Below are 81,249 nucleotides of genomic sequence, written 5' to 3' on the forward strand. Positions count from 1 at the left end.
GTCGTGGGGCGGTCGAGACCAGGTGCAGGCCCCAAGCCGAGCCACTTCGATTGCAAAAACTTGCTGTACGCGGCAGGCTGTCGGCTCGTGACGGGACTTGCCGATATCGCGCGTGCGGCCGGGGTCAGCATCTCCACGGTCAGCCGGGTCCTGAACCGGCGGGCCGGGGTCAACGAGGCGACCCGGCAACGGGTGCTCGGCGTGCTCGCCGACCTGCCCTACACCCCGCGCGGCCTCGGCGCGCTGCAACGCACCGGCGTGATCGGCCTGCTGGTGCCCGAACTGTCCAACCCGGTCTTCCCCGCCTTCGCCGAAGCCCTGGAGACCAGGGCGGCCCGCGCGGGCTACGGCTCGCTGCTGTGCAACACCCGCTCGGCCAGTCTGCGCGCCGACGGGGCCGACCTGGACGGGCGGGAGCTGGTCGAAGAGGAATATGTCCGGATGCTGCTCGCCCGCGGCGTGGAGGGCATGGTCTTCGTCTCGCCGGAGATCAACAACGCCGAGGACGGTGGCGCCAGCTACTACAGCAAGCTGCTGGCCGACGGCGTGCAGATGGTCTTCGTCAACGGCGGCGCGCCCGCGCTGGACGTGCCGGACGTGACGGTGGACGAGCAGGTGGCCGGCTACCTGGCCGCCCGGCACCTGGTCGAGCTCGGGCACCGCCGGATCGGCTTCGTCTGCGGCCCGGCCCGCTCGCTGCCCTCCCGGCTCAAGCGCGCCGGCTGGTCCGCCGCGCTGGAAGAAGCCGGGCTGCCCGCCGACCCGGCGCTGGTCGCGCACGCCCCCTACGGCGCGGCCGGGGGCGCGGCCGCGATGGCCGGACTGCTCGACGGCCCCCGGCCCAGCGCGGTGATCTGCTCCTCCGACCACATGGCCCTGGGCGCGATGCGCGAGGCGCACCGGCGCGGGCTGTCCGTGCCGCGAGACCTGTCCATCGTCGGCTTCGACGACATCCCCCTGGCTGCCTACTGCTCGCCCGCGCTGACCACGCTGGCCCAGCCGATCGAGGAGATGGCCAGGGCCGCGGTGGACGAGCTGGTCCAGCGGTTGAACCCGGCCGCGCGCCGCGCCGGGGGCAGTTACAGCCGGGTGTTCCGGCCGAAGCTGGTGGTCAGGGAGTCGACCGCACCGTTGTCCTGACCTCTGAGATGGTCTGGACCAATGCGGCCGGTGACTCCCCGAACGAGCTGGCCTTTCATGGTTCTGAACACAGCTTGGTCACCCAGGCTTCACTAGGTGGTTCTGAACCGTTACGGTCACTTCATGGCGCGGTCTTTGAACGCGCGGCGCCCCGCGACACTGGCGTCGCTGGCAGCGGAACTCGGGGTTTCCCGCACGACGGTCTCCAACGCCTACAACCGGCCGGACCAGCTCTCGCCGGAACTTCGGCGCCGAGTGCTGGAGACGGCCCGCAGACTCGGCTACCCGGGACCTGACCCGGTGGCCCGTTCGCTGCGCACCCGCAAGGCAGGCGCGGTCGGGCTGCTGCTCACCGAGAACCTGTCCTACGCCTTCCGCGACCCAGCGGCCATCGCCTTCCTCGAAGGACTGGCGCTGGCCTGCGAGGACGCCGGGACCGGCCTGCTGCTGGTGCCGGCCAACCCCGAGCGCGAGGACGTGGCCGCGGTGCACCGGGCCGGGGTGGACGGCTTCGTCGTCTACTCGGTGCCCGATGACGATCCGCACCTGGCCGCGGTGCTGGAGCGCCCGGTGCCCACCGTGGTCTGCGACCAGCCGGAGATCGGCACCGTGGACCGGGTCGGCATCGACGACCGCGGCGCGATGGGCCGGATGGCCCGGCACCTGATCGAGCTGGGGCACCGCAGGGTCGGCGTGATCTGCATGCGCCTGGCCCGCGACCGCAACGACAGCTTCGTGCCGGTGCACCGGCAGCACGAGGCGCACTTCCACGTGCAGCGCGCGCGGCTGGAGGCGCTGGCCACCGAGTTCGCCGCGGCAGGCGTGGACTGGACCGGCGTGCCGGTGGTGGAGCGCTTCGACCACACCATCGCCTCCGGCTCCACCGCCGCCGCCCAGCTGCTCGACCGCGACCCGGAGATCACCGCGATCATCTGCACCTCCGACATCCTCGGCCTCGGCGCGCTGGCCGAAGCTCAGCGACGGGGGCTGCGGGTGCCGCAGGACCTGACCGTGACCGGCTTCGACGGCATCCCGGACGCCGAGCGCGCCGGGCTGACCACGGTGCGCCAGCCGGTGCTGGAGAAGGGCAGGGCCGCTGGCCGGCTGCTGCTGGACACGGTCGACCCCGGTCGCCCGCGCACGGTCACCCTGGACACCGAACTGATCGTGGGCACCAGCTCGGGCGCGCCTAAGCCAGCCGCTCAGCAGTGGTACGGCCCCTGACCTCGAGCACCTTGCCCTTGCGGTCCAGCACCGCGCGCCAGCCCCGGGGCAGCCGCAACCGGTCCTCGGGGTTGGTCAGCTCGACGTTCTGCATGCCGAGGACCTCGCCGATGTCGGCCAGGTCCAGGTTCAGCGTCTCGATGGTGGATTCGTCGAACAGGGCGGCGCGTTTGAACACCGCGCTTTCCAGGTTGACGTATTTGAACGCCTTGATGAAGCTGAAGATCGCGTCATCGTGGAATTCCGTTTCCGCGGCCTGGACCTCGCCGTGGAACTCCGAGGTGCTGAAACTCGCTTTTCCGTAGAACAGGCTGCCGGTCAGTTCGACGGTGCCGGTGAAGGTGACCGCGTCCAGGGTGAAACCCGCGTAGAGCTCGGCGTCCGGGGCGCTGAACACGCCGACCCGGCACTGGTTGAGCACGAAGTTCTCCAGCACCGCGCCGGTCAGGTCGAGGTTGCAGACCACGTCTTGCGGGGCGTTGCGCAGGATTTCCGCGACCAGCCGCTGCGCGGCCAGCCGGACCTGGCGTTCCCGGTCCTCCGCCCTGGTCTCTTCATCCTCGACGCCGGGCAGCTTCTTGGGCTCTTTGAGCGGCTGGATGTCATCACCGGTGAGCTGGTCCCGCAGGGCCGCGTAACGCTTGTGCTGGAACGGGCGGCGCAAGTAGGAGCACAGCACGTCCACCACGGTCTGGGTGCGGCTCGGGTGCGCCCGCGCCAGGCCCACCAGCGCGTGCAGCGCGCCCACCCGGACCTGGTCCGCCTCGTGCCCGAGCAGCTCCACCGAGCGGGCGAACCGCTCGTCGGCCACCCGCTCCCGGTCGTGCATGGCGCGCACCCGCTCCAGCTCCTGGCGGGCCACCTCCACGGTCTGCCGGTCCCGCTCGATCTCCCGCCGGTCCTCCTCGGTGCGCCGCCTGCGGTCGTTGAGCCACAACGCGTACAGCGCGATCAGCGCGCCGGAGGCCACGCCGCCGGTCTTGAGCGCCTCGGCCCGGCCCGCGCCCGGATCGGAGCTCAGCAGCCAGCCGACGGCCAGGCCGAGCACGCCGATCGCGCCGCAGATGGTGGCGCCGAGCATGACGCTCTGCTTGTCCTTGTCCGCCCGTCGCGCGCGCAGGAGCAGCAGCACGACCGCGGTCACCAGACCGGCCGCGCCACCGCCGACCCACAGCCAGGGCTCCATGTCCAGATTGTCTCTCCCGATCTGCCGTTCCTCCTGGTGCAGGATGTTTTTCCACCCGGACGGCCGAGAGAATGAACTCACCATTCGACCGGCGCCGTCGAATTGTCCCGTGCGCCTTCGTAAATCTCCCCGGTTATCCTTGCCGCTATGACTCAGGCGCCGCGGACTCGGGGCAGGCTGAACCGGTCGCTGGTGCTGGCCAAGGCGATCGAGCTGATGGACGCCGACGGCGTGGACGGGCTCACCATCCGCGCGCTGGCCACCGCGCTGGGCGCGAAGCCGATGGCGATCTACACCTACTTCGCCGGCAAGGACGAGCTGCTCGCCGCGGCCTACGAGGACCTGGTCACCCGCACCCCGCTGCCCGCGCTGGAAGAGGGCGCCGAGGGCCTGAAGCGGGCCCTGCGCGCGCACCGGGCGGTGCTGCTGGCCCACCCCTGCCTGATCCAGCTGATCGTGCGGATGGACCGGCCCGGCGACTACGACCTGCGGCTCAACGAGGCCGCCTTCGCCGCGCTGCTGCACGCCGGGATGTCCCCGCGCGAGGCGGTGCTGCGCGGGGCGGCGGCCAACTGGCTGGTGCTGGGCAGCATCACCCGCAACACGGCCAGGATGGTCCAGCACCCCGAGCTGCTGCCGACCGCGGCGGACCTCCCGCCGCAGACCCATCCCGCGCTGCACGCGGTGCTCTCGGTGCTGCCCGGCCTCGACGAGGAGGAGCTGTTCGAGGCCGGGCTGGACCTGGTGCTCGGCACTACTTCCGGCAGCTGACGTCCTTGGCGGGCAACGCACCGCCGACGAGGTAGCCGGTCACCTCCGCGTCCACGCAGGCGTTGCCGAAGTTGGCGTAGACCCCGTGCACGCGAGTGTTCTCCAGCAGCACCAAGCGTCCCTGGTCGCCGAGCGCACGGCGCAGCCCCTGCGCGCCGACCAGCGGCGTGGAGGTGTCGCCTGCGGCTTGCACGATCAGCACGCTCTTCGCCCGGCCCGGCACCACCTGGGTCGGCGGCTCGATCGGCTTGCCCGGCCAGAACGCGCACGGGTGGATGTTGCTGGCCGCCGCGCCGAAGAACGGGTACTTGCGCCCGTCCAGGGCCGAGTCCACCGCGTAGCGGGCCGGGTCGCGCGGCCATTCGGCGTCGTCGCAGGCCACCGCCAGGTGGCCGGAGAACAGCTCGTCCGCGGGAGGCAGCGCGGCCACCTGGTCGGCCAGTGCGATCGCCGCCGGGTCGCGCAGCGCGCCGCGGTCCAGATCGCCGATCAGCGCGGCCAGCCCCTGGTTGTCGCGCTCGTCGTAGAGCACCCCGCGGACCACCGGGCGCAGCACCTCGCCGGTGAAGGTGAACGAGCCGTGCTGGACCGGGTGCCGGTCCAGCTTCGGCAGCAGCGCGTCCAGCCGGGCCCTGACCCGCTCGGCGGTCTGACCCAGCGGCGCGCCGTTGCGCACCGTCCAGTCCGCCCACTCGGCCAGCGCCTGCTCGTTCACCGGGCCCCAGTTGCGGAAGCTCTGCCGCCAGGCCGAAGCCGGGTCGACCGCGCTGTCCAGCACCACCCGGTCGGTCCGCTCCGGGAACAGCTGGGTGTAGACCGCGCCCAGGTAGGTGCCGTAGGAGGTGCCGAAGTAGCTGGCCGTGCGCTCGCCCAGCGCGGCCCGGACCGCGTCCAGATCGCGGGCGACGTTGCGGGTGGTGAGGAAGGGCGCCCGGTCGCCGAAACGCCGGTGGCACTGCCGGGCGAGGTTGGCGGCGGCCCGCGCGTCGGCGGCGAAACCGTGCTTGCCGGGGTGCCGGGGCCAGGTCACCTCGAACAGCGAACCGGTCTGGCCGCAGGCGACCTGCCCGCTCTGGCCGATCCCGCGCGGGTCCATGCCGATCAGGTCGAAGCGGTCCAGCACCTGCTGGGGCAGCCTGGAGTGCAGGTCGCTGGGCAGGTCGAGGCCCGCGCCGCCCGGCCCGCCGGGGTTGGTCAGCAGGATGCCGTGCCGCTTGGCCGGATCGGCGGCCTTGATCCGGGAGATGGCGAGCTGGATCTCGCGGCCGCCCGGGTTCCGGTAGTCCAGCGGCACGGTCAGGGTGGCGCATTCCTGGGGCGTGCCGGGCTTGCCGTCGCAGTCTGTCCACTGTGGACGATTCGGGGCTGGTTCGGCGGTGGCGGGCGCGGCCGTCGTCGCGAGCAGGGCGGCGACGGCCGCGGCCAGCAGGTGTCTTCGATGGCGCATGCCACCGAAGCTAGCGTACTTAGTACGTGATCAGCCAGGTACGTTCGCGCAGCGCTGATCCGCCGCCGGCAAGCTGCCGCTGACCAGGTACTTCGTCACCGTGTTGTCCACGCAGGCGTTACCGTAGCGGGCGTAGAGCCCGTGCATCCGGGCGTCCGCCAGGGTCAGCAGCCGGGCGTTCTCGCCGAGCATCCGGCGCATGCTGACCGCGCCGGCGTACGGCGTGGCCGAGTCCCCGGTGGCGCCGACCACCAGCGCGCCGTGCCGGGCCGGGCGGATCTTGGTGGTCTGCTCCAGCGGCCGGTGCGGCCAGTACGCGCACGGCCCGATGCCGGCCGCCGCCGCGCCGAAGAACGGGTACCGCCGGGCGTCCAGCGCGGTCTCGGCCGCGTACCGGGCCGGGTTGCGGTCCCAGGCGGCGTCGGTGCACTGCACGGCCAGGAAGACCGAGACGAAGTTGTCCGCGGGGAAGGTGGCCAGCACCGCGTCCAGGAAGCCGCGCACCGCAGGGTCGCTGAGCTGCCCGTCGGCCAGGTCGGCGACCAGCCCGGCGAGCACCGGGTCGCTGCGGTCGCTGTAGAGCACCAGCCTGCTCACCTCGCGCAGCGTGTTGCCGTCCAGCTTCAGCTGCCCGTACTGGGCGGGCCGCTGATCCAGCGCCCGTGCCAGTTCCGCGTAGTGCGCGCGCACCGCGGCCGGGGTCGCGCCGAAGTGGTAGGTGGCGTCCCGCTCCGCGGCCCAGGCTGCCCAGTCCGCGAACGCGGTCTCCGCGGCCGGTCCCCAGCCCCGGTTCATGCCGTGCCAGACCTTGGCCGGGTCGATCGCGCCGTCCAGCACCATCCGGTCCACCCGCGCCGGGAACAGTTGCCCGTACACCGCGCCCAGGTAGGTGCCGTAGGAGCCGCCGTAGAAGCTGATCCGCTGCTCACCCAGCCCGGCCCTGACCAGGTCCAGGTCCCGGGCGGCGTTGCGGGTGGAGGCGAAGGGCAATCGATCCCCTTCCGCCTGCTGGCACTGCTGGGCGACCTCCTTGGCCGCCTTGGCCTCGGCCGGGAACCCACCGGGTCCGGGCAGCCGTGGCCACAGCGCGTCGAAGACCGTGCCGGTGAACCCGCAGGACAGCGGGCTGCTCTTGCCCACGAACCGGGGGTCGAAGCCGATCAGGTCGAACCGGTCCAGCACGTCCTTGGGGAAGGTCTGCGCGAGCCCCAGCGGCATGTCCAGCCCGCTGCCGCCCGGCCCGCCGGGGTTGACCAGCAGCACGCCATGCCGCTTGGCCGGGTCCGCCGCCTTGAGCCGGGAGATGGCCAGCTCGACGGTCTTCCCGCCCGGCGCCCGGTAGTCCAGTGGCGCGCGCAGGGTGGCGCATTCCAGTGGGGTGGCGGGGTCAGCGTCGCAGTCTGTCCACTGTGGACTCTGCGGCGCGGCGGTCACCGGCGGGGTGAGGGACAACGCGAGGAGCGCCGTCAGGGCTGCCGCGAACGCGGCACGGCTGGTACGCATGTGCCAGAAACTACGGGCCGTCGCGCGGTTCGCGCGACGGCCCGTTCGTTGGTGCTTTCGGCTCAGGCGTCCAGCAGCTGGGCGCAGCGGATCAGGCCCAGGTGCGAGTACGCCTGCGGGTGGTTGCCCAGCGAGCGCTCGGCCACCGGGTCGTACTCCTCCGGCAGCAGCCCGGTCGGCCCGGCGCAGTCCACCATCTGCTGGAACAGCTCCTCGGCCTCCGTGCGGCGGCCGGTGAGCAGGTAGGCCTCGATCATCCAGGCCGCGCACAGGTGCCAGCCGCCCTCCGAGCCCGGCAGGCCGTCGTCGCGGTGGTAGCGGTAGACGGTGACGCCGGAGCGCAGCTCGGCCTCGGTCGCGGTGACCGTGGCCTGGAAGCGCTCGTCAGCCGGGTCGATCAGGCCGGAGAGGCCGATGTGCAGGGTGGCCGCGTCCAGGTCGGTGCCGTCGTAGGCGGTGGTGAAGGACTGGACCTCGTCGTTCCAGCCGTGCTCCAGCACGTCCTCGCGGATGGTCTCGCGCAGCTTGGCCCACTCCGGGTCGACCTCCCGGCCGAAGCTCTCGCCGAGGGCGATCGCCCGGTCCAGGGTGACCCAGCACATGACCTTGGAGTACACCCGGTGCCGCGGCGCGGCGCGCTCCTCCCAGATGCCGTGGTCGGGCTCGTGCCAGCGGCGGGTGACCGCCTCGGCCATCGCCTGCACCATGCGCCAGTCCTCGTCGGTCAGCTTGCCCCTGGCCTCGGTCAGCTTCTTGACCAGGTCGACCACCGGGCCGAAGACGTCCAGCTGGACCTGCTGGTTGGCCAGGTTGCCCACCCGCACCGGGCGCGAGCCCGCGTAGCCGGGCAGGGTGTCCAGCACCGCTTCCGGGCCGAGCGTGGTGCCGTGCAGGGTGTAGAGCGGGTGCAGCCGCTCCGGGCTGGTCAGCGTGCCCAGCACGGTGTGCAGCCAGCCCAGGTAGGCCTCGGCCTCGGCGAGGGAACCCAGCGACACCAACGCTTGCGCGGACAGAGCGGCGTCGCGGACCCAGCAGTAGCGGTAGTCCCAGTTGCGGACCCCGCCGATCTCCTCCGGCAGCGAGGAGGTCGCGGCGGCCAGGAAGGCGCCGGTCTCGCCGTGCTGGAGGCCGCGCAGGGTCAGCGCGGAGCGGGCCACCAGCTCGCGCTGGGTCTTGGGCAGGTCGAGCGTGCCCAGCCACTCCGACCAGTAGCGGTCGGCGCGGCCGCGGCGCTCGGCCTCCGGGGTCTCCGCGGCGGTGAGGTCGTCGGTGCCGCAACGCAGCTCCAGCACCACCGGCGAGCCGGGGTGCACCGCGACGATGGCCTGCGCGGTGTCGTGCTGGCCGTCGCTGGTGACCTGCCAACGCACGCCGGGGGAGCGCAGCACGATCGGGTCCGAGGTGCCCAGCACCCGCAGCCCGTCGCCCTCGGCCACCAGCGACACCGGGACCTGGCCGAACTCCGGCCGCGGCGCGAAGGTGACCAGCGCGGTGGTGTCGCCGGAGATCACCCGGATCAGGTCGGTGCGCTGCGGCTGCGCGTAGTGGTCCAGGTAGTCGGTGACCAGCAGCTTGGACCAGCGGGTCTCCACCGTCATGGTGCCCGGCACGTAACGCTGGCCCAGCGGCAGGCCGTTGCGCTCGGGCTTGATGGAGAAGTGGCCCGCGGACGGCCCGCCGAGCAGGTCGGCGAAGATCGCCGCCGAGTCCGGCTCGGGGTGGCACAGCCAGGTCAGCCGGGCGTCCGGGGTGACCAGGGCGACCGAGCGCTCGTTGGCCAGCATGGTCAGCCGCTCGATCGGCACCGCCTGCTCGCCGTAGAGCCAGTTCCGGCGCTCCTCCAGCAGGAAGGCCAGCACCAGCGCGACCTCGGCGGTGTCCGGGATGCGGTACTCCGCGGCGCTGTCGCCGTCGCCCACCTTCACGCCCAGGTCAGGGCCTGCCAGGCGGATGAAGGCCTTCTCGTCGGTGACGTCGTCGCCGATGAAGAACGCGGCCGAGGCGGCCACCTGGTGCCGGAGCACGTCGAGGGCGTGGCCCTTGTCGGTCTGGATCACGGCCAGCTCGATCACCGCCTTGCCCTCGGTGACCTGGATGTCCGGCCAGGTGCACGGGCCCTGGCGGACGGCCTCGAAGACGCGTTCGCCGATCTCCGGCTCGGCACGCCGGGAGTGCACCGCAACCGAGGCGGGCTTGAACTCCAGGTGCACACCGGGGGCGTCCGCGACGATCTCCTCGATCGCCCGGCGGACCCGGGTGAGCCGGTCCTTGGCGGCGGCGTCCAGCTCGTGCACGAAGCCGACGTCGAACTCCGAGCCGTGCGAGCCCACCAGGTGGACCTCGGCCGGCAGGCGGGACAGGGTGGCCAGGTCGCGCAGGGCGCGCCCGGAGATGACCGCGATCGTGGTGGCGGGCAGGGCGGCCAGCGACCGCAGCGCGTTCACCGACTCCGGCAGCGGCCGGGCACGCTCGGGATCGGCGACGATCGGGGCCAGGGTCCCGTCGTAGTCGCAGGCGACCAGCAGCCTCGGAGTCCGAGCCAGCTGAATGATCGCGCGCCGCAACTCGATGGGGAGGGTTTCGGCGGTCAACGCCTTCCTCCTACGTGGCGTTCGGGGCGGTTGAGAACTATGTGGGCGCGCCCCGGGGGATGGGCGCCACCTATGTCGCGTTGCTCTGCGTGCCAAGCGCCTCGAGGAACGATCGAGCCCAGCGGTCGACGTCGTGGGTGAGGACCTGGCGGCGCAGAGCGCGCATCCTACGGCGGCCCTCGGCCGGATCAACGGTGAGGGCAGCCTGCAATGCGTTCTTCACGCCATCCAGATCGTGCGGGTTGACGAGAAAAGCGCTCGTGAGTTCAGCGGCGGCTCCGGCGAACTCACTGAGCACAAGTGTTCCACCGAGGTCGTGTCGGCAGGCCACGTACTCCTTGCAGACCAGGTTCATACCATCCCGAACCGGTGTCACCACCATCACATCGGCGGCACAGAAGAAGGCGGCCAGCTCCTTGCGGTCCACCGACTGGTGCAAATAGTGCACGGCCGGGTGACCCACCCGAGCGAACTCGCCGTTGATCCGTCCCACGCCGCGCTCGATGTCCTCGCGCATCTGCTGGTAGTGCTCGACCCGCTCCCGGCTGGGCGTGGCCAGCTGGATCATGGTCACGTCCTGTGAGTTGATCCGCTCCTCGGCCAGCAGCTCGTGCAGCGCGCGCAACCGGACGTCGATGCCCTTGGTGTAGTCGAGGCGGTCCACGCCGAGCAGGATCTTCTTCGGATTGCCCAGCTCACGCCGGATCTCCGCGGCCCGCTGCTGCACCTCGCGGGTGCGCGCCAGCTGGTCCAGCCCGGCGGAGTCGATGGAGATCGGGAACGCGCCCACCCGCACCAGCCGGTCACCCACCGGCACCAGACCGGGCCGGGTGCGCACCCCCACCGCGCCCCTGGTCGGCTCCAGGCCGAGCAGCCTGCGGGCCAGCCAGAGGAAGTTCTGCGCGCCACCCGGTCGGTGGAACCCGACCAGGTCCGCGCCGAGCAGCCCGCGGATGATCTCCCCGCGCCAGGGCAGCTGCATGAACAGCTCCACCGGCGGGAACGGGATGTGCAGGAAGAACCCGATCCGCAGGTCCGGCCGCTGTTCCCGCAGCATCGCGGGCACCAGCTGCAGCTGGTAGTCCTGCACCCACACGGTCGCGCCCTCGGCGGCGATCTTGGCGGTGGCGTCGGCGAAGCGCTGGTTGACCTTCACGTAGGCGTCCCACCACTTGCGGTGGTAGGCGGGCGGGGCCACCACGTCGTGGTAGAGCGGCCACAGCGTCCCGTTGGAGAAGCCCTCGTAGTAGTCGCGCACCTCCTGCGCGCTCAGCTGCACCGGGTGCAGCTGCACCCCGGTCTCCTCGAACGGCTCGACCTCGGCGTCAGCCACCCCGGGCCAGCCGACCCAGGCGCCGCTGCGCGAACGCAGGAACGGCTCCAGCGAGGAGACCAGCCCACCAGGACTGCGTTTCCACCGCTCCGTGCCGTCGTCCAACCGCTCGAGGTCGACGGGTAGACGGTTGGCGATCACGATGAAGTCAGCAGCCGAGTCCATCGCAGCACCCACCGGGTCCGCCTCCTTTGTCGACAGGGATCCGTGACCCGAGGTTATCCACAACGCCGCAGGTCTACCTGTTGGCGTAACCGCTGTCACAGTCCGCAATCGGGCGGTTGTTATGCGCACGGGCCGGTGCCGCATACGATGTTCGCGGCACGCATGCCGGTGTAGCTCAATTGGCAGAGCACTCGCCTTGTAAGCGAGGGGTTACGGGTTCAAGTCCCGTCACCGGCTCGTCGCGCCTCTGGCTGCTCGCCGCCGTTGGCGGCTTCGCCGGGGCTCGTTGTGTGATCCGGGGGCCGAGCCCCCGGACCCCCACGGTGCGGTTGGTGCCGAACCAGCGGGGTTTCGCGCCGCGCCTGGCCTGGCCCGGTTCTGTTGCGTCAGAACCCCAGCCACGCGGTCAGCGCGCCCAGCGGCCCGAGCAGTGCCGCGCCCGCCGAGGCCAGTGCGCCCGCTCGTCGCAGCAGCGTGGTCAGGCGGTTGGTCTGGGTGGCGATCCGGCTGCGGTCCGGTTGCGGGGACTGGAGCTCCTCGGCCACCTCGTCCAGCGCGCGGTCGGCCTCCCGGCGCTCGGCCCCGGTGAGCCGGAGCTCGTCCAGGGCCCTGCGCAGCGACTGGACCTCGGTGAGCAGCTCGTGGCCCTGGCCGATGTGCTGGTCCCGGCCTGCCACGTACTGCTGACCGGGGCCGATGTTGACGTTGGTCCCGCGCACCCCGCGGATGTCGTAGTTGTCGCGCATGGGTCCTCCAGGTCAGTAGCGGTTCCGGCGGCGCTCGGCGCGGTCCTTGCGGCGGCGGGCGGCCTTGGCCATGGCGCCGCCGATGGAGGCCAGGATGCCGCCCGCGGCGAAGGCGCCGAACCCCAGCGGCACCGCGGGCAGGCCCTGGAACTTCAGGCTGAACGGGTCCACCGGCCTGCCACCGGAGATCCCGGACATGCCGGAGAAGATCGTCCAGGCGAACAACGCGAACCCGGCCAGCGCGACCAGCAGCCCGACCACCATGACCAGCCTGCCCACCCCCGCGCCCTCGGTGAGCGCGGTCATCGGGTCGTTGTCCACGGTGATGTGCGCTTCCTCGTACCGGCGCTGGTCGTACCGCCGTTGGTCATAGGCGCGCTGGTCGTACGAGCGGTTGTCGTACTGGTCCCGGCCGGCCACGTGCTGCTCGCCCGGCCCGATGTTGATCGCCCCGCCCCGCAGGTCCCGCACCTGGTAGCTGTCCCCCGGGTAGTGCCGGCCCGGTTCCGGCGCGGAGTAGCGCAGCTCCAGCCCTCCCAGGCGCAGCAGGTCGCCGTCGCGCAACGCCTGCGGGCCGTGCAGCCGCTGCCCGTTGAGCCAGGTGCCGTTGGTCGAACCGAGATCGCTGACCAGCACCTCGTCCCCGCTCCGGTCCAGGCAGGCGTGCCTGCGGCTGACCGCGTCGCTGGGCAGCGCGATGTCCCCGGCCCGGCCCACCGCGGACCGGCCGGGCGGCACCAGGAAGACGAAGCGGTTCATCGCGCCCCGGGAGACCACGGTGAACCGGGGCTCGTGCGCGGCTGGATCGGCCATGTGTCCTCCCCCAGAGCAAGAGGTGCACACAGGGTCCGGATCTCGCTGACCAGGTCATACCGCCATCCAGGTGCGCCAACTGCCCGAAAGGGACGGCCCGGGCAAGGGTGGTCCGGTTGGCCTAGCGCGGTTAAGTTGGGCAACCGACCCATCTCCCGGAGGAGCAGCGTGTCCTACCTGGCCGACTCCGCGCGTTACGACCAGCTCAGCTACCGCCGCTCCGGCCGCAGCGGCCTCAAGCTGCCCGCCGTCTCGCTGGGCCTGTGGCAGAACTTCGGTGGTGACCGGCCGTACGAGACCGGGCGGGCCATCGTGCGGCGGGCCTTCGACCTCGGGGTGACGCACTTCGACCTGGCCAACAACTACGGCCCGCCCTACGGCAGCGCCGAGGAGAACTTCGGCCGGATGCTGGCCGAGGACCTGCGCCCGTACCGGGACGAGCTGGTGATCTCCACGAAAGCCGGATACGACATGTGGCCTGGTCCGTACGGGGACTGGGGTTCCCGCAAGTACCTGCTGGCCTCGCTGGACCAGTCGCTGGAGCGGCTCGGCCTGGACTACGTGGACATCTTCTACTCGCACCGGGCCGACCCGGAGACCCCGCTGGAAGAAACCATGGGCGCGCTGGCGACCGCGGTGAACAGCGGGCGGGCGCTCTACGCCGGCATCTCCTCCTACTCCGCCGAGCGGACCGCGGCGGCGGCCGCGCTGCTGCGGGAGATGGGGGTGCCGCTGCTGATCCACCAGCCGTCGTACTCGATGTTCAACCGGTGGATCGAGTCCGAACTGCTGGACGTGCTGGCAGAGGTGGGCGCGGGCTGCATCGCGTTCTCGCCGCTGGGGCAGGGCATGCTGACCGACCGCTACCTCAACGGGGTGCCCGAGGGGTCGCGGGCCAGCCGGGACGGGTCGCTGTCCACCGGGTTGCTCACCGAGGACAACCTGGCGCGGATCAGGGCGCTCAACAAGATCGCCCGGTCCAGGGGGCAGTCGCTGGCGCAGCTGGCCATCTCCTGGACGCTGCGGGACTCGCGGGTCACCTCGGCGCTGATCGGGGCCAGCTCGGTGGCGCAGCTGGAGCAGAACCTGGCGGCGACGCGGAACCTGGACTTCAGCGCGGACGAGCTGGTGGAGATCGACAAGTACGCGGTGGACGCCGGCATCAACCTGTGGGCGGAGTCCTCGGCGAGCTGATCACTCCGGCAGCAGGTAGTGCTCCTCGTCGAAGGGCAGGCCCGCGCAGGAGGCGGCCAGGTCGCGGCCGGTCTGCTCGATCACGTCGCACAGCTCCAGCCTGCCCACCCACTCCCTGGGCAGCACCGCGGTGCCGTGCAGGGCGCCCAGGATGTTGCCGGTGATCGCGGCGGTGGAGTCGCTGTCGCCGGAGTGGTTGGCGGCCAGCCGCAGCGCGTCCGGGAACTGCTCGGCGCGGCGGTGGGTCAGCGCGGCGTAGACCCCGATGGCCAGCGCCTCCGGGCCGACCCAGCCCGCGCCCAGCCGCTCCACCGAGTTCGCCGACGGACCGCCGGCCGGCACCGGGCGGCCGAAGGCGCGGGCCTCGCGCACCCGCCTGGCCGCGGCCGAGTCGGCGGCGGCCAGTGCGGAGGCCGCCGCCAGGGCCAGGCCGGTCTCCTGGTCGTCGCGCAGCGCGCGGCCGGTGGCCTGGTCCACCGCATCCCCCAACGGGCGTTGACGGACCGCTACCAGGTGCACGATCAGGGCGAGGGCTCCGGCCGGGGCCCAGCCTGCGGGGTGACCGTGGGTGAGGGCGGCGAACTCGCAGCCCAGGGTGTAGGCGGTCTGCGGGGTGGGCGCGAAACCGGCCGGCGCGGCCCTGGCCACGCCGCCGCAGCCGCGGGAGTCGCTGGTGGTGTTGGGCAGGGTGGCCGACTGGAGCACCCGTAAGCAGGTCACCCCCGGCGCGCGGCTGGCGTACATCCGCTTGTCCGCGAGCAGGCCGCGGGCCAGCGGGGCCGGGCCGTCCAGCTGCTGGGTGGTCAGCCAGCGGCGCAGGCTCTGCCACACCGTCTCGGTCGGCCCCCACACGCCCCGGTGCTTACCGCGCACCCAGGCGTGCAGGTAGCCCTCGGCGGTGAACAGGGACAGCTGGGTGTCGTCGGTGATCAGCGCCGGGCGCGGCGGGTCGGTGATGCCGGCTGGCCCGAACTCGCGGCGGATCTCCGGCCTGGCCAGGAACTCCACCGGGGCGCCCAGGGCGTCGCCGACCGCGCCGCCGAGCAGGCAGCCCGCGCCCCGGTCCAGGAGCGCCGTCGGATCTGCGGGCACTTCGCCTCCGGCGTCCTCGGGTGGATGTCTCTGGTGAATCTCTCTGTGCAGACCCTAACGAGCGATCCCCCGTCCGGGTCGTCCGTACTACTACGGAATGGCGTACCGCGACTTACCCAGGGGACGCCGAAAGGTCGTAACGTGCCCACCGTGCGGCGCGAAGACAAGGTGGCGGAGACCTGCTCGTCAGGGCCGACGACCCAGCGCGTCGAATTCCGTCTGCTGGGGCCGGTGGAGCTCGTCCTGGACGGGGAACCGGTTCCGGTGGGTGGCTCCGGCGTGCGCTGCCTGCTCGCGGCGCTGGTGGCGGAACCGGGACAGGTGGTCAGCGCGGAACGAATCACCGAGGTGCTGTGGGACGGACGGCCCCCGGCGACCGCGCGCACCATCGTGCAGGGCTACGTCTCCCGGCTCCGCAAGCTTTTCACCGAGCTGGCGCTGCCTGTGTCCTTGGACACGCGGGCGCCCGGCTACCTGCTCCGGATGGACCCGGACCTGGTCGACGCGCACCGGGCGCGCGGCCTGGCCGCAGCCGCCCGGGACCTGCCGCCCGGCCCGCGCGCCGAGCTGCTCGGCCAGGTGCTCGACCTGTGGCGGGACGAGCCGCTGGCCGGTCTCGGCTCGCCGGTGCTGGCCAGGGAGCTGGCCCCGGAGCTGGTGGAGCTGCGGCTGACCGTGACCGAGGAGCACCTCGGCGCCCAGCTGGCCATGGGCAGGCACGAGGAGACCCTGCCGCGGATCCTCCAGCTGCACGCCGACGAGCCGTTCCGGGAGCGGCTGGCCGAGTACGCGGTGCTCGCGCTCTACCGCTGCGGCCGCCGCACCGAGGCCCTGCGCGCCTACACCGGCTACCAGCAGCGGATCGCCGCGAAGCTCGGCCTCGATCCCCGGCCCGAGCTGCGCGAACTGGCCGAGCGGGTGCGCACCGACGATCCGGCGCTGTGCGTGCAGCAGGCCGAGACCGCCACCGTCCCGCCCGCGCCCACCGAACTGCCCGCGCCCGCGTACGGGTTCACCGGCCGGGCCGCCGAGCAGACCTGGCTGGACGAGCTGGTGACCAGGGCCGAGCAGGCCGGGGAGTCCGCGGTCGGCGTGCTGGCCGGCGCCGGCGGCATCGGCAAGACCGCGCTCGCGCTGACCTGGGCCCGCCGGACCGCGAGCCGGTTCCGGGACGGGGTGCTCTTCGGCGCGCTGCGCGGCTTCGACCCCGAGCACCCGCCCGCCGAGACCGCCGAGCTGCTCCGGCAGTTCCTGCTGGAGCTGGGCCTGGCCCCCGGCGCGGTGCCGGTGCCCTTCGACGAACGCCTGGCGCTGTACCGCTCGATGCTGGCCGGGCGGCGGGTGCTGGTCCTGCTGGACGACGCCCGCGACTCCGAGCAGGTCCGCCCGCTGCTGCCGCCCGGCGGCGGCTCGCTGGCCCTGATCACCAGCAGGCGGCGGCTGGACGGCCTGGTGGTCAGCCACGGCGCGGGCATCCACACCCTGGGCACGCTGCCCCGCGCCGAGGGCGTCGCGCTGCTGGGGCGTGCGGGCCAGGCCGACCCGGCGGTGCTGGACGAGCTGGCCGCGCTGTGCGGGGACCTGCCGCTGGCGCTGCGGGTGGTCGCCGCCCGGCTGGCCGCCGCGGGCGACCCCGCCAAGCTGGCCGCCGAGCTGCGCGACGAGCAGCACCGGCTGGCCGGGCTGGAGGAGGAGGGCTCCTCGGTGCGCGGCGCCTTCGACATCTCCTACCGGGACCTCGCGCCGGAACCGGCCGCGGTGTTCCGCCTGCTCGGCCTGCACCCCGGCCCGGTGCTCACCCCCGACCTGGTGGCCGCGCTGGCCGGCACCACCCCGGCCGCGGCCCGGCGGGCGCTGCGCGCGCTCACCGCCGCGCACCTGCTGACCGAGTGGCGGCGGGACCGCTTCGCCCTGCACGACCTCATCCGGCTGCACGCCCGCGAGCTGGCCCGCACCGAGCTCAGCGAGGCCACCCGGCGAGCGGCCCAGCGGCGGCTCATCCACCACTACTGGCGCTGGTGCGCGCACGCCGCGGTGAAGTTCAGCCCGGCCACCCACGGTTTTGGCCTGCCGCCCGGCGAGGCGGCCGACCCGGTGCCGGACTGGGGCGCGGAGGAGGCGCTGCGCTGGTTCGAGGCGGAACGGGCCAACGCGGTCGCGGTCATCCGGCTGGCCAAGGAAGAGGGCTTCCCCCGGGAGACCTGGCTGCTGGCCAGGCCGGTGTCGATGTACCTGGCGATGCGCGACCGGGTGGAGGACTGGATCAGCGTGAACGAGCTCGGCCTGGCCGCGGCCACCGCCGCCGGTGAGGGCGCTGGCGTGGCCATGATGCTCAACGGGCTCGGCGCGGCCTCGCACCGGCTGGGCCGCGAGGAGGAGTCCCTGCGCTACTACCAGGAGTCGCTGGCCGCGGCCACCGAGGCCGGTGACCGGCAGGCCGCCGCCCGCGCCGCCACCAACGTGGCTGGCGCGCTGGCCTGGCTGCGCCGCACCGAACAGGCCGAGGCGGCCGCCGCGGAGGCGATCCGGCGCAACCAGGAGATCGGCGACCGGCACTCCGAGTCCGCGATCAACAACACCCTCGGCGTGCTGGCCCTGGACTCCGGCAGGCCGGAGCGGGCCGAGGCCTACTTCCAGCGGGCGGTGGCCATCGACGAGGAGATCGGCGACGACGGCTTCCGGGCCACCGCGCTGAACAACCTGGGCCGGGCGAGGCTGGCCCGCGGCGAGATCGACGGCGCGGCCGCGGCCAACCGGCAGGCCCTCGCACTGGCCATCAGCCACGGCATGAACCGGCAGGAGGCCTTCGCCAGGCGCGGACTCGGCGACGTCGCCTTCGCCACCGGGGACATCCTGGCCGCGGCCACCCAGTGGCGGCGGGCGCTGGAGATCCTGGCCGCCTTCGACCGTGGTGAGGCCGAGACCGTGCGCACCAGGCTGGCCACCCTGGAGGCCGGCCGGTGAACCAGGAGACGTTGCCGCCCTTGGAGTTCCGCGTGCTCGGCCCGGTCGAGCTGGTGGTCGGCGGCACCCCGCTGGCGATGGGCAGGGCGGGCGCGCGCTGCCTGCTGGCGCTGCTCGCGCTGGAGGTCAACCAGGTCGTCGGGCACGACCGGATCCAGGCCACGCTGTGGGAGGACGAGCCGCCGCCGACCGCGCGCACCGTGGTGCACGGGCACGTCTCCCGGCTGCGCAGGGTGCTCACCGAGGCCGACCCCGGCGGCTCGGTCACCCTGATCACGCACGCCTCCGGCTACCTGCTGCGCGCCGACCCCCGGCTGGTCGACTTGCACCGGGCCAGGGCGCTGCTCAGCGCCGCCCGCGGCGAGCCGGCCGCGCGCAGGCGGGAGCTGCTCAGCGAGGCGGTCAAGCTCTGGCGCGGCCCGGTGCTCAGCGATGTGCCCTCCTCCCAGGTGCTGCGCGATGTCGCGCCCGAGCTGGAGGAGCTGCGGCTGGTCGCGGTGGAGGAGTGGATCCAGGCCGAGCTGGACCTCGGCCGGCACGGCGAGGTGGTCGTGGAGCTCCAGCGGCTGGTCGCCGAGCAGCCGTTCCGGGAGCGGCTGGTCGGGCAGCTGGTGCTGGCGCTCTACCGCAGCGGGCGGCGGGCCGACGCGCTCGGCGCCTACCAGTCCTTCCGGGTCCGGCTGGTGGACGAGCTGGGCATCGACCCCGGCCCCACCCTGCAGGAGCTGCACCGCCAGGTGCTCACCGACGAGCTCGCGCCCGACCCGGCCGCCCAGCGCCCGGTCTCGCCGCCCTCGGCGCTGCCCAGCGTGCCGGTGCAGCTGCCGCCCGCGCCCGCCGGGTTCACCGGCCGCAACGCCGAGCTGGCCTGGCTGAACCGGCTGGTCGGCATGGCCGACGGCCCGCGGATCGCGGTGCTGGCCGGCACCGCCGGGGTGGGCAAGAGCGCGCTCGCGCTGACCTGGGCGCAGCGGGCCGCCGCCGAGTTCCCGGACGGCCAGCTCTACGCCTCGCTGCGCGGGTTCGACCCCGAGCACGCGCCAGTGGACCCGGCCGAGGTGCTGCGGCACTTCCTGGTCGCCCTCGGCGTGCGGCCGGAGTCGGTGCCCGCGGAGTTCGACGAGCGGCTGGCGCTCTACCGCTCCACCATCGCCGGGCGGCGGATGCTGGTGCTGCTCGACGACGCGCACGACTCCGACCAGGTGCGCCCGCTGCTACCCACCAGCGGCGCGTTCACCGTGGTGACCAGCAGGCGGCGGCTGGACGGGCTGGTGGTGACCAACGGGGCCAGGGTGCTGCCGCTGGACACGCTGTCCATGGCCGACACCGTGCAGCTGATCAACCGGGTGGCCGGCGAGCGGCACTCCGAGCACGACCTGGCCCAGGTGCGGCGGCTGGCCGAGCTGTGCGGCAACCTGCCGCTGGCGCTGCGGATCGCCGCCGCCCGGCTCGCGGTCAACCCCGAACGCGAGGTCGGCGACCTGGTGGAGGAGCTGGCCGACGAGCACGAGCGGCTGGCCGCGCTGGACGTGGAGGAGACCGACACCTCGGTGCGCGGCGCCTTCGACCTGTCCTACCGCGACCTGCCGCCCCCGCACGCCAGCGTGTTCCGGCTGCTCGGCGGGCACCCCGGCCGGGACGTCTCGCCGTACCTGATGGCCACCATGGCCGAGGTCGGGGTGGCCCAGGCCCGGCGCTCGCTGCGCGCGCTGGCCGCCGCGCACCTGGTGATCGAACACGAGGTCGACCGGTTCTCCATGCACGACCTGATGCGGCTGTACGCCAGGGCGTTGTTCCGCAACGAGACCGAGGAGAAGGAGCGGGACAGCGCGCTGCGCGGCCTGCTCGACTACTACCTGGTGGTGGCCGACCGCGCGCGCAGGCTGATGCGGCCCATCCTGGACGACCTGCGCCCCGGCCTGACCCGCCCGCACGTGCGGCAGCCGACCCTCAACGACCGGCAGCAGGCGCTGGCCTTCTTCGACGCCGAATGGGCCAACCTGACCTCGGTGGTGGTGCTCGCCGAGGAGTCCGGCCAGCACGAGGCCGCCTGGCAGCTGCCCACCATGCTCAACCCGTACCTGGACGCGCGGTTCCCCTGGGAGGACGCGGTCAAGGTCAACCTGATCGGCCTGGAAGCGGCCAGGCTGCTGGGCAACCGGTGGGGCGAGGTGCGCATCCACACCGCGCTGGGCATGATCCACGGCAGGCGCGGGCTGCCCGAGCTGTCCCTGCACCACGACTCCACCGCCTACCGGATCGCCGAGGAGATCGGCGACCTGGCCTCGCTGGCGCTGCTGTCCAGCAACATGACCCAGTACCTGTACGAGACCGGCCGCAAGGACGAGGCGGTCGAGTCCTGCCGCCGGGCGATCGAGCTGAGCAGGCGGATCGGCAACTTCTTCGTGCTGCCCATCGCGCTGACCAACATGGCCGAGATCGCCATCCGGCACCGCGACCACGAACAGGCCCTGGTGCACCTGCGCGAAGCCCTCGACATCTACCGCGACTCCAACAACAACGACCGGATGGCCATCGTGCTCGGCGGCATGGGCGACGTCAGCCGGGACCTCGGCCGCCTGGACGAGGCCGAGCGGTACTACCGGGACGCGGTGGCCGCGGCCGAGGCCGCCGGTTCCAAACCGCAGGAAGCCCGGATGCTGATGGAGTTCGGCGAGGTGCTCGTCTCCCGCGGGGACCCCAGCGGGGCCAGGGTGGTCTGGCAACGCTCGCTGGAGCTCTACGAGGTGCTGCGACTGCCCGAGCTGGAGGTGCTGCGGGACCGGCTGGCCCAGCTCGGCTGAGGTGTTTTGTGGCCAATGCTGGGAAAACGCTGGTACGCGGCCGTCTCAGACGGCACACTGGAGGCTGCCCGCCAAGCCCCGCTGATCTCGTTTAGTTCGCGGTTAGGCTCCGTCAAGCGGGCCGTGGAATTCTCTGTGCTGTCGGTGGTTGGTTCGCGCTGCACCAGCGACATGGCGGCACTGGGGGAGCCTTCTGGGGGAGGTTCGTCGCCCACTTGGTCACACCCGGCATCCGCGTCCCCGGATGCCGGGTGTGATTGGTTTTTGGGGCTGTCACATTGGCGTGCTCCGCACGCGGGATTTTTCGCTCTTGGAGTCGTGCGTTCGTGCCCTCGCCACACCCCCGAAGCAAGCTTCGGTGTGTCGAGGGCACGAACGCACGACGCGAAAAAACCAAACCCACCGCTGGGTTCAGAGCCCGGCGTGTCGCTGGCGCGCCACGCCTCTTTCGCGACAGGTCAGCCGTTTGTTGGGGTGTCGCTCAGGCCTTTTCGCAGAGTTCTGCCAGTTCTGGGCGCTTGGGCTCGATGCCGTCGGCGGAGGACCTGCCGGCCAGTCTGCGGCCGAGCCAGGGCACGAAGTGTTGCCTGGCCCATTTGATGTCGGCGCGGCGGAGGGTGAGCCAGTCCGGTGGGTTGGCGGGGGGCCAGGGTTCGGACCAGTTGGCGGTGACCGGGATGCCGAGTTCGGCGCAGGCGCGGAGGGCGACTCGCTCGTGGCCTTCGGGGGACAGGTGCAGGCGGTCTTCGCTCCAGGCGCGGGGGTCGTGCAGGACCGCCATTGACCAGAGGTCGACTACGTAGCAGTTGTGGCGGTCGGCGATGGCGCGGAGGTGGGCGTTGTAGGTGGCTACCTTGCCGCGGACGCGGCGCATGATGGGCACGTCCTTGGTGTCGAAGCCGGTGCAGATGACCACGTCGGCGCCGGCCGCGCGGAGCTGGGCGGTGGCCGCCTCGAACTCCACGGCCAGGGCGTCCGGGTCGCTGCCTGGGCGCAGGATGTCGTTGCCGCCTGCACAGAACGTGACCAGTTCCGGTTGCAGGGCCACCGCCACCGGCAGTTGCTCCTCGATGATCTGGCCGAGCAGTTTGCCCCGGATCGCGAGGTTCGCGTAGCGCAGGTGCGGGCGGGCCGTGGCCAGGTGACCGGCCAGACGGTCTGCCCAGCCACGGAAACTGCCGTCCGGCAACGGGTCGTCGAGGCCCTCGGTGAAGCTGTCGCCCAGCGCGGCGTAGGACCCCCAGAGGCCCGGCACGGCCTCCTCTTCTAGCGGCTTCTCCATCCGGCCAGCATGACAAGCGGAGCGCGACCTACGCTACCGTCAGTTACGATGGCGAAGGTTACTCGCCAGTAACTGTGGAAAGTCATCGGATGTCCGACCGAAAGTATGAGCCGAATGCCACGTGATTCTCGCAACACTTCGGGCCATGCGTCGTGTTGTGATCGGGTCTTTGGCGGTGCTGCTGCTGGCGGCTCCGGCCGCGCAGGCCGCTCCGCAGGGGTGGCAACAGGTCGGCTCGGACATCCTCTCCGGGGTCAGCGGGGCCACCGTGCTGGCCCGCGGTGACGGGCGGGTCGAGTCGCTCATCGTGCGCGACAACAAGAAGCCGGGGCAGAACCGGATCGCCAGGGTGGTGCAGGCCGACGGGAAGAAGCCGGTGGTCCAGCCGCTGGAGTGGCGCGGTGAGCTGCCGGTGGACCTGGAGTCGATCGAGCCCGTGCCGGGGCGGGCAGGCGAGTTCATCACGCTGGCCAGCAAGGGCAAGGGTTTCCTGATCAAGCTCGGCGCCGGCGAGGCGTCCGTGCGGCAGACCTTCCAGGTGCCGGCGGGCCAGGCCGGTGACGACTACGAGAGCTTCGCGCTGGCCGCCGCGGGCGGCAGGACGATCGCGCTGTGGGCGGACCGGGGCCTGGACAGCAGGCCGGCCACGCTCTACGCGGCCGAGTTCGACCTGGCGAAGCTGACCTTCGGTCCGGTGAGGTCCTCGGCGGTCCGGGTGCCCTACCCGAGGAAGAACGTGCGGCACATGTCCGACCTGGACGTGCTGCCCGACGGCGAGCTGGTCATCTCGGCCGCCTCGGACATCGGGGACGACGGTCCGTTCGACTCCGCGACCTACTCGGCGGGCCGGGTGAGCGCGGGGGCGAACGGGGTGGCGCTGGAGGTCCGGAAGGAGCCGAGGCGGATCGGCACCTTCACCGGGCGCAAGATCGAGGCGCTGACCTGCCTGGACGCCAGGTGCGAGGAGATGTTGCTGGGCACCGATGACGAGAACAAGGGCGGCGCGCTGCGCCTCGCCACCAGGTGAGCCCGCTCCGGTGGAAACCGCGGTGGTCCCGGCGCAGGGGCCGGGACCGCCGCGGGAACTCACACCGCGGCCGCTTCCTCCGCGCCACCGTCCACTGGAGCGCTCTCATCCTTGGCTGGGGCCAGGAAACCGGCCCGCAGCCGGGTTTCCGCTGCCCGGTCCGCGCCGAGCACGTCCAGCCCGGCCAGTGCCGCGCCGACCACCGGCGGCGGGTCCACCACGATGATCTCGGCCAGCGGGGCGACCGCCCGGCAGCGCTTGGCCACCTGCTCGATCACGGCGGGACCGACGCCGGTGAGCACCCCGCCGCCGAGCACCACGTGCACCGGCTCGGCGGTGAGGTCGAGCTGCCGCAGGCTGACCGTGGCCAGCACGCTGACCTCGTCGATCAGCCGGTCCACCACCTGCTGGGCCACCGCGTCGCCCTGCCCGGCCACCCGGAACAGCAGCGGGGACAGCTCGTGCAGCACGTCCTCGGACAGCTCGCCGAAGTGCAGCCGCTCGATCAGCTCCAGCAGGGTGGGCACCGCGAAGTGCTCGCGGATGGCGGGCAGCAGCGCGGTGGGCTCGCCGCGGCCGTCCTCGGCCCGCACCGCCAGCCACAGCGCCTCGCTGCCCAGGTGCGCGCCGCCGCCCCAGTCGCCGGAGATCCGGCCCAGCGCCGGGAAGCGGTGCACCCGGCCGTCCGGGGCCACCCCGACGCCGTTGATGCCCGCGCCGCAGACCACCGCCACGCCCGCGCCGGTGGGACTGCCCGCGCGCAGCAGGGCGAAGGTGTCGTTGGCCACCGTGGTGGTGGCCGACCAGCCGCGCGCGGTGATCGCCTCCTGGAGGAACTGCTCCTCCTTGGGCAGGTCCGCGCCCGCCAGGTAGGCCGAGGTGTGCGCGGCGAAGGGAGCCGTGCCGGCGTAGCCCGCCTGCCGGGCGGCCTCGACGATCAGGCTCTCGAAGGTGTCCAGGCCCCGCTGCATGCCCACCGTCTGCGGCGGCGAGCCGATGCCGCGGACCCGGGACAGCACCTCGCCGTCCCTGGCCACCAGCATCACATCGGTCTTGCTGTTGCCGCCGTCGATGGCCAGGACGAGATCGCTGACCTCGGGTCTCCCGCTCATGCCTTCGCCCACGGCAGCAGGTCGGCGTTCTCCGCGACGAGCTGGTCGGCCAGCTTCTCCGCGATGCTCCACTGGCCGATCAGCGGGTGCGCGAGCAGCGCGTTGGCCACCCGGTCCCGGCCGCCGTGCAGCGCGGCCTCCAGGGCCAGGTACTCGTAGGCGGTGACGTGGCTGATCAGGCCCGAGTACTCGGGCTCGACCGGCTTGACCGGCAACGGCTTCGCGCCGTTGCGGTCCACAATGGACGGAACCTCGATCACCGCGTCGTCCGGCAGGAACGACAGCGTGCCGTTGTTCGGCACGTTGATCACGTGCTCCTCGCCCTGCTCGCCGCCGGTGAGCGCGTGCACCAGCTGGACCGCGGCCTCGGAGTAGTAGGCGCCGCCGCGCTGGGACAGCGCCTCCGGCTTGGTCACCACCGCGGGATCGGCGTAGACGCCCATCAGCTCCTTCTCCACCAGGCTGACCACCTCCGCGCGCGGCGGCTCGGTGCGCTGCTTGGCCACCACCTCGTCGTGGCTGTAGAAGTACTTGAGGTAGTAGGAGGGCACCACGCCCATCCGCCGCATCAGCTCGGCGGGCAGCCCGATGTGCTCGGCCACGTCCTCGCCGAACTCCGAGAGCAGCCTCGGCAGCACGTCCACGCCGTCCACCAGCACCTCGCGCTCCCAGGTCAGGTGGTTGAGGCCAATGTGGCCCAGCCGCACCTGTTCCGGGGCCGCGCCGAGCAGCTTGCCGACGTAGCGCTGGAAGCCGATGGCCACGTTGCACAGGCCGACCGCCCGGAAACCGGCCTGCACCAAGGCTCTGGTGACGATGCCGACCGGGTTGGTGAAGTTGACGATCCAGGTGTCCGGCCCGGTGACCTTGCGCACCCGCTCGGCGATGTCGAGCACCACCGGGACCGTGCGCAGCGCCTTGGCCAGACCGCCCGCTCCGGTGGTCTCCTGCCCGACGCAGCCGCATTCCAGCGGGAAGGTCTCATCCGAGCGGCGGGCCTCCTGCCCGCCGACGCGCAGCTGCAGCAGCACCGCGGCCGCGCCCTCGGCGCCGGACTCCAGGTCCGTGGTGGTGCGGACCCTGGCCGGGTGTCCCGCGTGGTCGAGCAACCGCTGGCTGAACTCGCCGATCACCGCGAGCCGGTGCTCGTCCGGGTCGACCAGCACGATCTCGTCCACCGCAAGGCTGGTTCTGCGCCCGGCGATCCCGTCGATCAGCTCAGGGGTGTAGGTGGAGCCGCCTCCGACGACGGTGAGCTTCATCGTTAACCCTTAACTCCGGTGAAGGTGATCCCTCGGACGAAGGACTTCTGCGCGAACAGGAACAGCACGATGGCGGGAACCATGATCAGCGCCGTGGCGGCCATCATCAGGTTCCACTCCACGGCGTGCTGGCCCCGGAACGAGGCCAGTGACAACGACAGCGGCCAGTTGGCCTTGTTCTCCCCGGTGTAGATCAGCGGACCGAAGAAGTCGTTCCAGGTGTAGAGGAAGCAGAACAGCCCGGTGGCCGCGATTCCCGGGCGGGACATCGGGATGAGCACCCGCAGCACGGCGGTGAACTCGTTGCAGCCGTCGATCTTGGCCGAGTCGATGTAGTCCTGCGGGATGGTCAGGAAGAACTGGCGCAGCAGGAACACGCTGAAGGCGTCGAAGAGGAAGTACGGCACGATCAGCGGCCACAGCGTGCCGGTCAGGCCGAACTTGACCCACATGTCGTACAGCGGCACCGCCACCACCTGCGGCGGCAGCATCATCGCGGCCACCACCAGCAGGAAGACCCCGTTGCGGCCCTTCCACTTCAGCCTGGCCAGCGCGTAGGCCGCCGGGATCGCCGAGAGCAGCATGCCCGCGGTGGCCAGCAGCGAGTACATCAGGCTGTTGAGCGTGTACTCCAGCAGCGGCGCCTTCTCGAACACCCGGAAGAAGTTCTCCGGGTGCCAGGACTCCGGCCACAGGCTGGAGGACAGCGCCTGGCTGTCGGACATGAACGCGGTGAGGAAGACGAACACGATCGGCAGCGAGAAGGCCAGCGCCAGCGCGATGCCGATGCTGTGCGTGGCGATCCAGTACAACGTCTTCTGCCAGGAGCCACTGGGCTTCCGCTTCGGCGGGGGCCTGCGGCGGGTGGCAGGGCGTGTTGCGGTCGCGGTGGTCACGAGCCCTCCTCGACGTGCGAGGCCCGACGCATCTGCCGCACCAGCAGCGCGGTGAAGGCGAAGGAGACGATGAACAGCAGGGTCGCCATGGCCGCCGCGTAACCCATGTTGAAGTAGCGGAAGCCCTGGACGTAGAGCCAGACCGGGAAGGTCAGGGTGGAGTTCTGCGGGAAGCCGATGTCCTTGGCGTTGCCCGCGACCTCGGCCGAACCGGAGGCCACCGAACCGGCCACCACGGCCTGGGTGAAGAACTGCAGGGCGAAGATCACCGAGTTCACCACGCCGAACATCAGCACCGGTGAGATCGACGGCAGCGTGATGTAGAAGAACTTGCGGACCGGTCCGGCGCCGTCGATCTCGGCCGCCTCGTACTGCTCCTGCGGCACGTCCAGCAGGGCGGCCAGCAGGATGATCATCAGCTCGCCGGAGCCCCACAGCGCCAGGATGGTCAGCGCGGGCTTGGCCATCTCCGGGTCGGAGAACCACAGCCCGCCGTCGACGCCGAGGAACTTGAGGAACTTGTTGATCGGCCCGAACTCGGGGTTGAACAGGAAGACGAAGGTGATCGTGGCCGCCACCGGCGGGGCCAGCGAGGGCAGGTAGCACAGGGTGCGGACCAGGCCGACCCCGCTCTTGAGCCGCGAGATCACCATGGCCGTGCCGAGCGCGAAGACCACCCGGCAGGTGGTCAGGATGACGACCAGCCAGAGCGTGTTCCACACCGCGACGCCCACCAGCGGCTCGCTGGTGAACATCCGGATGTAGTTGCCGAAGCCCAGCCACTCCGGTGCGTTGATCAGGTCGTACCTGGTGAAGGAGAAGTAGATGGTGGCGATCAGCGGGTAGCCGAAGAACACCGCGAACCCGATGATCGCCGGGGACATGAAGCCCAGGACGGTCAGGAAGTTCCGGCGCCGCCGCCCGGCCCGCCCCTTGCTGGGGACGGGCCGGGCGGCGCTCGCGCGCTCAAGCGTGGCGGTCATGGAACTACTTACCGGCCTTCTGTGCCAGCGCGTCGTCGACCTGCGCGTCGACCTTCTTCAGCTCGGCCGCGATGTCGGTCACCTTGCCGGACTGCCACTTCTCGGCGAAGTCGTTGACCGCCTTGAGGTGCGCGTCGCCGATCGGGGTGGCCGGGTTGGACCAGAGCTTGCCGGAGCCGAAGATGTCCAGGAACGTCTTGAACTGCGGGGTGACCTCCAGCTTCGGGTCCTTCATGGAAGCCTCGGTGGTCGGGATGTTCTTGATCGCGTTGGACAGCTGCACCAGCGTGTCGGTGTCCAGCGACATCTGCTTGACCAGCTCCCAGGAGGCGCCGGGGTTCTTCACGCCCTTGGGGATGCCGATGATGGTGCCGGTGGCGAAACCGCCGCCGTAGAGCTCGGGCTTGCTGGGCGTCACCGGCGCGGGCGCGGTGCCGTAGTTGATGTCCTTGGCGTCACTGGCCAGGAAGGCGGTGCGGTACTCGCCGTCGAGCATCATGGCGAGCTTGCCCTTCTGGAAGGCGTGGTCGGCCGAGTACTCCTGGCCGAGGCCCGCCCGGAACTTCTCGATCTTGTCGTAGCCGTAGAAGTCGACCAGCTTCTTCTGGAACTCGAAGAGCTCCTTCCACTCCGGGCTGCCGGCCAGGTTGGACTTGCCGTCGGCGCCGAGGTAGCGGGCGCCGAACATCGGCGTCCAGTTCTGCGCCTGGTTGCGGTAGTGCGGGATCAGCGGCATGAAGCCGGCGACCTTGATCGAGCCGTCCTCGTTGAACTCGGTCAGCTTCTTGGTCGCCTCAAGCAGCTGGTCAGTCGTCTTCGGCGGCTCGGTCAGGCCCGCCTTGGCGAACATGTCCTTGTTGAAGTAGAAGGCGTAGATGTCGGTGAGCATCGGCATCGAGCACCGGTTGCCCTTGTACTCGGTGTAGTCCCGCACCGCCTTCGGGATGACGTTGAGGTCTGCCTTGTCCCGGTCGATGTAGGGCTGCAGGTTCTGGAAGCTGCCCGAGGAGCAGAACTGCCCGAGGTTGTCGGTGAAGAAGGAGATCGCCACGTCCGGCGGGTTGCCGCCGCGGATCGCGCCGGTGATCTTCTCGTCGTCCTGGGTGCCCTCGTGCTTGATCTCGAAGTTGGGGAACTTGGTCTTGATCCGGTTGAGCGCCTCGGTGACCGCCTTGTACTCGCGGCCCTCGAAGTTGCTGTAGACGGTCAGGGACAGCTTGTCGTCCTTGCCGGGCGCGGCGCCGGGCGCGCCGGTGCCACCGCCACCGCCGCCGGCACAGGCCGAGATGAGCAGCGCGGCTGCCGCCGTGGCGCTGAGCAGGACCGCGCGAGAGGTCTTGCGCATGCGAACTCCTGGGTTTTCAGTGTGGTGTCGGGGAAATGTGTCGAGCGCGCAGCGGGGGCCGTCGGGGGCCCGGTGGTGCTGCACCGGCGGGCTTGCGCAGCCCGCGAAACGGATCGGCTGTGGCGGCGACGAGTCCGAACACCTCTTCCCGCGCCAGGGCGAGCGCCGCGTGCAGTGCGCCGGAGCGCACCGGTTTCCCGGTGACCAACGAGGTGCGCACCGGAGTTCTCGGGGTGACCAGCTGGTGCAGCTCGGCCGCGACCATGGCGCTGAACCGCTCGCCACCGGCCTGCGCCGTCTCACCGGCCAGCAGCACCAGCTGCGGGTCGACCACGCTGACCACCCCGGCCACACCGGTGGCGATGCGCCGGGCCAGGTCGAGCAGGAAGGCCCGGCCGCCGTCGCCCGCCTCCACCGCCTTGCGCAGCGCGATGGCGCCGCTGCGCGCGGCCAGCCCGTGCGCCCTGGCCAGCTTGACCACCGAACCGGTGGCCAGCAGGTCGCCGAGCCGGATGCCCGCGCGGTCCACGCCGGTGTCCGCGGTGGCCCGGTCCGGCACCCGCATGGAGTCGATCTCGCCCGCGCCGCCGGTGGCCCCGCGCAGCAGGTGGCGGTTGATCACCACCGCGGAGCCGAGCCCGGCGCTGATCCAGATCAGCACGAAGTCCCGCACGTCCCCGGCCCGGCCGGAGGTCATCTCCTCCAGCGCGACCAGGTTGACGTCGTTCTCCACCGTCACCGGCACCGAGAGCAGCTCGGTGAGCCTGCCCGGCACGTCGAAGCCCTCCCAGGTGCGCAGGTGCGGGGCGAAGCCGAGGTGCCCGGTGGCCGGGTTGACCCCGCCGGGCGCGCCGATGACCACCTGGCAGAGCCCGCCGGGGTCCACCCCGGCCCGGCCCGCCGCGGCGTTGAGCGCGGCCTGGAAGGCGGCCAGCACGGTGTCCTGGCCGCCGCGGGGCAGCGCGGTGTGGTGCTCGGCCAGCAGCGCGCCGGTGATGTCGGCGATGGCGATGTCCACCCCGCGCGGGGTGAGGTCCACCGCGGCCACGCTGGCCAGCGTGCCGTTGACGGTCCAGAGCTGGGCCCGTGGCCCCCGGCCGCCGCCGCGGAGCCCGGCGCGCACCACCGCGCCCTCGGTCTCCAGTCTTGTCAGCAGTGCGGCGGTTGCCGGTTTCGACAGCCCGATCTGGACCTCCAGCTCGGACCGGGTGAGGGCGCCGTGCCGCAGCAACGCGTCGATGGCCGCGCGATCGTTGATCTCACGCAGCAGGCGCGGGCTACCGGCTCGCATGACCCTCCTGTCTGTTAACTTTCCAGACGATTTCGGGTCACCGTAGTGACCACGCTCACCCGGGTCAACGGTCGGGACTCGTTTGTAACGTTCCTTACCGAACTGGGCAACATCCACTGGTCGGCGGATCGGCTTAGGTTCGCCTCACTTATCGGTGGGATCCGCGGCCGTGATGAGGCAGGCTGGTAGCTGTGGAACCCTCCGCCGACTCCCGCCAGGCCGCCGGTCAGGAATCCCTCGGCGCCCTGCTCGGGGGCCGTGGTGGCGCGGTCGACGCCACCCTGCCCCCGCTGGCCTTCGTGGTCGGCTGGCTGCTCGCCGACGAGTCGATCTGGATCGGTTCGGCGGTCGCGCTGGCCGTCGGCCTGGTCATCGCGACCTACCGGCTGGTCAAGGGCGACCGCCCGCGCGCGGTGCTGCTGGGCATGCTCGGCGTGTGCGCGGCCGCGCTGGTCGCCCTCTACACCGGCCGGGCCGCGGACTTCTTCCTGGTCCAGCTGCTCTCCAACGTGGCGAGCGCGCTGGCCTGGTCGGTCAGCATCGTGATCGGCTGGCCGCTGCTGGGCGTGGTGGTCGGCACCGCGCTCGGCCAGCGCACCCGCTGGCGCCGCGACCCGGACCTGCTGCGCGCCTACCGGCTGGCCAGCTGGGTCTGGGTCGGGCAGTACCTGGTGCGGATCGTGGTGTTCAGCTCGCTGTGGTGGATCAACGCGGTGGTCGCGCTCGGCGTGTCCAGGGTGGCGCTGAGCTGGCCGCTGGTGGCGCTGTGCGTGGCGGTCAGCGGCTGGGTGCTGTTCCGGGTGCTGCCGGGGGATCACCCCGGCATCCGGCATCCCCGGACGCCGGAGCAGACCGCTTCGATCCCCTGATTGGTGCCCCGCCCCGTGGTAATTTGCCAGCGGGGACACGGCCCGTGCGCGACGGGTCACGGAGGGGAACAAAGGGGATGGATCCGAGTAAGGACACCAGTGCGGCTGGTGGCTACATGTACGGCACCAGCAAGCCTGGTGACGGCCGGGCTGAGTTCAAGGTCAACAAAGACAACGTCCTGCAGGCCAGAGCGGCGATCCGGGGTGCGTTGCACAAGCACGGCGAGCAACTACGTGAGCATGTCCGGAACTTCCGCATGAAGCCGTGTGGAACGGACGTCGTCAGCACCGAGGTTGCCGAGGTCTGGAACTGGGTGCTAGATGAGGCACCGGACTCTGACCGTAACAAGATCTTGGATTATCTGAAGATGCTCAACGCACTGGTTGACAACCTCGAGAAGACAGCCAGGTTATATGGCTATACCGATGAGGACATCGCCCGCGGCTTCCCAAGGAATACTGACTGATGCGCACTCGAACCTTGGTCACTCTGGCTGCAGCTGGCCTCCTGGCTTCTGGCTGTTCAACTGGTGGCAACACCCCTGGCGGCACCACTACACCCGCGGGGCTTGGCCTCACGACGACTACCACCACGTCAGTCGCCATCCCGAAGCGACCGCGCGACCTAGCGGCCAACGGTATCCAGGCATGTGATGTGCTCACGCCTGAGCAGAAAGTCAAACTGAAGATAACTGACGCGAAGCCGGGCACTGGCGAACGAGCATCCACGGAGCCTTACTGTGCGTACTTCGTCGACCCGATCGGCAGCACGCTTCACTACGGTTTCAACGTTGCGCCGGTGTCCAACACCAGCCTGGAGTACTGGTTCCAGGGAGTGACGGCGACGGTCAAACTAATCGACGTTGCCGGCTTTCCGGCCGCCAGGGTCAGTTCGAAGAGCGGGACCGGCGGGACCGGCAATCAGTGCGGGATCAACATCGGGATTGCCGACGGCAAGACGCTCGGTGTGGAGGGCAGCCTGATCGAGGCGCCGTTCACTGAAGACCAGATGTGTGACGAGACCGTCAAGGTGGCTGAGGCGGCGTTGGCCACGTTGATTCAGCACAACAAGTAGGGGGAGCCGTGTCCAAGCCGAGGGTGGGGCACCGCAACTGGGACCAGATGACGGTCGAGGAAGCGAAGAAGATCGCTGAGCAGCTCAAGAACGGGCCCGGCATCGGCGGGGTGCAGCAGACGCATCGGGCGCTGACCAACGCTGGGACTGCGCTCAAGGAGCTGGACTTCGACATCCGGATCGCGTTGCAGAAGATCGGGATCGCCTGGAGTGGCGGTGCCGCGGAACTGGCCACCGCGGTGATGGACCGGATGGGCAAGGTCAGTGCGGATGCGGGCAACCGGTCGCAGGCGTCCGGGGCGAGTGTGCAGAACCAGGGGCAGAACTGGGCGGACACCAAGAACAAGGCGCCCAGCGGCGACGATCTCACCAACAAGGCCACCGAGAACTGGTTCGAGCGCAACGTCACCCGGCCGCTCGGCTTCGACACCGACGTCACCGCCAGGGAAGCGCAGATCAAGGAGAAGCTCAAGCAGTTCGGTGAGGCCATGCGCTCCTACGAGAACGGCTCGCGGGACCGGGCCGACACCGGGCATCGGCCATTGCCGGAGATGCCGGTGCTGACCGCCGCCGCGCCGGACGCGCCGCCCCCGCCGCCACCGCCGATCAACCCGGGCATCCGCGACCCCAAGCGGCCTGGGGGCCGTGGTGGCGCGCAGGGGCAGGGCAATCGGACTCAGCCGGGTGGGCAGCCCCCCGGAGGGCAGGGGCAGCTTCCGCCCGGTGTCAGCCCGCCGCCAACTGCTCCGCCGGGGCAGAACCCCGGTCCGATCGACGGCACCCCTCCGGTCTGGGACATCCCGGGTCCGCCGCCGGTGACGCAGCCGGGGCCACAGCCGCCGGTGATCTCCCCGCCGGGCCAGGGTCCTGGTCCGGTTTCCGGGCCGCCTGCCGGCATTGTGTTCGCTCCTGGTGGCCAGGGCGGGACTGGTGGTTCTGGTGGTGCGACCGTGGGTGGTCCTGGGGGCCGGGCTCCCGGAGCAGGAGCTCTCGGTGCTGGAGGCAGTGCGGGTATCGGTTCTGGTGCTGCGGCCGGCGGCCGAGTTGCGGTTAGTGGGCAGCGGCCGGGGTCGCCGGGGTCGCTGTTGCAGCCCGCGGCGCCGACTGGTGGCGCGGCACGGGGCGAGGAGGACAAGGAACACAGCCGGAAGTTCTGGCAGCCCTCCGACGAGCCGTTCGCTGATGATCGATCGGTCGCGCCGCCGGTGATCGGGGAGTAGAGCACCTCTTTGTCGCACAACACAATGCAGTGGACCGAACTGTCCACGGTGGAGTTCGCGCTGCTCTGGGACGCGGAACGGCTCGGCGAGCGGCATCTCGTGCTAGACGTGCCGGGACTCGGGATCGACCCTGAACAGAGCAGCAGGCGCGCCCGTCAAGCATGGCAGACGCTGGAGCGGCGGGGCCTGGCCCGGCGGGAACGGGCTGCCGACGAACTGGCGGACACACTGGGGTTGCTCGCCTATCACCGCAAGGCGGTGGACGGCCGGATCTGGGCGCCGCAACAGCACACCCGGTGCCTGGCCACGGCTCGCGGCGAGGCGGGCGCGCTCGCGGTGTGGCGTGATGACACCGTGTGGTTGAGCCGGATCCGGGGAACGGCGCTCGCTGAAGTTGCGGTGCTGGTCGCCGGTGAGCTGCGACCAGGCACTGGCCGGGCGGTCAGCGTACGGCGCTCGGTGCTGCACGAGGCGGATGCCGCCGCGCCGGCGGATGAGCTGGCGTTCGCCGAGCGGCTGGCCTCGGGCGGGCTGCGCCGGGACGACGCTCGCGTGCTGGCGACCATGCTCAACGGTGTCACCGCGCACGGTCAGTTCGGCGCCGAGGTGCGGCCGGACGGTGGTGCGCGGGTCCGGGCGGACCGGATCGTCGCGTTTCACAGCACCGCCGCCGGCTACTACCTGCGCAATCCGGAGCAGGAATGGACGACGGTCGCGCCTGCTGACAACCGGCTGCTCAGCGACTATCTGCGCCGACTGCTAGCTGGGCTGGAGCCGCGCTGATCGTGCTCACGACCCGCTGAGCTTGCGGTGCAACGCTTGGGCCTGCTCGTCGGTGACCGAGTCCAGCGCGGCCAGCCAGGCCGCCCCGGTGGTGCCGTCCGCGGCCACCCGCACCGGCCCGCCCGCGCGGCTGGTCAGCTCGGCGCGCACCCGGTCGCCGACCGGGGTGGCCGCGGTGACCAGGCTGCCGGTGAGCACCACCGGGCTGGTGTCGCCGGGGTTCCTGGTGGCCAGTGCGGTCTCGGTGAGGTGCGCCGCGCCGCGCTCGACGATGTCGGCCGCCGCCTCATCGGTGGCCGCGTGCGCGCTGACCAGCGGGGCGAACCCGGCCAGCCGGATCGGTGACTCGGCGTTCACCGCGGTGATCAGTGTCCGGCGGGCCTGCACCTGGTCCGGGTCGGGCGCGAGGCCGGCGTGTGCGAAGACCGCGGTGCCCAGGGTGCCCAGCTCGGTCCCGGCCTCCACCCGGCGCAGGGTGGCCCGGACCGCCTCCCGGCCCAGCCAGTAGGCCGAGCCCTCATCGCCCAGCAGCCAGCCGAAGCCGCCCGCGGTGGCCACCATCCGGTGCCCGGAGATGCGGGCCGCGATCGAGCCGGTGCCCGCGACCAGCACGGTGCCCTCGCCGGTGGCCGCGGCGGTGGCGAAGGCCGCCTCGCAGTCGGCGACCACCTTGATCGGGCAGGTCAGGCCGGTGGCGCGGAGGGCGGCCTCGAACAGCGTGCGGACCGAGGGGTCGGCCATCTTGGCCGCCCCGGCGATGCCCAGCACCAGCGCGCCGACCCCGGCCGGGTCGCTGCCGCCGAGGGCCTGGCCGACCGCCTGGGCCACCCTGGCCGCGGCCACCCCCGGCGGGTGCGCGTTCGGGTTGCCGCCCTCGGCCCGGCCGGTGCCCAGGCGGGCGCCGGCGTCGGAGATCAACAGGGCCCGGGTGGTGGTCGCGCCGGTGTCCACGCCGAGGAAGTTCATCGTCACCCGCTCAGATTGATGGCTGGAGTTGTAGATAGTTTTCCGGTTGAGTGGCAAACTGGACAACAATTAACTGAAAAATTCCTGGGGAGGAACAGGGGGCGGCGCCGTGTTCCATCTGGACGTGCCACCACTACTACCGGGGCACCGGAGCTTCGACGCGTTGGTCTTCGATCTCGACGGCACGCTGGTCGACTCGCACGCGGTGCACCGGGCCGCGCTGCGTGAGGTGTTCGCCAGGCACGGGTTGAGTGTGCCCGCCGCGGCCGGTGAACCGGAGGGGATCGCGTTCACCGACTGGGCGGCGCGGCTGGTCGCCCGCGGTTTCCTGCCCAAGGACCTGCCCGTGCGCGAGCTCCAGCAGGAGTGCCAGCGCGCGGTGCTCACCCGGCTGGCCGAGGTGCGCGAGGTGCCCAGGGTGGTCGCGATGGCCCGCTGGGCGCAGGGCCGGGTGCCGACCGCGGTGACCACCAGCTGCAGCCGGGGCACCGCGCAGGCCATCCTGCTGGCCACCGGGCTGCGCGGGCTGTTCGACGTGCTGATCACCCGCGAGCAGGTCATGCGCGGCAAACCGGCCCCCGACCTGTTCCTGCTGGCCGCCACCGTGCTCGGCGCGGTGCCCGCCCGCTGCCTGGTGTTCGAGGACACCGAGAGCGGGCTGTACGCGGCCGGGCGGGCCGGCATGCCCGCGGTGGACATCCGACCGCACCGCTCACGCTGACCCCAGCACCTGCGCGCGCCCGCCACCGGCGTTGTGGTGGTGCAGCACCAGCAGTTCGGGCCACCCGACGGTGTGCTGCTGCAACAGGAGGCTGTTGCCCGGCTGGGCCGCGTAGACCAGCGCCGGTGTGCCGGAGCCCTTGGTGAACACCCTGGGGTGCAAGGGATCGAAGGCCATGGGGGTGCTGATCCGGCCCTCGCCCCACGGGCCCTGGATGCCCGCGGTGTAGGTCAGCGGCGCGGAGTTCGCCTCCGGCGCGATGTTCAGCGCGAGCAGGGACACCGGCAGCACCAGCACATCGCTGTCGTAGAGGTTGGCGTCGGTGTCGCCGCCGAGCCCGTTGAGCGGCTGCACGTCCACGGTCACCGGGCCTTCCGGCACGGTCAGGTCGTCGGTGCGGGCCACCAGCAGGTCGGTGCCGGGCACCCTGGTCGCGATCACCCGGAACTCGGGCTTGTCGTCGCCGGTGGTGCTGATCTCCACGTACGGCGTGACCCTGGCGCCGAGCAGCGTCCACTCCCGCTTGGCGGCCAGGCCGAAGCCGAGCAGGCCGCGGGCGCCTTCCAGCGGGGCGGTGGAGGTCGCGCCCACGTGCCGCAGCTCGCCGCTGGAACTGCCGTGCAGCTCGAACACGCTCGCCAGGGACCGGTAGCCGAGGCTGCCCGCGCCCTGGTTCAGGCCCTCGCCGGTGAACCGCAGCAGCCGCCGCCCCGAGCTGCGCACCAGCTCGATCCCGGTGCGCGCCACCGGTTTTGGCGCGGCGTGCACCGGAACGCGCAGCGCGGGGCCGGTGTCCGGGGTGAGCAGCAGGCGGCCGGAGACATCGGGCAGGAACTGCCGGGGCAGGTCCTCCTGGGTGGCGGCCACGGTGGGATCGGGGTTGCGCCGCAACACCTTTGGCTCCACGTCCAGGGTGACGGTGACCTGCGCCGCGCCGCCCGCCGGGACATTGACCTGCGCGGGCTCGACCCTGATCCGCGCGCCGGGCATGGTGGTGGCCGCCGCGTAGCCGGTACGCACCGTGCGCGCGCCGCCCTTGCTGCGGATGACCACCTTGCGGGACAACGAGATCGGCTGCTCCGCGGGCACCGTGCCGAAGGAGACGCTGACCGACTCCGGCGCGTCCGCGGCGTAGGCGAGCAGCTCGGTCTCCAGCGCGGCCATCGCCTGCACCCGGCCCGCGCCCACCCGCCGCGGACCGGCCACCGCGTTGCCCTGCCGGAGGTCCGCGCCCGCGGTGTTCATCAGCGCGGCCTTGAGCTCGGCCGGGGTGAAGTCCGGCCGCCGCTGCCGCAGCAGCGCGGCCAGTCCGGCCACGTGCGGCGCGGACATCGAGGTGCCGGTCTGCACGGACACCCCGTCACCGGTGCCGCTGGCCGCGGAGGCGATGGTCTCGCCCGGCGCGGCCAGATCCGGCTTCACCGAGGGGAAGTGCACGCCGCGGGCGGAGGTCGGGCTGATCGTGTCGGTCAGCTCCGGCCTGCGCGCGGGCACCGCGTTGCGGCCCTCGGCGGTCAGCCGCACCCGCAGCGTGCCGGCCCGCGCGGCCTCGGCCAGGCCCGCGCCGCCGGTCGCGGTGAACTGGAACACCGGCAGCTCCGGCACCCCGTTGATGCCCACGCTGAAGTCGTCCACAGTGGACGAAAGCAGCACCCCGGCGGCCCCGGCCAGCTGCGCCCAGGTGGCCCTCGGCGCGGAGCCGCAGGCGCGGCGGGTGTCCTCCTCCGCCCAGTCCAGCCAGACCAGCTTGTCCCTGGCCGCCGTGGCCTCGTCGGCGGAGTACTCGCGGCAGCCGTCGGCGTTGCCGGGCAGGGTGACCACCGGGCGGTCCAGGTTGAGCCGGTGGTAGTCGGCGTAGGCCACGCTGAACTGGCCGATCCGTTGTCCGGCAACGGGTTGCGGGGCCAGCACGGTGGCCGCGTCGCGCAGCAGGTAGGCGTCCCTGCTGTTGGCCACGGTGAGCGCGGCCGGGGTGTTGCCGGGGGAGCCGCTGACCCCGTACAGGTCGCCGCCGTTGCCCGCCGAGGCGACCACCAGCGTGCCTGCCGCGGTCAGCTTGCGCACGAACAGCGCCTCCGGGCTGTCCGGATCGCCGAAGTCGCTGCCCAGGGACAGGTTCACCACGTCCAGCCGGTCCGAGGGGTCGCCGTCGCCGTCCGGGTCCAGCGCCCGGTCCAGGGCCGCGGTGACCAGCTCGGTGCCGCCGGTGCAGCCGAAGACCTTGATCGCGTACAGCTTCGCCCGCGGCGCCGCGCCCGGCCCGATCCGCAGGTCGGCCACGTCCGCCGCGGCCGGGTCGGTGACCGGGCTGCCGTCCTTGCGCACGCCGAACCCGGCCGCGCTGCCCGCCACGTGCGTGCCGTGCCCGCCGCAGGACATCGGGTCCGCGTCCGGCTTCGGCGGGATGCCGCGCACCGGGTCGTAGGCGTCCCCGGCCAGGTCGGTGCCGCCGATGACCTTGGCGGTGGGGAACCGGCCGGGGCCGCCGAAGTCGGCGTGCCGGTAGTCGATGCCGTCGTCCACGATGCCGATCCGCACGCCCTCGCCGAGCACGCCCAGCCGCTGCCAGGCGGTGACCGCGCCGGTCAGCGGCCCGGTGCCGGCGTTGGCGCGGAAGTGCCGGGTGGCCGGGCGCACCGAGCGCACCGCGGCGTCCTGCGCCAACTCGCGCAGCGCGGCCGCCTCCGCGCGGACCAGCAGTCCGGCCACCGCGGTGGTCCGGTGCAGCAGCCTGGCCCGGTTGTCCCTGGTCCGCAGCTTGGTGACCAGGTCCTCGCCGCCGCGCGCGCCGGTCAGCTCCAGGAAGGCGGTGACCGGACCGGACTTGCCCGCTAGCGTGGTGTCCGGTCCCATGTCTGGTAGCGCTCCCAGCCGAGGCCCGCCCAGGCCAGGGGCCAGCAGCGGCTCCGAGAGCGCCCCCGCGGGCACGGCACCGCCGGCGCAGAGCAGCGCGGCGAGGCTGAGTAGGGCAAGACTGCGCTTATTCATCCGAGGTGTTCACCGTTCAATTGCTGCTTGGTGGCCATTGGGGCTAGACATCGGGTCGGCTAAGGCGATATACATCGGATGTCTGGGGATGGCTCCGGAGACGACGAGGAGTGACACCGTGCAGCTGCTGCGGCTTGGCGATCCTGGCAACGAGTCGCCCGCGGTGCGGGCCGAGGACGGCACGCTCCACGACCTGCGCCCGCTGACCGCCGACCTCACCGGCGAGTTCCTGGCCGCGGACGGGCTGGCCCGCACCGCCGCGGCGCTGGCCGCAGGCGAGCTGCCCGTGCTGGCCGATCCCGGCGACGGCTCCGGCCTGCGGGTCGGCCCGCCGATCGCGCGGCCCGGCAAGATCGTCTGCATCGGCCTCAACTACCGCGACCACGCCGAGGAGACCGGGGCGGAGCTGCCCGCCGAGCCGGTGGTGTTCATGAAGGCTCCGGACACCTTGGCCGGGCCGTACGACGAGGTGCTGGTGCCGCGCGGCTCGGTGAAGACGGACTGGGAAGTGGAACTCGGTGTGATCATCGGCAGCACCGCCCGGTACCTGGAGGACCACCAGAGCGCGCTGGCCTGCGTGGCCGGGTACGCGGTCTCCCACGACGTCTCCGAGCGCGAGTTCCAGCTGGAGCGCGGCGGTACCTGGGACAAGGGCAAGAGCTGCGAGACCTTCAACCCGCTCGGCCCGTACCTGGTGCCGGCCGGCGAGGTCGGCGACGTGCAGTCGCTGTCGCTGAAGCTCTCGGTCAACGGCGTGCCCCGGCAGGACGGCAGCACCAAGAACATGATCTTCTCGGTGGCCGAGTGCATCCGGTACCTGAGCCAGTTCATGGTGCTGCGGCCCGGCGACCTGATCAACACCGGCACCCCGGCCGGGGTCGCGCTCGGCCAGCCAGAGCCCAAGCCCTACCTGCGCGGCGGCGATGTGGTGGAACTGGAGATCGAGGGCCTTGGCAAGCAGCGGCAGACCTTTGGGCAGGCCTGACATGTCCTTGATCACCTCGGTGGACGTGCTCGACGTCCGCTTCCCCACCTCGCGCGAGCTGGACGGCTCGGACGCGATGAACCCCGACCCCGACTACTCCGCCGCCTACGTGGTGCTGAGCACCGACGACGGCGCGCGCGGCTACGGCTTCGCCTTCACCATCGGCCGCGGCAACGACGTGCAGGCCGCCGCGATCCAGGCGCTGTCCCCGCACCTGATCGGCCAGCCGGCGCCGACCGGCGCGGCCGAGCTGGGCGCGCTGTCCCAGCGGCTGATCGGCGACTCGCAGCTGCGCTGGCTGGGCCCGGAGAAGGGCGTGGTGCACATGGCGGTCGGCGCGGTGGTCAACGCCGCCTGGGACCTGGCCGCCCGCGCCGCCGGGCTGCCGCTGTGGCGCTTCCTGGCCGAGCTGACCCCGGAGGAGATCGTCAGCCTGGTCGACTTCCGCTACCTGCGCGACGTGCTCACCCCGCCGCAGGCCCTGCTGATGCTGAAGAAGGCGGAGCAGGGCAAGGCCGAGCGGATCGAGAAGCTGCTGGCCGAGGGCTACCCGGCCTACACCACCTCGCCCGGCTGGCTGGGTTACAGCGACGAGAAGCTGACCAGGCTCACCCGCGAGGCGCTGACCGACGGCTTCGGGATGATCAAGCTCAAGGTGGGCGGCAACCTGGAAGACGACGTGCGCCGGATGAAGCTGGCGCGCGAGGTGGTCGGGCCGGACTACCCGATCGCGGTGGACGCCAACCAGCGCTGGGACGTGGGCGACGCGGTGACCTGGATGCAGGCCCTCGCCCCGTACGACCCGTACTGGATCGAGGAGCCCACCTCGCCGGATGACGTGCTCGGCCACCAGGCCATCGCGCGCGCGGTCCGCCCGATCAAGGTGGCCACCGGCGAGCACGTGCACAACCGGGTGATGTTCAAGCAGCTGCTGGCCGCGGACGCGATCGACGTGCTCCAGCTGGACGCGGCCAGGGTCGGCGGGGTCAACGAGAACCTGGCCATCCTGCTGCTCGCGGCCAAGTTCGGCGTGCCGGTCTGCCCGCACGCCGGCGGCGTCGGGCTGTGCGAACTGGTGCAACACCTGGCGATGTTCGACTACGTTGCCGTCTCGGGGACGCAGGAGGGGCGGATGATCGAGTGGGTGGACCACCTGCACGAGCACTTCGTCGACCCGGCCACCGTGCGCGACGGCCGGTACCGGACGCCGACCGCGCCCGGGTTCTCCGCGGAGATGAAACCCGCCACCCTGCACGGATTCCGCTACCCGGACGGTCCTGAGTGGACGGAGACGCCCTGATGAGCAGCGAGTTCGACGGACTGGTCGCCGTGGTCACCGGCGGCGCGTCCGGCATCGGCCTGGCCACCGCGCGGACGCTGTCCGCGCGGGGTGCGAAGGTCGCCTGCCTCGACCTCAACCCGGAGGTCCCCGCGCCGCTGTTCGGCGTGCGCTGCGACGTCGCCGACGATGCCACCGTGGTCGCCGCGATCGACGCGGTGATCGCCGAGCTCGGCCGGATCGACGTGCTGGTGAACAACGCCGGGATCGGCGCGCAGGGCGATGTCGGCGCGAACACCGACGAGGAATGGGCCAGGGTGCTCGACATCAACGTGGTCGGCATGGCCAGGGTCAGCCGGGCCGCGCTGCCGCACCTGCGCCGCTCGCCGGCCGCCGCGATCGTGAACACCTGCTCCATCGCCGCCTGGGCCGGACTGCCCCAGCGGGCGCTGTACTCGGCCAGCAAGGGCGCGGTCTACGGCCTCACCCTGGCCATGGCCGCCGACCACGTGCGCGAGGGCATCCGGGTCAACTGCGTCGCGCCGGGCACCGTGGACACCCCCTGGGTGGGCCGCCTGCTCGACGCCGCGGCGGACCCGGCGGCCGAGCGCGCCGCGCTCCAGGCCCGCCAGCCCACCGGCCGCCTGGTTTCCGCCGACGAGGTGGCCAACGCCATCGCCTACCTCGCCGGACCCGCTTCGGGTGCCACCGTCGGCACCGTGCTCGCCGTGGACGGCGGGATGCACGGACTGCGGCTGCGGCCGCAGCCCAGTTGAGGTAGATCCACACCAGCGAGTCAAGGAGGACCGTGGTGCGTTCCGACGTCCGCAGGGCAGGGGCCGCTGCCGCCGCGCTGGCCATCGTGTTGGCGGGTTGCGGCACCACGAAAAGCCCAGGGGGCCAGCAGGGCGCCAGTGGCCCGGGTCAGGTCGGCGCCACCGTGCCGCTGCTGACCTCGCCGTTCTGGCAGGCCTACAACAACTACGTGCCGAAGATGGCCACCGAGTCCGGGGTGGAGGCGCTGCCCACGGTCAACGCCAACTCCGACCCGGCCAAGCTGATCACCGACATGACCAACCTGCTCAACCAGGGCGTCAAGGGCCTGGTGGTCACCCCGCTGGACTCCGCCGCGGTGGTCGCCGGACTGGCCCAGGCCGAGCGCAAGGGCGTGCCGGTGGTCGCGGTGGACGTGGCCCCGGAGAGCGGCAAGGTGGCCATGGTGGTGCGCGCGGACAACCGCGCCTACGGCACCAAGGCCTGCGAGCACATCGGCGGCAAGGTCAAGCAGGGCAAGGTCGTGCAGATCCAGGGCGACCTGGCCTCGGTCAACGGCCGGGACCGCTCCGAGGCCTTCCGCGAGTGCATGACCGCCAAGTTCCCCGGCATCCAGATCCTGGACCTGCCCGCGGAGTGGAAGGCGGAGAAGGCCTCCTCCGGCCTGGAGTCGCTGCTCACCGCGAACCCGGACATCAAGGGCGTCTACATGCAGGCGGGTGGGGTGTACCTGGCGCCGACGCTGCAGGCGTTGAAGCGCAAGGACCTGCTGCACCCGGTGGGCCACCCCAAGCACGTGGTGGCGGTCAGCAACGACGGCATCCCGCAGGAGTTCGAGGCCATCCGCAAGGGCGAGATCGACGCCACGGTGTCCCAGCCCGCCGACGCCTACGCCAAGTACGGCATGTACTGGATCAAGAAGGCGATGGCGGGGGAGACCTTCAAGGCCGGTCCGACCGACCACGGCAGCACCATCGTCGAGGTCCGGCCGGGCATCCTGGAGGACCAGCTGCCCGCGCCGCTGGTGACCAAGGAGAACGTGGACGACAAGTCGCTGTGGGGCAACCAGCTGTGAGCGCACCCACCGCGCCGGTGGTCGAAGCGCTGGGCATCACCCGGCGCTTCGGCCCCACCACCGCGCTCCACGATGTCGGGATCACCGTCCGCCCCGGTGAGTCGCACGCCCTGGTGGGGCGCAACGGGGCAGGCAAGTCCACCCTGGTGTCCGTCCTCACCGGACTGTCCAAACCAGACAGTGGAACGGTCGCGTTCAACGGCGAGCCCGCGCCCCCGGTGGCCGACCGGGAAGCCTGGCGGCAGCGGGTGGCCTGCGTGTACCAGCACTCCACCGTCATCCCCGAGCTGACCGTGGCGGAGAACCTGTTCCTCAACCGGCAGCCGGCCAGCCGCGGCGTGATCCGCTGGTCCGCGCTGCGCGCCGGGGCCGCCGAGCTGCTGGCCGCCTGGGGCGTGGACGTCTCGGTGGACGCGCTGGCCGGTGAGCTGGACGTGGAGCAGCGGCAGCTGGTGGAGATCGCCCGCGCGCTGTCCTACGGCGCCCGGTTCATCATCCTGGACGAGCCCACCGCGCAGCTGGACAGCCACGCGATCAGCAGGCTGTTCGAGCGCATGCACCAGCTGCAGGCCGCGGGGGTGACCTTCCTGTTCATCTCCCACCACCTGCAAGAGGTCTACGAGGTGTGCCAGGCGGTGACCGTGCTGCGCGATGCCAGGCACATCGTCACCGCCCCGGTCAGCGAGCTCTCCCGGAGCCAGCTGGTGGACGCGATGACCGGCGAGTCCGGCGGGCTCGCGGTGACCGACGCGGCCGACCGGGAACCCTTGCCGGACAACGCCCCGGTCGCACTCACCGTGCGGGGGCTCGGCGGTGACGGCTTCGCGGGCATCTCCTTCGAGCTGCGCCGCGGCGAGGTGCTCGGGCTGGCCGGCAGCAACGCCAGCGGCAAGCACCAGGTCGCGGAAACCGTGTACGGGCTGCGAAAACCGGTCGCGGGCACGGTGCTGGTGGCCGGCGCCCCGCTCAAGCCGGGCGACGTCTCGGCCGCGCTGCACGCCGGGATCGGCTGCGTGCCCAGGTCGCGGCACGACCAGGGCCTGGTGCTGGGCATGTCCATCGGCGACAACGCCACCATGAGCGTGCTGGACCGGCTCGGCGTGGCCGGGCTGGCCGCGCCGAAAACCGTGCGCGCCAAGGGGAACACCGCGATCGCCGAGTACGGCGTGGTGGCCAAGGAGGCCGACCAGCCGGTCAGCGACCTCTCCGGCGGCAACCAGCAGAAGGTCGTGATGGCCCGCGCGCTGGCCAACGACCCGGACGTGCTGATCATGATCAACCCCACCGCCGGGGTCGATGTGAAGTCCAAACAGGCCCTGCTGGCCGTGGTCGACCGGGCCAGGGCCGAGGGCAAGGCGGTGCTGGTCGTCAGCGACGAGCTGGACGACCTGCGCCCCTGTGACCGGGTGCTCGTGATGCGCGCCGGCACCCTGGCCGCCGAACACCAGGCAGGCTGGGCCGATGGCCAGCTCGTGGCCTCCATCGAAGGAGTCGAACTCGATGGCGAATGACACCGCCGTGCAGAACACCCCCGCGGCAGGCAAGTCCGCGCCACCACGACGGATCCGGCTGGCCAGGCTGCGTGACCTGGCGCTGCTGCCCGCGCTCGCGGTGGTGGTGCTGATCGGCGGACTGGTCAACGACCGCTTCCTCACCACGGACAACCTGGTCGCGGTGCTCGGCGCCTCGGCCGCGCTGGCCATGGTGGTGCTGGGCGAGACGCTGGTGCTGCTGACCGGCAAGTTCGACCTGTCGCTGGAGTCCACCGTGGGCATCGCGCCCGCGGTCGGCGCGCTGCTGGCCATCCCGGCGGCCAGCGGCATCGGCTGGTTCGACGACCCGCTGCCCGCCTGGCTGGCCATCCTCGCGGGGCTGGTGGTGGGCGCGGTGGTGGGGCTGTTCAACGGTTTCCTGGTGGTCAAGCTCCAGCTCAACGCGTTCATCGTGACCCTGGCGATGCTGATCATCCTGCGCGGCCTGCTGGTCGGCTCCACCGAGGGCAAGACCCTGTTCCAGATGCCGGAGGCCTTCTTCGCGCTGGCCACCACCACCTTCCTCGGCCTGCCCATCTCGGTGTGGCTGGCCGGGATCGCCTACCTGGTGGCCGGGTTCCTGTTGCGCTACCACCGGATCGGCCGCGCGCTCTACGCCATCGGCGGCAACGCCCAGGCCGCCCGCGCCGCCGGTATCCGGGTGGACCGGATCGCGTGGTCGGTGTTCGTGGTGGCCGGGGTGCTGGCCGCGATCGGCGGGCTGATCCAGACCGGTTACGTGGGCGCGCTCAGCGCGGGCCAGGGCGACCGGATGATCTTCACCGTGTTCGCCGCGGCGGTCATCGGAGGCATCTCCCTCGACGGCGGCAAGGGCACCCTGTTCGGCGCGCTCACCGGCGTGCTGCTGCTCGGCGTGGTGGACAACCTGCTCACCGCGGCCCAGGTGCCCTCGTTCTGGATCCAGGCGGTCTACGGCGCGGTCATCCTCGGCGCGCTGATGCTGGCCAGGATCGCCAGCGGGAAGGCGCAGACCTGATGGAGACGGTGCTGCACACCAGGCTCAAGCCGGGCAAGGAAGCCGAGTACGAGCGGGTGCACGCGAGCATCCCGCCGGAGCTGGACCTCGCGCTGCGCGAGGCCGGGGTCCGCTCCTGGCGGATCTGGCGCAGCGGCCGCGACCTGTTCCACCTGGTGGACTGCGCGGACTACGAGGCCATGCGGGCGCACCTGCGCGAGCACCCGGCCAACGTGCCCTGGCAGGCCAGGATGGCCGAGCTGCTGGAGGTGCCCGACGACTACTCGGGCGCCGAACCCGAGATCCGACTCGTCTGGGAGCTGCCGTGAGGACCGCGAAACTGGGCCGCACCACGGTGCCGGTGACCGCGCTGGGCTTCGGCGCCGCGCCGATCGGCAACCTCTACCGCCCGGTGCCCGACGCGGACGCGCACGCCGCGGTCCGGGCCGCCTGGGACGCCGGGGTGCGCTACTTCGACACCGCGCCGCACTACGGCCTCGGCCTGTCCGAACGCCGCCTCGGCGCGGTGCTGGCCGAGCACCCGAGGGACGAGTTCACCGTCTCCACCAAGGTCGGCCGCCTGCTCACCGAGTACGACGGCGGTGGTGACGACCTGGCCGACGGCTTCGCCGTGCCGGCCACCCACCGCCGGGTGTGGGACTTCAGCGCCGACGGCGTGCGCCGCTCGCTGGAGTCCTCTTTGGACAGACTGGGCCTGGACCGGGTCGACGTGGTGCTGCTGCACGACCCGGACAACCACTGGGCCGAGGCGGCCGGAAAGGGCTTCCCGGCCCTGGCCGAGCTGCGCGACCAGGGCGTGGTCGGCGCGATCGGCGTGGGCATGAACCAGTGGCAGCTGCCTGCCCGGTTCATCCGCGAGACCGACATCGACGTGGTGATGCTGGCCGGTCGCTACACGTTGCTGGAGCAGCCAGCCGCGGCGGAGTTCCTGCCGCTGTGCCTGGAGCGCAACGTTTCCGTGCTGGCCGCGGGCGTGTTCAACTCCGGCCTGCTCTCCCGGCACGAGATCCCGGTCAACGCCAAGTACAACTACGCCGAAGCGCCGCCGGAGCTGGTGGACCGGGCCAGGGCGGTCGCCGCGGTGTGCGAGCGGCACGGCGTCACGCTGCCGCAGGCCGCCATCCAGTTCGCCTTCGGCCACCCGGCGGTCGCCTCGGTGGTCATCGGCGCCCGCACCGGCGAGCAGATGCGGCAGAACGCCGAGCTGGTCGCCAACCCGGTGCCGCCGGAGCTGTGGGCCGAGCTGCGCGAGCGGGAACTGCTGGCCGCGGACGTGTCCGGGCCAGGTGAGCAGGCATGAGGATCGACGCCCACCACCACCTGTGGGACCTGTCGGTGCGCGCCCAGGACTGGCTGGCCGGACCGGAGATGGCGCCGATCAACCGGAGCTTCCTGCTGCCCGACCTGCACCAGGTCACCGCGGTCACCGGCATCGGGGCCACCGTGCTGGTGCAGACCATCACGGTGTCCGAGGAGACCCCGGAGTTCCTGGCCTTGGCCGAGGCGTCGGAGATCGTGGCCGCGGTGGTCGGCTGGACCGACCTGACCGCGCCGGAGGTGGCGGACGCCCTGGCCGCGCTGAAGTCCGGCCACGGCGGGCGCTGGCTGCGCGGCATCCGGCACCAGGTGCAGGGCGAGCCGGACCCGCGCTGGCTGTGCCGCCCGGACGTGCGCAGGGGCCTGTCCGCGGTGGCCGGGGCCGGGCTCAGCTACGACCTGCTCACCCGGCCGCACCAGCTGCCCGCCGCCATCGAGACGGTCCGGGCGCTGCCACAGCTGGAGTTCGTGCTCGACCACTGCTCGAAGCCGCCGATCGCCAGCGGCGAGCTGGAATCTTGGGCTGCTGACCTGCGCGCGCTGGCCGCCCTGCCCAACGTCACCTGCAAGCTGTCCGGCCTGGTCACCGAGGCCGACTGGACACAGTGGACGGTCGACCAGCTCCGTCCTTACACCGAGGTGGTGCTGGACGCCTTTGGCCCCGAACGGGTGATGTTCGGCTCGGACTGGCCGGTCTGCCTGCTCGCCGCGCCCTACGCCACCGTGCTGGAGACAGCCGAGGTACTCACCGATCGGCTCACGCCATCAGAACGGGCCGCCGTGTTCGGCGGCACCGCCCAGCGGGTGTACGCGATCGAGCAGTCATCCGAGGTTGCGCAGCCACTGCTCGACACCGGCGACGTGCACGGTTGACCAGGAGCGGGCCAGCTCCGGCTCGTGCGCGGCCAGCGCGTCCACGATCGCCCGGTGCTCGGCCACGGTCCGGTCCACCGCCCCGCCCTGGGCGATGCCGCGCCAGATCCGGGCCCGCACGGTCGGTCCGGCCAGCGTGTCCAGCAGCTGGGCCAGGTAGGCGTTTCCCGCGGACTGGGCGATCCGGCGGTGGAACTCCAGGTCCAGCTCGACCAGGCGCTCCACCGAGTCGGACTGCTCGGTCTCCTCGCACAGCTCGCGCAGCGCGGCGATGTCCTTCTCCTCGATGCGCACCGCGGCGATGGCCGCGCAGGCCGGTTCCAGCACCCGGCGGACCTCCAGAACCTCCAGCACGGACTCCTCGCCGCGGTGCAGGTCCAGCACGAAGCTCAGCGCGCCGAGCAGCTCGTCCGCGCGCAGGCTGGAGACGTAGGTGCCGTCACCCTGCCGCACATCCAGCACCCGGACCAGCGACAACGCCTTCACCGCCTCGCGCAGCGAGTTCCGGGACAGGCCAAGCCGCTCGGCCAGGTCGGCCTCCCTGGGCAGCCGGTCGCCCGGCTTCAGCTCGCCGGAGACGATCATTTCCTTGACGCGCAAGATGGCGTCGTCGGTAACGGCCACTGCCACCCCCGTTTCGCGAGCCGGTACACACCTCGGATGTTTCGCTCCAGTATGCGCCATGCCGCACGATCAGTTGCGCATTGCTCCATTTGGCGTAATCTGGGCCTGCCCGCCTCACCCCGCCCCCTCGGTGAGGCGGGCTCTGCTGTGTAAAGGGTCCCACCGTTCCTTCGTAGCTGGACGAATGCGCACACGTCGGGTTACCGTCATAATGGTCTAAACCATTGGAGGGTCATTGGACGCCGTAGTCGCTGCCCCGAAGGCGCTGTTGGGCAATGCCCTCTCCGGTCCGGTGACACTACGCATCCGCGACGGCGAGATCGTCGAGGTCGCGGAGAACCCCGGCTACCGAGGTGAGACCGAGGGCCTGCTCAGCCCCGGCCTGGTGGACGTGCAGATCAACGGTGCGGTCGGGGTGGACTTCGCCGACGTGGACGCCGCCGGGATGGCCACCGTGTCCGCGGCCCTGCCGCGCACCGGCGTGACCCGGTTCCTGCCCACCCTGATCACCGCCCCGCTGCCGGAGGTCCTGCGCCAGGCGCACCAGGTCCTGGCCGCCGCGGCCGCCCTGCCCGCCGGCGCGGGCGCGCGTCCGCTGGGCCTGCACTTCGAGGGCCCGTTCCTGTCCCCGCTGCGGCACGGCGTGCACAACCCCGAGGTGATGGAACCGCCCAGCGCGGACCGGATCGAGCGCATCCTGGCCGACCCCGCGGTGCACGCGGCCCTGCGCCTGGTCACCCTGGCCCCCGAGCAGCCGGGCGGCTTCGAGGCCGTCCGCCGCCTCACCGAAGCCGGCGTGCTGGTCGCGGTGGGCCACACCGACGCCACCGGCGCGCAGACCCGCCAGGCCGCGGACCTGGGCGCGCGCATGATCACCCACCTGTTCAACGCCCAGCGCCCCCTCGGCCACCGCGAGCCGGGCGTCCCCGGCATCGGCCTGGTCGACCCCCGCTACACCCTCGGCCTGATCGCCGACCTGGCCCACGTCGACGGCGACATCTGCAAACTGGTCTTCAACGCCGCCCCCGGCCGCGTCGCCCTGGTCACCGACGCGGTGGCCGCCGCGGGCATGCCCCCGGGCCGCTACCAGCTCGGCGGCGAGGACGTGGTGCTCACCGAGGAAGGCGTCCCCCGCTCCCCGGCAGGCACCATCGCCGGTAGCGCCCTGACCCTGGACCGCGCCATCCGCAACATGGTCGGCCTCGGCATCGACCCAGCCGTCGCCCTGCACGCCGCCACCACCGTCCCCGCCGACGTCCTCGGCGAGCCGACCCTGGGCCGCATCGCGCCCGGCGCGCGGGCGGACCTGGTGCTGTGGGACGCGGACCTGCACCCGCGCAAGGTGTGGGTGGAGGGCGAGCTGGTCTTCGACGCGGAGGAGTCCGCCCGCAGCACGGTCGCCCGCCTGCCCGCGGCAGGCAACTGAATCTTCCACCGCACAGGTGGGGGCGAGAGAGAACACGAGGGCCTCTGCACCGCAACCCGGGCAGGGGCTCTCGCTATGCCCGGACCGGCCTGACCCGGCATCATGACTGGCATGAGAGTAGGCTCCAAGCCTACGGAGGTGCCACTCATGAGTAGGCGACAACCGGGTCGACTGCCATCACGGCTACTCCGCCGCCCGCTGCGCCTCCTCCGGCCCCAGGACGCGGCAGAGAGCTACACGAACCCTCGCGCGGAGTTTGTCCGCCTTGCCAAGGCGGGAGTCCTGCACCGGGTGGCGACGGGTTACTACGTGCCGGTCCCCGATGATCACCTCGACCGTGCGTGGCTGCCAGAGCTGGAGTCCGTGGCACTGGGCACCGCGGCAGCCGACGAGGGAATCGGCACCGTCGCCCTGATGGGACTGAGTGCCGCGCGGATACACGGAGCCCTGCCGCGTGCGGTCGGGGTGGCCGTGGTCGCGGCGTCCCGCCACCGGGCGCCGCTGAGACTGGCCGACCGTGACGCGACTGTCCTTTATGTACGGCGTGACGTCTCACGGATCGACGTCGAGCGCCGTGACCTCGAACTGGGACAGGGCTGGGTGACCACGGCCGAGCAGACCGTGCTGGACCTGGCCGCCCGTCCCGAACTGGGCGGTTTGCCTGCCGAGGCCCGGGAAGCGATCCGTGGGTTGCTGCCGATGACCGATCGGCAACTGTTGGCCGAACTGGCCGCCGCGCAACGACGGCGCGCCACCCTGACCCGACTGCTCAGGGAGACCGGCAGTGCTTGATCCGGACGAGGAGTTCGGGGTCGCCCAGCGGTTCGGCGTCGCGCGCGCCCAGGTGCGCCGCGACCACCTGATCTCGCACCTGCTCGCCGCGCTCAGCGAACACGTCGCCGAGCAGGTTGTCTTCTTCGGCGGCACCGCCCTCTCCCGGAGTTTTGTGCCAGAAGGACGATTGTCCGAGGACATCGACCTGATCGCGGTCGGACGTCGGCGCGATGTCGTCAGCGCGGTGGAGCAATGCCTGGTGCGGGGAACACGTCGCGAGTACCCCGGACTTCGCTGGCGACAACGGCTCAGCGAGGTGCGTGATGTCGAGCCCGCCCTGCTGACCGCCCCGGACGGCACGACCGTTCGTGTGCAACTGCTCAACCCGGTCGGATACCCGGCATGGCCGACCGCGCCGAGAGCGCTTGACCAGCGCTATTCAGACGCACCGCCGGCGACACTCGTCATACCCGCACTCGAGTCGTTCGTCGCGTGGAAAACCGTCGCCTGGCTGGACCGCGCCGCATCCCGTGACCTGTACGACCTGTGGTCGCTGGCCCGTCTCGGCGCGATCGACCACAACTCCGCGACTCTGTTCGCCCGCCATGGACCGACGAACAAACCACCGGCCCCCGCGATGTTCGCCACCGCACCCGAAGAGGCCGAGTGGCGCCGGGATCTCAGCGAACAGACCCAGCTCCACGTCACGGCCGCCGAAGCGCTGGCCACGGTCCGCGACGCCTGGCGTGACGCGGTCACGACCAGCTGACCGGTCCGCTCATGTCAGCAACCGCGCCAACAGGAACGGCTCCGTCCCCGCCAGCCCCACCGAGGCGTACAGCGTGACGTCCCCGTCCGCCCGCCGCCCCACCTGAGCCCCACTCGCGACCGCCCCCAGCGACACCACCTCCCGCCCCGCCAGCAACGCCGAGGGCCGGTACCCGTCGAGCTGCGCGGGCGAGTCGGTGAACACCGCGTCCGCCCGCTCCACCAGATCCACCCCGAACTCCGCCCGCCCCACCTGCTTCGGCCCCACGGTCGTCACCGCCGTCCCCGGCGAGATCCACCCCGCCTCGATCACCGGTGCCCCGGCCGAGGTCGCCAGCACCACGATGTCCCGCTCCACCACCGCCTCCCGCGCCGAGCCCACCGCCTCCGCGGCCACCCCCAGCTCCGCCTGGACCCGCTCCGCGAACGCCCGCCGCCGCCCCGGATCCCGCGAGAACACCCGCACCCCCGTTAGCTCCCGCACCCCACTGATCGCCCACACCTGCGTCCACGCCTGGGCTCCCGCGCCCACCAGCCCCACGGTCCGCGCCTGCGGCCGCGCCAGCAGATCCACCGCCAGCCCGCCCAGCGCGCCGGTCCGGTGGCTGCCCAGCTCCTTGCCCACGGCCAGTCCCAGCAGCTCGCCGGAGGGCTCGGCGTGCAGGGCGACGAGCTGGGGAGCGTCGAGATGTGTTGGGTAGGAACGGAATCCGTACCACTGGCCGATGAGCCTGCCCGCGGTGAAGGTCTGCACGCCTGCGTGTACGCGGGGCGGGGCGAGGAGATCGCCGCGTTCGGCGGACAGGACGGCTTCGCGCATGGCGGAGACGGCGAGGGCGGGGGTGAGGCGGGCCAGGATCGCGGCGTCGTCCAGGACGGTGGTCATGGCCGCGATTCTGCAAGCTCCAGCTTCCTGGAGGCCAACGACAACGCGGCGCACCCCCAGCCGGGGATGCGCCGCGTTCTCGGGTGTTCAGCGGGTCTTCGTGACCTTGTTCAGCCCGCGCGGGTTGTCCGGGTCCCCGCCCCGCGCCAGCGCCAGGCCCAGCGCGAGCCGCTGCACCGGCAGGATCTCCAGCACCGGGGCCAGCTCCTCCGCGGTGGCCGGCACCCCGATCCGGTAAGCCGCCGCGACCACATCGGCCGCCGAGCCGACCGCGAGGATGTCCGCGCCCCGGCCCTGCACGACCTCCAGCACCTCGCGCATGGCCGCGCCGCCCTGGCCCGCGCTGGTGATGGCCAGCACCGCGGTCTCGCTGTCGACCGCGGCGACCGGGCCGTGCAGCAGGTCGGCGCCGCTGTAGGCCCGTGCGGACAGGTAGCTGGTCTCGGCGAGTTTGAGGGCGGCCTCGGCGGCGGTGGCCGAGGAGTAGCCGCGGCCGGTGGTGACCACGCGGTTGGCGAAGCGGTAGCGCTGGACGGCCTCGGCGACCGCGGGTTCGGCCAGGGCGAGCGCCGAGTCGGCCAGGTCGCCCAGGTTGGCCGCGTGTTCGGCGGTGCCGCCGCGGACGGCGTCGATGAGCAGGTACAGGGCCAGCAGGGTGGCGCTGTAGGTCTTGGTGGCGGCCACCGCGAGCTCCTTGCCCGCGCCGATGTCCACCGAGAGCTCGGTGACCTGGTTCAGCGGGGAGTCCGGGGTGTTGGTGACGGCCACGGTGAGCGCGCCCCGCCTGCGCGCGGCCTCGGTGGCCTCGACCAGGTCGGGGGAGCCGCCGCTCTGGCTGACCGAGACCCACAGCACGTCGGTCAGGTCCGGCTGGGCGCCGTAGAGCGTGGTGGTGGACGGGGACACCAGGCCGGCGGGCAGCTGGAGCAGGACCTCGGTCAGGTACTTGGCGTAGAGCGCGCCGTGGTCGCTGGAACCGCGGGCGGCGAAGAGCACGAACCGCGGGCGGCGCTCGGCGATCTGCGCGGCCACCGCGGCGATCTCCGCCCGCCGGGCCAGCAGGCCCCGGAACACCTCGGGCTGGGCCGCGATCTCGGCGGCCATGTGCGCGCCGGGCACGGTCTCTGTCGACGTCATCGCCTGTCCTCCCTCGCCGTGTTCGCGGCGAGCAGCTCGGCGGCGGCGCGCAGGCACACGTACGCGCTGCCGTGGGTGTCGATACGGGCGACGCTGCCCAGGTCCGGACCAGGCACCCCCGTCTCGACGTGCACTAGGTCTAGACCAATGCTAGCAAGTTCGACGACAAGTCGCCGCACTTCAGCGTGCCGGTGCGCGTCCCTGGTGACAACCACCACCGGGGAACCGTGCGCTGAACCGAGGATTTCGTCCCGGCCATCCGGGCCTGGCCGCAGCACCCGGGTGCCCGGCAGCAGCTCGCTCAGGTGCGGGCCCAGGCCCCAGGGCACCGCGCCGACCGCGATGCTCGGGTCCACCTCCAGGTCCACCACCAGCGGCGGCCCGGCCAGCTTCAGCTCCCCGCGCACCTCGACCGCCCGCCGCGCGGCCCGCAGCCCGAGGTCGCCATCCGGCACCGGACCGCCGGTGACCGGGCCACCCAGTGACGCCGCCCGCGCCGCGGCCCCGGCCAGCAGCTCCTCGCTCAACCGTCCACTGTGGACAGCCGCCACGATCGCCTCGGCCAGCCGGTCCACCACCTCGGCGTCGGCCAGCTCGCCGCCCACGCACAGCAGGTCCGCGCCGGCCAGCAGCGCCTGCACCGCGCCGTCGCTGATCCCGGCGGTGCCGGAGACCGCGTTCATCTCCAGCGCGTCAGTGACCACCGCGCCGGTGAAGCCCAGCTCGCCGCGCAGCACCTCGGTCACCGCGTGCCGGTTCAGCGTGGCAGGCGACTCGCCCCAGGCCGGGATCACCAGGTGGCCGGTCATCACCGAGCGCACCCCGGCGGCGATCGCGGCCCGGAACGGCACCAGCTCGACCGTGCGCAACTGCTCCTCGGTCCGGTCCAGCACCGGCAGCTCGCGGTGCGAGTCCGCGGTGGAGGCGCCGTGGCCGGGGAAGTGCTTGGCGCAGGCGGCCACCCCGGACTGCTGGATGCCCGCGATGAACGCGGCCACCTGGGCCGCGGCCGCGTGCGGCTCGCGGCCGAAGGCGCGCACGCCGATGATCGGGTCCGCCGCGGCCAGGGTCAGGTCCGCGCAGGGCGCCAGGTCCAGGGTCACCCCGCAGGCGGCCAGCCTGGCCCCGAGCGCCGCGCCGACCTCCCTGGTCAGCTCGAGGTCGCCGATCGCACCCAGCGCGTGCGGACCCGGCAGCGCGGAGCCGCGCGCGGCGTCCAGCCGGGTCACGTCGCCGCTCTCCTCGTCGATGGCCACCACCACTTCGGGCCGCTCGGCCCGAAGGGACGCGCTCAGCGCGGCCACCTGCTCGTCGTCCACCACGTTGCGGCCGAACAGCAGCACGCCGCCGAGGCCGTCAGCGACCCGGCGGCGCACCCAGTCCGGCGCGCTCGTCCCGGCGAACCCCGGCAGCAGCACGGCGTCGGCCAAGCGTCGCAGACCATCCACTGTGGACTATCCCTTCACGGCGCCGGCGGTGTTCCCGGCCACCAGGTTGCGCTGGACGATCAGGAAGTAGATGAGCACGGGCAGCGCGAAGACCACCGAGGCGGCCATGGTGCCGCCCCAGTCGGTGCCGAAGACGGTGCTGAACGTGGACAGCCACACCGGCAGCGTCTGGTTGCTCTGGTCCCGCATCAGCACCAGGGCGAAGAGGAACTCGTTCCAGGCGGTGATGAAGGAGAACACCGAGGTGCTCACCAGCGCCGGTCCCAGCAGCGGCAGGGTGACCCGGCGGAAGGCGCCCCAGCGGGAGCAGCCGTCCACCATGGCCGCCTCCTCCAGGTCCACCGGGATGCCGTTGACGAAGCCACGCAGCGTCCAGATGGTGAACGGCAGCGTGGTGGCCACGTTGACCAGCAGCAGCGCGGGCAGCATGTTGAGCAGGCCGACATCGCGCATCAGCAGGTACATCGGGATCAGCAGCGCCTCCAGCGGCGCCAGCTGCGCGATCAGCACCAGCAGCACAAAACCCTTGCGGCCGCGGAAACGCAGGCGGCACAACGGGATCGCGGCCAGGATGCCCGCGGCCACCGCGCACAGCATGGCGCCGACGGCCACGATCAGGCTGTTGGTGAGGAAGTTGGTGAAGCCCGGCCTGGTCACCGCGGTGACGAAGTTGTCGAAGGTGACCGAGGTCGGGAACAGGTCGTAGTCGGTGGTCAGGTTCGAGTTCGTCGGCCGCAGGGACGAGTTGATCATCCAGTAGGTCGGGAAGAAGAACAGCCCGGCCAGCAGCAGCGCGACCCCGGTCAGCAGGGTCCGCTGCGCACGGTTCTTGGTCCTCACAGCGCACCCTCCTGACGCCGGATGAGCAGTCGCATGTACTGCCCGACCAGCACGGTCAGCACCAGGATCATCAGCACCGCGACCGCGGCGGCCACACCGAAGTGGCTGCCGGAGATGCCCTTGATGTACTGCAGCACCGACAGCGTGGTGCTCTCCCCGTCCGGGCCGCCCTGCCGGATCGCCCAGACCTGGGTGAACACCTTGAAGTCCCACAGGATCGACTGGAAGGTGGCCAGGCCGACCATCGGCGCCAGCGCGGGCCAGGTGACCGCGCGGAAGCCCTGCCAGCCCGAGGCGCCGTCGATGCCGGCCGCCTCGTACAGGTCGCCGGGGATGGACAGCAGCCCCGCGTACAGGGTGAAGGCGATGAACGGCACCCCCTGCCAGATGATCAGCAGCGCGATCACGGTCAGCGTGGAGGCCCCGGAGGAGAACCAGGAGAAGCCCTGGAAGGAGTCGAAGCCGATCAGCACCAGGGTCTTGTTCAGGATGCCGAAGTTCTGGTCGAAGATCCACTGGAACACCGTGGTGGCGGCCAGGATGGGCATCGCCCAGGCCAGCACCAGGCTGATCTGCAGCACCAGCCGGACCACCGGCCCGATCTGGCGCATCAGCAGCGCGATCAGCAGGCCGACCCCGACGGTGCCCACCACGCAGGCCGTGGTGAAGGCCACCGTGCGCAGGGTGATCAGCCAGAACTCGGGGTCGCCGAGGACCTCCGCGTAGTTGTCGAAGCCGTTCCAGACCACCTCGCCGCGCACCAGCTCGCCCAGGTCGAGCTTGCGGAAGCTGATCAGGATGACCTGGATCGCCGGCCAGCCCAGCAGGACCAGCAGCGCGATGATCGCGGGCGCGATCAGCAGGTAGGGCAACAGGGTGTCGCCGAGTGAGCGCCGGCGCGCACGCCGACCGGGTCCATCCGCAGACGGTGCCGGCGGGGTCGCCCCCGCCGGCACCGTGGTGTCCACTGTCGCGGTCATCGCGCTACTTGCCCGCGAGCGCCTGCTGGATCGCCGTGTTCGCGTCCGCGGTGGCCTGGTCCAGGGTCTTCGCCCCGGTCAGGTACGCGGTCATCATGGTCTTGATCGGGTTCGCCCCCGCCTCCACCGAGCCCCAGTTCGGGCTGGCCGGGACCGCCTTGCCGTTGACCGCGGCCTTGGCCATCGCGGCCGAGACCGGGTCGCTGTTGAGCGCGCTGGTGTCCTTGGTCGAGCCGGGGATCATGCCGGCCTTGACCAGCTGCTGCTGGTACTTCTCCGTGGCGAGCAGCTTCAGGTAGTCCTTGGCCAGGTCGGCGTTCTTGCTGCCGGCCGGGATGGCCAGGTTGGACCCGCCCTGGAACACCGGCGTGGTGCTGCCGGGGGCCTTGCCGGGAATGGGGAACCCACTGGTCAGCTTGGTCATCTCGGGGTTCTCCTTGGCCGCGGTGGCGACCTCCCACGGCAGGCCGACGATCATGCCGACCTTGCCCTTGCCGTACACGCCTGCCTGCGGGGGCTTCTCCTCGTCGGCGTCCTTGGGCGCCTTGGTGCCGGAGACCTCCACCAGCTTCTTGTAGAACTCCAGCCCGGCCTTGGCCTCGGGGGTGTTCAGCGTGGCGGTGAACTTGGTGCCCTCCTGCTTGGCCACGTCACCGCCCTCGCCCCAGATGAAGGACAGCAGGGTGTACCAGTTCTGGCCGGCCAGGTAGAGCGGCTGGAACTCGGGGTCGTCCTTGTGCGCGGCCTTGAGCTTCTCGATCGCGGTCAGCCACTCGGCCTGCGAGGAAGGCGGGGTGATGCCTGCCTTCTCGAACAGGTCCTTGCGGTAGAGCACCAGCCGGTTGGCCGCGTAGAACGGCACCGCGAACTGCTTGCCGTCCCAGGTGCCGGAGGCCTTCAGGCCCTCGCTCCAGTTCGCCCCGCCCAGGCCGGCCGCGTCCGCGGTCAGGTCGGTGAGCACCTTCTGCTCAGCGAACTTCGGGGACTGGGTGTTGCCGATCTCGAGCACGTCCGGCGGGTTGGTGCCGGCCAGCGCGGTGTTCAGCTTGTCCTGGATGCCAGTCCACTGCTGGATCTCGTACTTGACCTTGACGCCCGGGTGGGCCGCCTCGAACTCCTTGTGCATCTCGTCGGTCAGCGTCGTCGGCGCGGAGCCGCTCATCAGCCACACGACGAGTTCCTTGCTGCTTCCCTGGCCCGAGCCTGAGCCCGAGCCCGCACAACCGGAGACCGTCAGTGCTGCTGCCACAGCACTCACGGCTACCTTTGTCCAGCGCTTCACCGTTGCCGCCCTTCTTCAGCCCGGTCAGACCGTGTCACGCTGGCCGGGCGCGCTGAAGTGGTGTAGACCAATGCGCTGAGAGTGGTCCGGACCACATGTCCTGTCAAGACAGTTGCGAAGACGTTGTAAAGACGTTCCGAGGGCTGGGCGGCGCCGTTGTCCGACCTACCGGCATGCTGAACCACTAGAAAGGTATGGGGGCGCCAATGCCGAGGAGGAGGACATGCTGGACGTGACGTCGGCTGAGGCGGGCGTGAACCCGCGCACCCAGCGGGAGCCGAAGTACTGGGGACTGAAGCGACATCTGCTCGATCTGCTGCGCTCGCTCCCGCCGGGCTCGCCGATCCCGACCGAGCGCTCGCTGGCCGCGGACTTCGACGTGTCCCGGACCACGGTTCGGCAAGCGCTTGCCGAGCTGACCGTGGAGGGCAGGCTGCTCAGGGTGCAGGGCAAAGGCACCTTCGCGGCCGCGCCGAAGGTGGCTCAGCGGTTGCAGCTGAGCTCCTACACCGAGGACATGCGGGCCCAGGGCCGCCAGCCGGCCTCCAGGCTGCTGGAGGCCAGCGAACAGCCCGCCGAGGCGGAGCTGGCGAGGTTGCTCGGGGTCCGGCCGGGGGCCAAGGTGCTCCGGCTGCGGCGGCTCCGGCTGGCTGATGGCGAGCCGATGGCCATCGAGCTGACCCACCTCGCGCTGGGCCGCTTCCGTGGCCTGCGCCGCTACATCGGCGCAGGTGGATCGCTGTACCAGGTGCTGCGCGAGCGCTTCGGCGTGGAGATGGGGCACGCGGACGAGACCATCGAGACCGCGCTGGCCACCCCGGAGGAGGCGGAGCTGCTCGGCGCCGACATCGGCCTGCCGATGCTGCTGCTGTCCCGGCACTCCTTCGACACCGACGGCAAGCCGGTGGAGTGGGTGCGTTCGATCTACCGGGGCGACCGGTACAAGTTCGTCGCCCGGTTGAACCCTCCTGGTTGATCCATCCCCGGCATTGTGCGTCCAAGGGCCACCGCGAGCGCACAATGCCGGGCATGGAGTGGAACAGCGGCCAGGCGCGGGCCATCCTGGCCACCACCATCCTCGGTTCGGGGATGGCGATGCTGGACGGCACCATCGTCAACGTGGCCCTGCCCGCGATCGGGCACGAGTTCACCGCCTCGGTCAGCGGCTTGCAGTGGATCCTGGACGGCTACCTGCTCACGCTGGCCGCGCTGATCCTCATCGCGGGCGCGCTGGGCGACCGTTACGGCCGCCGCCGGGTGTTCCTGATCGGGGTGGTCTGGTTCGGGCTGGCCTCGCTGCTGTGCGGCCTCGCGCCGACCACCGAGCTGTTGGTGCTGGCCAGGGTCTTGCAGGGGGTCGGGGGAGCGCTGCTCACCCCCGGTTCGCTGGCGATCTTGCAGGCCAGCTTCCCCCGTGAGCTGCGGGCCCGCGCGATCGGCGCCTGGTCCGGGCTCTCCGGCCTGGCCGCGGTGCTCGGGCCGCTGGTGGGCGGGCTGCTGGTGCAGGCGGGGTCCTGGCGGCTGGCCTTCCTGATCAACCTGCCGCTGGCCGCGGTCTGCGTCTGGCTGGCCCTCAAGCACGTGCCGGAGACCGCCTCCGGCGACCACGAACGGGTGGACTTCCTCGGCTCCGCGGTGGGCGCGCTCGGCCTGGCCGGGCTGACCGCGGCCCTGGTGGAGGGGCCGCCGAGGGGGATCGGCGACCCGCTGGTGCTGGGCTGCCTGGTGCTCGGGGCGGCCGCGATGACCGTCTTCGTGCTGATGCAGGTGCGCGGCAGGCACCCGCTGGTCCCGCCGCAGCTGTTCGCCAACCGGACGTTTGTGCTCTCCAACGGCCTGACCTTCCTGGTCTACGCGGCCCTGGGCGGGGTGATGATGCTGCTGGTCCTCCAGCTCCAGGTCTCCCTGCACTACTCGCCGACCGCGGCCGGACTGGCCGGGCTGCCCATCTCGCTGATCATGCTGGTGTTCTCCGCCCGCTCCGGCCGGCTGGCCCAGCGCTTCGGGCCGCGGCTCCAGCTGGTGCTCGGCCCGCTGCTGATCGCGGCGGGCATCCTGCTGCTCAACCTGGTGGTGCCCGGCGCGAGCTACCTGTTCGGCGTGCTGCCCGGCGTGCTGGTCTTCGGTGCCGGGCTGGCCCTGGCGGTGGCCCCGGTGACCGCGACCGTGCTGGCCGCGGCGCCGGAGAAGCACGCGGGCGCGGCCTCCGGGGTGAACAACGCGGTGGCCCGCACCGGCGGCCTGCTCGCGGTCGCGGTGCTGCCCGCGCTGGCCGGTCTGCACGGCGCGGAGTACGCGAACCCGGTGGCGCTGACCGCGGGCTGGCACATCGCGCTGACCGTGTGCGCGGCGTTGTGCGCGGCCGGTGGTTTGTTCGCCTTCGGCGTGGACAACCGGGTGCTGGGGCAGGAAAAGCCGGCGGACTGCCTCAGCTGCGGGGTGGACGCTCCGCCAACGCACGCCAACACCGCGTCACAAAACGCGTGAGTCTACTGTGCACTGTCCATTGAGGACACTGTGTCAGTGCTCACTCCTGGCCAACCAATGGAGTGTCCGCGCCGTCGTCTTCGTTGTAAGGGAGTAACCGGGAAGAGCTATTCGCAAGGGAAAGATGAGCGGCGAGGACAAGCGGAACCGTCCGGATGTCAGTTTCACCCAGGTGATCGCAGGCGCGCTGGCGGCGGTGACCGCGGCGGCGCTGGGCGCGCAGCTGGGGGTGGCCGGCACGATCATCGGGGCCGCGGTGGCCAGTGTGGTGGGCACCGTGGGCACCGCGCTCTACCAGCACTCGCTGGAACGCAGCCGGGCCGCGGCCAAGGCCCTGCGCACCGCGGCCGCGCCGACCGCGCTGGCCGCCGCCGCGCTGGCGGCACGGGCCGCGGAGAAGGCGGACCGGGAGGGCCGGACCGAGGAGAGCGCGGCCGCGGCTGAGGCGGCCGAGACCAAGGAGTCCAAGGCCCAGCAGCCCGAGGCCGAGCAGTCCGGGACCCCACAGTCCAAGACCCCGGAGCCTGAGCGGGAGGCCGCGCCGGAGTCCGGGCGGCGGCCCTGGTACCGGCGCTGGCAGCTGGTCGCGGCGGTGACCGCGCTGATCTTCGCCATCGGCATGGGCGGTGTGCTGCTGATCGAGCTGGCCACTGGAGCGCCGCTGTCCGGCAAGGCGGGCGGCGGGCGGACCACGGTCGGCGAGCTGTTCGGCCCGGGTGACCGGAAACCGACCACCAAGCCGGGCAACCCAACGCCGTCCAGCTCCGTCTCCACTACGGAGAGCACGACGCCGGAAGCCCCGACCAGCACCAGCCAGCACGCCCCGCCGACCAGCACGTCCAGCCAGCCACCGAGCACCACGTCCAGCTCTCCGCCCACCACCACGACCTCGAACCAGCCGAGCAGCGCGGCTCGCCCGCCGAGCAGCACGCCGCCGCCCACGGGCACGCCCGCGGAGCGGAACTCGCCGACCGGCCCTTGATCACATTGGGCGGAACGGCCTAGCGGCGTTAGTGCAAGCTGCCCACGACCGAGGTCGCGATGTGACACGACACGCCCACGGATGGACCACTGCTGACACGTGTTCCTCCTTTCGGCGGATGCCCGGGGTAGGTCTGTGTCTTTAACGTCCCCCAAAAGTGATGAAGCGATGACGCTGCGTCACTAATGGTCACTGGCGGAGAGGACGGGCTGATGGACCTCTCGTTTCCGGTCTCGCAACCGATGGCGTCTCGCCGGTGGCCTCCACTTCGTTGAGCCATACCCCGAAAAGGGCCGTCGACCCCTGCATTCCCCCTGCCATCGACGGCCCGGTGTCTCACCAACACGAGAGGGCTACGGATGAAGATCGCAGTCGCAGCACGCGCCGCAGGCGTCGCGCTGCTGGCCACCGGTGCGGTTGTCGCGGGCGGCCTGCCCGCCGCGGCGGACAGCTTCGCTTCCCCAGAAATGCTGCAGGCCATGCAGCGCGACCTCGGGCTGACCGCCGAGCAGGCGGCCGACCGGGTGGCCAGTGAGCTCAAGGCCACCGAGGTCGAGAAGTCCGTGCGGGACGCCCTCGGCGGCGCCTTCGCCGGCGCGCACTTCGACGAGGGCAGCGCCAAGCTCGTGGTCAGCGTGACCGACGCGGCCAAGGCCGCCGCGGTCGAGGCCGCGGGCGCCACCGCCAAGGTCGTGTCGCGCACCGCGGCTGCCCTGGACGGGGTGAAGGGCGCGCTGGACGCGGCCGAGTCGAGCCTGCCCAAGGGCGTGACCGGCTGGTACGTCGACGTCAAGAGCAACAACGTGGTGGTCAACGTGCAGCCGGGCGCGGCGAAGGAGGCCCGCGCGCAGCTGGCCGCGCTGCCGGAGGCCGCCGCGATCAAGGTCGTGGAGACCGACGAGGCGCCGGTCCCGCTCTACGACGTGCGCGGTGGCGACGCCTACTACATGGGCGGCGGCCGCTGCTCGATCGGCTTCTCGGTGCAGGGCGGCTTCGTCACCGCCGGGCACTGCGGCCGGACCGGCACCGCGACCCAGGGCTTCAACCGGGTCGCCCAGGGCACCTTCCGCGGCTCGACCTTCCCCGGCAACGGCGACTTCGGCTGGGTCGCGACCAACTCGAACTGGACCCCTCGGGGCGTGGTGAACCGCTACAGCGGCTCCACCACCGTCCGGGTGGCCGGTTCCACCGAGTCCGCGGTCGGCGCGTCCATCTGCCGCTCCGGCTCGACCACCGGCTGGCGCTGCGGCACCGTCCAGGCCAAGAACCAGACGGTGCGCTACCCGCAGGGCGCGGTGACCGGCATGACCCGCACCAACGCCTGCGCCGAGCCCGGTGACTCCGGCGGCTCGTGGCTGTCCGGCACCCAGGCCCAGGGTGTGACCTCCGGCGGCTCCGGCAACTGCTCCTCCGGCGGCACCACGTTCTTCCAGCCGGTGAACGAGATCCTCAGCGCGTACGGGCTCCGGCTCGTCACAAGCTGACCGTAAGGGTGCGGCGGGCCGGCGCCCTGCAAGCCGGTCCGCCAGCACCCGCCGAAAGGCGTCCGCGGGATCCCTGCCCCGCGGGCGCCTTTCACTGTCAATTCTTCGAACCCAGTTCGTTCGACCCCTTGGCAAAGTCACAAACCGTCGCTAGCTTTCCCCCGTCTGGTCTAACAAGGTGGCCCGATAGAGGGAAGGCGCTCGGATGAAGCGACGTTCGGTCACTGGCCTGCTGGCGGTGACGGTGCTGGCCGGTCTCGCGGTCGGCGCGCCCGCCACGGCAGCCGCCAGCGCTGGACCCACCGCGGCCCCGGCCCGCGCTGCCGGCGGCGCCGCGCCCCTGGCCCACGCTTCCAGCCTCGTCACGGCACTGGCCCGCGATCTTGGCCTCAGCGTGGCGCAGGCCGCGACCAGGCTGAGCCAGGAACGCCGCGCCGAGCGCATCGCCGGCGACCTCCGGGCCCGTCTCGTCAGCTTCGCCGGTTCCTGGTTCGACCCGGCCACCGGATCGGCCGTGGTCGGCGTGACCGAACCCGCCGAGGCCGAGACCGTGCGCGCCACCGGCGCCACCCCGCGTCTGCTGCGCCACACCGCCTCGGCCCTGACCGCGGCCAAGGCCGAACTGGACGCCCGGCAGGCCCCGCCCGAGGTCACCAGCTTCCACGTGGACGAGCCGGGCAACCGGGTCGTGGTCACCGTCCTCCCCGGCGGCCGGGCCGCGGCCGAGCGGTTCGCCGCGGGCACCCAGGCCGTGCAGGTCGTGGAGAGCGCCGCCGCGCCCGCGACCACCGGTGACCTGGCCGGTGGCGGCGCGATCTACATGAGCGGCGCGGCCGGTGGCCGCTGCTCGGCCGGGTTCACCGCGCACACCGCGGACGGCCAGCCCCGGCTGCTCACCGCCGGGCACTGCGCGGACGGCGGCAGCCTGGTCAACGGCCTGGGCAACGTCAAGATCGGCGAGTTCTCCCGGGTCAACTGGAAGGACCAGAACGACTTCGCCGAGGTGACCGTGGAACCGGCGGCCTGGACGCTGCTGCCCCAGGTCAGCACGCACGACGGCGGCGCGGTGACGATCAAGGGCGCGGACCGGGCCGCGGTCGGGGCCAGCCTGTGCAAGTCCGGCTCCACCAGCAAGTGGACCTGCGGCGTGGTCACCGCCCGCGACGTCACGGTCAAGTACGGCCAGATCGACGGCTCCACCATCACCGTGCGCGGCCTGGTGCAGCACAACGCCTGCGTGGAGCCCGGCGACTCCGGCGGCTCGAACGTCTCCGGCGACCAGGCCCAGGGCATCACCAGCGGCGCCAAGCTCTACGACGCCAACGGCGACGGCCGCAACGACAGCTGCCTGGCCAAGCGCGGCGAGGAGTCGGTGTCCTGGTACCAGCCGGTGGACGAGGCGCTCGCCACCTACCGGCTGACCCTGGCCACCGGCTGAGGCTGCCCTGCGTGCGGCGTGTTGTCAGCCCCCCGACCGCGCCGCACCCGGGTTGGTAGGCGACCGTGGCATTCCCGCGCTCTCTCGCGGGAACGCCACGGCCGCCTCAGTGGAGCCGTTCCTTCAGCCGCGCCGCGGCCGCCTTCGGGTCTGAAGCCTCGGTGATCACCCGGACCACCACGATCCGGTCCGCCCCGGCCTCGAGCACCTCGGGCAGCCGCTGCTCGTCGATGCCGCCGATGGCGAACCACGGCCGCTGGTGCCCGGCCGCCGCGGTGTGCCGCACCAGGTCGAGACCGGGCGCGGGACGGCCGGGTTTGGTCGGGGTCGGCCAGCACGGGCCGGTGCAGAAGTAGTCCACGCCCGGCTCGGCCGCCGCGGCGTCGGACTGCTCGTTGTCATGGGTGGACCGGCCGATCACCACGTCCTCGCCCACGATCCGCCGGGCCAGCGGCACCGGCAGGTCGTCCTGGCCCAGGTGCAGCACATCGGCCCCGGCGGCCAGCGCGATGTCCGCCCGGTCGTTCACCGCCAGCAGCACGTCGTGCCGCGCGCAGGCCTCGGCGAAGACCGCCAGCAGCCGCAGTTCCTCGGCCGCCTCCAGGCCCTTCTCCCGCAGCTGCACGATGTCCACGCCGCCGGAGAGGGCGGCGTCGAGGAACTCCGGCAGGTCACCGCGATCCCGGCGGCCGTCGGTGCACAGGTACAGCCGCGCCGCACGCAGCCGCTGGCGAATCTGTTGTCCGTCAAGTCCAGGCACGACACCGGAGCCTATGCGCTCCCAGTTCTGCCTGCTACGGTGGAATTCGGTCCGCACGGGAGCCCGGTAGCACTGGGCTGAGAGGGAGCCTGCTGGCTCCGACCGTCGAACCTGATCCGGGTCATGCCGGCGCAGGGAGCGTGAGATTCGTGTCGAAGGCAGTCGTCGTCGTGGGTGGCGGCGTGATCGGTCTGTCCATCGCCTGGCAGCTGGCCACGGCGGGGTTCGCCGTCCGGGTGGTCGATCCGGCGCCGGGCACCGGCTCGTCCTGGGTGGCAGGCGGCATGCTCGCGCCGGTCACCGAGGCCTGGCCGGGGGAGGAGGACCTGCTCACGCTGGGCGCGGCCTCGCTGCGGCGCTGGCCGGAGTTCGCCGCGCGGCTGCACACCGCGGCGGGCCGGGATCCCGGCCTGCACACCGCGGGCACGCTGGCGGTCGGGGTGGACGCGGCCGACCGGGACGAGCTGGTCCGGCTGGCCGAGTTCCTGACCTCGCTGGGCCGAGAGGTACGTCAGCTGTCCGCGCGCGAGGTGCGGCGGCTGGAGCCCTCGCTCGGGCCCTCGGTCCGCAGTGGACTGGACGTGCCGGAGGACCTGTCCGTGGACAACCGGCTGCTGCTGGCCGCGCTGCGCGCCGCGTGCACCGCCACCGGGGTGGAGTTCATCGCGGTCGAGGTCGCGGAAACCCTGCCTGGCAAGGTCCTTCTGGTCAACGGGTCCACAGTGGACAGTGATGTCACGGTGCTCGCGGCCGGGGCCTGGAGTGCGCGGCTGTGCCCCCGGCTGGACGGCCTGATCCGGCCGGTGAAGGGCGAGATCCTGCGGCTGCGGCACCGGCACGGCGCGCTGCGGCCGCCCGCGCGCACCATCCGCGGCCTGGTCCGCGGCAAGCCGGTCTACCTGGTGCCCCGGCCGGACAACGGGCTGGTGCTGGGCGCCACCCAGTACGAGGCCGGGTTCGACACCGAGGTGGTCACCGGGGGCGTGCGCGACCTGCTGCGCGACGCCGAGGAGCTGGTGCCGGCCATCGCCGAGTACGCGCTCCTCGAGTGCGCGGCGGGGCTGCGGCCCGGCAGCGTGGACAACCTGCCCCTGCTCGGCTGGCTGGAACCCGGCCTGCTGGTGGCTACCGGGCACCACCGCAACGGCATCCTGCTCGCCCCGGTCACCGCCGAGGTGGTGCTGGACCTGGTGGCGGGCAAGGAGATCACCCCCGAAGCACAGGCAGCCGACCCCGGGAGGAGCAGATGAAGGTACGGGTCAACGGCACGGACCGCCAGCTCGGCGAGCAGGCCACCGTGGCCGAGGTGCTGACCCTGCTGGCCGCGCCCAGCACGGGCATCGCGGTCGCCCTTGACGGCGCGGTGGTGCCGAGGGCGAGCTGGGCGGAGACCGAGCTGCGCGAGGGCTCGGTGGTGGAAGTGCTCACTGCGGTTCAGGGAGGTTGAGTGGACGACCATCTGGTGATCGCCGAACACGAGTTCGGCTCACGGCTGGTGATGGGCACCGGCGGCGCGCACAACCTGTCCATCCTGGAGCAGGCGCTGGTGGCCTCCGGCACGGAGCTGACCACGGTGGCCATGCGCAGGCTGGACAGCGAGGGCGGCACCGGCGTGCTGGAGCTGTTGCGGCGCCTGGGCATCCAGCCGCTGCCGAACACGGCGGGCTGCAAGAGCGCGGCCGAGGCGGTGCTCACCGCGCGGCTGGCCAGGGAGGCCCTGGAGACCCGCTGGGTGAAGGTGGAGGTGGTGGCCGACGACCAGACCCTGCTGCCGGACCCGATCGAGCTGCTGGACGCCTGCGAGCAGCTGGTGGCCGACGGCTTCATCGTGCTGCCCTACACCAACGACGACCCGGTGCTGGCCAGGAAACTGGAGGACATCGGCTGCGCGGCCGTGATGCCGCTGGGCTCCCCGATCGGCACCGGCCTGGGCATCCGCAACCCGCACAACATCGAGCTGATCGTGTCCAGGGCGGGTGTGCCGGTGATCCTGGACGCCGGGATCGGCACCGCCTCCGACGCGGCACTGGCCATGGAGCTGGGCTGCGCCGCGGTCCTGCTGGCCACCGCGGTCAACCGGGCCACCCACCCCGAGCTGATGGCCGCCGGCATGCGCGCCGCGGTCGAAGGCGGCCGCCTGGCCAGGCTGGCCGGGCGTATCCCACAACGCTTCTGGGCACACGCATCGAGCCCACAGCGCGAATCCTGAACCAGCGCACTGACGGGGAAGACGGCGGTCGTCGTCTCCCCCGTCGCAGTGGCTACACCTCGTCGATGTCCCTGACCCGCCACAGCCCGGAGACCGGGCCGACGCCGCCACCCAGTGGGTAGGACTGCCGGACCGCTTCCCGCACATAGCGTTTGCCGAACTGGACCGCCTCCACCACGGTCGAACCCTTGGCCAGGGCCGAGGTGATGGCCGAGGCCAGGGTGTCGCCGCCGCCGTGGGTGTGCACGGTGTCGTAGCGCGGGCCGGGCAGCTCCAGGAAGGTCTTGCCGTCGTAGAGCAGGTCCACGCACTGCGGATCGCTGCTCAGGTGACCGCTCTTGATGAGTGTCCACTGTGGACCGAAGGCGTGCATGGCCACCGCGGCGTCGCGCAACTCGGTGCGGTGCTTGACATCCAGCCCGGTGAGCAGCCGCACCTCGTCCAGGTTCGGCGTGACCAGGGTCGCCCTCGGGAACAGCTCCCGCTTGAACGCCTCCAGCGCGTTGTCCCGCAGCAGCGGGTCGCCGTGCATGGACGCGGCCACCGGGTCGACCACGAACGGCGTGCGCCCGTCCCGGCCGATGCCGACCTGGTCACAGGCCTTGCCGATGGCGGTGATGATCTCCGCGTTGGCCAGCATGCCGGTCTTGGCCGCCTGCACGCCGATGTCGGTGGCCACCGCCTCGATCTGGGCGGCCACCACCTCCGGCGCGATCTCCACGATGCCGGTCACGCCGAGCGAGTTCTGCACGGTGATCGCGGTGATCGCGGTCATGCCGTGCACTCCGCACCCGAGGAAGGTGCGGAGGTCGGCCTGGAGTCCGGCCCCGCCACCGGAGTCCGAACCGGCGATGGTCAGCGTCCGGGGCGGGGTCGGCGCTCCTGCGTGGTGCTGGGTCAACGGTCCACCACTGGCAGGTAGACCTTGTTGCCCTGTTCGGAAAACTCGTGCGACTTCTCCTGCATACCCGCCTCGATCGCCTCCACTGAGGACAGTCCGTGCTCCTCAGCGTACTTGCGCACGTCCTGCGTGATCTTCATTGAGCAGAACTTCGGCCCGCACATCGAGCAGAAGTGCGCGGTCTTGGCGGGTTCGGCGGGCAGTGTCTCGTCGTGGTAGGCCCGCGCGGTGTCCGGGTCCAGCGACAGGTTGAACTGGTCCACCCAGCGGAACTCGAAGCGCGCCTGGGACAGCGCGTCATCGCGTTCCTGCGCCCTCGGATGGCCCTTGGCCAGGTCCGCGGAGTGGGCGGCGATCTTGTAGGTGATCACGCCGACCTTCACGTCGTCCCGGTTGGGCAGGCCGAGGTGCTCCTTGGGCGTGACGTAGCAGAGCATCGCGGTGCCGTGCCAGGCGATCTGCGCCGCGCCGATGGCCGAGGTGATGTGGTCGTAGGCGGGCGCGATGTCGGTGGCCAGCGGGCCGAGGGTGTAGAACGGCGCCTCACCGCACAGCTCCTCCTCCAGCCGCACGTTCTCCTTGATCTTGTGCATCGGCACGTGGCCGGGGCCCTCGATCATCACCTGCACGTCGTGCGCCCGCGCGATGTGGGTCAGCTCGCCGAGGGTCTTGAGTTCGGCGAACTGGGCCTCGTCGTTGGCGTCGGCGATCGAGCCGGGCCGCAGGCCGTCACCGAGGGAGAAGGTGACGTCGTAGGCCCGCAGGATCTCGCACAGCTCCTCGAAGTGCGTGTAGAGGAAGCTTTCCTTGTGGTGCGCCAGGCACCAGGCGGCCATGATCGAACCGCCGCGGGAGACGATGCCGGTGACCCGCTTGGCGGTCAGCGGCACGTACCGCAGCAGCACGCCGGCGTGCACGGTCATGTAGTCCACGCCCTGCTCGCACTGCTCGATCACGGTGTCCCGGTAGACCTCCCAGGACAGCTGGGCCGGATCGCCGTTGACCTTCTCCAGCGCCTGGTAGATCGGCACCGTGCCGATCGGCACCGGCGAGTTGCGCATGATCCACTCACGGGTCTCGTGGATCCGCTTGCCGGTGGAGAGGTCCATCACGGTGTCGGCGCCCCAGCGGGTGGCCCACACCATCTTCTCGACCTCGTCCTCGATGGAGGAGGACACGGCCGAGTTGCCGATGTTCGCGTTCACCTTCACCAGGAACTTCTTCCCGATGATCATCGGCTCCGCCTCGGGGTGGCACCGGTTGAGCGGGATGACCGCCCGCCCGATGGCGACCTCGCTGCGCACCAGTTCCACATCGACGCCCTCGCGCACGGCGATGTACTGCATCTCCGGGGTGATGATGCCCGCCTTGGCGTAGGCGAGCTGGGTCACCGCGCCGTTGACCGGCTCGCGCGCGGCGACCCAGTCAGCGCGCAGCCTCGGCAGTCCACTGTGGACATCGATGGTGGCCTCGGTGTCGGTGTACGGCCCTGAGGTGTCGTACACGTCGAGGTGTTCGCCGTTGGTCAGCCCCACGCGCCGGAACGGCACCTGGACTCCACCTGGCCCCTCGACGTACACCTTGGCCGAACCCTGGATCGGGCCGGTGGTGACGGTCGGACGGATGTTCCGATCGGCAAGTGCCGTCATGGCAAAGCTCCCTACGCCGGCATTACCCGGTCAGGTTCAGGCGGTCGACAGCCCCAGGGTCGAAAAGCCGACACCTAGCTGCCCTCTCAGCCCGTTTCGGTACGAGCTCCCGCGTGTTGTGTTGTGGTGGTGGGCCGCACGGGCCCTCTAGGCACCATAGTGAGCGATGGGCGTGCTGACCACACCGCTCGCCGGGTGAAATGTGCGCAGTACCCCGTCTGCCAACTCGGCGAAGGAGCCGGTCGCCGGGTTGTGCGCGGTGGGCTGGATGCCCTCCACCAGCCCGATCCGTTGTCCAGTGCCCGGATCCCAGGTCTCCAGCCCCGCCGCCGCGCTGACGTGCAGCTTGCCCGCGTGCGCCCACATCGGCCCGTCCAGACCGGTCAGGCTGCCGACCAGCTCGCGGCTGGGCGCGTCGTAGAGGTGGGTGACCACTGCCCGGTCCGCCTCGTGGTGGATCCGCTGCAACGCCACCGTGTTGTCGTCCAGCCAGGCCACCGGGATGTCCCACATGTAGTCATCGGTGTCCAGGTAGGGCATCCGCTCGGGCACGTGGGTGTCCCCGCCCAGCCAGGCCGTCACGTCGATGAGCGAGGGGGCGGGGGCCGGGTGCCAGAACCAGCCGTCGGCGAGCAGCCAGCGCCCGGAAGGGCTGGCGTGCAGCGCGCCGTGGAAGTAGCTGATGCTGGTCTCCGGACAGGGGCCGCCAGCCGGCCAGTGTGAGGTGACCTCGCGCTCGGTCAGCAGTTCGCCGCTGGGCAGCGCGAAGGCGTCCACCCGGTTCCAGTCGGTCTGCGCGACCAGCACGTCGCCCGGCAGGAAGGCCACCCCGAACGGCACTGTGTACACCTCCCAGCCCTCGTCCCGGTGCAGCGCGAACACCTCGTGCCCCGCCGCCAGGTCCACCAGCGACCCGTGCCAGCCGTAGTCGTCAGTCACCGCCGCGAACCGGCCGTCCGCCGAGGTGTGCAACCCGAAGCCCCGCCTCCGGCCCCCGAAGTCCTCGGGCTCCGTCGCGTACTCCCAGGACACGAAGTCGGCGACCACCTCCGCTTCGCCGGACTCGCTCAGCCGGACGAGGTGGTCGTTGGCCTCGTTGATGGTCAGCCAGCCGTCCGGCAGTGGCGCCAGCCGCCGGTGGGTGTGCCGGATCGCGTACTTCACTCGTTCATCATCGCGCTGCGGGCGAGTGAATATTCTTCTGCGCCCGCCCTGGTCGACAATCTGTATAGAATTCTATATAGTTTTCGCATGACCCTGTTACGAGACGCGCAGGAAGTCACCGTCACCGAAGCAAGCAAACGCGGAGTGGCGGGGCTGGTCGCCGACGCCGAGCACGGTGAGGCTCTCGTGGTCACTCGCCATCGTCGGCCGGTGGCCGCCGTCGTTGGTGTCAACCGGCTGGCTGAGATCGAGGAGGCGACCGCGGATCTTCGGGACCTGGCGCTCGTGCTTGCCCGGTCGGCCACCGACACGGGACGGCGCACGTCGCTCGACGACGTGCTGACCGCCTTCGGGCACTCCCGGGAATCGCTCGCCGAGGTGGAGGACGACGAGTAGCCGATGGCGGAAGTCGCTTTCACCGACGCGGCCATCGACGACCTGCGTCGGCTCGGCCCGGATGTGGTCCCCAAGATCCTCAAGAAGATCCTGATGCTGCTCGACGACCCAGAGGCCGGTCATCCCCTGGGCGGGAAGCTCACCGGGTTCCGCAAGCTGGTGGTCGGTCGCAACCACTGGCGTGTCGTGTACCGCCTCACCGAGGACGGGGTGGTCGAGATCTGTGAGATCTGGTGTGTCGGGGTCAGATCCGATGCTGAGGTCTACGCGGAGGCGACCGCGCGAGTGGCCGGTGCGGCCGAGGGCAACCCGGCACTGGCGCGTCTGGCGGATGTGGTCGAGCGGCTTGGCCGGTTGTCGGGCGAGGTGACCGTGGCGGCGGAGCCACGGGGCGAGCCGGTGCCTGACTGGCTCGCCCAGCGGCTCATCCACACCGCGGGCATCGCGCCGGAGAAGGTCGCCGCGCTCGATCTTGAGCAGGCTGTCGACCTCTGGACGGGGTTCATCAGCCGGCCGCGATGACGGCAGGTGGTCAGTGGCCGAAGGGGTCTTCGACCTCGCCCGGCATCCAGCTCAGCCCGTCCACGCCCCAGCCGTTGGCCTTGAGCATCTTCTTCGCGGCGCGCTTGTGCCTGCCGGTCAGCCGGTCCAGGTACAGGTAGCCGTCCAGGTGGTCGGTCTCGTGCTGGAGGCAGCGGGCGAAGAAGCCCTTGCCCTGGATCTCGACCGGGTTGCCGTGGCCGTCGAAGCCGGTGACCTTGGCCCAGTCGGCGCGGCCGGTGGGGAAGGCCTCGCCGGGGGCGGAGAGGCAGCCCTCGATGTCGTCCTCCTCGTCGGGCATGCCCTCGGGGATCTCGGTGGTGGTCAGCACCGGGTTGACCACCTCGCCCTTGAACCAGTTGCCCTCGTCGTCGTGGCAGTTGTAGACGAACAGGCGCAGGTCCACCCCGATCTGGTTGGCCGCGAGACCCACACCGTTGGCCGCGGCCATGGTGTCGTACATGTCGGCGATCAGGGTGCGCAGCTCCTCGTCGAAGGTCTCCACGGGGCGCGTCGGGTTGTGCAGCACGGGGTTACCGGCGATGACGATGGGGTGCACGGCCATGCCCGGAAGCCTATCGGCGTGTCGGGTGGACGCGCCGGGCTGTGCCCCAGCCTGTGTCAGGGTTACGTGGTGTAATGGGTGAACCGGAAAATGACAGCCGTGGGATTCGCCGATCGGTGAGTGCGAGGAGCCGGATGGACGCCGCAGAGGTCAGGGCGAGGTCCTGTGACCAGGACACAGGCCCGGCGGCGCTCAGCGAGCGGGAGCTCGAGGTGCTCGCCTTCGAGCGCCAGTGGTGGAAGTACGCGGGTGCCAAGGAACAGGCCATCCGCGAGATCTTCGACATGTCCGCGACCCGCTACTACCAGGTGCTCAACGCGCTGATCGACAAGCAGGAGGCCCTCGCGGCCGACCCGATGCTCATCAAGCGCCTGCGCCGGTTGCGCGCCAGTCGCCAGCGCACCAGGGCCGCCCGGCGACTGGGCATCGAGCCGATCTGATACTTCTTTCCGCCACTGCTGACATCAGCGTTCTCGGAGGCAATGCATGAGCTCGGTGGAGCCGTCCAGCGCATCCCGCCCACTGCGGGTCGCGGGGCTGGCGGCCCTAGGCGTCGCGGGCGTCGCACTCGTGCTGGGCGTCGTGACCCTGTTCGCCAACAACGGCACCGAGGATCCGCAGAACGGCGCCCAACCCGGGCCGACCACCAGCACCTCGGCCGACCCCGGCCAGCCGACCACCAGCAGCGGTGACCCGGCGCCGACCAGCACCACCTCCGCGGAACCGCCGCCGAGCACCTCGTCCTCGACCAGCCAGCAGCCGACGCCGAGCACCAGCGCCGGGCCGCCGCCGGGGACCAGCAACCAGCCGCCGCCGAACCCGCCGAAGGCGCCGGTGCGGGTGTACAACAACTCCAACGTGAAGAACCTGGCCGACCACGCCGCCGAGGACCTGCGCAACGCCGGCTACCCGATAGACGAGGTCGGCAACTACTCCTCGGGGATCATCCCGACCACCACGGTCTACTACCGGCCGGGCACCGACGAGGAAGCCGCGGCGAAGTCCCTCGCCAGGGCCTTCGGCATCCGCGCCGAGCCGCGCTTCGACGGTCTCAAGGACGCCAAGCCCGGCCTGATCATGATCGTGACCAGGGAGTACAAGCCCGGCAGCGGCGGCGGCAAGGACGGCGGCAACATCAAGTAGCCGCCGCCGGCGCCCCGGTGGCTCAGTCGCCCTGGCGGTGCCGGTCGGCGTAGGCGGCCAGGCTGGCCAGCTGCGCCGGGTCCAGCGACGGGCGGACCGCCTTGCGCGCGGTGTCCAGGTGCGCCGGGGTGACCTCGGCGGCCTCCAACGACTCGCGCATCGCGGTCAGCGCGGCCTCCCTGATGAGTGCCGCGCAGTCGGCCGCGGAGTAGCCGTCCAGCTCGATGGCCAGCGCGGGCAGGTCCACCTCCGCGGTCAGCGGGGTGTGCCGGGCCGCCGACTTGAGGATCTCCGCGCGCGCCTCGGCGTCCGGCGGCGGCACGTAGACCAGGCGCTCCAGCCGTCCCGGCCGCAGCAGCGCCGGGTCGATCAGCTCCGGCCGGTTGGTCGCGCCGATGATCACCACGTCGTTCAGCGGCTCCACCCCGTCCAGCTCGGTGAGCAGGGCGGCCACCACCCGGTCGCCGACGCCGGAGTCCGAGGACTGGCCGCGGCGCGGCGCGAGCGCGTCCACCTCGTCCAGGAACAGCAGGGTGGGCGCGGCGTCGGCGGCGCGGCGGAACAGCTCGCGCACCGCCCGCTCGGACTCGCCGACCCACTTGTCCATCAGCTCGGCGCCCTTGACCGACATCACGTTCACCCGCCCCGACCCGGCCAGCGCGCGCACCAGGAAGGTCTTGCCGCAGCCGGGCGGGCCGTACAGCAGCACCCCGCGCGGGGGCTGCACGCCGAGGCGGGCGAAGGAGTCCGGGTACTGCAACGGCCACAGCACCGACTCGGTGAGGGCCTGCTTGACCTCGGTCATGTCGCCGACGTCGTCCAGGGTCAGCCCGCCGGTGGCCAGTGCGTCCGAGGCGGACATGGAGATCGGCCGCACGGTCTGCGCCGCGCCGAGCAGGTCCTCCTGGCCGATCCGCGGTTCGGCCGCCTCCCGCTGGCGCAGCGCGGCCCGCACCGCGGCGTCCCGGCGCAGCGCGACCAGGTCGGCCACCACGAAGCCCGGGGTGCGCTCGGCGACCACGGACAGGTCCACCCCGTCCTCCAGCGGGGCCTCGCGCAGCAGCACCCGCAACAGCTCGGTGCGGGTGCGGGCATCCGGCGGCGGCACGGTCAGCTCGCGGTCCACCAGGTCGGGATCGCGCAGCTTCGGGTGGGTGCCCTCGGGCGAGGCGGTGGTGGCCACGATGGCCAGCCCGGTGGTGTCCACCGCGGCGCGCAGCGCGTCCAGCACCACGGTGGCCAGCGGCGGCGGGTCGTTGGCAGGCAGCAGTGCCTCGATGTCGGCGATGAGCAGCACGCACGGGGTGTTGCGCCGGGCCTTGGCCACCGCGGCGTTGATCGCGTCGTGCGCGCGCTGGCTGGCCGCGGCGGGTTCGAGCGCGGCGGCGCTGGGCGCGACCAGCTCGATCACCTCCGCGTCCACCGCGGCGGCCACCGAGCGGACCAAGGTCGACTTGCCGACCCCTTCCGGCCCGCTGACCAGCACACCGAGCCGGGCCGACGCGCCGAGCCTGGCCAGCAGTTCGGGGCGGCGGAAGGACAGTTCCAGCCATTCGGTCAGCCGCCGGGCCGCGTCCTGCGCGCCCACCAGGTCGGCCACCGGCAGCGGCGGCGCGGCGGGCGCGGGCGGCGCGATGGCCGCCGGGGCCGGGATCGCGGGCCTGGCGGCGGGCGGCGGCTCGCCGGTGCGCGCGCCGTCCCGCCAGCTGACCACGGTGGAGGGCTGCACCGCGACCACGCCCGCCGGCTCGGTGGCGGTGATGGTGAGCAGCTCGTTGGTCCAGGTCAGCCCGATCGCGCGGGACAGCTTCTGGCGCGCCGCGCTGACGTCGGAGCCGGGCGGCGGGGCCAGGTCCTGGGGCAGCAGGGACACCGCGTCGCCGGTGGTGATGACCTTGCCGATCAGCGCCAGCCGCACGGTCTCCGGCGAGACCCCGGTGCTGGCCAGCCGGGACCCGGACACGGTGACCGCGCGGGCGGCGGCCACCGACACCGGCGCGACCACCACCTCCGAGCCCTCGGTCAGGCCCAGGTTGGACATGGTGATGTCGTCGGTGAGCACCACCCCGGTCGGCACGTTCCCGTCGGCGGCCGCGGCCAGCGCCGCGGTCACCCTGGTGCCGGTCAGCCGGACCGCGTCCCAGGCCCGCAGGCCCAGCGCGTCCAGCACCTCGGGGTGCAGCCGCACCACACCGCGGCGGGTGTCCAGTGCGGAAGGGGAGTGCCGGACCGTCAGCGTGATCACCCTGACGACACTAGTCGGGCCGCGAGTCCCTGCGCCGCCGTTCGTTGCGACGCAGGCCCAGCTGCCGCCAGTGGCCGCGCTGGCCGTCCGGCCGGTCCGGGGTCACCAGCAGGTCGCCGTCCGCGCCCCGCCGTCCGCGCCGGACCGCCTTGACCGCGGCCCCGGCCACCCGGCGGCGCAGCGGCGGCCGCAGGCCCAGCCTGCGGGTGCTGCGCCGGATCGCCCGCCGCTCCTTGGCAGGCACGTCCCAGGCCTCGGGGTGCTTGGCCAGCCAGCGGTAGCGGTAGATCGCATACGGCACGTGCGCCAGGTAGACCACCGCGGCCACGGCGAGCAGCAGGAACGGGTAGTTGATCACGATCGCGGCGGCGATGCAGACCAGCGCCAGCAGCGGCGCGATGGCCTTCGGCGAGACCTTGACCGTCTTCAGCGACAGCGTGGGCACCCGGCTGATCAGCAGGCCCGCGATGAACACCATCCAGACGTAGAGCGCCACCGGGTGGGTCCACCAGCCTCGGCTGGTCTCCAGGGTCACCACCAGCGGCAGCAGCGCCACCAGCGCGCCTGCCGGGGCGGGCACGCCGACGAAGAACTCCTTGGTGAACGGCGGTTGCTCGGTGTCGTCCAGCAGCGTGTTGAACCTGGCCAGCCGCAACACCATGCACACCACGTAGACCAGGGCCGCGGTCCAGCCGGTCGGGTTGCCGTCGAAGCCCCAGACGAAGAGCACCAGCGCGGGCGCGACGCCGAAGGAGATGGCGTCGGCCAGCGAGTCCAGCTCGGCGCCCATCTTGGAGGTGGCGTCCAGCATCCGGGCCAGGCGGCCGTCCAGGCTGTCCAGGATCGCGGCCGCGCCGATGGCGATCACCGCGAACTGGAACTGCTTCTGCAGGGCGAACTGCACCGCGGACAGCCCGGCGCACAGCGCCAGCACGGTGATCGCGTTGGGCAGCAGCCGCACCCCGGGTGCGGTCCGCGCGGGCACCTCAGGCACCCGCGGGAAGCTCGGCCAGCACCGTCTCCCCGCCGATGGTGCGCTGGCCCTGCTGGACCAGCACATTGCTGCCCTTGGGCAGGTAGATGTCCACCCGCGACCCGAACCGGATCAGGCCGTAGGTCTGGCCGACCTCGATCCGCTGGCCCGCGGTGACCTGGCACAGGATCCGGCGCGCCACCAGCCCGGCGATCTGCACCACCACGACCTCGGCCCCGGTGTCGGTGCGGATCAGCAGCGAGTTGCGCTCGTTGTCCTCGCTGGCCTTGTCCAGGTCGGCGGAGAGGAACTTGCCGGGCCGGTAGGCCACCTGCGTGATCTCACCGGAGACCGGCGCGCGCTGCACGTGCACGTCGAAGATGGACAGGAACACGCTGACCCGCTGCACCGGCTCGCTGCCCCACTCCAGCTCGGCCGGGGGCACCGCGGTGTCGACCAGGTAGACGGTGCCGTCCGCGGCCGCGGTGACCACGTCGGTCCTGGCCGGCGCGACCCGCTTGGGCTCGCGGAAGAACCAGGCCACCCAGGCCGTGACGATCATGCCGAGCACCCCGGCCTTGCGCGAGAACCGGCGCAGGATCAGCGAGGCGAGGAACGCGCCGGCCACGAACGGACGGCCGCCTGGGTGCATCGGCGGGACCGTGCTCTTGGCCAGATCAAGGAAGTGGGCGATCGTGCCGGAGCGGGGTCGCGAATCGTCAGTCATGGGGTCGGCTCGTCCTGGTGTCGGGTGGGCAGAGACGCCAAACGGTAGCCGAACCGGACAGTAGGACTACCCGGCGGTTGCCTCCGCGGCCTGCGCGCGGTGCGCCAGCAGAGCGCCAATGCCCTCGTAGGGCTCACCGTGGTCGGTGGTCTCCGTGGTGCTGCGCACACTCAGCTCGCCACCGGTCAGCCGCAGGTCCGCCGTCCAGCCCCACGGCCGTGGCCCGAGCTTGCCGCTGACCACCTCGTCGATGCCGATCCACCGGCTGTCCGGCCGGTCCCGCTGCGGGCCGAAGCCCTGTTCCAGCAGCGCCTCGACCCGGTCCGCCTCGCGCTTGGCGGTGCGGCCCAGCGCGTTGGACACGCCCCGGTTCAGCGCCTTCGCCCGCTGCACGGGCACCAGCAGCAGGCCGTTGTCGCAGACGAACAGGTCGTAGCGGCCCTCGCCGGACTTGACCGAGGTGAAGATGCCGAGCACCTCGGTGCTGGGCGCGAACTCGACCTGTTCGACCGCCTCGGCCAGTGGCACGCCGAGGCCGGTCAGCCAGTCGCGCAGGCCGTCGTGGTCGTTCCCGGCCAGCGCGGTGGCGATCCGCTGGTGCACCTCGAGCTCGTCGCCGTCGCCGTCGCGGACCACCCACGGGCCGCTCCAGTTCAGCTCGAAGCTGGCCTTGCCGTGCCGGACCAGCAGCGCGAGCACGGTGTCGCCGAGCAGCTGCACGAGGATCTGCCGGGCCGCCTCGGCGCGCTCTCCGGGCGGGGTGGCCGGGTTGACCAGCGGGGCGACCAGCTGCGCGCCCTGCCCGCGGCGCACCACGCCCAGCAGCTCGGTCAGCGCGCCGGTGGTGGCGAAGCCGCCGTCCACCGCGGTCTTGGCCAGCACGCCCGCGTTGCCGGTGACGTGCGCGGCCCCGGCCAGCTCGACGATCTCCGGCCAGCTCGCCCTCGGCCCGAGGTCATCGGCCAGCAGCTCCTGCTCCAGCCTCGGCACCGCGGCGGCCTCGCCGAGCAGCGCCCAGGCCGGACGGGTGTCGGTCATCGGCGGCACGTCCGGCAGCTGAGCCAGCGCGGCCACCCTGACCCGGGCCGGGGGGTGGCTGTCGAAGACCGAGCTGGGCTCGGCGTCGAAGAGCTCCTCCTCCAGCTCGGCCAGCCGCGCCTGGTTCTGCTCCTCGGTCAGGAAGGCGCGGAAGCCGGCGAGCAGCTCGGGCGTGCGGCCGGCCTCCGGCGCCAGGCCCACGAACGCCTCGCTGTACTTGTCCCAGGCCGCATCCAGCGCCGAGCTCTTGCGCAGCGCGCTCGCGGTGGCCGCCTTGCCCGCCGCGGTCACCGAGGCCGCGTCCGCCTGAAGTTCCTGCGCCCGGTTGGAGGCCTTGGCCACCAGCGTGTACAGCTGCGCGTAGCGGGCCAGCAGCCAGCCCACCAGGCTGCCGCGCAGCTCCTCCAGGGTCTTCTCCAGCGCCGCGGTGGCCCGGTAGGTCAGCGCGGACAACCGGGTGTGCCCGTGGCTGTAGTGGCCCAGCTCGTGCGCGAGCACCGCGCGCAGCTCGGCCACGGTCAGCCCGGCCAGCAGCGGCAGGCCGATCATCAGATAGCGCTTGCCCGCGCGCAGGCCGAGCAGGCTGGTGTCCTCCCAGACCGCGGCGTTGACCTCGGGCACCAGCCGGATGTCGTCCGGGCCCCGGGTGTCCGCGGCCACCGCCAGCTCGTCCACGGTCCGCCACAGCTCCGGGTACTCCGCGCGGAGCAGCTGCGCGCCGTAGGGCTCGTCGCGCACCTTGAGCACCTTGCGCAGCGCCGCGCCGACCGCGACGGCCACGCCGATGGCGGCCAGGCCGACCTGGACGCTCGCCGGGCCGTGGCTTTCGGTGAACAGCCAGATCGCGAACAGCGCCAGCCCGGCGGTCAGCGCGAGGACGAGCACGAAGAAGCCGAGCAGCACCACAAGTGCCGCGACGGCGCGCAGCGGAGCACGCACCAGAGACCTCCGGGAGCGGGCAGAGTCGACAGGGAGTTCGCCAGCCCCCGACGTACTGGCTGGCGGCAGTGTGCCGTCCAGCCGCCACGCCGGGCAAGTCCGTTAGACGGCCGCTTTGGCCTGGAAGAACGCGCGCAGGCCCGCGTGCGCGTCGCCGTAGTCCTCGGTGAAGTTGGTGATCGCGAACTTCAGCGGGGCGCCCTCGGCGAACTCGATGGTGAGGTAGCCGACCGTGCGCTTGCGGCTGAACGAGCCGCCGGAGACCTCGGCCAGCGGGATCCAGTCCGCGCCCTTGACCTCGCGCAGGGCGCGGTAGCCGCGTTCGGTGAGCAGCGCGATCCGCTTGCGCTCCATGCGTTCCGAGCCGCCGATCAGCCCGCCGAACCCGCGCTTGAACCACACCCAGCGGGACAGCGGCAGCACCAGCAGCCCGCTGCCGTAGACCAGCAGGTCCTTGGGCGCGCGGCCCAGCTGCAGCGAGCTGAACACGCCGACCAGCGGCGGCTCGGTGTCCTCGACCTCTTCCTCCGGATCGAGGTGGCAGACGAACCGCGGCGGCACGCCCAGGGCTTGCAGGTTGCGGCCCAGCGCGTCCACCAGGTTCCGGTCGGCCACCGCGGGCCCGGTCAGCCGGGTCGCGTCGAAGCGCCGCCCGTCGGACAGCCGCACCTGCCACGGCCCGCCCCAGTCGAGCTGGTGGTAGGCCCGCCCGGACTCCAGCAGCGCGGTGACGATGGTGTCCGCGAGCAGCTCGGCGACCACCTCCGCATCGGTCGCGCCCGGCCAGCGCACCGGCTCGGCCAGTTCGGCCACCTGGCCGCGGCGCAGCGCCTGCACCACCTCGCCGATCGCGCCGGTGCGGCCAAGTCCGCTCTCCAGCACCGCCTTGGCCAGCAGCCCGGCCCCGTGCCGGGCCTCGGCCGCCGCGGCCAGCCGCACGATGTCCGCCCAGCTGGCCCTCGGGCCCAGCTCGCGGGCGATCAGCGCGGACTCCAGCGCGGGCACCGTGGTCCTCGGGTCGGTGAGCAGCGCCCAGGCCGGGCGGGCGTCGGCGTCGAAGGCCTCCTCCTCGACCTCGGCGATCGCGGCCAGCCTGCGCCGCATCGACGGGTGGCTGTCGAAGGCCGACTCCGGCTGGTTGTCCAGCACCTGCTCGACCAGCTCGGCCAGCCAGTCCCGCTGGGCCGGGTGCACCAGGAAGGAGTGGAAGCCCAGCAGCAGGTCCGGGGTGCGGTCGGCCTGGATGGCCAGCCGCGCGTACCTGCGGTTGAACGCCTCCCAGGCCGGACCCAGCGTGCTGATCGCGCGCAGCGCGTTCGCCGCCGCGTCCCGGCCCGCGGTGGCCACCATCACCCGGTCCGCCTGCAGCTCCTGCGCGCGGGTCGCGGCCTTGGCCACCAGCGCGTACAGGTGCGCGTAGCGGTCGAGCACCCAGCGCACCGGGCCGCGGTCCAGCCGGTCGACCGTGCGCTCCAGCGTCTCCGCGCCCCGGTAGGTGACCGCGGCCAGCCTGGTGTGCCCCCGGCCGTAGTGGCCCAGCTCGTGCGCGAGCACCGCGCGCAGCTCGGCCACGGTGAGCCCGGCCAGCAGCGGCAGGCCGATCATCAGATAGCGCTTGCCCGAGCGCAGGCCGAGCAGCTTGGTGTCCTCCCGCACGGCCGCGTTGACCTCGCCGATCAGCGTGATCTCATCCGGCGGCCTGGTGCCGGCCAGCTCGGCCAGCTCCTCCACCGCGTGCCACAGCTCGGGCTGGTCCCGCCGGGTCAGCCTCGGCCCGCTCGGCGGTGCCAGCCGCGTGTTCAGTGCGCTGACCAGCGCG

Annotated in this window: 71 protein-coding genes, 1 tRNA gene and 2 riboswitches; of the genes, 38 read left to right on the plus strand and 34 right to left on the minus strand. The window is 71.9% G+C overall.

Annotation, left to right across the window (positions count from 1 at the left end):
• The first annotated feature begins 87 nt into the window (after positions 1-87).
• Positions 88-1,140: a LacI family DNA-binding transcriptional regulator gene (locus M8C13_RS25110; RefSeq protein ID WP_252483137.1), complete on the plus strand. Its 1,053-nt coding sequence runs from the start codon at positions 88-90 to the stop codon at positions 1,138-1,140.
• 123 nt (positions 1,141-1,263) lie between these two features.
• Positions 1,264-2,364, plus strand: a complete 1,101-nt coding sequence (locus M8C13_RS25115) for a LacI family DNA-binding transcriptional regulator (protein WP_252483138.1) — start codon at positions 1,264-1,266, stop codon at positions 2,362-2,364.
• Here M8C13_RS25115 and M8C13_RS25120 read toward each other — a convergent pair.
• Complete coding sequence (locus tag M8C13_RS25120) at positions 2,330-3,550, minus strand: pentapeptide repeat-containing protein (RefSeq protein ID WP_252483139.1); 1,221 nt, start codon at positions 3,548-3,550, stop codon at positions 2,330-2,332. The genes M8C13_RS25115 and M8C13_RS25120 overlap by 35 nt on opposite strands.
• A gap of 147 nt (positions 3,551-3,697) precedes the next feature.
• Here M8C13_RS25120 and M8C13_RS25125 point away from each other — a divergent pair, with 147 nt between their 5' ends.
• Positions 3,698-4,321 (plus strand): TetR/AcrR family transcriptional regulator, encoded by a 624-nt coding sequence (locus tag M8C13_RS25125; protein ID WP_252483140.1) that lies wholly within the window; start codon positions 3,698-3,700, stop codon positions 4,319-4,321.
• On the opposite strand, the gene M8C13_RS25130 is transcribed toward M8C13_RS25125, so the two are convergent.
• The 4 genes from M8C13_RS25130 to M8C13_RS25145 form a co-directional block, all read right to left on the minus strand.
• The gene (locus M8C13_RS25130) at positions 4,305-5,768 is read right to left on the minus strand and encodes an alpha/beta hydrolase (protein ID WP_252483141.1); all 1,464 of its coding nucleotides are present in this window, start codon (positions 5,766-5,768) and stop codon (positions 4,305-4,307) included. The two genes, M8C13_RS25125 and M8C13_RS25130, sit on opposite strands and share 17 nt — an antisense overlap.
• A 30-nt stretch (positions 5,769-5,798) precedes the next feature.
• The gene (locus M8C13_RS25135; protein ID WP_252483142.1) at positions 5,799-7,271 is read right to left on the minus strand and encodes an alpha/beta hydrolase; all 1,473 of its coding nucleotides are present in this window, start codon (positions 7,269-7,271) and stop codon (positions 5,799-5,801) included.
• A gap of 62 nt (positions 7,272-7,333) precedes the next feature.
• On the minus strand, positions 7,334-9,862 hold the full coding sequence (gene otsB / locus M8C13_RS25140; RefSeq protein WP_252483143.1) for a trehalose-phosphatase: 2,529 nt from the start codon (positions 9,860-9,862) through the stop codon (positions 7,334-7,336).
• 70 nt (positions 9,863-9,932) lie between these two features.
• Positions 9,933-11,360, minus strand: coding sequence for a trehalose-6-phosphate synthase (locus M8C13_RS25145; RefSeq protein WP_252483144.1), 1,428 nt, complete (start codon positions 11,358-11,360; stop codon positions 9,933-9,935).
• A 164-nt stretch (positions 11,361-11,524) separates the two neighbouring features.
• On the opposite strand from M8C13_RS25145, the gene M8C13_RS25150 reads away from it, so the two are divergent.
• Positions 11,525-11,597: transfer RNA gene (locus M8C13_RS25150), tRNA-Thr, on the plus strand.
• A gap of 149 nt (positions 11,598-11,746) precedes the next feature.
• Here M8C13_RS25150 and M8C13_RS25155 read toward each other — a convergent pair.
• Positions 11,747-12,106 (minus strand): hypothetical protein, encoded by a 360-nt coding sequence (locus M8C13_RS25155; protein WP_252483145.1) that lies wholly within the window; start codon positions 12,104-12,106, stop codon positions 11,747-11,749.
• Positions 12,107-12,118: 12 nt separating this feature from the next.
• Positions 12,119-12,919 carry an FHA domain-containing protein gene (locus tag M8C13_RS25160; RefSeq protein ID WP_252483146.1) on the minus strand — a complete coding sequence of 267 codons (801 nt, stop codon included), beginning with the start codon at positions 12,917-12,919 and terminating at the stop codon, positions 12,119-12,121.
• Between the two features lie 168 nt (positions 12,920-13,087).
• On the opposite strand from M8C13_RS25160, the gene mgrA reads away from it, so the two are divergent.
• On the plus strand, positions 13,088-14,113 hold the full coding sequence (mgrA, locus tag M8C13_RS25165) for an L-glyceraldehyde 3-phosphate reductase (protein WP_252483147.1): 1,026 nt from the start codon (positions 13,088-13,090) through the stop codon (positions 14,111-14,113).
• Here the strand turns inward: mgrA and M8C13_RS25170 are convergent, their stop codons facing one another.
• Positions 14,114-15,205, minus strand: coding sequence for an ADP-ribosylglycohydrolase family protein (locus M8C13_RS25170; protein WP_252483148.1), 1,092 nt, complete (start codon positions 15,203-15,205; stop codon positions 14,114-14,116).
• Between the two features lie 150 nt (positions 15,206-15,355).
• Here M8C13_RS25170 and M8C13_RS25175 point away from each other — a divergent pair, with 150 nt between their 5' ends.
• Both M8C13_RS25175 and M8C13_RS25180 read left to right on the plus strand, forming a co-directional pair.
• Positions 15,356-18,169: a BTAD domain-containing putative transcriptional regulator gene (locus M8C13_RS25175; protein WP_252483149.1), complete on the plus strand. Its 2,814-nt coding sequence runs from the start codon at positions 15,356-15,358 to the stop codon at positions 18,167-18,169.
• Positions 18,166-20,973 carry a BTAD domain-containing putative transcriptional regulator gene (locus tag M8C13_RS25180; protein ID WP_252483150.1) on the plus strand — a complete coding sequence of 936 codons (2,808 nt, stop codon included), beginning with the start codon at positions 18,166-18,168 and terminating at the stop codon, positions 20,971-20,973. The genes M8C13_RS25175 and M8C13_RS25180 overlap by 4 nt, the downstream gene beginning before the upstream one ends.
• 481 nt (positions 20,974-21,454) lie before the next feature.
• On the opposite strand, the gene M8C13_RS25185 is transcribed toward M8C13_RS25180, so the two are convergent.
• Positions 21,455-22,255, minus strand: coding sequence for an SGNH/GDSL hydrolase family protein (locus tag M8C13_RS25185; RefSeq protein ID WP_252483151.1), 801 nt, complete (start codon positions 22,253-22,255; stop codon positions 21,455-21,457).
• Positions 22,256-22,400: 145 nt separating this feature from the next.
• Here M8C13_RS25185 and M8C13_RS25190 point away from each other — a divergent pair, with 145 nt between their 5' ends.
• Entirely contained in the window at positions 22,401-23,282 is an 882-nt protein-coding gene (locus tag M8C13_RS25190) for a hypothetical protein (RefSeq protein WP_252483152.1), read from the plus strand.
• A gap of 59 nt (positions 23,283-23,341) precedes the next feature.
• On the opposite strand, the gene M8C13_RS25195 is transcribed toward M8C13_RS25190, so the two are convergent.
• From M8C13_RS25195 to M8C13_RS25220, 6 genes are read right to left on the minus strand one after another with little or no spacing between them, the layout of a single operon-like run.
• Positions 23,342-24,394 (minus strand): N-acetylglucosamine kinase, encoded by a 1,053-nt coding sequence (locus M8C13_RS25195; protein ID WP_252483153.1) that lies wholly within the window; start codon positions 24,392-24,394, stop codon positions 23,342-23,344.
• Entirely contained in the window at positions 24,391-25,656 is a 1,266-nt protein-coding gene (locus M8C13_RS25200; protein ID WP_252483154.1) for a 6-phospho-beta-glucosidase, read from the minus strand. The genes M8C13_RS25195 and M8C13_RS25200 overlap by 4 nt, the downstream gene beginning before the upstream one ends.
• 2 nt (positions 25,657-25,658) lie before the next feature.
• Complete coding sequence (locus M8C13_RS25205) at positions 25,659-26,552, minus strand: carbohydrate ABC transporter permease (protein ID WP_374213140.1); 894 nt, start codon at positions 26,550-26,552, stop codon at positions 25,659-25,661.
• Positions 26,549-27,535, minus strand: coding sequence for a carbohydrate ABC transporter permease (locus tag M8C13_RS25210; protein WP_252483155.1), 987 nt, complete (start codon positions 27,533-27,535; stop codon positions 26,549-26,551). The genes M8C13_RS25205 and M8C13_RS25210 overlap by 4 nt, the downstream gene beginning before the upstream one ends.
• Before the next feature lie 4 nt (positions 27,536-27,539).
• The gene (locus M8C13_RS25215) at positions 27,540-28,880 is read right to left on the minus strand and encodes an extracellular solute-binding protein (protein ID WP_252483156.1); all 1,341 of its coding nucleotides are present in this window, start codon (positions 28,878-28,880) and stop codon (positions 27,540-27,542) included.
• Positions 28,881-28,896: 16 nt separating this feature from the next.
• Entirely contained in the window at positions 28,897-30,171 is a 1,275-nt protein-coding gene (locus tag M8C13_RS25220) for an ROK family protein (RefSeq protein ID WP_252483157.1), read from the minus strand.
• 191 nt (positions 30,172-30,362) lie between these two features.
• Between M8C13_RS25220 and M8C13_RS25225 the strand changes: the two genes are divergently transcribed.
• The 5 genes from M8C13_RS25225 to M8C13_RS25245 all read left to right on the plus strand — a co-directional run bounded on the left by M8C13_RS25225 (position 30,363) and on the right by M8C13_RS25245 (position 34,118).
• On the plus strand, positions 30,363-31,040 hold the full coding sequence (locus M8C13_RS25225; RefSeq protein ID WP_252483158.1) for a DUF3159 domain-containing protein: 678 nt from the start codon (positions 30,363-30,365) through the stop codon (positions 31,038-31,040).
• A gap of 116 nt (positions 31,041-31,156) precedes the next feature.
• Positions 31,157-31,507, plus strand: a complete 351-nt coding sequence (locus M8C13_RS25230; RefSeq protein ID WP_252483159.1) for a hypothetical protein — start codon at positions 31,157-31,159, stop codon at positions 31,505-31,507.
• Positions 31,507-32,115: a DUF3558 domain-containing protein gene (locus M8C13_RS25235; RefSeq protein ID WP_252483160.1), complete on the plus strand. Its 609-nt coding sequence runs from the start codon at positions 31,507-31,509 to the stop codon at positions 32,113-32,115. The genes M8C13_RS25230 and M8C13_RS25235 overlap by 1 nt, the downstream gene beginning before the upstream one ends.
• A gap of 8 nt (positions 32,116-32,123) precedes the next feature.
• Positions 32,124-33,335 (plus strand): hypothetical protein, encoded by a 1,212-nt coding sequence (locus M8C13_RS25240; RefSeq protein ID WP_252483161.1) that lies wholly within the window; start codon positions 32,124-32,126, stop codon positions 33,333-33,335.
• Between the two features lie 9 nt (positions 33,336-33,344).
• Complete coding sequence (locus M8C13_RS25245; RefSeq protein ID WP_252483162.1) at positions 33,345-34,118, plus strand: ESX secretion-associated protein EspG; 774 nt, start codon at positions 33,345-33,347, stop codon at positions 34,116-34,118.
• A 6-nt stretch (positions 34,119-34,124) separates the two neighbouring features.
• On the opposite strand, the gene M8C13_RS25250 is transcribed toward M8C13_RS25245, so the two are convergent.
• The gene (locus M8C13_RS25250) at positions 34,125-35,084 is read right to left on the minus strand and encodes an N-acetylglucosamine kinase (protein WP_252483213.1); all 960 of its coding nucleotides are present in this window, start codon (positions 35,082-35,084) and stop codon (positions 34,125-34,127) included.
• A gap of 109 nt (positions 35,085-35,193) precedes the next feature.
• On the opposite strand from M8C13_RS25250, the gene M8C13_RS25255 reads away from it, so the two are divergent.
• Positions 35,194-35,805 (plus strand): HAD family phosphatase, encoded by a 612-nt coding sequence (locus M8C13_RS25255; RefSeq protein WP_252483163.1) that lies wholly within the window; start codon positions 35,194-35,196, stop codon positions 35,803-35,805.
• On the opposite strand, the gene M8C13_RS25260 is transcribed toward M8C13_RS25255, so the two are convergent.
• Positions 35,797-38,793 carry a S8 family serine peptidase gene (locus tag M8C13_RS25260; protein ID WP_252483164.1) on the minus strand — a complete coding sequence of 999 codons (2,997 nt, stop codon included), beginning with the start codon at positions 38,791-38,793 and terminating at the stop codon, positions 35,797-35,799. The genes M8C13_RS25255 and M8C13_RS25260 overlap by 9 nt on opposite strands.
• 118 nt (positions 38,794-38,911) lie before the next feature.
• On the opposite strand from M8C13_RS25260, the gene M8C13_RS25265 reads away from it, so the two are divergent.
• Genes M8C13_RS25265 through M8C13_RS25305 form a run of 9 tightly spaced genes read left to right on the plus strand, consistent with a single transcriptional unit; the run spans position 38,912 to position 47,625 of the window.
• On the plus strand, positions 38,912-39,778 hold the full coding sequence (locus M8C13_RS25265) for a fumarylacetoacetate hydrolase family protein (RefSeq protein ID WP_252483165.1): 867 nt from the start codon (positions 38,912-38,914) through the stop codon (positions 39,776-39,778).
• 1 nt (position 39,779) lies between these two features.
• The gene (locus tag M8C13_RS25270) at positions 39,780-41,078 is read left to right on the plus strand and encodes an enolase C-terminal domain-like protein (RefSeq protein ID WP_252483166.1); all 1,299 of its coding nucleotides are present in this window, start codon (positions 39,780-39,782) and stop codon (positions 41,076-41,078) included.
• Positions 41,078-41,833, plus strand: a complete 756-nt coding sequence (locus tag M8C13_RS25275; protein WP_252483167.1) for an SDR family NAD(P)-dependent oxidoreductase — start codon at positions 41,078-41,080, stop codon at positions 41,831-41,833. Before M8C13_RS25270 ends, M8C13_RS25275 begins: the two co-directional genes overlap by 1 nt.
• 35 nt (positions 41,834-41,868) lie before the next feature.
• A complete protein-coding gene (locus M8C13_RS25280) occupies positions 41,869-42,906 on the plus strand; it encodes a sugar ABC transporter substrate-binding protein (protein ID WP_252483168.1) in 1,038 nt (345 codons plus the stop codon).
• Positions 42,903-44,417 (plus strand): sugar ABC transporter ATP-binding protein, encoded by a 1,515-nt coding sequence (locus M8C13_RS25285; RefSeq protein WP_252483169.1) that lies wholly within the window; start codon positions 42,903-42,905, stop codon positions 44,415-44,417. Before M8C13_RS25280 ends, M8C13_RS25285 begins: the two co-directional genes overlap by 4 nt.
• Positions 44,407-45,435 carry an ABC transporter permease gene (locus M8C13_RS25290; protein ID WP_252483170.1) on the plus strand — a complete coding sequence of 343 codons (1,029 nt, stop codon included), beginning with the start codon at positions 44,407-44,409 and terminating at the stop codon, positions 45,433-45,435. Before M8C13_RS25285 ends, M8C13_RS25290 begins: the two co-directional genes overlap by 11 nt.
• On the plus strand, positions 45,435-45,743 hold the full coding sequence (locus tag M8C13_RS25295) for an L-rhamnose mutarotase (protein ID WP_252483171.1): 309 nt from the start codon (positions 45,435-45,437) through the stop codon (positions 45,741-45,743). Before M8C13_RS25290 ends, M8C13_RS25295 begins: the two co-directional genes overlap by 1 nt.
• On the plus strand, positions 45,740-46,735 hold the full coding sequence (locus M8C13_RS25300; RefSeq protein ID WP_252483172.1) for an aldo/keto reductase: 996 nt from the start codon (positions 45,740-45,742) through the stop codon (positions 46,733-46,735). The genes M8C13_RS25295 and M8C13_RS25300 overlap by 4 nt, the downstream gene beginning before the upstream one ends.
• Positions 46,732-47,625, plus strand: coding sequence for an amidohydrolase (locus tag M8C13_RS25305; RefSeq protein WP_252483173.1), 894 nt, complete (start codon positions 46,732-46,734; stop codon positions 47,623-47,625). Before M8C13_RS25300 ends, M8C13_RS25305 begins: the two co-directional genes overlap by 4 nt.
• Here M8C13_RS25305 and M8C13_RS25310 read toward each other — a convergent pair.
• Entirely contained in the window at positions 47,575-48,249 is a 675-nt protein-coding gene (locus M8C13_RS25310) for a FadR/GntR family transcriptional regulator (RefSeq protein WP_252483214.1), read from the minus strand. The two genes, M8C13_RS25305 and M8C13_RS25310, sit on opposite strands and share 51 nt — an antisense overlap.
• A 292-nt stretch (positions 48,250-48,541) precedes the next feature.
• Here M8C13_RS25310 and nagA point away from each other — a divergent pair, with 292 nt between their 5' ends.
• The 3 genes from nagA to M8C13_RS25325 all read left to right on the plus strand — a co-directional run bounded on the left by nagA (position 48,542) and on the right by M8C13_RS25325 (position 51,218).
• Positions 48,542-49,675 (plus strand): N-acetylglucosamine-6-phosphate deacetylase, encoded by a 1,134-nt coding sequence (gene nagA, locus M8C13_RS25315; RefSeq protein WP_252483174.1) that lies wholly within the window; start codon positions 48,542-48,544, stop codon positions 49,673-49,675.
• Between the two features lie 291 nt (positions 49,676-49,966).
• The gene (locus M8C13_RS25320) at positions 49,967-50,467 is read left to right on the plus strand and encodes a type IV toxin-antitoxin system AbiEi family antitoxin (protein ID WP_252483175.1); all 501 of its coding nucleotides are present in this window, start codon (positions 49,967-49,969) and stop codon (positions 50,465-50,467) included.
• Positions 50,460-51,218, plus strand: a complete 759-nt coding sequence (locus M8C13_RS25325; RefSeq protein WP_252483176.1) for a nucleotidyl transferase AbiEii/AbiGii toxin family protein — start codon at positions 50,460-50,462, stop codon at positions 51,216-51,218. Before M8C13_RS25320 ends, M8C13_RS25325 begins: the two co-directional genes overlap by 8 nt.
• Before the next feature lie 9 nt (positions 51,219-51,227).
• On the opposite strand, the gene M8C13_RS25330 is transcribed toward M8C13_RS25325, so the two are convergent.
• The 6 genes from M8C13_RS25330 to M8C13_RS25355 all read right to left on the minus strand — a co-directional run bounded on the left by M8C13_RS25330 (position 51,228) and on the right by M8C13_RS25355 (position 57,790).
• Positions 51,228-52,103: an ornithine cyclodeaminase family protein gene (locus M8C13_RS25330; RefSeq protein ID WP_252483177.1), complete on the minus strand. Its 876-nt coding sequence runs from the start codon at positions 52,101-52,103 to the stop codon at positions 51,228-51,230.
• 87 nt (positions 52,104-52,190) lie between these two features.
• Entirely contained in the window at positions 52,191-53,240 is a 1,050-nt protein-coding gene (locus M8C13_RS25335; RefSeq protein ID WP_252483178.1) for an SIS domain-containing protein, read from the minus strand.
• On the minus strand, positions 53,237-54,688 hold the full coding sequence (locus tag M8C13_RS25340) for a glycoside hydrolase family 3 N-terminal domain-containing protein (protein ID WP_252483179.1): 1,452 nt from the start codon (positions 54,686-54,688) through the stop codon (positions 53,237-53,239). Before M8C13_RS25340 ends, M8C13_RS25335 begins: the two co-directional genes overlap by 4 nt.
• A 6-nt stretch (positions 54,689-54,694) precedes the next feature.
• Positions 54,695-55,528, minus strand: a complete 834-nt coding sequence (locus M8C13_RS25345; protein ID WP_252483180.1) for a carbohydrate ABC transporter permease — start codon at positions 55,526-55,528, stop codon at positions 54,695-54,697.
• Entirely contained in the window at positions 55,525-56,508 is a 984-nt protein-coding gene (locus M8C13_RS25350) for a carbohydrate ABC transporter permease (RefSeq protein WP_252483181.1), read from the minus strand. Before M8C13_RS25350 ends, M8C13_RS25345 begins: the two co-directional genes overlap by 4 nt.
• A gap of 4 nt (positions 56,509-56,512) precedes the next feature.
• Positions 56,513-57,790 (minus strand): extracellular solute-binding protein, encoded by a 1,278-nt coding sequence (locus M8C13_RS25355; protein WP_252483182.1) that lies wholly within the window; start codon positions 57,788-57,790, stop codon positions 56,513-56,515.
• A gap of 223 nt (positions 57,791-58,013) precedes the next feature.
• On the opposite strand from M8C13_RS25355, the gene M8C13_RS25360 reads away from it, so the two are divergent.
• The 5 genes from M8C13_RS25360 to M8C13_RS25380 all read left to right on the plus strand — a co-directional run bounded on the left by M8C13_RS25360 (position 58,014) and on the right by M8C13_RS25380 (position 64,181).
• Positions 58,014-58,766, plus strand: coding sequence for a GntR family transcriptional regulator (locus tag M8C13_RS25360; protein ID WP_252483183.1), 753 nt, complete (start codon positions 58,014-58,016; stop codon positions 58,764-58,766).
• Between the two features lie 53 nt (positions 58,767-58,819).
• Entirely contained in the window at positions 58,820-60,277 is a 1,458-nt protein-coding gene (locus M8C13_RS25365; RefSeq protein ID WP_252483184.1) for an MFS transporter, read from the plus strand.
• A 124-nt stretch (positions 60,278-60,401) separates the two neighbouring features.
• The gene (locus tag M8C13_RS25370; protein WP_252483185.1) at positions 60,402-61,259 is read left to right on the plus strand and encodes a hypothetical protein; all 858 of its coding nucleotides are present in this window, start codon (positions 60,402-60,404) and stop codon (positions 61,257-61,259) included.
• Positions 61,260-61,618: 359 nt separating this feature from the next.
• Complete coding sequence (locus tag M8C13_RS25375) at positions 61,619-62,743, plus strand: S1 family peptidase (protein ID WP_252483186.1); 1,125 nt, start codon at positions 61,619-61,621, stop codon at positions 62,741-62,743.
• Between the two features lie 205 nt (positions 62,744-62,948).
• Positions 62,949-64,181 carry a S1 family peptidase gene (locus tag M8C13_RS25380; protein ID WP_252483187.1) on the plus strand — a complete coding sequence of 411 codons (1,233 nt, stop codon included), beginning with the start codon at positions 62,949-62,951 and terminating at the stop codon, positions 64,179-64,181.
• Between the two features lie 106 nt (positions 64,182-64,287).
• Here the strand turns inward: M8C13_RS25380 and thiE are convergent, their stop codons facing one another.
• Complete coding sequence (gene thiE / locus M8C13_RS25385) at positions 64,288-64,941, minus strand: thiamine phosphate synthase (protein WP_252483188.1); 654 nt, start codon at positions 64,939-64,941, stop codon at positions 64,288-64,290.
• Positions 64,942-64,986: 45 nt separating this feature from the next.
• A riboswitch (TPP riboswitch) is annotated at positions 64,987-65,096 on the plus strand.
• Here thiE and thiO point away from each other — a divergent pair.
• From thiO to M8C13_RS25400, 3 genes are all read left to right on the plus strand, one after another.
• A complete protein-coding gene (gene thiO, locus M8C13_RS25390; RefSeq protein WP_252483189.1) occupies positions 65,091-66,191 on the plus strand; it encodes a glycine oxidase ThiO in 1,101 nt (366 codons plus the stop codon). It overlaps the preceding riboswitch by 6 nt.
• Positions 66,188-66,388 carry a sulfur carrier protein ThiS gene (gene thiS / locus M8C13_RS25395; protein ID WP_252483190.1) on the plus strand — a complete coding sequence of 67 codons (201 nt, stop codon included), beginning with the start codon at positions 66,188-66,190 and terminating at the stop codon, positions 66,386-66,388. Before thiO ends, thiS begins: the two co-directional genes overlap by 4 nt.
• The gene (locus M8C13_RS25400) at positions 66,389-67,150 is read left to right on the plus strand and encodes a thiazole synthase (protein ID WP_308202861.1); all 762 of its coding nucleotides are present in this window, start codon (positions 66,389-66,391) and stop codon (positions 67,148-67,150) included.
• Positions 67,151-67,202: 52 nt separating this feature from the next.
• On the opposite strand, the gene thiD is transcribed toward M8C13_RS25400, so the two are convergent.
• The 3 genes from thiD to M8C13_RS25415 all read right to left on the minus strand — a co-directional run bounded on the left by thiD (position 67,203) and on the right by M8C13_RS25415 (position 70,864).
• Complete coding sequence (gene thiD, locus M8C13_RS25405; RefSeq protein ID WP_252483191.1) at positions 67,203-68,051, minus strand: bifunctional hydroxymethylpyrimidine kinase/phosphomethylpyrimidine kinase; 849 nt, start codon at positions 68,049-68,051, stop codon at positions 67,203-67,205.
• The gene (thiC, locus tag M8C13_RS25410) at positions 68,048-69,700 is read right to left on the minus strand and encodes a phosphomethylpyrimidine synthase ThiC (protein ID WP_252483192.1); all 1,653 of its coding nucleotides are present in this window, start codon (positions 69,698-69,700) and stop codon (positions 68,048-68,050) included. Before thiC ends, thiD begins: the two co-directional genes overlap by 4 nt.
• Positions 69,692-69,823: riboswitch (TPP riboswitch) on the minus strand. (Overlaps the previous gene by 9 nt.)
• Before the next feature lie 24 nt (positions 69,824-69,847).
• Positions 69,848-70,864: a hypothetical protein gene (locus tag M8C13_RS25415; RefSeq protein WP_252483193.1), complete on the minus strand. Its 1,017-nt coding sequence runs from the start codon at positions 70,862-70,864 to the stop codon at positions 69,848-69,850.
• A gap of 87 nt (positions 70,865-70,951) precedes the next feature.
• Between M8C13_RS25415 and M8C13_RS25420 the strand changes: the two genes are divergently transcribed.
• Together M8C13_RS25420 and M8C13_RS25425 are read left to right on the plus strand one after the other, a co-directional pair.
• Entirely contained in the window at positions 70,952-71,260 is a 309-nt protein-coding gene (locus M8C13_RS25420; RefSeq protein WP_252483194.1) for a type II toxin-antitoxin system Phd/YefM family antitoxin, read from the plus strand.
• A 3-nt stretch (positions 71,261-71,263) separates the two neighbouring features.
• A complete protein-coding gene (locus M8C13_RS25425; protein WP_252483195.1) occupies positions 71,264-71,782 on the plus strand; it encodes a type II toxin-antitoxin system RelE/ParE family toxin in 519 nt (172 codons plus the stop codon).
• Positions 71,783-71,792: 10 nt separating this feature from the next.
• On the opposite strand, the gene M8C13_RS25430 is transcribed toward M8C13_RS25425, so the two are convergent.
• Positions 71,793-72,365, minus strand: a complete 573-nt coding sequence (locus M8C13_RS25430; protein WP_252483196.1) for a peptide deformylase — start codon at positions 72,363-72,365, stop codon at positions 71,793-71,795.
• A 134-nt stretch (positions 72,366-72,499) separates the two neighbouring features.
• On the opposite strand from M8C13_RS25430, the gene M8C13_RS25435 reads away from it, so the two are divergent.
• Both M8C13_RS25435 and M8C13_RS25440 read left to right on the plus strand, forming a co-directional pair.
• Entirely contained in the window at positions 72,500-72,805 is a 306-nt protein-coding gene (locus M8C13_RS25435; RefSeq protein WP_252483197.1) for a DUF3263 domain-containing protein, read from the plus strand.
• A gap of 46 nt (positions 72,806-72,851) precedes the next feature.
• Positions 72,852-73,508 carry a LytR C-terminal domain-containing protein gene (locus tag M8C13_RS25440; protein ID WP_252483198.1) on the plus strand — a complete coding sequence of 219 codons (657 nt, stop codon included), beginning with the start codon at positions 72,852-72,854 and terminating at the stop codon, positions 73,506-73,508.
• Between the two features lie 22 nt (positions 73,509-73,530).
• On the opposite strand, the gene M8C13_RS25445 is transcribed toward M8C13_RS25440, so the two are convergent.
• From M8C13_RS25445 to M8C13_RS25465, 5 genes are all read right to left on the minus strand, one after another.
• Positions 73,531-75,753, minus strand: a complete 2,223-nt coding sequence (locus tag M8C13_RS25445; protein WP_252483199.1) for an AAA family ATPase — start codon at positions 75,751-75,753, stop codon at positions 73,531-73,533.
• A 10-nt stretch (positions 75,754-75,763) separates the two neighbouring features.
• Entirely contained in the window at positions 75,764-76,738 is a 975-nt protein-coding gene (pssA, locus tag M8C13_RS25450) for a CDP-diacylglycerol--serine O-phosphatidyltransferase (protein ID WP_252483216.1), read from the minus strand.
• Position 76,739: 1 nt separating this feature from the next.
• Positions 76,740-77,453, minus strand: coding sequence for a phosphatidylserine decarboxylase (locus M8C13_RS25455; protein ID WP_252483200.1), 714 nt, complete (start codon positions 77,451-77,453; stop codon positions 76,740-76,742).
• Between the two features lie 66 nt (positions 77,454-77,519).
• On the minus strand, positions 77,520-79,430 hold the full coding sequence (locus M8C13_RS25460; protein WP_252483201.1) for a M48 family metallopeptidase: 1,911 nt from the start codon (positions 79,428-79,430) through the stop codon (positions 77,520-77,522).
• A 102-nt stretch (positions 79,431-79,532) separates the two neighbouring features.
• Positions 79,533-81,249, minus strand: a 1,717-nt coding sequence (locus M8C13_RS25465) for a M48 family metallopeptidase (protein ID WP_252483202.1), incomplete at its 5' end; no start/stop codon positions are given.

This window comes from Crossiella sp. SN42 (genome assembly GCF_023897065.1).
In the GTDB taxonomy this organism is placed as follows: Bacteria; Actinomycetota; Actinomycetes; order Mycobacteriales; family Pseudonocardiaceae; genus Crossiella.

Excerpts from the sequence above, each read along its gene's own strand:
- M8C13_RS25120 (WP_252483139.1), bottom strand. The coding sequence starts at position 3,550 with ATGGAGCCCTGGCTGTGGGTCGGCGGTGGCGCGGCCGGTCTGGTGACC.
- M8C13_RS25360 (WP_252483183.1), top strand. The coding sequence starts at position 58,014 with ATGCTGGACGTGACGTCGGCTGAGGCGGGCGTGAACCCGCGCACCCAG.
- M8C13_RS25130 (WP_252483141.1), bottom strand. The coding sequence starts at position 5,768 with ATGCGCCATCGAAGACACCTGCTGGCCGCGGCCGTCGCCGCCCTGCTC.
- M8C13_RS25365 (WP_252483184.1), top strand. The coding sequence starts at position 58,820 with ATGGAGTGGAACAGCGGCCAGGCGCGGGCCATCCTGGCCACCACCATC.
- M8C13_RS25200 (WP_252483154.1), bottom strand. The coding sequence starts at position 25,656 with ATGAAGCTCACCGTCGTCGGAGGCGGCTCCACCTACACCCCTGAGCTG.
- M8C13_RS25330 (WP_252483177.1), bottom strand. The coding sequence starts at position 52,103 with ATGACCACCGTCCTGGACGACGCCGCGATCCTGGCCCGCCTCACCCCC.
- M8C13_RS25195 (WP_252483153.1), bottom strand. The coding sequence starts at position 24,394 with ATGAGCGGGAGACCCGAGGTCAGCGATCTCGTCCTGGCCATCGACGGC.
- M8C13_RS25125 (WP_252483140.1), top strand. The coding sequence starts at position 3,698 with ATGACTCAGGCGCCGCGGACTCGGGGCAGGCTGAACCGGTCGCTGGTG.
- M8C13_RS25135 (WP_252483142.1), bottom strand. The coding sequence starts at position 7,271 with ATGCGTACCAGCCGTGCCGCGTTCGCGGCAGCCCTGACGGCGCTCCTC.
- M8C13_RS25155 (WP_252483145.1), bottom strand. The coding sequence starts at position 12,106 with ATGCGCGACAACTACGACATCCGCGGGGTGCGCGGGACCAACGTCAAC.
- M8C13_RS25350 (WP_252483181.1), bottom strand. The coding sequence starts at position 56,508 with ATGACCGCGACAGTGGACACCACGGTGCCGGCGGGGGCGACCCCGCCG.
- M8C13_RS25305 (WP_252483173.1), top strand. The coding sequence starts at position 46,732 with ATGAGGATCGACGCCCACCACCACCTGTGGGACCTGTCGGTGCGCGCC.
- M8C13_RS25295 (WP_252483171.1), top strand. The coding sequence starts at position 45,435 with ATGGAGACGGTGCTGCACACCAGGCTCAAGCCGGGCAAGGAAGCCGAG.
- thiS (WP_252483190.1), top strand. The coding sequence starts at position 66,188 with ATGAAGGTACGGGTCAACGGCACGGACCGCCAGCTCGGCGAGCAGGCC.
- M8C13_RS25235 (WP_252483160.1), top strand. The coding sequence starts at position 31,507 with ATGCGCACTCGAACCTTGGTCACTCTGGCTGCAGCTGGCCTCCTGGCT.
- M8C13_RS25250 (WP_252483213.1), bottom strand. The coding sequence starts at position 35,084 with ATGAACTTCCTCGGCGTGGACACCGGCGCGACCACCACCCGGGCCCTG.
- M8C13_RS25455 (WP_252483200.1), bottom strand. The coding sequence starts at position 77,453 with ATGACTGACGATTCGCGACCCCGCTCCGGCACGATCGCCCACTTCCTT.
- M8C13_RS25370 (WP_252483185.1), top strand. The coding sequence starts at position 60,402 with ATGAGCGGCGAGGACAAGCGGAACCGTCCGGATGTCAGTTTCACCCAG.
- M8C13_RS25220 (WP_252483157.1), bottom strand. The coding sequence starts at position 30,171 with ATGCGAGCCGGTAGCCCGCGCCTGCTGCGTGAGATCAACGATCGCGCG.
- M8C13_RS25115 (WP_252483138.1), top strand. The coding sequence starts at position 1,264 with ATGGCGCGGTCTTTGAACGCGCGGCGCCCCGCGACACTGGCGTCGCTG.
- M8C13_RS25435 (WP_252483197.1), top strand. The coding sequence starts at position 72,500 with ATGGACGCCGCAGAGGTCAGGGCGAGGTCCTGTGACCAGGACACAGGC.
- thiC (WP_252483192.1), bottom strand. The coding sequence starts at position 69,700 with ATGACGGCACTTGCCGATCGGAACATCCGTCCGACCGTCACCACCGGC.
- M8C13_RS25210 (WP_252483155.1), bottom strand. The coding sequence starts at position 27,535 with ATGACCGCCACGCTTGAGCGCGCGAGCGCCGCCCGGCCCGTCCCCAGC.
- M8C13_RS25380 (WP_252483187.1), top strand. The coding sequence starts at position 62,949 with ATGAAGCGACGTTCGGTCACTGGCCTGCTGGCGGTGACGGTGCTGGCC.
- M8C13_RS25185 (WP_252483151.1), bottom strand. The coding sequence starts at position 22,255 with ATGGAGAAGCCGCTAGAAGAGGAGGCCGTGCCGGGCCTCTGGGGGTCC.
- M8C13_RS25375 (WP_252483186.1), top strand. The coding sequence starts at position 61,619 with ATGAAGATCGCAGTCGCAGCACGCGCCGCAGGCGTCGCGCTGCTGGCC.
- M8C13_RS25215 (WP_252483156.1), bottom strand. The coding sequence starts at position 28,880 with ATGCGCAAGACCTCTCGCGCGGTCCTGCTCAGCGCCACGGCGGCAGCC.
- M8C13_RS25160 (WP_252483146.1), bottom strand. The coding sequence starts at position 12,919 with ATGGCCGATCCAGCCGCGCACGAGCCCCGGTTCACCGTGGTCTCCCGG.
- M8C13_RS25335 (WP_252483178.1), bottom strand. The coding sequence starts at position 53,240 with ATGACGTCGACAGAGACCGTGCCCGGCGCGCACATGGCCGCCGAGATC.
- M8C13_RS25270 (WP_252483166.1), top strand. The coding sequence starts at position 39,780 with ATGTCCTTGATCACCTCGGTGGACGTGCTCGACGTCCGCTTCCCCACC.
- M8C13_RS25425 (WP_252483195.1), top strand. The coding sequence starts at position 71,264 with ATGGCGGAAGTCGCTTTCACCGACGCGGCCATCGACGACCTGCGTCGG.
- M8C13_RS25430 (WP_252483196.1), bottom strand. The coding sequence starts at position 72,365 with ATGGCCGTGCACCCCATCGTCATCGCCGGTAACCCCGTGCTGCACAAC.
- M8C13_RS25190 (WP_252483152.1), top strand. The coding sequence starts at position 22,401 with ATGCGTCGTGTTGTGATCGGGTCTTTGGCGGTGCTGCTGCTGGCGGCT.
- M8C13_RS25440 (WP_252483198.1), top strand. The coding sequence starts at position 72,852 with ATGAGCTCGGTGGAGCCGTCCAGCGCATCCCGCCCACTGCGGGTCGCG.
- M8C13_RS25275 (WP_252483167.1), top strand. The coding sequence starts at position 41,078 with ATGAGCAGCGAGTTCGACGGACTGGTCGCCGTGGTCACCGGCGGCGCG.
- M8C13_RS25230 (WP_252483159.1), top strand. The coding sequence starts at position 31,157 with ATGTACGGCACCAGCAAGCCTGGTGACGGCCGGGCTGAGTTCAAGGTC.
- M8C13_RS25145 (WP_252483144.1), bottom strand. The coding sequence starts at position 11,360 with ATGGACTCGGCTGCTGACTTCATCGTGATCGCCAACCGTCTACCCGTC.
- M8C13_RS25420 (WP_252483194.1), top strand. The coding sequence starts at position 70,952 with ATGACCCTGTTACGAGACGCGCAGGAAGTCACCGTCACCGAAGCAAGC.
- M8C13_RS25290 (WP_252483170.1), top strand. The coding sequence starts at position 44,407 with ATGGCGAATGACACCGCCGTGCAGAACACCCCCGCGGCAGGCAAGTCC.
- M8C13_RS25260 (WP_252483164.1), bottom strand. The coding sequence starts at position 38,793 with ATGAATAAGCGCAGTCTTGCCCTACTCAGCCTCGCCGCGCTGCTCTGC.